98 protein-coding genes (2 of these 98 only partly in view) are annotated in these 114,987 nt (G+C 63.8%); 59 read left to right on the forward strand and 39 right to left on the reverse strand.

Features of this window, described 5'->3' with window-relative positions:
* The 3 genes in view from OA2633_RS12095 to ftsE are tightly spaced (each overlapping or abutting the next) and all read right to left on the reverse strand, a layout consistent with a single transcriptional unit that may run on beyond the window.
* On the reverse strand, positions 1-47 hold the beginning of the coding sequence (locus OA2633_RS12095; RefSeq protein ID WP_241760708.1) for a YdcF family protein. Its footprint begins 523 nt before the window's first position; 47 of the gene's 570 nt are visible here — the first part of the coding sequence; it begins with the start codon at positions 45-47; the stop codon falls past the left edge of the window.
* The gene (locus OA2633_RS12100; protein ID WP_009802849.1) at positions 44-946 is read right to left on the reverse strand and encodes an ABC transporter permease; all 903 of its coding nucleotides are present in this window, start codon (positions 944-946) and stop codon (positions 44-46) included. Before OA2633_RS12100 ends, OA2633_RS12095 begins: the two co-directional genes overlap by 4 nt.
* Entirely contained in the window at positions 943-1,662 is a 720-nt protein-coding gene (gene ftsE / locus OA2633_RS12105; protein ID WP_009802850.1) for a cell division ATP-binding protein FtsE, read from the reverse strand. The genes OA2633_RS12100 and ftsE overlap by 4 nt, the downstream gene beginning before the upstream one ends.
* 68 nt (positions 1,663-1,730) lie before the next feature.
* Between ftsE and OA2633_RS15540 the strand changes: the two genes are divergently transcribed.
* Entirely contained in the window at positions 1,731-2,675 is a 945-nt protein-coding gene (locus OA2633_RS15540) for a zinc-ribbon domain-containing protein (RefSeq protein ID WP_050752876.1), read from the forward strand.
* 3 nt (positions 2,676-2,678) lie between these two features.
* On the opposite strand, the gene OA2633_RS12115 is transcribed toward OA2633_RS15540, so the two are convergent.
* The 3 genes from OA2633_RS12115 to argH are packed head-to-tail and all read right to left on the reverse strand — an operon-like array spanning position 2,679 to position 6,909.
* Positions 2,679-5,213, reverse strand: coding sequence for a DUF4175 domain-containing protein (locus tag OA2633_RS12115; RefSeq protein WP_009802851.1), 2,535 nt, complete (start codon positions 5,211-5,213; stop codon positions 2,679-2,681).
* A 47-nt stretch (positions 5,214-5,260) separates the two neighbouring features.
* The gene (locus OA2633_RS12120; protein WP_009802852.1) at positions 5,261-5,458 is read right to left on the reverse strand and encodes a lipoprotein; all 198 of its coding nucleotides are present in this window, start codon (positions 5,456-5,458) and stop codon (positions 5,261-5,263) included.
* The gene (argH, locus tag OA2633_RS12125) at positions 5,455-6,909 is read right to left on the reverse strand and encodes an argininosuccinate lyase (RefSeq protein WP_009802853.1); all 1,455 of its coding nucleotides are present in this window, start codon (positions 6,907-6,909) and stop codon (positions 5,455-5,457) included. Before argH ends, OA2633_RS12120 begins: the two co-directional genes overlap by 4 nt.
* A gap of 55 nt (positions 6,910-6,964) precedes the next feature.
* Here argH and OA2633_RS12130 point away from each other — a divergent pair, with 55 nt between their 5' ends.
* From OA2633_RS12130 to OA2633_RS12140, 3 genes are all read left to right on the forward strand, one after another.
* Positions 6,965-7,558: a TlpA disulfide reductase family protein gene (locus OA2633_RS12130; RefSeq protein ID WP_009802854.1), complete on the forward strand. Its 594-nt coding sequence runs from the start codon at positions 6,965-6,967 to the stop codon at positions 7,556-7,558.
* A 69-nt stretch (positions 7,559-7,627) separates the two neighbouring features.
* Positions 7,628-8,128, forward strand: a complete 501-nt coding sequence (locus tag OA2633_RS12135; RefSeq protein WP_009802855.1) for a hypothetical protein — start codon at positions 7,628-7,630, stop codon at positions 8,126-8,128.
* A complete protein-coding gene (locus OA2633_RS12140) occupies positions 8,125-8,697 on the forward strand; it encodes a hypothetical protein (RefSeq protein ID WP_156776239.1) in 573 nt (190 codons plus the stop codon). Before OA2633_RS12135 ends, OA2633_RS12140 begins: the two co-directional genes overlap by 4 nt.
* Here the strand turns inward: OA2633_RS12140 and OA2633_RS12145 are convergent.
* Together OA2633_RS12145 and OA2633_RS12150 are read right to left on the reverse strand one after the other, a co-directional pair.
* Positions 8,694-8,933, reverse strand: coding sequence for a helix-turn-helix transcriptional regulator (locus OA2633_RS12145; RefSeq protein WP_040612690.1), 240 nt, complete (start codon positions 8,931-8,933; stop codon positions 8,694-8,696). The genes OA2633_RS12140 and OA2633_RS12145 overlap by 4 nt on opposite strands.
* Positions 8,934-8,939: 6 nt before the next feature.
* The gene (locus OA2633_RS12150; RefSeq protein WP_009802858.1) at positions 8,940-9,449 is read right to left on the reverse strand and encodes a hypothetical protein; all 510 of its coding nucleotides are present in this window, start codon (positions 9,447-9,449) and stop codon (positions 8,940-8,942) included.
* Positions 9,450-9,568: 119 nt separating this feature from the next.
* Between OA2633_RS12150 and OA2633_RS15545 the strand changes: the two genes are divergently transcribed.
* Positions 9,569-10,270 (forward strand): CPBP family intramembrane glutamic endopeptidase, encoded by a 702-nt coding sequence (locus OA2633_RS15545; RefSeq protein ID WP_009802859.1) that lies wholly within the window; start codon positions 9,569-9,571, stop codon positions 10,268-10,270.
* A gap of 72 nt (positions 10,271-10,342) precedes the next feature.
* Here OA2633_RS15545 and OA2633_RS12160 read toward each other — a convergent pair whose 3' ends face one another.
* The 4 genes from OA2633_RS12160 to OA2633_RS12175 all read right to left on the reverse strand — a co-directional run bounded on the left by OA2633_RS12160 (position 10,343) and on the right by OA2633_RS12175 (position 13,658).
* Entirely contained in the window at positions 10,343-11,284 is a 942-nt protein-coding gene (locus OA2633_RS12160) for an electron transfer flavoprotein subunit alpha/FixB family protein (protein WP_009802860.1), read from the reverse strand.
* Position 11,285: 1 nt separating this feature from the next.
* Entirely contained in the window at positions 11,286-12,035 is a 750-nt protein-coding gene (locus OA2633_RS12165) for an electron transfer flavoprotein subunit beta/FixA family protein (RefSeq protein ID WP_009802861.1), read from the reverse strand.
* 293 nt (positions 12,036-12,328) lie between these two features.
* Positions 12,329-12,931: a YceI family protein gene (locus OA2633_RS12170; RefSeq protein ID WP_009802862.1), complete on the reverse strand. Its 603-nt coding sequence runs from the start codon at positions 12,929-12,931 to the stop codon at positions 12,329-12,331.
* A gap of 151 nt (positions 12,932-13,082) precedes the next feature.
* A complete protein-coding gene (locus OA2633_RS12175) occupies positions 13,083-13,658 on the reverse strand; it encodes a cob(I)yrinic acid a,c-diamide adenosyltransferase (protein ID WP_009802863.1) in 576 nt (191 codons plus the stop codon).
* Positions 13,659-13,823: 165 nt separating this feature from the next.
* On the opposite strand from OA2633_RS12175, the gene OA2633_RS12180 reads away from it, so the two are divergent.
* Entirely contained in the window at positions 13,824-14,915 is a 1,092-nt protein-coding gene (locus OA2633_RS12180) for a serine hydrolase (RefSeq protein WP_009802864.1), read from the forward strand.
* On the opposite strand, the gene OA2633_RS12185 is transcribed toward OA2633_RS12180, so the two are convergent.
* Positions 14,912-15,118: a twin transmembrane helix small protein gene (locus OA2633_RS12185; RefSeq protein WP_009802865.1), complete on the reverse strand. Its 207-nt coding sequence runs from the start codon at positions 15,116-15,118 to the stop codon at positions 14,912-14,914. The genes OA2633_RS12180 and OA2633_RS12185 overlap by 4 nt on opposite strands.
* Positions 15,119-15,338: 220 nt before the next feature.
* Here OA2633_RS12185 and OA2633_RS12190 point away from each other — a divergent pair, with 220 nt between their 5' ends.
* On the forward strand, positions 15,339-15,938 hold the full coding sequence (locus tag OA2633_RS12190; RefSeq protein ID WP_241760709.1) for a TetR/AcrR family transcriptional regulator: 600 nt from the start codon (positions 15,339-15,341) through the stop codon (positions 15,936-15,938).
* 3 nt (positions 15,939-15,941) lie between these two features.
* Here the strand turns inward: OA2633_RS12190 and OA2633_RS12195 are convergent, their stop codons facing one another.
* The gene (locus OA2633_RS12195) at positions 15,942-17,075 is read right to left on the reverse strand and encodes an aromatic ring-hydroxylating dioxygenase subunit alpha (protein ID WP_009802867.1); all 1,134 of its coding nucleotides are present in this window, start codon (positions 17,073-17,075) and stop codon (positions 15,942-15,944) included.
* Positions 17,072-18,016, reverse strand: coding sequence for a DMT family transporter (locus tag OA2633_RS12200; protein WP_009802868.1), 945 nt, complete (start codon positions 18,014-18,016; stop codon positions 17,072-17,074). Before OA2633_RS12200 ends, OA2633_RS12195 begins: the two co-directional genes overlap by 4 nt.
* Positions 18,017-18,216: 200 nt before the next feature.
* On the opposite strand from OA2633_RS12200, the gene OA2633_RS12205 reads away from it, so the two are divergent.
* Together OA2633_RS12205 and OA2633_RS12210 are read left to right on the forward strand one after the other, a co-directional pair.
* The gene (locus OA2633_RS12205; protein WP_009802869.1) at positions 18,217-19,698 is read left to right on the forward strand and encodes a sodium/proline symporter; all 1,482 of its coding nucleotides are present in this window, start codon (positions 18,217-18,219) and stop codon (positions 19,696-19,698) included.
* On the forward strand, positions 19,695-20,234 hold the full coding sequence (locus tag OA2633_RS12210) for a GNAT family N-acetyltransferase (RefSeq protein WP_009802870.1): 540 nt from the start codon (positions 19,695-19,697) through the stop codon (positions 20,232-20,234). The genes OA2633_RS12205 and OA2633_RS12210 overlap by 4 nt, the downstream gene beginning before the upstream one ends.
* A gap of 210 nt (positions 20,235-20,444) precedes the next feature.
* Here OA2633_RS12210 and OA2633_RS12215 read toward each other — a convergent pair whose 3' ends face one another.
* The 4 genes from OA2633_RS12215 to bfr form a co-directional block, all read right to left on the reverse strand.
* A complete protein-coding gene (locus OA2633_RS12215; RefSeq protein WP_009802871.1) occupies positions 20,445-20,990 on the reverse strand; it encodes a DUF3299 domain-containing protein in 546 nt (181 codons plus the stop codon).
* A 61-nt stretch (positions 20,991-21,051) separates the two neighbouring features.
* Positions 21,052-21,735: a DUF2796 domain-containing protein gene (locus OA2633_RS12220; protein WP_009802872.1), complete on the reverse strand. Its 684-nt coding sequence runs from the start codon at positions 21,733-21,735 to the stop codon at positions 21,052-21,054.
* Entirely contained in the window at positions 21,735-22,544 is an 810-nt protein-coding gene (locus OA2633_RS12225; RefSeq protein WP_009802873.1) for a ZIP family metal transporter, read from the reverse strand. Before OA2633_RS12225 ends, OA2633_RS12220 begins: the two co-directional genes overlap by 1 nt.
* Before the next feature lie 142 nt (positions 22,545-22,686).
* Entirely contained in the window at positions 22,687-23,169 is a 483-nt protein-coding gene (gene bfr / locus OA2633_RS12230) for a bacterioferritin (protein WP_009802874.1), read from the reverse strand.
* Between the two features lie 203 nt (positions 23,170-23,372).
* Between bfr and OA2633_RS12235 the strand changes: the two genes are divergently transcribed.
* Complete coding sequence (locus OA2633_RS12235; RefSeq protein ID WP_009802875.1) at positions 23,373-24,617, forward strand: hypothetical protein; 1,245 nt, start codon at positions 23,373-23,375, stop codon at positions 24,615-24,617.
* 8 nt (positions 24,618-24,625) lie between these two features.
* On the opposite strand, the gene OA2633_RS12240 is transcribed toward OA2633_RS12235, so the two are convergent.
* A complete protein-coding gene (locus tag OA2633_RS12240; protein WP_009802876.1) occupies positions 24,626-24,811 on the reverse strand; it encodes a bacterioferritin-associated ferredoxin in 186 nt (61 codons plus the stop codon).
* 237 nt (positions 24,812-25,048) lie between these two features.
* On the opposite strand from OA2633_RS12240, the gene OA2633_RS12245 reads away from it, so the two are divergent.
* The 9 genes from OA2633_RS12245 (at position 25,049) to OA2633_RS12280 (ending at position 38,025) form a co-directional block, all read left to right on the forward strand.
* On the forward strand, positions 25,049-26,554 hold the full coding sequence (locus tag OA2633_RS12245; RefSeq protein ID WP_009802877.1) for an NAD(P)-dependent oxidoreductase: 1,506 nt from the start codon (positions 25,049-25,051) through the stop codon (positions 26,552-26,554).
* Entirely contained in the window at positions 26,551-31,059 is a 4,509-nt protein-coding gene (gene gltB, locus OA2633_RS12250) for a glutamate synthase large subunit (protein WP_009802878.1), read from the forward strand. The genes OA2633_RS12245 and gltB overlap by 4 nt, the downstream gene beginning before the upstream one ends.
* 19 nt (positions 31,060-31,078) lie before the next feature.
* Positions 31,079-31,543 carry a hypothetical protein gene (locus tag OA2633_RS16175; RefSeq protein WP_156776241.1) on the forward strand — a complete coding sequence of 155 codons (465 nt, stop codon included), beginning with the start codon at positions 31,079-31,081 and terminating at the stop codon, positions 31,541-31,543.
* A 124-nt stretch (positions 31,544-31,667) separates the two neighbouring features.
* Positions 31,668-32,033, forward strand: coding sequence for a hypothetical protein (locus tag OA2633_RS12255; protein WP_009802879.1), 366 nt, complete (start codon positions 31,668-31,670; stop codon positions 32,031-32,033).
* A 9-nt stretch (positions 32,034-32,042) separates the two neighbouring features.
* Complete coding sequence (locus OA2633_RS12260; RefSeq protein ID WP_009802880.1) at positions 32,043-32,783, forward strand: M48 family metallopeptidase; 741 nt, start codon at positions 32,043-32,045, stop codon at positions 32,781-32,783.
* 16 nt (positions 32,784-32,799) lie between these two features.
* A complete protein-coding gene (locus OA2633_RS12265; RefSeq protein ID WP_009802881.1) occupies positions 32,800-33,891 on the forward strand; it encodes a PDZ domain-containing protein in 1,092 nt (363 codons plus the stop codon).
* 145 nt (positions 33,892-34,036) lie between these two features.
* A complete protein-coding gene (locus OA2633_RS12270; protein ID WP_009802882.1) occupies positions 34,037-35,221 on the forward strand; it encodes an LL-diaminopimelate aminotransferase in 1,185 nt (394 codons plus the stop codon).
* A gap of 115 nt (positions 35,222-35,336) precedes the next feature.
* Positions 35,337-36,605 carry a TadE/TadG family type IV pilus assembly protein gene (locus OA2633_RS12275; RefSeq protein WP_040613620.1) on the forward strand — a complete coding sequence of 423 codons (1,269 nt, stop codon included), beginning with the start codon at positions 35,337-35,339 and terminating at the stop codon, positions 36,603-36,605.
* Between the two features lie 109 nt (positions 36,606-36,714).
* Positions 36,715-38,025, forward strand: coding sequence for a TadE/TadG family type IV pilus assembly protein (locus OA2633_RS12280; RefSeq protein WP_009802884.1), 1,311 nt, complete (start codon positions 36,715-36,717; stop codon positions 38,023-38,025).
* Positions 38,026-38,098: 73 nt separating this feature from the next.
* Here the strand turns inward: OA2633_RS12280 and OA2633_RS12285 are convergent, their stop codons facing one another.
* Positions 38,099-39,820, reverse strand: coding sequence for a M28 family metallopeptidase (locus OA2633_RS12285; RefSeq protein WP_009802885.1), 1,722 nt, complete (start codon positions 39,818-39,820; stop codon positions 38,099-38,101).
* 190 nt (positions 39,821-40,010) lie between these two features.
* Here OA2633_RS12285 and OA2633_RS12290 point away from each other — a divergent pair, with 190 nt between their 5' ends.
* Positions 40,011-40,946 (forward strand): bile acid:sodium symporter family protein, encoded by a 936-nt coding sequence (locus OA2633_RS12290; RefSeq protein ID WP_009802886.1) that lies wholly within the window; start codon positions 40,011-40,013, stop codon positions 40,944-40,946.
* A gap of 21 nt (positions 40,947-40,967) precedes the next feature.
* On the forward strand, positions 40,968-42,752 hold the full coding sequence (locus tag OA2633_RS12295) for an amidohydrolase family protein (protein WP_009802887.1): 1,785 nt from the start codon (positions 40,968-40,970) through the stop codon (positions 42,750-42,752).
* Positions 42,753-42,861: 109 nt separating this feature from the next.
* On the opposite strand, the gene OA2633_RS12300 is transcribed toward OA2633_RS12295, so the two are convergent.
* Together OA2633_RS12300 and OA2633_RS12305 are read right to left on the reverse strand one after the other, a co-directional pair.
* The gene (locus tag OA2633_RS12300) at positions 42,862-43,620 is read right to left on the reverse strand and encodes an SDR family NAD(P)-dependent oxidoreductase (RefSeq protein ID WP_009802888.1); all 759 of its coding nucleotides are present in this window, start codon (positions 43,618-43,620) and stop codon (positions 42,862-42,864) included.
* An 8-nt stretch (positions 43,621-43,628) separates the two neighbouring features.
* Entirely contained in the window at positions 43,629-45,944 is a 2,316-nt protein-coding gene (locus tag OA2633_RS12305) for a penicillin acylase family protein (RefSeq protein ID WP_040612696.1), read from the reverse strand.
* A gap of 121 nt (positions 45,945-46,065) precedes the next feature.
* Here OA2633_RS12305 and OA2633_RS12310 point away from each other — a divergent pair, with 121 nt between their 5' ends.
* Positions 46,066-46,851, forward strand: coding sequence for an EAL domain-containing protein (locus OA2633_RS12310; RefSeq protein WP_206740508.1), 786 nt, complete (start codon positions 46,066-46,068; stop codon positions 46,849-46,851).
* On the opposite strand, the gene OA2633_RS12315 is transcribed toward OA2633_RS12310, so the two are convergent.
* The 4 genes from OA2633_RS12315 to OA2633_RS12330 form a co-directional block, all read right to left on the reverse strand.
* A complete protein-coding gene (locus OA2633_RS12315) occupies positions 46,848-48,278 on the reverse strand; it encodes a coniferyl aldehyde dehydrogenase (protein ID WP_009802891.1) in 1,431 nt (476 codons plus the stop codon). The genes OA2633_RS12310 and OA2633_RS12315 overlap by 4 nt on opposite strands.
* A gap of 11 nt (positions 48,279-48,289) precedes the next feature.
* On the reverse strand, positions 48,290-49,897 hold the full coding sequence (locus OA2633_RS12320) for a GMC family oxidoreductase (RefSeq protein WP_009802892.1): 1,608 nt from the start codon (positions 49,895-49,897) through the stop codon (positions 48,290-48,292).
* Complete coding sequence (locus tag OA2633_RS12325) at positions 49,894-51,192, reverse strand: serine hydrolase (protein ID WP_009802893.1); 1,299 nt, start codon at positions 51,190-51,192, stop codon at positions 49,894-49,896. The genes OA2633_RS12320 and OA2633_RS12325 overlap by 4 nt, the downstream gene beginning before the upstream one ends.
* Before the next feature lie 135 nt (positions 51,193-51,327).
* Positions 51,328-52,467: a PQQ-dependent sugar dehydrogenase gene (locus OA2633_RS12330; RefSeq protein ID WP_156776243.1), complete on the reverse strand. Its 1,140-nt coding sequence runs from the start codon at positions 52,465-52,467 to the stop codon at positions 51,328-51,330.
* A gap of 97 nt (positions 52,468-52,564) precedes the next feature.
* Between OA2633_RS12330 and OA2633_RS15550 the strand changes: the two genes are divergently transcribed.
* The 10 genes from OA2633_RS15550 to msrA all read left to right on the forward strand — a co-directional run bounded on the left by OA2633_RS15550 (position 52,565) and on the right by msrA (position 64,709).
* The gene (locus OA2633_RS15550; protein ID WP_009802895.1) at positions 52,565-53,020 is read left to right on the forward strand and encodes a hypothetical protein; all 456 of its coding nucleotides are present in this window, start codon (positions 52,565-52,567) and stop codon (positions 53,018-53,020) included.
* Positions 53,021-53,314: 294 nt separating this feature from the next.
* Positions 53,315-56,047, forward strand: coding sequence for a TonB-dependent receptor (locus OA2633_RS12340; protein ID WP_009802896.1), 2,733 nt, complete (start codon positions 53,315-53,317; stop codon positions 56,045-56,047).
* A 117-nt stretch (positions 56,048-56,164) separates the two neighbouring features.
* Positions 56,165-56,638, forward strand: coding sequence for a hypothetical protein (locus OA2633_RS12345; RefSeq protein ID WP_009802897.1), 474 nt, complete (start codon positions 56,165-56,167; stop codon positions 56,636-56,638).
* The gene (locus tag OA2633_RS12350; RefSeq protein ID WP_009802898.1) at positions 56,622-57,560 is read left to right on the forward strand and encodes a sterol desaturase family protein; all 939 of its coding nucleotides are present in this window, start codon (positions 56,622-56,624) and stop codon (positions 57,558-57,560) included. Before OA2633_RS12345 ends, OA2633_RS12350 begins: the two co-directional genes overlap by 17 nt.
* Before the next feature lie 275 nt (positions 57,561-57,835).
* The gene (locus OA2633_RS12355) at positions 57,836-58,960 is read left to right on the forward strand and encodes a ferritin-like domain-containing protein (protein ID WP_009802899.1); all 1,125 of its coding nucleotides are present in this window, start codon (positions 57,836-57,838) and stop codon (positions 58,958-58,960) included.
* 129 nt (positions 58,961-59,089) lie between these two features.
* Entirely contained in the window at positions 59,090-60,610 is a 1,521-nt protein-coding gene (locus OA2633_RS12360; protein ID WP_009802900.1) for a murein L,D-transpeptidase, read from the forward strand.
* A gap of 90 nt (positions 60,611-60,700) precedes the next feature.
* Positions 60,701-61,708 carry an N-acetylornithine carbamoyltransferase gene (locus OA2633_RS12365; RefSeq protein WP_009802901.1) on the forward strand — a complete coding sequence of 336 codons (1,008 nt, stop codon included), beginning with the start codon at positions 60,701-60,703 and terminating at the stop codon, positions 61,706-61,708.
* A complete protein-coding gene (locus OA2633_RS12370; RefSeq protein ID WP_009802902.1) occupies positions 61,705-63,057 on the forward strand; it encodes an acetylglutamate kinase in 1,353 nt (450 codons plus the stop codon). Before OA2633_RS12365 ends, OA2633_RS12370 begins: the two co-directional genes overlap by 4 nt.
* Positions 63,054-63,998 (forward strand): N-acetyl-gamma-glutamyl-phosphate reductase, encoded by a 945-nt coding sequence (gene argC / locus OA2633_RS12375; protein ID WP_009802903.1) that lies wholly within the window; start codon positions 63,054-63,056, stop codon positions 63,996-63,998. Before OA2633_RS12370 ends, argC begins: the two co-directional genes overlap by 4 nt.
* A 69-nt stretch (positions 63,999-64,067) precedes the next feature.
* Positions 64,068-64,709 (forward strand): peptide-methionine (S)-S-oxide reductase MsrA, encoded by a 642-nt coding sequence (gene msrA, locus OA2633_RS12380; protein ID WP_162010995.1) that lies wholly within the window; start codon positions 64,068-64,070, stop codon positions 64,707-64,709.
* Here msrA and OA2633_RS12385 read toward each other — a convergent pair.
* The gene (locus tag OA2633_RS12385) at positions 64,706-66,256 is read right to left on the reverse strand and encodes a glycosyltransferase family 39 protein (protein ID WP_009802905.1); all 1,551 of its coding nucleotides are present in this window, start codon (positions 66,254-66,256) and stop codon (positions 64,706-64,708) included. The two genes, msrA and OA2633_RS12385, sit on opposite strands and share 4 nt — an antisense overlap.
* Before the next feature lie 346 nt (positions 66,257-66,602).
* Here OA2633_RS12385 and OA2633_RS12390 point away from each other — a divergent pair, with 346 nt between their 5' ends.
* The 7 genes from OA2633_RS12390 to OA2633_RS12420 all read left to right on the forward strand — a co-directional run bounded on the left by OA2633_RS12390 (position 66,603) and on the right by OA2633_RS12420 (position 79,970).
* Positions 66,603-69,863: a TonB-dependent receptor gene (locus OA2633_RS12390; RefSeq protein WP_009802906.1), complete on the forward strand. Its 3,261-nt coding sequence runs from the start codon at positions 66,603-66,605 to the stop codon at positions 69,861-69,863.
* Between the two features lie 380 nt (positions 69,864-70,243).
* Entirely contained in the window at positions 70,244-73,435 is a 3,192-nt protein-coding gene (locus OA2633_RS12395) for a TonB-dependent receptor (RefSeq protein WP_009802907.1), read from the forward strand.
* A gap of 164 nt (positions 73,436-73,599) precedes the next feature.
* On the forward strand, positions 73,600-75,195 hold the full coding sequence (locus OA2633_RS12400) for an alkaline phosphatase (protein ID WP_009802908.1): 1,596 nt from the start codon (positions 73,600-73,602) through the stop codon (positions 75,193-75,195).
* Between the two features lie 54 nt (positions 75,196-75,249).
* Positions 75,250-76,257 (forward strand): agmatine deiminase family protein, encoded by a 1,008-nt coding sequence (locus OA2633_RS12405; protein WP_040613629.1) that lies wholly within the window; start codon positions 75,250-75,252, stop codon positions 76,255-76,257.
* Between the two features lie 12 nt (positions 76,258-76,269).
* Positions 76,270-77,454, forward strand: a complete 1,185-nt coding sequence (locus tag OA2633_RS12410) for a serine hydrolase (RefSeq protein WP_009802910.1) — start codon at positions 76,270-76,272, stop codon at positions 77,452-77,454.
* A complete protein-coding gene (aguB, locus tag OA2633_RS12415; RefSeq protein ID WP_009802911.1) occupies positions 77,454-78,287 on the forward strand; it encodes an N-carbamoylputrescine amidase in 834 nt (277 codons plus the stop codon). Before OA2633_RS12410 ends, aguB begins: the two co-directional genes overlap by 1 nt.
* Positions 78,288-78,425: 138 nt before the next feature.
* Complete coding sequence (locus OA2633_RS12420) at positions 78,426-79,970, forward strand: bifunctional GNAT family N-acetyltransferase/carbon-nitrogen hydrolase family protein (protein ID WP_009802912.1); 1,545 nt, start codon at positions 78,426-78,428, stop codon at positions 79,968-79,970.
* Between the two features lie 6 nt (positions 79,971-79,976).
* Here the strand turns inward: OA2633_RS12420 and OA2633_RS12425 are convergent, their stop codons facing one another.
* The 3 genes from OA2633_RS12425 to OA2633_RS12435 form a co-directional block, all read right to left on the reverse strand.
* Positions 79,977-80,153: a hypothetical protein gene (locus tag OA2633_RS12425; RefSeq protein WP_156776245.1), complete on the reverse strand. Its 177-nt coding sequence runs from the start codon at positions 80,151-80,153 to the stop codon at positions 79,977-79,979.
* A 72-nt stretch (positions 80,154-80,225) separates the two neighbouring features.
* On the reverse strand, positions 80,226-80,879 hold the full coding sequence (locus OA2633_RS12430) for a MarC family protein (RefSeq protein WP_009802914.1): 654 nt from the start codon (positions 80,877-80,879) through the stop codon (positions 80,226-80,228).
* Between the two features lie 137 nt (positions 80,880-81,016).
* A complete protein-coding gene (locus tag OA2633_RS12435) occupies positions 81,017-82,234 on the reverse strand; it encodes a substrate-binding domain-containing protein (RefSeq protein WP_009802915.1) in 1,218 nt (405 codons plus the stop codon).
* A gap of 340 nt (positions 82,235-82,574) precedes the next feature.
* On the opposite strand from OA2633_RS12435, the gene OA2633_RS12440 reads away from it, so the two are divergent.
* The 5 genes from OA2633_RS12440 to clpB all read left to right on the forward strand — a co-directional run bounded on the left by OA2633_RS12440 (position 82,575) and on the right by clpB (position 89,276).
* The gene (locus OA2633_RS12440; protein ID WP_009802916.1) at positions 82,575-83,831 is read left to right on the forward strand and encodes a type III PLP-dependent enzyme; all 1,257 of its coding nucleotides are present in this window, start codon (positions 82,575-82,577) and stop codon (positions 83,829-83,831) included.
* A 2-nt stretch (positions 83,832-83,833) separates the two neighbouring features.
* Positions 83,834-84,889: a deoxyhypusine synthase gene (locus OA2633_RS12445; RefSeq protein ID WP_009802917.1), complete on the forward strand. Its 1,056-nt coding sequence runs from the start codon at positions 83,834-83,836 to the stop codon at positions 84,887-84,889.
* Positions 84,890-84,948: 59 nt separating this feature from the next.
* Positions 84,949-85,398, forward strand: coding sequence for an adenosylmethionine decarboxylase (gene speD / locus OA2633_RS12450; protein ID WP_009802918.1), 450 nt, complete (start codon positions 84,949-84,951; stop codon positions 85,396-85,398).
* A 149-nt stretch (positions 85,399-85,547) separates the two neighbouring features.
* Entirely contained in the window at positions 85,548-86,435 is an 888-nt protein-coding gene (gene speE / locus OA2633_RS12455; protein WP_009802919.1) for a polyamine aminopropyltransferase, read from the forward strand.
* Positions 86,436-86,651: 216 nt separating this feature from the next.
* Complete coding sequence (gene clpB / locus OA2633_RS12460; RefSeq protein ID WP_009802920.1) at positions 86,652-89,276, forward strand: ATP-dependent chaperone ClpB; 2,625 nt, start codon at positions 86,652-86,654, stop codon at positions 89,274-89,276.
* A 73-nt stretch (positions 89,277-89,349) separates the two neighbouring features.
* On the opposite strand, the gene OA2633_RS12465 is transcribed toward clpB, so the two are convergent.
* Positions 89,350-90,342, reverse strand: coding sequence for an aldo/keto reductase (locus OA2633_RS12465; RefSeq protein WP_040612701.1), 993 nt, complete (start codon positions 90,340-90,342; stop codon positions 89,350-89,352).
* 62 nt (positions 90,343-90,404) lie between these two features.
* Between OA2633_RS12465 and OA2633_RS15555 the strand changes: the two genes are divergently transcribed.
* Positions 90,405-91,028, forward strand: a complete 624-nt coding sequence (locus tag OA2633_RS15555; protein ID WP_009802922.1) for a TetR/AcrR family transcriptional regulator — start codon at positions 90,405-90,407, stop codon at positions 91,026-91,028.
* Here OA2633_RS15555 and OA2633_RS12475 read toward each other — a convergent pair.
* Positions 91,025-91,462 (reverse strand): glyoxalase superfamily protein, encoded by a 438-nt coding sequence (locus tag OA2633_RS12475; protein WP_009802923.1) that lies wholly within the window; start codon positions 91,460-91,462, stop codon positions 91,025-91,027. The two genes, OA2633_RS15555 and OA2633_RS12475, sit on opposite strands and share 4 nt — an antisense overlap.
* A 280-nt stretch (positions 91,463-91,742) precedes the next feature.
* On the opposite strand from OA2633_RS12475, the gene OA2633_RS12480 reads away from it, so the two are divergent.
* Entirely contained in the window at positions 91,743-92,570 is an 828-nt protein-coding gene (locus OA2633_RS12480; protein ID WP_009802924.1) for a dienelactone hydrolase family protein, read from the forward strand.
* Positions 92,571-92,585: 15 nt separating this feature from the next.
* Here OA2633_RS12480 and OA2633_RS12485 read toward each other — a convergent pair whose 3' ends face one another.
* The gene (locus OA2633_RS12485) at positions 92,586-94,082 is read right to left on the reverse strand and encodes a M23 family metallopeptidase (protein WP_009802925.1); all 1,497 of its coding nucleotides are present in this window, start codon (positions 94,080-94,082) and stop codon (positions 92,586-92,588) included.
* A 228-nt stretch (positions 94,083-94,310) separates the two neighbouring features.
* Between OA2633_RS12485 and OA2633_RS12490 the strand changes: the two genes are divergently transcribed.
* The 7 genes from OA2633_RS12490 (at position 94,311) to OA2633_RS12520 (ending at position 100,935) form a co-directional block, all read left to right on the forward strand.
* Positions 94,311-94,550 (forward strand): hypothetical protein, encoded by a 240-nt coding sequence (locus OA2633_RS12490; protein ID WP_009802926.1) that lies wholly within the window; start codon positions 94,311-94,313, stop codon positions 94,548-94,550.
* A gap of 57 nt (positions 94,551-94,607) precedes the next feature.
* Positions 94,608-95,285, forward strand: coding sequence for a histidine phosphotransferase family protein (locus tag OA2633_RS12495; RefSeq protein ID WP_009802927.1), 678 nt, complete (start codon positions 94,608-94,610; stop codon positions 95,283-95,285).
* Between the two features lie 102 nt (positions 95,286-95,387).
* Positions 95,388-98,174 (forward strand): chemotaxis protein CheA, encoded by a 2,787-nt coding sequence (locus OA2633_RS12500; RefSeq protein ID WP_009802928.1) that lies wholly within the window; start codon positions 95,388-95,390, stop codon positions 98,172-98,174.
* A gap of 12 nt (positions 98,175-98,186) precedes the next feature.
* Entirely contained in the window at positions 98,187-98,636 is a 450-nt protein-coding gene (locus OA2633_RS12505) for a chemotaxis protein CheW (RefSeq protein WP_009802929.1), read from the forward strand.
* Positions 98,637-98,651: 15 nt separating this feature from the next.
* Positions 98,652-99,017, forward strand: coding sequence for a PleD family two-component system response regulator (locus OA2633_RS12510; RefSeq protein ID WP_009802930.1), 366 nt, complete (start codon positions 98,652-98,654; stop codon positions 99,015-99,017).
* A gap of 14 nt (positions 99,018-99,031) precedes the next feature.
* Positions 99,032-100,108 (forward strand): chemotaxis response regulator protein-glutamate methylesterase, encoded by a 1,077-nt coding sequence (locus tag OA2633_RS12515; RefSeq protein ID WP_040612703.1) that lies wholly within the window; start codon positions 99,032-99,034, stop codon positions 100,106-100,108.
* The gene (locus OA2633_RS12520) at positions 100,105-100,935 is read left to right on the forward strand and encodes a protein-glutamate O-methyltransferase CheR (RefSeq protein ID WP_009802932.1); all 831 of its coding nucleotides are present in this window, start codon (positions 100,105-100,107) and stop codon (positions 100,933-100,935) included. The genes OA2633_RS12515 and OA2633_RS12520 overlap by 4 nt, the downstream gene beginning before the upstream one ends.
* Before the next feature lie 6 nt (positions 100,936-100,941).
* On the opposite strand, the gene OA2633_RS12525 is transcribed toward OA2633_RS12520, so the two are convergent.
* The 3 genes from OA2633_RS12525 to OA2633_RS12535 form a co-directional block, all read right to left on the reverse strand.
* Positions 100,942-101,610 carry a hypothetical protein gene (locus tag OA2633_RS12525; protein ID WP_156776247.1) on the reverse strand — a complete coding sequence of 223 codons (669 nt, stop codon included), beginning with the start codon at positions 101,608-101,610 and terminating at the stop codon, positions 100,942-100,944.
* A 123-nt stretch (positions 101,611-101,733) separates the two neighbouring features.
* Positions 101,734-102,153: a flagellar export protein FliJ gene (gene fliJ / locus OA2633_RS12530; protein ID WP_009802934.1), complete on the reverse strand. Its 420-nt coding sequence runs from the start codon at positions 102,151-102,153 to the stop codon at positions 101,734-101,736.
* Between the two features lie 9 nt (positions 102,154-102,162).
* A complete protein-coding gene (locus OA2633_RS12535; protein ID WP_009802935.1) occupies positions 102,163-103,473 on the reverse strand; it encodes a FliI/YscN family ATPase in 1,311 nt (436 codons plus the stop codon).
* Between the two features lie 353 nt (positions 103,474-103,826).
* Between OA2633_RS12535 and OA2633_RS12540 the strand changes: the two genes are divergently transcribed.
* From OA2633_RS12540 to OA2633_RS12560, 5 genes are all read left to right on the forward strand, one after another.
* Entirely contained in the window at positions 103,827-105,272 is a 1,446-nt protein-coding gene (locus OA2633_RS12540) for a KamA family radical SAM protein (RefSeq protein ID WP_009802936.1), read from the forward strand.
* Positions 105,273-105,580: 308 nt separating this feature from the next.
* Entirely contained in the window at positions 105,581-106,282 is a 702-nt protein-coding gene (gene ctrA / locus OA2633_RS12545; protein ID WP_009802937.1) for a response regulator transcription factor CtrA, read from the forward strand.
* 340 nt (positions 106,283-106,622) lie between these two features.
* On the forward strand, positions 106,623-109,268 hold the full coding sequence (locus OA2633_RS12550; protein WP_009802938.1) for a TonB-dependent receptor: 2,646 nt from the start codon (positions 106,623-106,625) through the stop codon (positions 109,266-109,268).
* A gap of 182 nt (positions 109,269-109,450) precedes the next feature.
* Positions 109,451-110,449, forward strand: a complete 999-nt coding sequence (locus tag OA2633_RS12555) for a mechanosensitive ion channel family protein (RefSeq protein ID WP_009802939.1) — start codon at positions 109,451-109,453, stop codon at positions 110,447-110,449.
* Positions 110,446-111,405, forward strand: a complete 960-nt coding sequence (locus OA2633_RS12560) for a zinc transporter ZntB (protein ID WP_009802940.1) — start codon at positions 110,446-110,448, stop codon at positions 111,403-111,405. The genes OA2633_RS12555 and OA2633_RS12560 overlap by 4 nt, the downstream gene beginning before the upstream one ends.
* An 18-nt stretch (positions 111,406-111,423) precedes the next feature.
* Here OA2633_RS12560 and OA2633_RS12565 read toward each other — a convergent pair whose 3' ends face one another.
* Together OA2633_RS12565 and OA2633_RS15560 are read right to left on the reverse strand one after the other, a co-directional pair.
* Positions 111,424-112,548: a PQQ-dependent sugar dehydrogenase gene (locus OA2633_RS12565; protein WP_009802941.1), complete on the reverse strand. Its 1,125-nt coding sequence runs from the start codon at positions 112,546-112,548 to the stop codon at positions 111,424-111,426.
* Positions 112,549-112,615: 67 nt separating this feature from the next.
* Positions 112,616-113,746, reverse strand: coding sequence for a GNAT family N-acetyltransferase (locus OA2633_RS15560; RefSeq protein WP_009802942.1), 1,131 nt, complete (start codon positions 113,744-113,746; stop codon positions 112,616-112,618).
* Positions 113,747-113,849: 103 nt separating this feature from the next.
* On the opposite strand from OA2633_RS15560, the gene rmuC reads away from it, so the two are divergent.
* Positions 113,850-114,987: the 5' portion of a DNA recombination protein RmuC gene (gene rmuC, locus OA2633_RS12580; RefSeq protein WP_009802943.1), read on the forward strand. 350 nt of this gene lie beyond the right edge of the window; 1,138 of the gene's 1,488 nt are visible here — the first part of the coding sequence; it begins with the start codon at positions 113,850-113,852; the stop codon falls past the right edge of the window.

Consider the following 114,987-nt stretch of genomic DNA (forward strand, 5'->3'; position numbering starts at 1 on the left):
GTCAGAAGGATGAAGGCGGTCAGCCTGAGGAACCGCCCGCCGCTCATGACCATCGCGCCTTCAGATCGCTGGAGACGGCCGTGCGCGCGGCGACGGCGGCGATGAGCGCTGCAATCAGGGCGGCGAGGGGCGGGATCATCAGCGCGCTCCAGCCCAGCTCAAGCGTGGGCACAAAGAACAAGCCGCCAGAGGCCGCCCCGGCCTGCGCCAGCCCCAGGGCGGCGAGCGCCGCGGCGATGGATCCGGTCAGACCCGATTTGAGGCCCAGAAAGAAGAACCGTTCCTGAAACAGGCCCGTGACATAGCGGTCGGGCGCCCCGACCAGATGCAGGGCTTCAGCCACGTCCCAGCGAGCGGCGAGCGAGGCGCGCGCGGCGAAGGCCACCACGGCCGCGGCGGCGACGGTCAGCAGGAGCACCAGTCCGAGGGCGAAATAGCGCACGGCGTTCGCGGCGCGCTGCACAGCGTCTTCCCAGCGTTGATGATCGTCGACAAGTATCTCATAGGGCTCGTCCGCCAACAGCGCCTCGATGGCGCCATTGGCCGGCGGGTTGTCGGCATTGATCTGCACCGCCACCAGCCGGGGGACCGGCAGGTCTTCGGGCAGGTCCGCCGATCCCAGCCAGGGGCTGACCAGGCGCTCGGCTTCGGCCCGGTCCATGGCGATCACGCCGGTCACGCCGGGCAGGCGGGCGATGGCTTCGGCGGCGGCGACGGCGTCCGCATCCGCATCACGATCCTCGCCGGGCAGGATCTGGACGGTGATCTCGGCGGTCAGCTGATCGGTCCAGCCATCCGCCGCGCGCCAGGCGCCCGCGGCGCCGAAGGCGGACAGGCAGGCCAGAAAGACCAGGATCGCCGCCACGGCGAAGAGCGGTCGGTCCCGCCCCGAATCAGGCGGCAGAAGCGGCGCGACCCGTTGGGCTTTGGACTTGTCCTGGCTCATGCGGCGCGCACCTTGCCCACCAGTCGGCCCTCGGACAGCTCCAGCACCGGCGCGTTCAGGCTGTTCACGAGGGTCAGGTCGTGGGTCGCCATCAGGATCGTCGCGCCCAGCCGGTTCAGCTCGACGAACAGGCGCAGCAGGCGCCGCGCCATCTCAGGGTCCACATTGCCCGTCGGCTCGTCCGCGATCAGCAGGTCGGGCTTGGAGATCACGGCGCGGGCGATTGCGGCGCGTTGCTGCTCTCCGCCCGACAGGGTCGAGGGGAAGGCGTCCATGCGCTCGCCCAGACCGACCCAGGCCAGAAGTTCGGCCACATCCTCGGCATAGCTTGAGCGCGCCTGGCCTGCGACGCGCAGGGGCAAGGCGACATTGTCGAAGACGGTCAGATGGTCGAGCAGGCGAAAGTCCTGAAACACCACGCCAATCCGACGGCGCAGAGCCGGCAGGGCGTCACGCGGCAGAAGCGAGGCGTCCCGTCCGAACAGATTGATCAGGCCACGGGACGGGCGCTCGGCGCGATAAATAAGTCGCAGCAGTGAAGACTTTCCCGCGCCGGACGGTCCGGTGAGGAAATGGAAACTTCCGCTTGGTAACTCAAAGCTTAGGTCGCTGAGCACTTCCGGGCCCCGACCATAGCGCATGCCCACGGAATCAAACCGCACCGCCGTTTCAAAGGCGGGCGTGTTTGGAGCCGGATCATTCGGGTGTGAGCTCATGGGTCTGGCGTACCGCAGCTTGGCGTGAATTCGAAGTCGACTATGCAGGACAAGCGAGGCGTCCGTCCATGATCGTGACCTGTCCCAGCTGCGAGGCGAAGTATCGCGTGGATGCCGACGCCCTGGCCGCGCGCGGCAACAAGGTGAAGTGCGCCGCCTGTGCGCACTCCTGGGTCGTGGAGGATGAGGGGCTGACCCTGAACGAGCCGGTCGAGCCCTCTTTCGATCCGTCTCCGGCGCCGTCAGAGGCCGATCCGCAAGCTGACGCCGAACCCGCGCCATCGATTCGTGAAAAGCCCGCCGCCGCCGTGCGCGCGCGCGCCGAACAGCAACGCCTCAAACAGCGCAAGGCCGTGGAAGGCGCCGGCTGGGCCGGCGTCGCCGCCTGCCTGGCCGTGGCGCTGATCGGCGCGGTGATCTTCCGCGTCAATATCGTGCAGACCTGGCCGCGCACCGCCGGCGCCTATGCCGCTGTGGGCATGGACATCAACCCTTACGGGCTGGAAGTGGGCATGCTGACCGCCAGCTTTGAAGAGGGCGGTCTCCATGTCGAAGGCGTTCTGGAGAACATTACGGGCGGCGATCGCCCGACCGTGCCGCTGAGCGCGCGTGTTCTGGATTCTCAGGGCGTGGTGCTGGAAAGCTGGCCGGTGGCGCTGGAATCCGCCTCTCTGCCGGGCGGCGGCGCCGAACGGTTCTACACGACGCTGGAAACCGTGCCCGAGGGCGCGGTCCGGGTCGAGGTGATCATCGCTGATACGGGCGCCGCAACGCCGGAAGCGGCTCATGGTGATCCCACGGCCGCTCACGATGACGCTGCGATGTCACATGGTGACGCTCATGCGGGGGGCGATCATTCGGGCGGACAAGCCGCGCCTGCGGCGACCGATCACGGCGACGCCGCGTCGCATGATCCTCATGACCCGGCAGATCATGGCGCCGCACAGGGTGATGACCACGGCGCGGCCGAAGACCACGCGGCGCCCCAGCCACACGCCAGCGATCATCACTAGCGCCTAGAAGCGTTCCAGCAGCCGGTCGATATAGTCGAGCTCTTCCTGCGGGCGGCCTCGCTCCGCGGCCCGGCGACGCAATTCTTCCAGGATGTCGCGGGCGCGCTGACGTTCGCTTTCGCTGGGCAGTTGGGTGTCCTGCCCTTCCGCGGCGCCGCGGCCAAGCGGATCATTGCCCTCGCCCTCTTCACCCTGATTGAGCTCCTGCTCCAGCGCTTCAGCGGCTGATTGCGCCGCACTGCGCAGTCCCGCCAGCGCTTCGTCCTGACGCGCGAGCGCGTCCTCGCCATCCCCTTCACGCAGGGCGCGGGCGGCGTCTTCCATGGCGCGGCGGGCATCCTGCAGGGCCTGTCGGGCGTCCTCGCCGGCTTCGCTGCCGGGCATGGCGTCTTCGATGTCGCCAAGGCCGCCGGGCAGGTTTTCCTGCGGTTCCGCCAGCTCCTGCAGACCACGCCCCGAGGCGCCGTCCTGACGTTCAAAGCTTTGCGGGCCCTCAAGGGAATCGTCAGTCGAACCACCGCGCTCAGGCTCGCCGGGCGCGAGCGGGTCTGACAGCGGGTCGCGACCGGACGGGCCCTGCTGGCCCTCTTGTTGCTCTCGCTGGGCGTTGAAGGTGTCCTCCATCAGCCCGCGCTGTTCATTGATGGCGTCGCTCAGCTCCTCGAGCGCCTCGCGCATGGCCTGGGCGGCGGCGCTTTCGCCCTCTCCATCGCCATTGCCCTGCCCCAGGGTGACCTGCATGTTGCGCAGGAGTTCGGCCAGCATGGCGAGCGCCTGACGCGAGCCTTCGGTGTCGCCAAGCTCGGTGGCTTCGCGCAGGGCTTCCAGCAATTGCTCCAGCATGTCCGCAGACATGTTGCCGCCCCCGCCGCCCTCGGCGAAGCGGCCCGCTTCAGCGGCCTCGCGCATCAGAAGCTGCATGTAGCGGTCCATGGCCTGCTCGAAGGCGTCCATCAGGGCTGAGATCTCGATCTGGTCCGCGCCGCGCGCCAGGGCGTCGGCCAGCGCGCGTTCAGCGGCGGCGAGCGCGGCTTCCGCATCGGCCAGACTGCCCAGCTCGGCGCGCAGGGCGATGTCCCACAGATCGCCCTCCATATGATCAAGCTCATCAAGCTCGCGCGCCCGACGCACCTCCATCAGGGCGGTGCGCAAGCCCATCCAGACAATCGCATCGTCGAAATAGGAGGAGGGCGCATCACTGACGGCGTTGAGCGCCATGGCGAGGCGACGTATTTCGTCAGGAGCGCGTTCCAGACGGCGCTGGGGCTGATCATCCAGATAGGGCCGCTCGCGCGGCGGGCCGTCGGGCATGGCGGCGTAGCTGTCATCGACCTGGAGGAAACGACGGCGTTCGCTGGCGACCGACCGGGCCAGAGGATCGAGAAACACCCGTTGGGGCAGGGTGATCGTCATCTCCCCGCTTTGCCCGCGCTGGCCGGCGCCATCGACGCCTGCAAGCCGGATCACCACGCGCTCGCCGGCGAGCGGGCTGCGCGACAGGTCGATTTCGGCGAGATCCAGACCGCCTTCAGACGGGCGGATCTGACCGGGTGTGATCTCCTGGCTCTGAAAGACGGCGGCCGGCTGGCTCTCATCCGCCGGGGCCCGGGCGTATTCCAGCCAGATCGTCTTGAGCCCGTAATCATCCTCGGCGACAAATTCGAGCTTCAACCGGCCCTGCGCATCGCCCTCGGGTTCGGCTGCAAAGGTCAGATGCGGCGGCGTATCCTCAATCAGGGTGAAGTCCACGCTTTCACGCAGGCGGCCCGCCCGCAGGCTGATCACGCCATCTGACTGGGGCGTGATGCGCGCCAGTTGCACGCCCTCGGACAGGGTTTCGGTCTCGAACGGCGCGCCGGATATGCTGGGCGCGCGATTGAGACCGGCGATGCGGGCGAAAAGCGTCGAGCCCTCCGGGATTTCAGCAGTGCGGCGATCGCGCAGGAACAAAGCGGGGCGACCGGTGTAGTCAGGCGCCTCAACCCAGAGATCAACGCGGGCATCCTGACCGCCGCCCGCCAGAAGCCGTGGTGCGAAGGCGTCCCCCAGACGCGGGCCGGCCAGATCACCTGCCAGGAAGCCGCCGGTCAGCAGGACGATGACGAAGCTGACGCGCAGGCCATAGGGATCAAGCCGACCCCAGGCCGCTCTGGGGCGGCGCGCTCTTGCGGTTGCAAGTCGCGCCTTCATGCGCTCGATATGGGCGGACCAGAGCTGCGGATCGCCAGACGCCGGGGCATCGCGCAGCGCCTCGAACGGACGATCTTTCAGACCGCTATCGTCTTCCACACGGCGTTCGATCTCGGTCCGGTCCGGAACCGTGAACAAGGGCAGTTTCCAGCGGATCCAGGCCGCGGCTGCGCCCAGCGTCATCGCCAGCGCGATCAGCCGCCAGGGGTCGCCCAGACGTTCGAATGCGCCAAACAGGGCAAGCGCCAGATAGGCGCCCAGCAGCGCCGCCGGGCCGATCAGCACCGGAGCCGCGCGCTCCCACAGGAGCGCAATGCGTGCGCGAAGGAAGGCGTGCGAGCGTTGCATGACTGGAAGGCTATACGCTCAGGACCGGCTTTGCACGGGGGAAAGCCCTAGCGGGTTTCACCGTTTGCAGTGGCCTCGGCTTGCGCCTCGGCGGGGGCGTCCTCGGTCTCATAGGCGCGCTCCTCATCGGTGCGCTCGTCCGGTCCCCAGAAGGGCGGGGGACGTTCGAGATCACCGCGAATGCCGCAGCCCGACAACACCATCGCCGCCGCGAATCCCAGAAAGGCGAGGGTCAGTTTCTTCATGCCGTCTCTCCATCGGCGTCTGCGTCAAACAGCTCCGCCTCAAACTCGAAATGCTCTTTCCAGGCCTGCACCTGTTCGCGGACGCGCACCGGTGCGGTGCCGCCATAGCTGGTGCGGCTCTCCATGGAGGCACGCGCGGAGAGCACCGTAAAGACCCGGTCGTCGATGCGCGGCTCGATGGCCTGATACTCGGCGAGCGGCAGGTCTTTCAGCGGCACGCCCCTGGCTTCGGCGGCCTTCACGGCGGAGCCTGACACATGGTGGGCGTCACGGAAGGGCATGTTCAGCTCGCGCACCAGCCAGTCCGCGAGGTCGGTGGCGTCGGAATAGGATTCCCCCGCCGCCGCTTCAAGCGTGTCCCGGTTGAAGCTGAGATCGGACGCCATGCCGGTCATCGCCGCGACCGCGAGCGCCAGGTCATCAAAGGCGTCGAAGACCATCTGCTTGTCTTCCTGCATGTCCTTGGAATAGGCGAGCGGCAGGCCCTTGCAGACAATGATCAGCCCCTGCAGCGCGCCGGAAATGCGGCCCGGCTTGGCGCGCACCAGCTCGGCGGCGTCGGGATTGCGCTTTTGCGGCATGATCGAGCTGCCCGTGGAGAAGGCGTCGGTCAGCTGGGCGAAGCGGAAGCGACCCGAAGTCCACAGGACGATCTCTTCTGCGAAACGCGACAGGTTCACCGCCGTAATCGCCGCCGCCGCCAGCGCTTCCAGCGCGAAGTCGCGCGAGGACACCGCGTCGAGCGAGTTCGCCATGGGCACGTCAAAGCCAAGGGCGTCCGCCGTCATTGAACGGTCGATCGGGAAGGCGGTGCCAGCTAGCGCGGCCGCGCCCAGAGGGCATTCATTCAGGCGGTCGCGCGCATCCAGCAGGCGGCCCCGGTCGCGCTCGGCGGCCTCGACCCAGCACAGAAGATGGTGGCCCAGCGAAATGGGCTGGGCGGTCTGAAGATGGGTGAAGCCCGGCATCACCCAGTCGGCATGGGCCTCGGCCTGTTTGACCAGCGCTTCCTGGTAGGCGCGCAGGCCCTTCGCCGCGTCATCCAGAGCGCCGCGCAGCCAGAGGCGGAAGTCCGTCACGACCTGGTCATTGCGTGAGCGGGCGGTGTGCAGGCGGCCGGCAGGGGCGCCGATCTTGTCCTTCAGCGCCGCCTCGATATTCATGTGCACGTCTTCAAGCTCGGGCTTCCACTCAAACTGGCCTGCGAGAATGTCATCGCGGATCGCGACAAGGCCCGAGGTGATCGCCTGCTCGTCCTCGCTTGAAATCACACCGCAGGCGGCCAACATCCGCGCATGGGCGAGGGAGCCGGCGATATCCTGTTCAAAAAGTCGTTGATCCACGCCCACGGACGCATTGATGGCTTGCATCACGGCGGAAGGTCCGGCGTTAAATCGGCCGCCCCAGATTCCGCTGGCCTGAGCGTTTTGGGGTTTTACATCTTCGGTCATGGGCGATGCGTCCTTGGGCGGGGTTCGCGAACGAACCGGTAGGAAAGAGGTCGAAATGAAAACGCCGACATTGAAAACGGGCATTATCGCGGTCGGCGGCATTGGCGCTTTGGCCATCCTATACGTCATTTTCAGTTCGTTTGTCAGTTCCACCCATGGCCCGCTCGACAGTTACGCCGTGGGGACAATGGCGAAATTCCGAACGGTCCCCGAGGCGCCGGACCAGCCGCAGAACACTCTTGTCACCGAAACGGGCGAGGAGCTGACGCTTGCGGACATGCGCGGCAAGATCGTGCTGGTGAATTTCTGGGCGACCTGGTGCGCGCCCTGCGTTGTGGAGATGCCGTATCTGGACGCGCTCCAGGGCCGGTATGGTTCGGACGCGTTCGAGGTCGTCACCATTTCCATGGATCGCCGGATCGAGGAGCCGCTCGCCTTTTTCGAAGAGTACGAGCTCGAGAACCTGAACTTCTATTTCGACCCCGGAATGAGCATCGCCTTTGGCGTGATGGGCAGCGCCAATCGCGGCCTGCCGCTGACCATCCTCTATGACCGCAATGGTCAGGAGATCGGGCGTCTGGCGGGCGAAGCGGAATGGGACAGCCCGGAAGCCCATGCGCTAATCGAAGCCGCGCTGGAGCGGTATTAACGCGCCTTCACTTGCCTTTAAGACCGGGAGCGGTCCCAATCAGGCTTTCAGTCTGGGGAGGACGCTGTCATGAAACATCTGATGATCTTTGGCGCGGGCTTGGCCGCATTGGGGCTTTCCGCGCCAGCCCTGGCGCAGGAAACGCCGGGCGAAGCCGTCGAGGCGCTCTATGACGTCATCTCGGGCCCGGTCGGCGAGGTGCGCGATTGGGACCGCTTCCGGGCGATGTTCCTTGAAGGCGCGCAGATGACGGTGCTGGCGCCGCAGCCCGATGGCGAGGACCGCGTCGTGACCCTCACTATCGAGGATTATGTCAGCCGCAATGCCGAGCGCCTGTCCGAAATGGGCTTCACCGAAGCCGAGACCCGGCGTCAGACCCATGTCTATGGCGGGCTCGCCACGGTCCTGAGCGCCTATGAAGCGACGCGCGCGGATACCGGCGAGACCTTCGCCGCGGGGGTCAACACCATCGTGCTGGCGCGGCAGGAGGGCGTGTGGAAAGTCGCCAGCCTCGCCTGGCGGTCGGAGACCGGGGACTGGCCGGTCGAGCGAGCGTTCGAGACTCAATGATGCACGCCCAAGATGTTGAGGCGGCTGAGGCTTTGTTTGAGCAGACCCAGAAGCAGTTTGGCGTTCTGGCCACACTTGGTTCCGCTTTGAACCTCGGCGCTCTGGCCGGCTTCAATCCCAGAACGCGAAGCCATCGCGTCAAGACGATGAGGCGCTCTGATCGCGCCATAAGGCTTGAGACGGGTCTTGCTGGCCTGGGGGCGGCCGGGCTGTCCTATTTCACGGGCCTGGCCGTTGTGAGCAAGGAGCAGGCCGAGGCCGCGTTCCGCTATACCGCAATCGTCAATTTCACCGCTCCCATTACGGTTCTCGTGATCTTCAACCAGATCCTCGAGGGCGGGATCATGGGCGCACTCGGGAGCGGTTCAGACCTCGAGGGCTGGGTGCTCAGCCTTCTGGCCGCCGCCTTTGTGGTGACCATGGTCGGGGTGGTGTCCTACGCCTATATCGGCGCTCAGATGGCGCGTGACGTCCTGCATCTGGCCCAGCTGGAGCAGGCGCGGCGCGGGAGTTTCAGTCCGGCTGGGCCAGAGGCGGAAGACGGAATGGTGGAGCCGCCCGATCTCTAGTCTTCGGGCGCGCGCTCAGACTCTTCAGACGGGCCGGGCACGTAATCAAGAATGTCGCCGGGTTTGCAGTCGAGATACTCGCACATCATCTCGAGATTCTTGAAGCGGATGCCCTTGAGCTTGCCGGACTTGAACAGGGACAGGCTGGTCTCGGTCAGGCCCAGATATTTGGCGAGGTCCTTGGACTTGACCTTCCGCTTGGCCAGCATGACGTCGAGATTGATCACTAGGGGCATGGGGTCTCACAAGAACTGGCGGTTTTCTTCGATCTCGGCCTGCGCAATGTCGAGCGCCCGGGACACCAGATAGATGATCAGGCTGATCACGATGGTGCTCAGATCCCGAAAGTCGAGCACCAGAGAGAGGGCTGGCAGACCGTTTGCCCGCATGACCGCGATCGTCTCGATCAGGCTGTCGCCCATAAATCCCGCCAGGGTGGCGATGACCAGAAGGACGGACAGTCGACGCAGGTCCTGCGCGCTCTGACGCCAGTTCTCGCCAATCGTCTCGAGCCGTTTGACGGTCAGATATCCCTGAAAGAGCGCGGCGACGAACAGCCCTCCGCTGGAGAGCGCGATCACATAGCCCAGAAGCCCTGCAGAGGAGGGCGCGCCCGGACCGCGTTCATCGAAGGTGATGAAGGGGATGTGCAGGCCCAGTCCGGCTTGCGCCAGGAGGCCGACAAGGCCCGCGACAGACAGACCGATCCAGAGCAATACGCCATAGCGGATCAAGAGGTAGGTATTTTTCATCCTATCCAACTTCCATTGACATAAATTTAAATGCGATTTAAAGAAATCGCTATCCGGCGAAAAGATGCGAGAAAACTCGCACAGCCGGTTGGTTGTGTCGAACAGAAAAGAGATCAGAGATGAACGGTCATCCCCGGCTGCTTGAAGCGGCCCTGAGCCTTGTCGCCGTGATCGGCGGATATTTCCTCCTGGGCTACGGCCTCAAGTTCAGCCTCGAGCAGGTCACGATCGGCGGATACGCCTTGTCCTGGAGCGTCTGGGCCTCGCTCCTGCTATCCATCGCTGTCATCGCCTATACGCGGTTTCGCGGGCGGCCCCTGTCCAGCCTAGGCGTATCGCGTCCGCGTTCGGTTCTGAAAGCGATCGTGACGGGCGTTCTTGGCGCCGTCCTGATTTTTGCGGGGGTGATGCTGTCCATTTCTCTGCTGGCGTCTGCGGGTCTGATAACCCCGCCTGACGCTGAACCTGTCATGCTGGTCGAGGGGCCGGACCTGGCCCTGAGTCTGACGCTGTCCATCGCCGTGATGTGGATCAACGCGGCCTTTGGCGAGGAATTGCTGTTTCGCGGTTTTCTGATGAACAGCCTGATGCGGGCTCTGGGCGACACCCGTCTTGCCGGGTTCGTCTCCGCTGCGGGGATCGCGCTCGCCTTTGGCGCCATGCACATCCCGTCTCAGGGGCTGTACGGACTCGCGGTGACCGGCGTAGTCGGTTTCCTGATGGGATTGCTGTTTCTCTTCGGGAAGAGAAATCTGATGCCGGTTGTCATCGCGCATGGCGTCATCAACACGACAAGCATGATCATGCTGGCGACCGCCTAGGCGCAGCTTGGGAACACAAAAAACCCCGGAAGCACGGCTTCCGGGGTTTTTCTTGGGTCTGTCGGAAGCGGCCTAGTAGCCCGCTTTCTCAAGCTCGGCTTCAAACGCCGGGACAGCGTCGAACAGGTCTGCGACCAAGCCGTAATCGGCGACGGAGAAGATCGGGGCTTCCTCGTCCTTGTTGATCGCGACGATGACCTTGGAGTCCTTCATGCCCGCCAGGTGCTGGATCGCGCCGGAAATGCCGACGGCGATGTACAGTTCCGGGGCGACCACCTTGCCGGTCTGGCCGACCTGATAGTCGTTCGGCACGAAGCCCGCATCGACCGCGGCGCGCGAGGCGCCCACAGCGGCGTTGAGCTTGTCGGCGACCTTTTCAAGGATGGCGAAGTTCTCGCCATTGCCCATGCCGCGGCCGCCGGAGATGACGATCTTGGCCTGGGTCAGTTCCGGACGGTCCGATTTCGAGAGCTCTTCGGAGACGAACTCGGAGTTCGCGCTCGGCACCGGAGCGTCGATCGTGTCCACGGAGGCCGAACCGCCGTCACCCGCCTTCTCGAAGGTGGTCGGACGCACGGTGATGACCTTCTTGGCGTCGTTGGATTTGACAGTCAGCATCGCATTGCCCGCATAGATCGGGCGCACGAAGGTGTCCGCGCTTTCAACAGCCGTGATGTCGGAAATCAGCATGACGTCGAGCTTGGCGGCGACGCGCGGCATGAAGTTCTTACCCACGGTCGTGGCCGGGGAGAGAATGGCGTCGTAATCGCCCGCGATGGAGACCACGAGGGCTTCCATGGCTTCAGCCAGCTTCTTCTCGAGCGTGTCGGAATCGGCGTGCAGGACTTTCGCAACGCCGTCGAGCTTGCCGGCGGCTTCGGCCACCGCGCCCGCGCCCTTGCCGGCGACCAGCACGTGAATGTCGCCGCCGATCTTGGAAGCGGCGGTCACGGCGGCGCGGGTGGCGTCGTTCAGTTCCGCGTTGTCGTGTTCAGCAATAACGAGAACAGTCATCTTAGATCACCCCCGCTTCGTTCTTCAGCTTGTCGACCAGCTCGGCCACGGTCTCGACCTTGACGCCGGCTTCACGCTTGGGCGGCTCGGAGACCTTCACGACTTCAAGACGCGGGCTGATGTCCACGCCGTAATCGTCCGGGGTCTTGGCGTCGATCGGCTTGCGCTTGGCCTTCATGATGTTCGGCAGAGACGCATAGCGCGGCTCGTTCAGGCGCAGGTCGGTGGTGACGATGGCCGGGGACGGGATGGCGAGGGTCTGCAGACCGCCGTCGATCTCGCGGGTCACCTTGAAGCCGGAATCGGTCTTCTCGACTTCGGAGGCGAAGGTGGCTTGCGGCCAGCCCATCAGGGCGGCGAGCATCTGACCGGTCGCGTTGGAATCGTCGTCGATCGCCTGCTTGCCCAGAAGCACAAGCTCGGGGGATTCGGCCTCGACCACGCCCTTGAGGATCTTGGCGACGCCCAGCGGCTCGACCGTTTCATCCGTGGTGACGTGAATGCCGCGATCCGCGCCCATGGCGAGGGCGGTGCGGATGGTTTCCTGAGCCTGGGCCGGGCCGATGGAGACCACGACGATCTCTTCGGCGATGCCTTTTTCCTTCAGGCGGATCGCTTCTTCGACAGCGATTTCGCAGAAGGGGTTCATGCTCATCTTGACGTTGGCCAGGTCGACCCCGCTCTGATCCGGTTTGACGCGGACCTTCACGTTGTAGTCGACCACCCGTTTGACGGGGACGAGGATCTTCATCGACGGCTCCGGTTGCTACTCGTTGGAACTCTTCGGTGCGACGGAGCTGGCGCTCCCGTGAACTCGCACCGACTTTGGTCAGGCTTGAACTTAGGGGCGGAAACTGCCCTTGCCACCCCCATAAGTCAACGCGCCATGCCTGAAGGTCCGGACATGGCGCTGCGGTGCAGCAGTCCGGGCGTGAGAGCCCGCCATATGCAGATGTGCAAACGCACAGACAAACGGCCGGTTCCTGTCGAGCAGGACCGGCCGTCAATCATCGTCAGTGGCGCAGGCGAGCCTGCGCGAGACGCTTACTCGCTGACGAGAGTCAGCTCGGTGTTGATCTCGATGCGCACCTCGTCGGAAACCGCCGGCGCGGCATAGCCCAGACCCCATTGCGAGCGCAGGATCTCGCCCGTGGCCGTGAAGCCGGCGGTCGGCGTGCCCGACATCGGGTTCGGTGCGCGCTGGTTCAGCGTGACGTCGAGGGTCACCGGGTGGGTCTGGCCCAGCAGGGTCAGGTCGCCGGTCATCTGGCCGGTCTCGCCATCCTCGGTTTCAAAACCGGTCGCGACAAAGCGCGCGGTCGGATACTCGGAGATGTTGAACAGGTCCGGCGAGCTGAGATGGCCCACGAAGCGGTCCTGATCGGCGCCGACCCAGAAGCCGTCTTCCAGATTGAAGGTCACATCGACGGTGGAGTTTTCCGGCTCCTCGAAGTCGAGCATCAGAACACCGTCGAAATCGGTGAACTGGATGGCCTGGTGGGAGAAGCCCAGATGGGTCCAGGTGGCGCGAATGGCGGTGTGGGTCTTGTCGAACTGGTACTCGGCCGGATCGGCGAAAGCGGTCGGGGCGAGGGTGGCGGCGCCCAGGAAGGCGGCCAGCGAGGCGGCGGCGTAAGCGGTCTTCATTGTGCTCTGTCCCTTTTATTGAACGGCAGACTGCGGCCACAAGCCGCACGCCGTTACATAGGGAGGGGCGCCCCGATTTCGCTACCCATGCCGCGCGAATTTCGTTGTTTCCGAATTGGAAAAGGCTTCACGCCTGCGTGAGCGAGGGGGGCTAGCGGTTCGCGCCCGGGATCCATTTCACATCGCGCGCGCCGGCCTCATTGGCGATGCGCGCGGCCACGAACAGATAATCGGATACTCGGTTGAGATAGGTGATGACCGGCGCGCCCACCACACCGCCGCGGCTTGCGAGCTCCACGGTGCGGCGTTCCGCGCGCCGGGCGATGGTGCGCGCCAGGTGCAGGCGAGCGGAGAGTTCCGAGCCGCCCGGCAGGATGAAGCTGTCGAGCGGTTCCAGATTCTCATTGTGCGCGTCGATGCGGGTTTCCAGCCAATCGGTCTGCCCCGGCGTCATGCGCAAGGGCTCCCAGTCGAGTTTCTCGCCCTTATCCGGCACGCACAGATCCGCCCCCAGATCGAACAGGTCATTCTGGATGCGGGTCAGCTCGGCCGTGAGCGGATGATCGTCGCCCGCTTCCGAGGCGGCGAGGCCGAGTGCGGCGTTCAGCTCGTCGACAGCGCCATAGGCCTCGACCCGCAGATCGAACTTGTCGGTTTCGCTCATATCGCCGAGCCGGGTGCGTCCCGTGTCGCCGGTGCGGGTGTAGATTTTCGTGAGACGGACCATGTGGCGAGCTCCCTGAACAGGCTGTGCACGCTATCGGGCCGGAGAGGGCGGGGCAATGGCGCGAGATGCGTGGGACAGATCGCTTTTAGGCGATGCTTGACGACGAAAGATGAGGCTGCCATGCCTGAGAGGAGTTACCTTTGCGTAACATCGGGGAGTGCGAAGATGAAAGGTCTGATGAGCATTCTGGCGATCGCCCTCCTGTGCGTGTCGCCTGCACAGGCCCGGCAGGCCTTGCAGACGGAAGCCGAGGCGCTTTTGTCTCGAAGCGGCGCGCCGGCGGCCGGCGTCGCGCGCGTGACCCGATCCGGTGACCGCGCCGTCGCCGTTGCAGGCGTGCGCGCCCTGGAAGAGACCATGCCGGTGCAACCCGGTGATCTGTGGCATCTGGGGTCGAATACCAAGGCGATGACCGCCACGCTGGCGGCCCGTTTGGTGGAAGCCGGGCGGATCGACTGGGACACCTCGCTGGCTGAAGGCCTCTCTGGGGTGGGGATGGACCCCGCCTACGCGTCCGTAACCCTTGCGGACCTCCTGCATCACCGGTCCGGCCTGCCCGCCAATCTGGGCCGTCTGTCCGTGTTTCACTTTCTTGGAACCGATGAAAGCCGGGATGTGGCGGCGGACCGCGTGCGTTTTGCTGAAATCGTGCTCAATCAGCCTCCCGCCACCGAACGGGGGGCGTTTCTGTACTCCAATGCCGGATATGTCATTGCCGCCCTCATGCTCGAACAGGCGGCGGATCGCCCGTATGAAGCGCTGATGGAGGATGAGGTGTTCACGCCGCTGGGCATGGACAGCGCGGGCTGGGGCCCGCCTGGCGAGGTCGGCGCGCTTGATCAGCCCCGAGGGCACGCCGCGGGACTGTTTGGCGGTCTGGCTGCGCGTGAACCGGATGAACGGGCCGACAATCCGGCCGTGCTCAACTCGGCGGGCTGGGCGCATATGGCTCTCGATGATGTGCTCGATTTCCTGCAGGCCCATCTGGCGGCCGAGGATGGCCCTTATCTCAGCGCCGAGAGCTGGGCGCGTCTTCACGCCCCTGTGGGCGAAGAGGCCTACGCCATGGGCTGGGGCGTGACGCCAGACGGACGTCTGGGGCATTCAGGCTCGAACACCATGTGGATGATCCGCGCGCAAATCGATCCGGAGCGCGGCATGGCCGCCGCGGCCGTGGTCAATGAGGGTCGGATCAGTCAGCTCGCACCGGTTCTGGGCGAAAGTCTCGATCATCTGCTCGAGACAGGAGCGGACTAGGCCGCCAGATGGCTCTTCAGCCAGAAGCCGGCCACGAGCACCAGTATGGCGACGAATTGCAGCACCACGCGGGCCCGCATCAGCTTGTTGGACCAGGACCGGCCGAAGTCCCCGCCCTTGAACAGGGAGAAGACCCCCAGGCAGAGGACGACGAAGACAATCGCCAGCAGGATGTACAGAAGAATATCGACGAGTGTGATCATGGCGCTGATGTAGGCCGGAACACAAAAACTGGCAATGGCGTCGGGGATGCGGCAAACTTGAAAATGTTTCTACTTCTGCGTTTGCGGCAGGCAAGTTCGCGCAAAACGGGCAAAATCGCCCGGCTGCCTGTTCAAGCGCCCGGAAAGACTCCATAGTGCGCGAATCGCTGAGTACATTCATTTAAGGGCCTGATCTATGCGTGATCTTGCTGGAGGGCGCGTGACCCGTCGCGATATGCGGCGTGAAGCGACAAAAGCCGCTGTTCTTGAGGCGGCCGAAAAGGTTTTTCTGTCTCAGGGCTATGAAGGCGCGACCATCAAGGCCATTGCTGACGAGGCGGGCGTCTCGCCCGGAACCGTTCTGAACGCCGAGCCGTCCAAGGCGGCGCTGCTCATGGCGATCCTCAGCAATGAAGTCGAGATGATCGCGGAATCCGTCGAACAGATGGAAGCCGCCCTGTCCGGAAATCTGGCCGACCGCATCATCGCCTTGCTGCAGATCATGCTGGAAGGTCAGTCGCGCAACAGCGAGCTGTTCGCCGCCGCCGTGGGGCACAGCTGGATGGTGGCGGATCCCACCTATCAGGCGGCCTTTGACCAGATGGAACTGGCCTGGCGTCCCATCCGCCGTGTCGTGGAGACCGGGATCTCCGAAGGCGAGCTGCGGCGGGATGTGGATGTGGACACATTGATCGCGGTGCTGAGCGATCTGTTCCTGGGCGCCATGCGCGCGGCGCGACGCAGCGAATTCGAGGAACGCCCGATCGTGTCGCTGGAAGCGCGGGTGCGCGTGGTCATCGAAGGCATGCTGGCGCGCTAGGCGTCAGGTCCGCCAACGCAAGACAGCGGGTTTGACCGGGTTCTTGAAGGCCCGGCCTTCCGCCTTTGCGCTCATCCATTCACGCTTGAGGCGGCGATACCAGACCATCAGGGTGTCGGCGTCCGGAATCTGCATGAGCGGCGGATTGTAGGACAGGCCCTCGCCCTGCAGCTTCATGATGCGGGCATCCTGCTCAAGGAAGGCGTGGGTGAAGGGACGGGCGATCAGCTTGACGAGATTCAGGATCGGCACGTCCCAGTACATGATCTCACGGATTTCACACAGGTTCTCGTCAATCGGCGTGATCGCGGCAAGGCCGAGAAAGCCGTATTTCTCATTGCGGATGGATTCCGCGCGCAGGCCCGGCAGCAGGAACTGGATCTCCACCCGGATCTCGCCGCCAATGATGTTGTAGATGTAGGAATTGACCGGCTTGTGGGAGAGCATGGTGAAGCCCATCTCGCTGGGCGCGTAATGCTTCTCCTTTTCCTTGAGCGTCTTCGAGCTGCGCCAGAGCGGGCTCTTGTGCACGAACGGCGTGTGGGCCGGGTCCAGCAGCCCGATCACGGCGTGGTCCTGATGGCAGGCGAGTTCTGCGCGCTGGACGAATTTCACTTTCGCTTCGGTCTGGCCCTTGTGCAGCACCATGTTCTCGAACCGGGGCGGCGCGCTGTCGGGTTCGCCCGCAGGGTCGGTGGGCATGTAGATCCAGATCAGCCCGTCCTGTTCGGCCAGCGCGTACTTGCGCACCCGGATCTTCTCGAGATCAAAGGGCTGCCCCTCCACGAGCGATGGAATATGCGCGCATCCGCCGTCGGGGCGGAACCGCCAGCCATGGTAGGGACATTCCACCGTCTTGCCGCCATCGGGTTCGTCCAGCATCTGTCCGGCGGACAGCGGCACGGCCCGGTGCGGGCAGAGGTCCCGCAGGGCAAACGGTTCGCCCTTGCCATCGCGCCCCATCACGATGGGCTCGCCCAGAAACTTCTTCTTGTAGAGCTTGCCCGCTCTGAGCTCGTCCGCCGTCATCGCCACATACCAGATGTCGCGGATCAGCGGGCCGCCCAGGGCGCGAAAGGGATCGTCGCCGGGTTTCGGAGCAGAGGAAGCGGAGGCGGGAGCAGTCGTGTCGGTCATGGGTCGGGTTTAACCGCGCCCGAGCCCGGGGTCGAGACTTGAACGCCTGCGCGTTGTGCGGCGTAAACGCCGATCAGGACGAAGGCGGCCCCGGCCCATTGCAGGGGCGTGAAGGCCTCTCCGAACAGGATCCAGCCGACAAGGGCGGAGACGACCGGCTGGATCAGGATGATCAGGGTGGCGAGTGCGGCCGGAGTATGACCCAGTCCGTAGGCGACGCCGCCCTGTCCGCCCACATGGACAATCAGCGCCAGAGCCAGCAAGGGCCACCAGTCCGAAGGCTCTGGCGGCAAGAGCGGTTCGTTGAACCCCAGTGCGATCAGCAGCGCGATCGGCGCGCCGACAAAGGCTGACCAAAACATCACCTCGACCGTGGCGGCGCCGGCCCGTCGGGCCGCGCGGATGCTCAACAGATAGCCGGTGTACCAGACCGCTGTGAGCGCCGAGAGGATGTCGCCGCTGACCCGTTCGGGCGCGAACCGGACATTGCCGGCGGCCAGACAGACCGCGCCCAGGATGGCGAGAGCGCCCGCCAGCACCATGCCGCGCGTGGGCCTTTCCTGAAACAGGAACCAGGCGGCGATCGCCACGAGAATGGGCGTCAGATTGGCCAGGAGCGTGGCGTTGGCGGCGGTCGTGATCTTGATGCCGGCATGCCAGAAGGCGAGATCGCCGGCGAAGAACACGCCCGCCAGCGCCAGCGCTTTCCACCCCGGTGGCCGCAGAATGAAGGGGCGGCCGGCGCGGCGTTGCTTGCGCAGGCCATGGATCAGCGCCAGGGCGAGCAGGGGCAGACCGAGCGAGAGCCGCCAGAAGGCGATCGCCTGAGGACCGAGGTCTGACGCTTTGACCAGGATGGACGCGAATCCCAGAACAACCGCGCTGACGGCCAGGACCGCAACGCCCGGAATCGGCGTCCGGGAAGAGGAGGATGCGGTCATGGGCCTGCCTGCGCTGCGATCAGAGAGTGAACCGCATCATTTGCAGATCGGTAACCGGTGCTGTCCACCGTCATTTCTGTGTTGAAGATATTCTGTTGCAGCCGGGTGCGTCCGGACCGGGCGTGTCGGTTTTCTGGAAAAAGACCCTGCCCTTGCTCTCTGATTTTGCTTACGCTCTCACCCAGTCATGGGGAGAGAGAATGGACGATTTGGGCGCCACCGCCGGCATCGTGCTGATTACGCTTATCGCCTACAAGCTGGGCCTGATCCTGATCGGGGTTCTGGCGGCGCGATTCACCCGCGATGAAACCGACTTCTTTCTCGGCGGCCGGAATATGGGGCCGTGGGTGGCGGGGCTGTCCTACGCCGCCTCCACCTCTTCGGCCTGGGTGCTGCTGGGCTATACGGGATTTGTCTATGATCAGGGGGTGTCCGCCCTGTGGATGGTCCCTGGAATTCTGGGCGCCTATGCCGTGATCTGGTTGTTCTTCGGCCCCCGGCTACGCGCGGAATCCGCCGAAGAAGGCCATATCACCTCCTCCGATTTCATTGCGGCGCGTGCGGGTCGCTGGAAGGGGTGGGTTCGGGGCGTCGCCGGGCTGCTCGTCCTCTTTACCTTCATGGTCTACATCGCGGCCCAGTTCGGCGCTGCGGCGGTGGCGTTTGAAAGCCAGTTCCGTCTCACCCATTGGGAAGGCGTGCTGCTGGGCGCCTGGGTGATCCTGATCTACGCGCTCATGGGCGGGTTCTGGGCGGTTTCACTGACCGATACGCTGCAGGCCGGCGTCATGGCCCTGATTTCGGTGGCGCTGCCGCTTCTGGCGCTTCTCAGCGCCGGCGGGGTCGGCGGCGTGATGGAGACGCTGTCGACCACCATGCCGGCCGCCTATCTCGATCCGATGGGCGGCCGCGGGCTGTTCGCCTTTCTCGGTTTCGCCTTCGGCATCGCCTCCATCGGGCTGGGCGCGCTGGGGCAACCGCATCTATTGGCGCGGCTCATGGCGGTCCGGGACGAGAACGCCCGGGTCCGGGGCTTCACCATCGCGATCGGATGGGGCGTCATTGTCCATCTGGGCATGGCGGTTCTGGCGCTGTCCGGGCGCGCGCTGATCATGGATGCGCCGGATGGCGAAGCGCTGATGTATGACATCGCCGACCGCGTCCTGCCGGCGATCCTTGCCGGCATCGTGATCGCCGCCGTCCTGTCGGCGGTGATGAGTACGGTGGACTCGCTGCTGATCGCGGCTTCGGCGGCGGCGGTGAATGATCTCGGTCTCGACAAGCGTTTCGCCGGCCGGGAAATGCTGGTCAGCCGACTGACCATGGCGGCCCTGTGCGTGTTCGCCGTCACCCTGACCCTCAGCCTGCCGGCCTCGATCTTTGACCGGGTTCTGTTTTCCTGGTCCGCGCTGGGCGCGGCGTTCGGCCCCGTGATCGTGGCCCGGGTGTGCGGGGTCGAATCCCGGGGGCTCGCCATTCTGGGCGCGATCCTCACCGGCTTCACGCTGACCGTGGTCTTCTATGTCTTCGGCCAGGTGGATGGCCAGGCGATGGGCGGTCTGGGGGCCATGCTCTCCTCGCTCGCAGGCGTCGCGGGCGATCCGTTCGAGCGGATCTTCCCCTGGCTCGCGCCGCTGGCTCTGCTGTTCGGTTTCCGCCAGCCTGCGCGCCAGTCGGCATGAGCGGTCGTCCCTGTCCCACGCTTAACACCGAGCGCCTGATCCTGAGAGAGACGCGGCTGGAGGATTTCGAGCCGAGCGTGGCGCTGTGGTCGGATGAAGCCGTGGTGCGCCATATCTCCGGCTCCGCCTCCAGCCGGAGCGAGAGCTGGGGGCGTTTGCTGCGGTTTCCCGGTCTCTGGTCGCTGCTGGGCTATGGCTATTGGACTGTGATCGAGCGTGAGAGCGGACGCTTTGTCGGACAGGCCGGTCTGGCCGATTTCAAGCGCGAGATGACCCCGTCCATCGAAGGCGTGCCGGAAGCCGGTTACGTCTTTTCTCCGGACTGTCACGGCAAGGGATATGCGACCGAAGCCATGCGCGCCGTGATGGCGTGGTCCGATGAAGCGCTGCAGGCGGCGCGGTGCTGCGCCATCATCAATCCGGACAATCGCGCTTCGATCCGGGTGGCTGAAAAGCTGGGCTTTTCATTGTCGGAGCCGGCGGAGTTTGCGGGCCGGAACGTCACCCTGTTCTGGCGTGATCGCGTTTCAGCCTGAAGGAAAGGGGTGGGACTCGCCTCGCGGTCGCGCAGGCCTCGATCGCCCCCCTCTGACGATACTGTGCCGCGCTGATACACACAGGGCGAGCCCCAAGCTGCCACACGCAAAGAGCGTGCAGTTCAGCCTTTGCACCTTCGTGGATGTCTGTGGCCGCAACCGAGCGAACTGGCGCCGAAAATGGGACTCACGCAGACGTGAGCGCCTAGCCTAGCTCTCGTAAGGCTGGATCTCGATCAGTTCGAGCGTGTAGGCCGTGTCGCCCAGATCGTTGTCGTGGCGATCGGTATGCATCACGCCTTTGACATAGACCGGGTCCCAAAGGCCCTGGATCTGGATCGGTGTTTCAGCATGTACGTACACGAGCTGGTTCGGCGGGGGCGGCGGCACGTGGATGCATGCGCCGACATAGGGCACCAGCAGGAAGCGACTGATCTCGCGTGAGCCGGTGAAGTCGAACGGCAGCACATAGCCGCCCATACGCACGACCTGTCCGTCCAGCGCGTCCACCGTATTGAAGGTCTGCACCTGCGGCATCCGCTCGACGCCGAAATGGTCCATGCCGTTCTGGACCGCCTGCATCTGCTGCAGCTGGGCGATCCGTTCGGCCTCGCCCTCGGGCAGCAGGTCGGCCCAGGACAGATCCAGGAATTCAGGGGTGGACTGCGCCTCGGCGCGGTCAGCGGCGAAAGCCTCCGGCGCGCCGGTCAGCGCGCTGAAAGCCAGAAGGGCGGAAAGCAGTGTGGTGCGCATCATGCCGGCAAAATGCGCTTCCGGACGCGGAAGCGCAAGTTACCAGCGTGAAAACTTCCAGTTCCTAGTCCAGCGTCAGCACCGGACGGGCCGGGGTGAGGTCCCGGGCGGCCGCCCGCGCACCGTCGAAATACTGCACTTCCAGCGTTTCAAATTGCGGGAATGCGGCAAAGAGGCCCGAGAGGTCGACCTCTAACAGGCGGGCCGGGCGAGCGCATTCGAACGTCCAGCTCACCACCACATCGGCATGGCCGAGACCGGCGTCCTCGTCATGCGCATGGGTGTGCTCACCCTCGCCATGGTCGTGCGTCGCTTCGTGATGGTGGTCCTCATTGTGATGATGGTCCTGGTCATCATGATCCGCATCGTGGTGATCGCCGTGCTCGTGCTCGTGCTCGTGCTCGTGCTCGTGGTCATGGTCAGCCGCCACATCGGGACCGCCGCCGACCTGCGTGCCGGTCAGCGTGCAATTGGCGGCGCCGGACAGGGCGATCATGGACGCGCCGGACAGCGTGCGCGCGGCCTCGCTGACCACGGCGCGATCGGCCGCCGTCTCGGGGGCGTGCTCGAACACATAGAGATTGTAAGCCGGCGTCGTCAGTTCAGCGAGCACCGCGCCGTCGCTATCGGCCGCGACAGCCAGCTGGGCGGCGCCGTGAACATGAGCGCCCAGCTGGCGCATGCCGTCCTGTGCAAGGGCCGGCGAAGACAGCAGGCAGGCGGTGAGGCAGGCGAGGCCAAGACGCATCAGAGATCTCCAGAGGTGTCGGTCAATCGAAAGTCAGGCATGTCGGCGCCGCCATGTCCATGCTGATCATGATCATGGCGTTCGCCATGGGCGAGCGTCATCACGGCGGCGACCGCGGTTCCGGCGAAGACCGCGCCCAGACCACGCAGCCAGCCGGCCTGGACGGTTTCACCCAGAAGGTGAGAGGCGCCCACCTGTAACAGCAGGCCAGCAACCACGGCGAACAGGGCGCCCAGAAGGCTGGGATCCACGCTCAGCGCAAACGGGCCGGAGATAATGGCGGACACCAGGGTGGTCGCGCCTGCGGCGAGGAACGCCAGGAGGGTCGCCGAGCGGTCCGTGAAGCCGCCGCGCTGCAACAGCAGGAAGCAGATCAGCGTCTCGGGCATTTCATGCAGGATCAGGCCGGTCGCCGTGCTGATCGCGGTGAACGGATCAATCGCCGCCGTGACGGCGTAGACCGTGCCGTCGAGCGAGGAGTGCACGGCGATGGCGAGCACCGGCGCCAGGGCGCGAAGCCGACTGGCGCCGCCCCGGGTCTGCATGGTCGTCCCCACCAGCACATGCAGGATCAGCCCAAAGCCGAACCCGACCAGCACCAGCCAGCCTGCATGGGGGTGCAAGGACAGCGCTTCGGGGATCAGCTTCACCAGCGCCAGAGTCACCACCACGCCGCCCGAGAAAGCGGCGAAGAGCGGGGCGTTCTCACGCGTGAAGGACCGGGCGCGATGTACGAGCACCAGCGCCGCGGCGCAGACCAGCGCAGCCGTCATCCCAAGGCCGAGGGTGAGGAGATAGGCGGCAGACACGGAAGCGGCAAACCTGAGCGAGTGTTATAATGTTTCACTCAGATAGCCGTTCCGCCTGTCGCCCGCAAGGGCGCAACTCTGCGCCGCATGCAAAACGCCGCCTCGGAAGGCGGCGTTCTGGAAGGCCGGAGACGGATTGGCGTCAGCTCATCTCGCCGGGCGAAAGCTGGCTCTGCATGTAGCGTTCCTCGCCGATCTTCTCGATCACGCTCAGCTGGGTCTCGAGATAATCGATGTGCTCTTCCTCAGATTTCAGGATCTCGTCAAAGAGCTGGCGGGAGACGTAATCGCCCACCTGTTCGCAATAGGCGATCGCGTCCTTGTAGACCGGGTGGGCGCGGCGTTCGGCCTCGAGATCGCATTCGAGGCATTCCTTAAGGGTCTCGCCGATCAGCACCTTGCCCAGATCCTGCACATTGGGCAGGCCTTCAAGGAAGAGGATGCGCTCGATCAGGGCATCCGCGTGCTTCATCTCGTCGATGGATTCCTCGTACTCGATCTTGGCGATCTTGGCGAAGCCCCAGTCGCGGAACATGCGCGCATGAAGGAAGTACTGGTTGACCGTGGTCAGCTCCAGCTTGAGCGCCTTGTTCAGGTGCTCGATGACTTTGGGATCGCCCTTCAAGGTCGCCTCCATCTGATTTTCGCCACGTCGCAAGGCTAACGCGTTTTGTCAGTGAGGGAAGGGCTTTAGGCCGTTTTTCTTCGTCACTGAAACTGAGTTGCAGAGGTCTGGCTGACTCAGGAATTCTTCACTTTCAGAGCGCACGCTTCTGCTCTGTGATGGCCTAGCCTGCAGACCGGACTGTCTGGAGCGAAAGGACAGCAATGCCGAGGCCTGCCGAGATCCTCGCCTCAATCCGCGATCAGCTTCGCGGCTCCAAAAGCGTGGCGCTGGGCCAGTTCCAGATCATCAATCTGGATCTGATCAAGACTGTGGCCGGTGATCGCTGGGACGAACTCAAACAGAAGATCTTCGATGTCAGCGAGGCCTTCATCGCCCATCGCCTGCACGCCAGTGATGCTCTGTTCCGCTGTGACGAGGGCTTCCTGGTTGTGTTTGCGACGGACCGGGCGGATGTCGCAGAAGCGCAGGCGACCTGGATCTCCAATGACCTCAACCGCTTCTATGTGGGGGATGAGGTGTTTCGCAAGCTCAAGGTCCGCTCAAGAGCCTTGCGGCTGGATCAGTCCGAGCTGGCGGCCTTCTTCGCGGCCCAGGGCGTGAGCGCCAAAGAGGAATCGCGCGCCGGTGAGGAACGGGTCAAGCCGGAAGAGACCCGGTATCAGCCTGAAACCCTGCGCACCCGGGTGGCCTATGAGCCGGTCTATGACATCACGCGTCAGGCGCTGGTCTCCTCATTCTGCCTGCCTGTGCGCAATGTGGCCGGCGTGCTTCATTTCGGGCACCGCCACGAATACCCGTTCGAAGCGCATGTGACGGCCAAGCGGGATTTCGATGTCCAGATGCTGGTGCTGGATGCGTTGGAAGCCAGCTGGATCAAGGGGCATGCGGCTGCGGTCTGTTTGACGCCGCACTATCGCACCCTGATCGACCCCCATGACCGGCAGGAGTATTTCGCCCGGCTCAAAGCCCTGCCCGAGCACCTGCACAAGGCGGTGACGATCCGGATAGACGGCACGCCGGATGGAGCGCCCATGGGGCGTTTGCAGGAAATCACGGGCACGCTGCGCACCCTGAAAATCAAATTCCTGGTGCATTGCCACGCGCTCGAGTTTGAAATCGAACGCTATGAAGACTGCGGGGTGCAGGCCTTTGGCGGCGCCTTGAAGGATTTGACCCGGGGCTCGCCGATGGGTGAGGAGCTCCAGACCGAGCTGGCCCGTTTCGTTGGACGGGCGGCGCGAATGGGGGCGGATGTGTATGCCGCGGCAGTTGCTCGGCAGACGAGTTTCGCGGTTCTCAGGGAGCTGGGCGTGCGCTGGTTCAGCGGCCCGTTCGTTGCGCCCCTGCTCAGCAGATTGCCGCTAGTGCAGCCCTTGTCCGTCGCCGAGCTGGCCGGGCGGTCCGATAATCTGGATCGGCAGGAAACGCCCTTGCCGGCGGAATAGGGCGAGGCTCAGGCGGCCGCGCCGGCGGCCTCGGACCGGTCATGACCCATGACGCGGGCCGCTTCCTCAAAGCACCGGCCGCAACGCGGTTTCGCGCCACAGGCCTTGAACGCGCTCGGCACGTCGCCAGCGCCATTCTTGGCGGCGTCCTTGAACTGGGCGCATTTCAGGGCGTTGCACAGGCAGACATACATGGCCGGGTCCGTTGAGCGATGCGACAGGATCGGAACGAAGCCTCTGAGTGAGACTGTGTCCGAAAATCATTCGCAATTAATCTACCCGTTCTTGCGAATGAGTGTCAACGGCGATGTGCGGTGATCCGCCGGAAAATGTTTCGCAGGTCTTAACGCCCTTGTTTCACAAGGCTCTGAACTAGTTTTCCCTTGGCTGAACAGGCTCATGCTTGCGCTTTGGGCGCTTCTCATGATGCAATGCAGCAAGAATGTCCGGGTCAAGAGCGTCCTCAAGACGCCGCGGACAAGCATGAGGAGACGGCTGTGCTGAAGTTTACGAGCACGGACCAGCGCTACCCGGACAAGCGGTCCGCGGACGAGCGCCGGGCCGACTTTAACGAGATCTATGCGCCTTTCAGCCTGGAGCAGGGTGAGGCGCAGGCTGAACGCTGTTCGCAATGCGGCGTGCCGTTCTGCCAGTCCGGCTGCCCGCTGCACAATGACATTCCCGATTGGCTCATGCTGGTCGCCGAGGGGCGTCTGGAAGAAGCCTATGAGCGCTCTTCGGCCACCTCCGCCATGCCCGAGATCTGTGGCCGAATCTGTCCGCAGGATCGTCTGTGCGAAGGCGCGTGCGTGATCGAGCAGTCCGGCCATGGCGCTGTGACCATCGGATCTGTCGAGACCTTCATCACTGAAACCGCATGGAAGAACGGCTGGGTGAAACCCATTCGTCCGGTGCGCAAGACGGGCCTCAGCGTGGGGATTGTCGGTTCGGGCCCGGCAGGCCTGTCCGCCGCCGAGCGCCTGGCCCAGCATGGCCATGACGTGACGATCTATGAGCGTCAGGATCGCGCCGGCGGCCTGCTGATCTACGGCATTCCCAATTTCAAGCTCGACAAATCCGTCGTCGAACGCCGCACCAAGCGGCTCGAAGAAGGCGGCGTGGTCTTCAAGCTCAATTTCGAAGTGGGCAAGGACGCCACGCTCGAGCAGCTGCGCGAGCGCCATGACGCGGTGTTTGTGGGCGCCGGCGCCTATGCGGCCCGGGCGCTGACCTGCCCGGGCGGCGGCGGGCGCGGGCTGGTTGCGGCGCTGGACTATCTCACCGCGTCCAACAAGGCGGGCTTCGGAGAGGAGGCGGAATCGGGCGGACGGCTCAACGCCAAGGGCAAGCGCGTCCTGGTGATCGGCGGCGGGGATACCGCCATGGATTGCGTACGCACGGCCATTCGGCAGGGCGCGGACAGCGTGGCGTGCCTGTATCGTCGCGACCGCACCAACATGCCCGGCTCGGCCCGCGAAGTGGTTCATGCCGAGGAGGAGGGCGCCATGTTTGACTGGCTCAGCGCGCCCGCCGCCATTCTGGGGGATGCCGAGACCGCCACCGGCGTGCGCATTCAGAAGATGACGCTGGGCGCGCCGGACGCCTCGGGACGTCGTCGTCCGGTTGCAATGCCGGGTCAGGAAGAGGATCGCAACGCCGACATGGTGATCGCGGCCCTGGGCTTTGAGCCGGAGAACTTCCCCGAAAGCCTGGGCGCCCAGGGGCTCGAGCTGAACCCGCGTGGCGCCATCCGGGTCAGCGAGCGCTGCCGCACCGCCCTGCCGGGCGTCTATGCGGGCGGCGACGCCGTGCGCGGCGCCTCTCTGGTGGTCTGGGCCGTTCGCGACGGTCTCGACGCTGCTGAAACCATCCATGCCGATCTGATGGCGCGCGCGAAGACCGCGCAGACCCAGCCGATCGCGGAGCCTGCCGAATGAGCCAGTTTGATTACCTGACCGAACGCCAGCGTCTGATTGATGCCGGCGCCTATGAGCTTGAAAGCGAACGCTCGGCCTGCGGCGTCGGCTTGATCGCCGACATCAAGGGTGAGCCGCGCCGGGAAACCGTCGAGCTGGGTCTGAAGGCTCTCAAGGCGGTCTGGCACCGGGGCGCGGTGGATGCGGACGGCAAGACCGGCGACGGCGCGGGTCTGCGCCTCGGCATCGCGCAGGATTTCTTCAAGGCCGCGGTGGCCCGCACCGGGCACGAGCCCAGCGATCACGCCATCGGCGTGGGCATGGTGTTCCTGCCGCGTACGGACTTCGGGGCTCAGGAAAAGGGCCGCACGATTGTGGAGACGGAAGTCCTGCGCGCCGGTCTGCGCCTGTTCGGCTGGCGTCAGGTGCCGGTCGATCCGTCCTGTCTCGGCGCCAAGGCTGCGGCGACCCGTCCGGCGATCGAGCAGATCCTGTTCGAGGACACCACCGATCGCGGTGCGGACGAGCTCGAACGCGCGCTCTATCTGGTGCGCCGCCGCATCGAACAGCGCGCCCGCGCCGAAGCGGTGCCCGAGCTCTATGTCTGCTCGCTGTCCGCGCGCGACGTTGTGTACAAGGGCATGTTCCTGGCCGAGGCCATCGACCAGTTCTATCCCGATTTGCGCGACGAGCGCTTCGTCTCGCCCTTCGCGATCTTCCACCAGCGCTATTCCACGAACACCTTTCCCGAATGGAAGTTGGCCCAGCCCTTCCGCATGCTCGCCCATAATGGCGAGATCAACACGCTCAAGGGCAATCGCAACTGGATGAAGAGCCATGAGATTCTCATGGCCCATTCCGCCTTCAAGGACGCCGAGGAGATCGTGCGTCCGGTGATCAGCCCCGGCGCGTCTGACTCCGCCGCGCTCGACGAGGTGTTTGAAATCCTGGTCCGCGCAGGCCGGTCCGCGCCCATGGCGAAGACGCTGCTGATCCCAGAAGCGTGGTCCAAACGCGGCGAGATCATGCCCGGCGCCTGGCGCGGCCTTTACGAATACTGCAACTCGGTGATGGAGCCCTGGGACGGGCCGGCCGCCGTGATTGCGTGCGATGGCCGCTGGGCGATCGCCGGGCTGGATCGCAATGGTCTGCGCCCGCTGCGCTGGAGCCTCTCTGAAGACGGGCTTCTGACCGTGGGGTCGGAAACCGGCATGGCCGAGCTCGAGCCCGAGCGGGTGATCGAGCGCGGCGCGGTGGCGCCGGGGCGGATGATCGCGGTCGACCTCGCCGAGGGCGGCTTCCTGCGCGAAAGCCAGATCCTCGACCAGCTCGCGGCCAAGCACCCCTATGAGGACTGGCTGAAGAACGTGCGCGAGATCGAGCGCGAAGTGGGCCCCGGTCCCGAGCCGCTGCTGTTCGCAGACGAAGAGCGCGCCCGGCGTCAGGCCGCCGCCGGCATGACCATGGAGGAGATCGAGATCATCCTCTCGCCCATGGCCGAAGACGGCAAGGAAGCCATCGGCTCGATGGGCGATGACAGCCCGCTCGCGGTCCTGTCCAACCGCTATCGCCCGATCAGCCATTACTTCCGGCAGAACTTCTCGCAGGTCACCAACCCGCCCATCGACCCGCTGCGCGAAGGCCGGGTGATGAGCCTGAAGACCCGGTTCAAGAATCTCGGAAACGTGCTGGCCGAGGATGCGGCGCAGACCAATGTGTTCGTGCTGAACTCGCCGGTTCTGACCAATGGCATGTATGAGCGCCTGCGCGCGGTGCTGGGCGAGGGCGTCGCGATCATCGACGTCACCTTGCTGGCCAAGGAAGCCACCGGATCGGGCGCAGGCCTGAAGGCCGCGCTCGATCGCATTCGCGCCGAGGCCGAGGAGGCGATCAGCGAGCGCGGCGCCCAGCATCTGATCCTGACTGACGAGCACCAGAATGAGCGCTTTGCGCCCGTGCCCATGGCGCTGGCGGTGGGGGCGGTGCACACGCATCTGACCCGCAAGGGGCTTCGCACCTATTGCTCGCTCAACGCCCGCACGTCCGAGGTGACCGACCCGCACGCGCTGGCGGTTCTGGTGGGCCTCGGGGCGACGACCGTGAACCCGTATATGGCGTTCGAGACGGTGGCCGCGCGTTCCGAGCGCAATCTCGGAAGCTTGACGCCGGAGCAGAAGGCGAAGAACATGAAGGCCGCCTTTGATGCGGGCCTTCTCAAGATCATGTCCAAGATGGGCATTTCGGTGGTCAGCTCCTATCGCGGCGGCTGCAATTTCGAAGTGCTGGGCCTCAGCCGCGCCGTGGCGAGCGAATATCTCGGCGGCGTCACCAGCCGGATTTCCGGCATTGGTCTGGCGGGGCTGGAATCCAAGCTCGCCGAGCTGCATCGCTGGGCCTGGGGCCATGAAGACGCCGTGCGCCTGCCCGTGGGCGGGTTCTACCGCCAGCGCAGCTCGGGCGAGGCCCATGCGCTGGAAGCCAAATCCATCTCGCTGCTTCAAAAGGCGGTCCGCAACGAGGATTACAATGCCTATCGCGCCTATGTGCAGGCGCTCAATCATGAGCAGCAACCGATCCAGCTGCGCGATCTGCTCGAGCCGCGCCCGGTCAGCGCCCCCGTGGATCTGTCGCGCTGTGAGAGCGTGAACGAGATCCGCCAGCGCTTTGTCACGCCGGGCATGAGCCTTGGCGCGCTCAGCAAGGAAGCCCATGGCGCGCTCAATGTGGCCATGAACCGGATCGGCGCGAAGTCTGTCTCGGGTGAAGGCGGGGAAGACCCCGCACGCTATCACCCGATGCCGAACGGCGACAATATGAACTCGGCGGTCAAGCAGGTGGCGTCGGGCCGCTTTGGCGTGACGGCGGAATATCTCAACCAGTGCCGCGAGATCGAGATCAAGGTCGCCCAAGGCGCCAAGCCCGGCGAGGGCGGGCAATTGCCCGGCTTCAAGGTGACCGAGTTCATCGCGAAAATGCGCCATGCGACGCCGGGCGCGACGCTGATCAGTCCGCCGCCGCACCATGACATCTACTCGATCGAGGATCTGGCCCAGCTCATCTACGATCTCAAGCAGATCAACCCCATTGCGCGCGTCTGTGTGAAGCTCGTCTCTGCGGCAGGTGTTGGCGCGGTCGCGGCGGGCGTGGCCAAGGCCCATGCCGATGTGATCCTGATCTCGGGCAGTGTGGGCGGCACGGGCGCGAGCCCCCAAACCTCGATCAAGTTCGCTGGCGCACCGCTGGAGCTGGGGCTATCCGAAGCCCATCAGGTGCTGTCGCTCAACGGTCTGCGTGAGCGGGTGACCTTGCGCGCGGATGGCGGCATCCGCACAGGGCGCGACGTCGTGATCGCGGCCATGCTGGGCGCGGAAGAGTTCGGCGTCGGCACCACGTCTCTCGTGGCGCTGGGCTGTCTGATGGTGCGCCAGTGCCATTCCAACACCTGCCCCGTGGGCGTGTGCACCCAGGATGAAGAGCTGCGCAAGCGCTTTGCGGGCCTTGCCGACCATGTGGTCAATCTGATGACCTTCATCGCCCGCGACACCCGTGAGATTCTCGCCAGCCTCGGCGCGGAGCGTCTGGAAGACGTGATCGGCCGGGCGGACCTGCTCGATCAGGTCAGCCGTGGCGCGGATCATCTCGATGATCTTGATCTCAACCCGCTTCTGGTGCGTGTGGACCCGCAGGCGCGGCCGCCGCGCTCGACCCGCACCCAACGCAATCCGGTGTCTCCGGCGCTCGATGAGCAGATCCTGAAAGACGCCGAGCCGGTCTTCTCGCGCCGTGAGAAGATGCAGCTTGTCTATGACGTCAAGAACACCGACCGCGCCGTGGGCGCGCGGGTGTCATCGGAAATCGTGCGCACCTTTGGTCCCGAAGGGCTCGAAGACGGCCAGCTCACCCTGCGCCTGCGCGGCTCGGCGGGGCAATCTTTGGGCGCGTTCTCGGCCAAGGGTCTGCGGATCGAGCTGGAAGGCGACGCCAACGATTATGTGGGCAAGGGCCTGTCGGGCGCGACGCTGGCCATCCGCCCCTTTGGCGGCTGCAAGGAGCATCGCCCCGGCGACGCGATCATCGGCAACACCGTGCTTTATGGCGCAACCTCGGGCCGGTTGTTCGCTGCGGGCGGGGCGGGCCAGCGCTTTGCGGTCAGAAACTCCGGCGCCACCGTGGTGGTGGAAGGCTGCGGCGCCAATGGCTGTGAATACATGACCGGCGGCGTTGCAGTGATCCTCGGGAAGGTCGGGGACAATTTCGCCGCGGGCATGACCGGCGGGGAAGCCTTTGTGCTCGATGAGCAGGACCGGCTTGAACCGCGCCTCAACCCTGAAAGCGTCGGCGTTCACGTGCTGGCCGGTGAGGCCGAGGCCCGATGCCGCGCCTTGATCGAGGATCATTACGCCGCGACCGGCAGCCTGCACGCCGCCGCCATCCTCAATGACTGGGAGACCCGCAAGCTCGCCATCCGCCACATCGTGCCCTTCCCGCCCGCATCGGGCATGGAGGCGCAGGAGAAACGCGCTTAGGGTGGGGACATAAACCCCGATGATGCCGAAATGGTCTGGTTGGTCTTACTCAGCATTGGCCGGTTTAGTGTGGGTGGATCGCTCTAAGGAGATAAGTACAGGGATTGTCATGATTGAAACGCGGCAATTGATAAATCCATACCATAGGCTGGAATTTATTTTGTCCCTAAAAGAGGTTTCGGAGTCTGGCGCCATAAGTGGCAAAGGTAGACAATCATATGTATTTATTACTCTATACGATTATTTATACGTTGACGTCGAAATCGGTAGGGCGGGCGCAACTTGGGAGGCTGCGAGAAAGTATTTGGGAGTGCATGGTATAAATAATGAACGAGCAATCGAAGTGGGGAAGATTTTAGATTCGTATTTTGCAGATATCTCCCTTCCGATAAGTCCTGAATTAATAGAGTCTATTATTGCAGACGCTAAGCTAATTGAGCTTTCACAAGAGATTTGGTCAGATCTCGTCTGTTGTCAGAGTTGAATTTTTAGCATCGGCCTGCAACTGGGCGGTCTGGTCGGCTTTATGGGGCTGATGATGATCGCGGCGCGTGTTCCCACCAAAGCCTGATCTGGCGCGCTCTGCCGGCGCGGTCTAAGCTCGCTTCATGTTTGCACGGATCAATCATCCCCTTGTCTGGGGCGTTCTGATGATGCTGGCGGGCGCGGGCGGGCTGCTGGCCCAGGGCGCGCTTGCGGGTGTCGGCCTGCCGGCCTATCTGGCGCTTTTGGCCAGCCTTGTGGCTTTGCCGGTATTCACCTGGGTATCACGCGCGCGCTGGAGCGGCGCGCAGGAGCGCACGCTGGGCCGCATCGTCGTGATTGCGCTCATTGTCTACGGCCTTGTGATGGCGTTCATGACGCTGGCGGCGGGCCGGGTGGAGCTGGCGCCTTTTGCGGGCCTGTTTGTGGGCGGGGCGGTGATGCTTTTGGGGCTGCACGCGGTGGCGCTGAACGCGCCCCGATCGGCCTGAGGCGCGCCCGTGAGCCGGGACAGCGCGCAGGTGCGCCAGATCGAGCTCCCGGACCGGGATTTGCTCTACACGCTCAAGCGCTCTCATCGCCGCAAGACCATTGGCCTGAAAGTCAGTGAGGACGGCCTGACCGTCACCCTGCCTGCGCGCGTCAGCGTGGCCGAGGCCGATGCCGTGGTGCGCGAGAAGGCGGGCTGGGTGATCGACCGGCTGGAAAAGCGTCAGGCGCGCACTGCGCCCGCTCTGCGCGGCGTGGATGGCGAGCGGGTGGGCTGGCTGGGCAAGGATCTGCGCCTGTCGGTGCTAACCCATGACAAGGCCCGCACCACAGTGACGCGCACCGAGGCCGAAGTGATCGTGCATGTGGACCGGCATCTTGATCCGTCTGACAGCCGCAAGGCGGTGCTGGCCGCGCTCAAGCGCTGGCGCAAGGCCGAAGCCCTCGCCCTGATGACGCCCAAGCTCGAAGCCTATGCCCGGGCGCTGGGCGCGAAGCGTCCGAAAGTCAGCGTGCGTGAGCAGAAGGCGCGCTGGGGCTCGTGCTCGTCCGATGGATCGATCCGCATGAATGCGCGCCTGATCGCCTATCCCGAAGCGCTGATCGATTATGTCTGCGCGCATGAGGCCTGCCATCTTCTGGTGATGGATCATTCGTCACGCTTTCATGCCTTGCTTGATGGTCTGATGCCCGATCAGCACCGTCGCCGCCGCGCCCTGCGCGAGACGCGACCGGCGGGCGGGGCGTTCTAGACCCTGAGGAGGGCGCATGCTTGACCTGATCCTGGCCTTGAGCCTCTCCGCCGCCGCGACCTCCGACCCCATCGAACTGCCGGTGACGCTGTGCAAGGGCTATTGGTTCGTGCCGGTCACCTATGAGAGCCGCACGGGCGGGGCGCCACATGTGATCGAGTTCCTGCACGATACCGGCGCGGGCGCGAGCTTCATTGATCCAGATGCATTGGAAGCGATGAGCGGGCGGCGGTTTGATGAGGGCGCGCGGGTGACGCTGACCGATGGTCGGGCAGGGGCGGTGACGCTGAACCGCTTGCCCGCACGGGTGCAGGAGCTGGATCATCTGAGCACGGCGATGGGCCGCCCGGTGGACGCCATATTGTCGGTCAATGCGTTCGAGGATTTCCTGCAGATCATTGATTACGAGGCGCAGACGCTGACGCTTCAAACCGGCGACCTGCCGCGCCCCGATGGCGAGACCGTGTTCTCAAGCCGGGGCGAGGACCGGCGGCCCTGGCTGCGAGTGGATCTGGGCGGACGGCATCGCCGCCTTCTCATTGATACCGGCGCGCCGGATGTCATCCTTGCGGTCAATCATATCGACCGCTTTGAGCTTGATCGTCCCGCTCGCCCGCTGACCGGCGCAACGCGTCTGACCCGGCTGGAAACCCGCGCCCTGTCCGGCCTTGATGCAACGGTGACGCTGGCGGGCGTGACGTTCGAGGCGCCGGTGCTGGAAGAGGTGCCCGAGGCCGAGCTTGTGGGTGGGGAGATCCTGCGCCATTACCGCATCACCCTCGATCAGCGCGCGCGTCGGGTCCGGCTGGAGCCTTATGCGCCGGGCGCGGTGATCGCGGCGGAGGATCATTACGAGTTCGGCGCGGTGTTCGAGCCTGAAGGCGAGACGCTGGTCGTTGGGGCCGTGTTCGAGGATACGCCCGCGTCTCGCGCCGGTGTGCAGGTGGGCGATCGGGTGGAGGCGGTCAATGGCCGCCCTGTCGCCGAGCGCGGCTGTGAGGTCGGGCCGGGCGCCGAGCCTGTGCTGTTCTCGATCCGGCGCGGGGGTGAGCGGCTGGAACTGATGCTGGACGCCCTGCCGGTCTTGCCGGTGACGCCTGATCGCTGAGCCAGCGGGCGATTTAGTCGCAAAATCGGGTTTTGCGCATGAATGTCCGTGCAATTCATTGCTTCGCCACAGCTGCGCCCCATTGACGCCCTCCGGGGCGTGCGGAGTACGCTGCAGACGCATTCAAGCAGGGCGATTTGAACCGATGTCTCAACAGGAAGAGTTTTACCGCGAGCGGCGCCTGCCGCCTTACGTGTTCGCTGAAGTGAACCGGATGAAGCAGGCCTATCGCGCCGAGGGCCGCGACGTCATCGATTTCGGCATGGGCAATCCCGATCTCGCCCCCGCCCCGCACATCATCGCCAAGCTTGCCGAGGTTGCCGCCGATCCGCGCGCGCACCGCTATTCCGCCAGCCAGGGCGTGCCGTCCCTGCGCAAGGCGCTCGCGCGTTATTACGAGCGCCGTTTCAATGTGGGACTCGACCCCAATACCGAGGTCTGCGTCACGCTGGGCTCCAAGGAAGGCCTCGCCAACCTCGCCCAGGCGATCACCGCGCCGGGCGATGTGATCCTCGTGCCCGATCCGTCCTATCCGATCCATATGTTCGGCTTCCTGATCGCCGGCGCCGCCGTGCGGCCGGTCGGCTTCAAGGATCCCGAGGATTTCCTGCGCGAGGCGGTGCATGCCTGCCGCCGCTCGATCCCCGCGCCGTCGGCGCTGGTGCTGAACTTCCCGTCGAACCCGACTGCCCAGGTCGTCGATCTCGACTTCTACAAAGAGGCCGTGCGCATTGCGAAGGAGAACGACCTCGTTCTCATTTCCGACCTTGCGTATTCGGAGATCTATTTTGACGGCAATCCGCCGCCTTCGATCCTCGAGGTCGAGGGCGCGAAGGATGTGGCGGTGGAGTTCACCTCCATGTCCAAGACCTATTCCATGCCGGGCTGGCGGATGGGCTTCGCGGCGGGGTCATCCCGGCTCGTGGACGCGCTCAAGCGGGTGAAATCCTATCTCGACTATGGCGCGTTCACCCCGATCCAGATCGCGGCGGTGGCGGCGCTGGATGGTCCGCAGGACCATGTGGTCGAGGCGCGCGAGATCTACAAGAAGCGCCGCGACGTGCTGGTGGAAAGCTTTGGCCGCGCCGGGTTCGACATTCCCAGCCCGCCCGCCACCATGTTCGCCTGGGCGCCGATCCCCGAACGCTTCGCGCATCTGGGCTCGGTGGAATTCGCCAAGAAGCTGCTGGAAGAAACCGATGTGGCCGTCGCGCCGGGGCTGGGCTTTGGCGAGCGCGGCGACGGCCATGTGCGCTTGGCGGTCGTGGAGAACGAGCAGCGCATCCGCCAGGCGGCGCGCGCCCTGAAGGGCTTTTTCGCCCAGGGTTAGCGGCCCGACTCGAAACAGGGTAAACGCAACGCTTACCCTGTTTCTTTTCAATGTTTTAATGGGGGTGAGCGAAGTCTTGATCCGTTTTGCGCGTTGTCGCAACGAGGGTCGGGACATGCGGTCGCTTTTGAGACATTTCACACAGGATGTGCGCGGCAATGTGGCGATGATGTTCGCCATGTTGCTGGGTCCGCTCGTCGTCAGCGTGGGCGGGGCGCTGGACTATTCGCGCACCTTCACCATCGGCGCCGAGATCCAGTCCGCCATGGATGCGGGAACGCTCGCCGCCGCCTCGCTGTCCCAGGGCGAAGACCCTGAAACCATTGTGCGCAATTACATCACGGCCGCGCTGTCCGAGCATAATGGCGTGCTCGAGCGGCTGAATGTTCAGGTCAGCTCCGACCTCGCCATCAACTCGCGCGAAGTGACGGCGGACGCCGTGATCAGCGTGCCCACGCTGATGCTGGGCATTATCGGGTATGACGCATTGACGCTGAACCGCGTCTCCGAGGCCAATGAGCGGGTGCGCAACCTGGAAATTTCACTGGTGCTGGACATTTCCGGCTCCATGAGCGGCTCCAAGATCACGGCCTTGCGGGACGCGGCCGAGGAGTTTGTGGGCGTGATGATGGACCCCGACCTGGAGGGCCTCACCAGCCTGTCGGTCATTCCCTATAATGGCGGCGTGCGCCTGCCCCAGACCGTGACCAATGACCTGGTCCCAGGCACGCCCAATGACAGCGGCTGTCTCGAGCTGGGCGTCTCTGATCCGGTCACGATGGATCTCGCTGCGAACGGGTATGACTGGCTCGACTGGCAGGATCGCGACCAGCGGGGCTGGCGCTCTTCCGCCTTCTGTCCGGAGGAGAATGAAGCCACGGTCTTTCTGGAACAGACCCCGTCGGTGCTGGTGAATCTGATCCGTGATCTGGATGCGGGCGGCAATACGGGACTGGATGTGGCGACCGCCTGGGGCGCCCGGGCGCTTGACCCGGCCTGGCGCGGACGGCTGGGGGGCGACTTCGCGTCCCGTCCCGCCGCCTATGACGACCCTTCGACCATGAAGGTGCTGGTGGTGATGACCGATGGGGCGGCGACCGCCCAGATCCGCCGCGCCCAGAACTGGTATGGCGACTGGTACAGCTATGAAATCTACAGCGCTTCGCAGGCGCGCGATAACATGGCGGACGCCTGCGATGCGGCCGAGGCGGAGGGCGTGCACATCTACACCATCGCCTTTCAGGTTTCAGGTTCGACCAACCGCAATCTGATGCGCGACTGCGCCAGTCGGCCCGAGAACTATTACGCGGTTGAAAATCTGGATATTTCCGCCGCCTTCAACTCGATTGCGGCGGATCTCAACAATCTGCGGCTGGCGCGCTAATGCGGTTAACAAGTCGTAAATTATTGTTTTAACTGGATTTTGGTCCGTTTGTTGCAAGCTCTGTCTACGCGTGTTCCGGCTTGGAACGGTGTTTTGCGTAGGACGGCTCATGAGCGTGCTCGAACGGATTTTTTCTCGCTGGTCAGATGACCGCCGCGGCAATGTCGCCATCATCATGGCGCTGTGCTCGGGCGTGCTGGTGACCGCGGTGGGCGGCGCTCTGGATTATTCGCGCAGCACCACCGTCAGCTCCGAGCTTCAGAGCGCGCTGGATTCCGGCGCGCTGGCCGCCGCCTCCCTGACCCAGGACCGTAATCCCGAGGACGTCGTGCGCGCCTATGTGGAGGCCGCCCTGGCCGATCATCCCCAATTGCTGGCCAGCCTGCAGCTGGATGTGGTTGCGGACATCTCGCTCAACTCCCGCGTTGTGAACGCGACCGCCTCCGTCGCCATGCCCACGACCATGCTGGGTCTGGTGGGCATCAACACGCTGACGCTGGAACACGCCAGCGAAGCCATCGAGCAGGTGCGCGATGTGGAGATCTCGCTCGTGCTGGACGTGTCCGGCTCGATGGGCGGCTCCAAGATCAACGCCCTGCAGGATGCAGCCATCGAGTTTGTCGAGATTGTGCTGGCGGCGGACGCCGCCGAGCGGACCTCGATTTCCGTCATTCCCTACAATGGCGGCGTGCGCACGCCGCGCGAGGTCAATCAGGACATTGTCAGCGGCAACAACAATCATCGCCGTCAGTCCGGCTGTGTGGACATGGGAACGGACTATCCTGTCGAGATGACGCTGCCTTACCGGGAGATGGAATTCACCGAGTATTACGGCAGCGAGCAGACCGGCAACAGCTCATCAGCCTTCTGCCCGCGCAGCAACATGGAATCCGAATTCCTGTCCCAGAATGAAGGGCGCATGCGCGGTCTGATCAATTCGCTGCGCGCGGAAGGCAATACCGGCCTCGATGTGGCCACCATGTGGGGCGCGCGGGCGCTCGACCCGGCCTGGCGCGGGAATCTGGGCGGCAGCTTCTCCGATCGTCCGGCGTCCTATGACGATCGCGACACCATCAAGATCCTGGTGGTGATGACCGATGGTGAGGCGACGGCCCAGATCCGCAGCGAGGAGTACACCTATTATGACTGGTGGGGCCGCGAGCGCACCGGCACGCGCAGTTATGAGCTCTACTCCGCCCGTCAGGCGCGCGAGAACATGGCCGAGGCGTGCGACATCGCCGAAGGCAATGGAGTGCAGATCTACACCATCGCCTTTCAGCTGAGCGGTCAGACCAATCGCGACCTGATGCGCAACTGCGCCAACAAGCCCCAGAACTATTATCAGGTGGAAAATCTCGACATCGCCGAGGCTTTCTCCTCCATCGCCGCCGACATCAACCGCCTGCGCCTGACGCGCTAGGCAGGACGTCGGACACACAAAAAAGCCCGGACGGCTGACCGTCCGGGCTTTCTCGTGTCAGCGTATGAGGTCGCTAGTCCTGCATCATCGCATCGCGGATGGCGCGGAACTCGTTCTCCTCATACCAGTTGGGCCAGTCCTCGGAGTCGGTCAGACGACGCGAGACGCGGTACATCAGCTCGGTGGACTGCACGAAGCCGCTCATGTCCCAGTTCGGGTCAAACTCGTCGGCAGGCTTGTGATAGGCCTGAAGGCGGTAGGCCGCTTCGATCTGCGCGCCGTAATCCTCGCCGCCTTCTTCAGCGACAGACCCGGAATCCGCGTACAGCATCGGCACGCCGCGACGGGCAAGGGTGACGTGGTCGGAGCGATAGAAATAGCCCGCCTCCGGATTGGGATCGGGGCTGAGATACATGCCGTCCGCTTCCGCTTCGAGGCGCAGCAGGTCCTCAAGTTCGGAGGCGCCATAACCGATCACCACGATATCCTCGGTGCGGCCGATCGGCAGAATGCCGTCAAAGTTGAACCCGGCGACGGTCTGATCCAGCGGGATCAGCGGGTTCTGGGCGTAGTATTCCGAGCCCAGAAGGCCCTGTTCCTCGGCGGTCACGGCCACGAAGATCACCGAGCGCTCGGGCGGCGTGTCGGACTTGGCGTAGGCTTCGGCCAGCTCCAGCATGGCGGACACGCCCGTCGCGTTGTCCACGGCTCCGTTATAGATCTGGTCGTCGCCCGCAAAGTTCAGACGGATGCCGATATGGTCCCAATGGGCCATGAACAGCACGAACTCGTCCGGGCGTTCAGACCCTTCAACCATGCCTGCGACATTGTTCGAGGTCAGGGTGCGCAGCGAATTGCTGAGCGAAGCGCTCAGGCTGGCGCGGCCCATGTCCACCGGCTCGAAATCCGGGCTCAACGCCGAGGCGCTCAGCTCTGCGAAGTCGAGATCGAGCGCGTCGAACAGCTCGGTCGCTTTCTCTTCAGTGATCCAGGCCTGGACATCGGCGCGTTCCTGACCGGCGGAGGAGGCGAGGGTGAATTGCGGGCCGGACCAGCTCGACTGCACCGTGCCCCAGGGATAGGCCGCCGGGGCGGTCTGGTGAACGATGATCGCGCCCTCGGCGCCCTGACGGGCGGCTTCTTCGTACTTGTAGGTCCAGCGACCGTAATAGGTCATGGCCGAGCCGTTGAAGAGCCCGGAATCGGGATCGGCGAAGCCCGGATCATTGATCAGGATGACCACCGTCTTGCCGGTGACGTCCACGCCTTCATAGTCATTCCAGCCATATTCAGGCGCAACGACGCCGTAGCCGACGAAGACGAGGTCGGAATCAGACAGGCTGACCTGTTCTTCGGGGTTCTGGGACCAGTAGACCACGTCCACATTGGTCTGAAGGCCCATGGGTTCGCCATCAATGGTGAGGTCAAAGCTCGAGGCGGTCTCGTCGAGCGTGGATTCGATGAGCGGCACCGGCTGGTACCAGCCGCGCTCCTCGCCGGCCGGCTCGAGGCCGATCGCGTCCATTTCCTCGGCAATCCAGGTCGCCGCCTGTTCGCCATGCTCGGACGCCGGTCCGCGGCCTTCGAAACGGTCATCGGCAAGGGCGGAAATCCGATAGGCGAAGTCCGCCTCGGTGATCGCGGCATCGCTCGCCTGGTGGGCGGGATAGGCGTTGGAGGCTTCGCTGGTCTCGGGCGCCGCGGCGGCGTCCTCGCTCTGCGGCGCGGGCGCCGGGTCGCTGCACGCCGTCAGCGCCAGCGCGGCGACACCAGACGTTATAAAGTAACGTAACATTGTGACTCCCCACATGAATTCCTGATGCGTGCATCGTGCATTGATCCCCTGAACGCGCAAGCCCGGCCCGCTGGGGGTCTCGACACTGGCGGTCAAAGCGGTCACTCTGGGGGTGAACAATGTTCACTCGCCCGGAGAGGCGGGGACGGTCCGACAGGCTCGGACCTCGCAGCGGGAGGAGAGGCGCGCCATGGATATAGCAGCGCTGGATGCGGTGCAGATTGAACTCGCGCCAGGGGCAAGCCTGATCCTGCCAGCCATTCTGGCGATCCTGATGTTCGCCGTGGCGCTGGATGTTCATGTGGGGGATTTCGCCCAGCTCAGAACGCGTCCCGGACGCTTTCTCGGCGCGGCCGCCGCTCAGATCATCGGCTTGCCGCTGGTGACCCTCGCCTTGATCCATGTGCTGTCCCCGCCGCCGTCGATCGCGCTGGGGATGATCGTGGTGGCGTGTTGTCCGGGCGGGAATGTGTCGAACTTCCTCACCCATCTGGCGCGCGGGGACACCGCGCTCTCCGTCTCGCTGACCGCGACGTCCAGCCTCGCCGCCGCGCTCTTGACCCCGGTCTCGATCCTGTTCTGGACGTCGCTCTATGGCCCGGCGGACGCCCTGGTGGAGTCCATCGAGGTCTCGCCCATCCCCTTTGTCCTGCAGACAACGCTTCTGCTCGCCGTGCCGCTGGCGATCGGCATGGGGATCGCGCATCGGTTTCCCAGGACCGCGCACCGGCTGCGCCCTGTATTCCTGGTCGCCGGGCTTCTGGGGCTGGCGAGCATGGTGATTGGCGGGGTGAGCACGAACTGGGCGTTGTTCACCGCGACGGCGGGCAGTGTGCTGGTCATCGCCATGATCCACAATGCGGTGGCGTTTGGCGTGGGCGCGGCGTCGGCGCGCCTTCTGGGCTTTGAAACCGCCGGACGGCGCTCGGTGACCTTCGAGGTGGGCATCCAGAACACCGGGCTGGGCCTTGTCATCCTGCTGGGCCAGTTCGAGGGCGTGGGCGGAGCGGCGGCCATCACAGCGCTTTGGGCGGTCTGGCATCTGTTCAGTGGCGGCGCGCTCGCCGGCTTCTATCGCGGGCTCGACTGGGTCCGATCACAAAAGAGCGCCGAAACGGCGCCATAGCTTCATTCGGGAGGAGACGACATGGCGGAGTATGATCTGAAGATCACCGGCGGCATGATCCATGAGGGCGAGGGCGGCTCGCCTTATATGGGCGATGTCGGGATCAAGGATGGCCGCATCATTGCAGTGGGTGATGCGCCGGGCGACGCCGATGAGGTGATCGACGCCACAGGCTGCATCATCACCCCCGGCTTCATCGATGTGCACACCCATTATGACGGTCAGGCCACCTGGGACGACCGCATGGAGCCCTCGATCAAGCATGGGGTGACCACCGCCATCATGGGCAATTGCGGGGTGGGCTTCGCGCCCGTGCGCAAGTCCGACCATGAGCGCCTCATCAAGCTGATGGAGGGGGTGGAAGACATTCCCGGCACCGCGCTCGCCGAGGGCCTGAGCTGGGATTGGGAGAGCTTTCCCGATTATCTCGACGCGCTGGAGAAGACCCCGCGCACCCTCGATGTGGCGGCGATGGTCGGCCACGATCCGCTGCGCGTCTATGTGATGGATGAGCGCGCGAGCTTTGACCAGCAGGCCAATGACAACGAGATCGCGAAGATGCGCGACCTTGTCTCTGAAGCGCTGGATGCGGGCGCCATCGGCTTCGCCACCGGGCGCTCGGACCTGCACCGCACGGCGGACGGGGAATGGACCCCGGCGTCCGAAGCCACCACCAAGGAACTCACCGGCATCGCCAGCGCCTTCAAGGGGCGTGATCACGGCGTCATCCAGGCGGTGTCCGATTTTGACCTGGAACGTGACCAGTCCCGTTTCGAGGAAGAATGGAAGGTCGTGGAAGAGTATGTCCGCGCCGCAGGCGGACGCCCCTTCTCCATGTCCCTGATGCAGCGCGATTTCGCGCCCGATCAATGGCGCAAGATTCTCAACGGGCTCGAAGCGCTGGACAAGGAGGGCTATACCGTCCGCGCCCAGGTGGCGCCGCGCGCCATCGGGGTCTTCCTGGGGCTGCAATGCACCTTCCATCCCTTCATGGGCTTCCCGGCCTATAAGGAGATCGCCCATCTGCCGCTCGATGAGCGGGTGGCGGTCATGAAGACGGACGCCTTCCGTCAGAAGATCCTCAGCCAGAAATCGGACAAGCTCGCCGGGCCCGGCAGCTCGGTCCCGCCCATCGCCGATCTTCTCATCGAGAACATGGAAATGGTGGCGGGCAAGCTCTTCACCCTGTCCGAGAACCCGGATTACGAGCAGCCGCCCGAGCAATCGATCGGCGCCAAGGCTGAACGGCGCGGCGTGTCGGTCTGGGAGGAGCTGTTTGATACCGTGATCGCGCGCGACGGTCGCGAGCTGATCTATCTGCCGATCTACAACTATACCGAGCTCAGCTATGACAATGTGCTGACCATGATGCAGCACCCGCTCGCCATTCCGGGCCTGTCCGATGGCGGCGCCCATGTGGGCACGGTGTGTGACGCCAGCTTCCCCAGCTATCTTCTAAGCTACTGGACCCGTGACCGCACCCGTGGACCCCGCATTGCGCCCGAACGCGCCGTGCAAATGCTGACGGCGGACATCGCCGATTATCTGGGTCTGTCTGATCGCGGCCGGATCAAGCCGGGGCTGAAGGCCGATCTCAACGTCATCGAGTACCAGACACTCCGCCTGCACCCGCCGCGTCTGGTCAAGGACCTGCCCGCCGGCGGCCAGCGCCTGTTGCAGGACGCCGAAGGCTATCGCGCAACGATCGTTTCGGGCGAGGTCGTCGTGCGCAATGACGAAGTGACGGACGCGCGCCCGGGTCGGCTGGTGCGCGCGGGACGGCAGGAAGCGCTGGCCGCGGAGTAGGGGCCTCACACATGCCTCTGGACTTCCGGATCAAGTCCGAAGGTCCGGAGGCGCAAGCTTGACGGTCTCGGTTCTCGGGCTTGCCCCGGGGACCCATAGGCCTCAGCCCCTAGCGCACATAGCTCGCGCCATTGACGTCGAAGGTCGCGCCGGTGGCGCTTTTGCAGGCGCCTGAGAGCAGAAACGCGGTGAGCTGACCCAGCTCGTCCGGCGTCGCCATGTCGCCATAGGGCACTTCGGCGAGCGCCGCCTTGCGGTCATCAGGGTCCTGCGGCGCCATTTCAGTGTCGATCCAGCCTGGGGCGATGGCGTAGGCGAGCAGGCCGCGGCCCGAATAGGCGCGCGCCAAAGTCTTGATCATCGCGATCAGGCCGGCTTTCGAAGCGGCGTACGCAGGATGGTCGGCGTCATCGCCGCGATGACCGGCGCGCGAGCTGATGGCCACGAGGGAGCCGCCGGGGGCGCCATCCACCCAGTCCTGCGCCGCACAGCGGGCGAGGTCGGCGCAGCTTTGCAGATTGATCTGCAGGGTGCGCGCCCAGTTCTGCCGCCAGATATCGGCCGGGTCGTGCACATTGGAGGCTTCGAAGACGCCATGATTGAGCACGAGGCCGTGGATCGGCCCGTCGGCGATGGTTTTGGCTTGTTCCCAGGCGGGTTCCGCCGCGGCGGGATCTGAGAAATCCGCCTTGACCAGACCGATCGCCTTGTCGCCCAGCTCGCTCGCCATCGACTTGGCGGCCTCGGTGTTGCGGGCATAGCCCAGGATCACCCGGCCGCCGGCCTCGGCGATCTGGCGGGCGATGCCGGCGCCGGCGCCGCGCGAGGCTCCGGTGACGAAGACGGTCTGGTTTTCAAGACTGATCATGGCGGGTCCTATTGCGGCGTCAGGGTCAGGACATGGCTGCCTTCCGGCGCGGATGCAACATCCCAGTCATCGCGGATCTCGAAATACTCGCCCGCCGCCCATCGCAGGGCGAGGTCGCCATGATGGGGCGACAGCGGGTGCCCGGACTGGCCGGGCGCAAACATGTAGAGCGAGTTGTTCAGGTCCGACAGGTCATAGATCGCCCGCAAGGACGCGGCGTGGAAGACGTCATAGCTGCCAGAGGCATAGCTGAAATGGGCCACATTGATCGTGGCGCCGTCGCCGGGCACGGCGACGCGGTTGGCGAACATGGAGCCGATCAGCGGCAGGCTATCGAACGGATGGTCGAAATCGGCCACATGCATATCGCCCCAGCGCCAGCTGTCCATGTCACGGCCAAAGGCGTCCGCGGTTTCCGCCATGGCGGCGTCGAGGGCCAGACCGGCGGTGATGGCGCAGGTCTCCACCGCATCGGTGCGCACATCATCACACCAGGCTGACGCCTCGCCAATCAGCACCTCTTCCAGGAAGGCGCGGCGGGGCTGGTTGAAGGCGACGGCGAGGGTATCCAGCTCGTCATTCCAGATTGCGCCTGACAGCACGCGCAGCCAGGCGGAATAGATAAGGGCTTCTGGGCCGTCCGCGTCGAGCGATCCATCCCAGGACTCCAGCCGGGCCAGGGCTTCTGCGCCCAGCTGGCTTTCCGGTTCCGAGCCGAGCAGCATGGGCAGGATGCGCAGCGCCTGTTCGCTCGTCACATCCATCTGCAGGGTCTTGAAGCTATCAAGGCTATGACGCTCGCGGGCGTTCAACAGCTGCTCGATGCGCGGCGCGCGATAGGTCGCGTAAGAACCCGGCAGCGGATAGGGATAGTCCGGCCCGGCTACGAGATTGTTGCCCGAGGCGATGAAGCCGCCTTGCGGGTTGCGGACCCGCGGCAGCTCTTCAAACGGGATAAAGCCCGTCCAGTCGCCGTTCTCGTCGCGGATCGGCAGCAGGCCGGCGGTGGTGTAGCCGATGGTGCCGTCCACACTGGCGAAATGCATGTTCTGCATGGGGGCGGTCCAGCCGCGACCGGCTTCAACGAAGTCGTCAAAGGTCTCGGCCTGCATGATGGCGAGCGTCGCATCCGCGACCCGATTGCCCGGCGCGGTGACGGTGGAGCGGCGCACCACGATGGAATCCTCGTCAAACCCGCGCAGATCGAACCAGTCCGGGCTCAGCACCGGTCCGTCCCCGGTCTCCTCCACCGTGATCGTGACGGGCTCGCTGCGACCCTTCACGGCAATGGATTCCGTTCGGGTGGTGATGGTCTCGGCGTCACGGTCACGCTCGAGAATGTCGATCACGTCAAAGCCGGTATTGGTGAAGCCCCAGGCGGCGTGGGCGTTGCGCCCCAGAATGACGAAGGGCGCGCCGGGAACCGTGCCGCCAATGACCGGCCCATAGGACAGGTTCAGGCGCACATAATACCAGATCGCCGGCGTGCTCAGCCCCAGATGCGGGTCATTGGCCAGAAGCGGGCGACCGGTTTCCGAGCGTTCGCCGGAAATGACCCAGGCGTTGGAGCCGGGTTGATTGTCGGACTGCGCCGTTGGCGCTTCTGCGGGCGGCAGGGCTTCGGTCTGCACCTCGCCAAAGCGGACGCGCATGTCCTCGGCCTTCAGCATTGTGGGCGCCCAGTCGGGGAAGCTCATGGTGAACTGGGCAAGCTGTTCCGTGGACAGGATGTCGTCGAGCAGGGCGCGGTCCATGTCTTCGCCGGCGCCGGCCGCCAGATCATTGGCGAGCAGGACGACGATGGCGGCGCTGTCCTCAAGGCTCCAGCCTTCCGGCGCGGTGCGCAGGACGGCGTATTCGGGGGCCACCGCGCCCTCGGCCACACGCGCGTTGACGCCCGCCACATAGGCCTCCATGAGCGCACGCGTCTCATCAGACAGGTTGGCGACAATGTCCTCGGTCAGGCGCCGAAAGCCATAGGTGCGGGTTTGGGCGTCAGCGCGCAGATAGTCCTCGCCGAACAGCGCCGACAGCTCGCCACGCATATAACGGCGGGCCAGATCCATCTGGAAATAGCGTTCGCTGGCATGCACATAGCCAAGCGCCGCCATCACATCGGCGTCGGTTTCGCCAAAGATGTGGGCGATGCCGTTTTCGTCGCGCACCACCTGGGCTGGACGCTCAAGCGCGGAGAGGGCGACTTCGCCGGTCTCGCGGGGTTTGGAGGCGTTGAAGCGCTCCACCAGCCAGGCGCCGACGCCCAGCACGATGATCAGGGCAAGCGCGATCACGCCGACGACAATCCGAATGATCCAGGTTTTCACGATCAGCCTCCCCAAGGCTTTCAAGTTACGGCGCAACACTCTCGAATGTCATGCGCAGACGCATGACACTCTTCATTAAGTTGTACATGCGAGAATTGAACAAATAGCATCAAGGTCTCCGATGATGAGCACATCAACCGCAACCCCGCTTTGTGAAGAAGCGATCTGCCGTTGTGCAGAGCCGTTTCCCGAGCGTTTGAGCTTCGCCTTCCAGCCCATTATCGACTTCAAGTCGCGGACGATCTTCGCCCAGGAAGCCCTGGTGCGCGGCCCTGAAGGAGAATCCGCGGGTTCGGTTCTGTCCAAGGTCACGACCGAGAACATGCACGCCTTCGACCGGCATTGCCGCATCCAGGCGCTCAAGTCTGCGAGCCGGACGCTGGCGCGACGGGGCGAGCTTCTGTCGCTGAACACCATGCCGAACGCCGTCTATGATCCGGCGACCTGTCTGCGCACCACGTTGGCTGCCGCGACGGCGAACGGTTTTCCCATTGATCAGATCATGTTCGAGATGACCGAGCATGAAGCGGTCACCGATCCTGACCATTTCGCCATGATTGTTCGGTCTTACAAGGATATGGGCTTCACCACGGCGCTGGATGATTTCGGCTCGGGGGGCGCGGGACTGACGCTGCTGGCCTCGGTCATGCCCGACATCATCAAGCTCGACATGGCGCTGGTGCGCAATGTTCACATCAGCCCGGTCAAGCGGACCATTCTCTCGGCTCTGGTGGAGATCTGCGACAAGTTCGGCATTCGCATCATCGCCGAAGGCATTGAGGTGAAGGCCGAGGCGCGTGCGCTGCTGGATCTGGGGATCACCCTGTTCCAAGGCTATTATTTCTCCAGACCGCAACTGAACGACGCCCCGACCGCGGATGACATCAACTGGTCCCTTGCCGGCTAGCCGGCCTGCAGTTTCTTGAAGAATTCAAAGACCTTGCCATAGGGCGGACGCACGAGGCGGCTGGGATGCCAGACCGGGGCCTCGAACACGCCGCGCTCATGGGTGAAGGTCAGGAACCCCGCCTCGCCATGATAGGCGCCATAGCCGGACGCGCCGACGCCGCCAAAGGGAAGATCCTCGACCGACAGGTGCAGAAGCGGCAGGTTCACCGCTGCGCCGCCTGAAATCGTTCTTGCAAGGAAATTCCGCGCCGTCTGCTTGGATTTCGACCAGATGTAGAGCGCCAGCGGACGATCGCGTTCATTGATGAAGCGCGCGGCGTCCTCCAGCCCGTCATGGCTGAGCACCGGCAGGATCGGTCCGAAAATCTCCTCCTGCATGAGCTTGGAGTCGAGCGGCGGATCAACGACCACAGTCGGGGGGAAGATGCGGGTATTGCCGGCCTTCGCCTTGTCGAACGCCAGCTGGTGAACTTCAGCGCCGGCCTCGCGCACTTCCTCGACCATCTGGCTGAGGCGCGCATGATGGCGCTCGGAGATGATGGCGGTGTAGTCCTCATTGGTCGCCACATCAGGCCACATCTGCGCCGTTTCGTGCATCATGGCGTCCACAAAGCCCTTTTCAGAACCGCGCGGAACAAGCGCATAGTCGGGCGCGACGCAGGTCTGGCCCGCATTGAGGAACTTGCCCCAGGCGAGGGTCTTCGCCGCTTCGGCCGGATCAAAATCGGGGGCGATGACAGCGGGGGACTTGCCGCCCAGCTCCAGCGTGACCGGCGTCAGATTCTCCGCCGCCGCCTTGGCGACGATGCGACCCACCTGGGTGGAGCCGGTATAGAACAGATGGTCAAAGGGCAGGGCGGTGAAGGCGCTGGCCTCTTCCGGACCGCCCTCGATCACCGCCACATGATCCTCGCTGAACAGCTCGGCCAGGGTGGATTTGATCAGAGCCGAGGTGCGCGGCGTGAACTCGCTGGGCTTGATCATCACCCGGCAGCCTGCGGCGAGCGCAGCGACCAGCGGCGCGAAGGCGAGCTGCATGGAATAGTTCCAGGGCGAGACGATGCCGACGACGCCCTTGGGTTCACGGCGGATATAGGCGTTGCCCGGCGCCAGCGTCATCGGCACGGATACGCGCTTCGCGCTCATCCACTTGGCCAGGTGCTGGCGCGAGTGCTTGGCGGTGGCGATGGTGAAGCCCAGCTCGGCCAGCGCCGTTTCAGACTTGGAGCGACGCCCGAAATCGGCGTCGATCGCGTCGGCGAACTCATCCCCGCGCTCTTTGACCAGCTTTTCGATCTTCTCAAGATCGGCCTTGCGTTCAGACAGGCTGCGATGGCGTTCGTGCTCAAAGGCCGCTCTCTGGCGGGCAAAGACATCCTGCATGGCGTCAATGGAGGCGGAGGGGCTGGCTTGGGTATCAGGCATGAGAGCTCTCCCTAGCTCGAACGGATCATGTCAGCGGCGCGTGTCGCGATCATGATGGTGGGGGCGTTGGTGTTGCCGCCGACAATACGGGGCATGACAGAGGCGTCGACCACGCGCAGACCCTTCACGCCGCGCACGCGGCATTCGGGATCGGTGACAGCGAGCTCTCCGCGTCCCATCGCGCAGGTGGATGTGGGGTGGTAGAGCGTCTCGGCGCGGTTGCGGACTTCATCCGTCAAGGCGGCGCGACCGGCCTGGGGATCCGCAGGCAGGTCCAGCGCCTGGAACTCGCCGTCAAAAGCGTCGCTCAACAGGATGTCGCGCGCGATCTCCAGACAATCGGTCATTACCTCAACATCCTCTTCATGATCGAGATAGTTGGGATCGATCATGATGGGGGTGCGCGGATCGGCGTCCTTCAATCTCAGCTGGCCGCGGCTTTGCGGGTAGAGATGGCAGGCATGCAGGCTCATCCCGTGACCGGTCATGGTTTCGCGGCCATGCGGGCTGGCGAGGGCTGGAATGAAGACCAGCTGGATGTCAGGCAGATCGCGGGCGCGGCTGGAGCGGATGAAGCCGCAGCCTTGCACCGGATTGACGGTGAAATTGCCGGTGCCTGTCAGCGCCCATTGCAGGACGTCGCGTGCGGTGGCGGGAAACTTTCGCGCGGAATAGCCGATTGAGGCGGCGGATTTCGTGCGCGCCCGCGCCAGGATGTCGAGATGGTCCTGCAGGTTTTCACCCACGCCGGGCAGGTCATGCTCGACGCTCACGCCCACCTCGCGCAGATGGTCCGCCGGTCCGATGCCGGACAGCATCAGCAGCTGAGGCGAATTGATCGCCCCGCCCGACAGGATCACTTCGCGACGCGCCGTGACGGTCTTCATCTCGCCATCGATCTCGATGAGCACGCCCCTGGCTTCGCCGTTTTCCAGCACGACCCTGTGGGCCATCGCATCGGTGACGACGCTCAGGTTCGGGCGTTGCATGGCGGGTTTGAGAAAGGCGTCGGCCGCGGACCATCTTTTGCCGGCCTTCTGGGTGACCTGATAGGTTCCGAAACCCTCCTGGCGCGCGCCGTTATGGTCGTCATTCTCGGGAATCTGCCGGCGGCGGCAGGCTTCGAAATAGCGATGGGTGAGCGGGTTGAGCGGGCCGATAGTCTTGACGTTCAACGGGCCGCCCTGGCCGTGGAACGGACCGGCATGGTTCTCGTTGTTCTCGACCGCCCTGAAGGCTTCCAGCGCCGCATCGCCATCCCAGCCGGTTGCGCCGTAGGCGCTTTCCCATTCGTCGTAATTCTCCAGCGCGCCTCGCATATAGTGCATGGCGTTGATCGAGGATGACCCGCCGAGAGTCTTGCCGCGCGGCCAGTACAGCGCGCGATCATTCAGGTTCCTTTGCGGCTCGGTCCAGTAATCCCAGTTGATGGCGGGATTGGTGATGGCGAACTGCAAGAGCATGGGCGTCTTGATGACCGCCTTGTTGTCAGAGCCGCCCGCTTCGAGCACGCAAACAGTAACGTCCCGATCCTGGCTCAGGCGTTCTGCGAGCACGCAACCGGCCGACCCGGCGCCAACGATGATATAGTCAAATTCCAGCCCGTTGCCGCCGCTCATGGTTGCGGCTCCATCTCAACGGGCTCGGTTGAGGGGGCTTCGGGGTCGTTCTCCCCGTCCCGAGATGCCCCGTGAACGTCGAACCGGCTCATGGGCGCGACCGAGTTGGCGATGGCGCGGAAGACGGCGGTCATCTCGACATTGCGATCGGTCCAGTTCGGATCGCCCGCATTCTGGGCGATGACGAGATCGCGCTTGCGATCCATCCAGATATACTGGCCGAACACGCCGGCGGCGTAGAATTCCCGATCATAATCCTCCGGGATCCAGAAGTGCAGGCCATAGCCCCTATGGGCGTAGCGGCTGGCGCCGGGCTCATGAGACGGGGTTGGCGGTGTCGAGACCATGTCCACCCAGCCTTCAGGCAACAGGCGCTCACCGTTCCAGACGCCATCCTGTAGGTAGAGCTGGCCCAAGCGCGCATAGTCCTCGCTGCTGGCCTGCAGACAGCAATAGCCGATGGCGACGCCTTCAGGGCCCGGTTTGTGCTGCAGCCAGCTGGCCTCGTTCTTCATGCCCAGCGGCGCCCACAGTTCGCGCTCCATGATCTCCGCAAGCCGTCCCTCATAGACATTGCGCACCACGGCTGAGAGCACGTGGGAATTGGGGCTGATATAGTGGAAATCCTCGCCCGGCGTCCGGTCGCGCTCGATGCGGGCGATCATCTCGTCCGGATTGCGGCGCAGGATGAAGGCGTTGAAAAACAGCGGGCGGACGTCGGACGGCGCGTCAGCGCTGTACTCTTCATTGAAGTCCATGCCCGAGGACATCATCAGCAGGTGACGCAGGCTTGTCGCTCCATAATCGGTCCCGGCATATTCGGGGGCGTATTGCTCGACCGTGTCATCCAGGCTGGCGATCCGGCTTTCATGCAGGGCCTTGCCAATCAGGGTCGCGACAAAGGACTTGCCCACGGACCAGGAGGTGAAACGCGACTGCGCGCCCGCATCATGGCCGTAGATCTGGGCGACGACCTCTCCCCGGTGCAGCACGGTCAGGCCGGTCACCTGGGCTTCTTCTAGATACTGGTCCAGGGTCTTGGTCTCGCCCTGCCACTCATACTGAATGTCGAGCGGGCGCAGCGCATGCGGAAACGGGGACGGCGCATCCGCCGCGATGAAGGTGTGCGGCAGGAACTCATCCATGCGCTGATAGGTCTGCGGGTATTGCGCGGGATCATCCAGGGCGCGAATCCGGGCCGGGGCGTAGTCCGACCAGGGACGATAATACCAGCCTGCTCCAACAAGTCCGAGCAGGACAACCGCCGAGATGATCACGGCCACAAAGCGCATCATGTGTTCTCTCCCCGAAAACGTTCGCCCTATCTCACCGCAATCAACGGGGCGGGCAAATCATCTTTGGCCAGAGTGAACACCTTTCAGAGAGTGAGCGCCAGTCAAAACCGGTCGCTCCGCCCTGATGTGGCCGGGTCAGTCGGCCGGGGTCAGTCGCAGAATTTGCCCCTCGGGCGATTCGGCGAGAAGCCAGATCGCTCCATCCGGTCCGTTGAGAACCTGTCGGATGCGCTGGCCGCGTTCAGACAACAGACGCTCCTCGCTCACAACGACGCCATTCTCGACATCGAGCCGATGGAGCGCCTGTCCGGCCAGTGCGGAAACCAGAAGATCGCCTTGCCACTCACCGAACAGATCGCCGTCATAAAGCGTCATGCCGGACGGCGCGATGGACGGCGTCCAGACCCATTCCGGGGCGTGGAAGCCGTCATGATCGAAGAAGGGCGAAATCCGTGCGCCATTGTAATCCATGCCCATGGTGGCGATGGGCCAGCCATAGTTGTCGCCCGGGACGATGCGGTTGAGCTCATCGCCGCCGCGAGGGCCATGTTCGTGAGTCCAGATGGCGCCGGTCGCGTCATCCAGCGCGATGCCCTGCATGTTGCGGTGGCCATAGCTGTAGACGTAGGCGGCCAGCCCGCCTTCCTCGAAGAACGGATTGTCTGCGGGGGCGCCGCCATCGGGGTTCAGTCGCAAGAGCGCGCCCAGATGATTGGTCCGAACCTGAGCCTGTTCGCGATAGGCGAAGCCTTCGCCCGCCGTCATCAGCAAGGTTCCGTCAGGCAGAAAGGCCAGCCGGGCGCCGTAATGGGCGTTGGTGCCGCGCATGGGCTCGGCGCGAAAGAGCGTCTCGCCGTCCATGAGGGCGCCATTGTCAAAGCGGGCGCGGTAGAGCGCGGGCGTATTCGCCTCTGCAGTCCCGGAGGCATAGCTGAGATAGACAAGACCGTTCGTGGCGAAGTCCGGGCTCAGCGCCAGGTCAAAGAGGCCGGCCTGTCCTTCGGCGAACACATCCTCGGGCCCGCCTTCGACATCGCTGAGAGAGCCGTTGCGCAGCCACTTTACGCCGCCATTGCGTTCGCTGACCAGGGCGGAGCCGTCCGGCAGGAAGACCATGTCCCAGGGCGTGGCGAGCCCCTCCGCCACGATCTCCACCTGATAGCGTGCGGGATCGATGTCTGTCGCGGGCGGGGCCGCTTCCGGCGCCTGCGTGCAGGCGCTGAAGACCGGCGCCAGGGCAATCAGGGTGATGACGGATTGGCTCAGTCGGATCATGATGGTTCCCCCGCGCATGGGTTTGCGGCACTCTCTGGCCTTCATGCAGAGCGCACTATGAGCCCAGCGGGACGAGCGCGCAAAGGGGGAATGGGTCATGACGATCATCCGGCTGATCTTGGGCTATCTGGCGGCGGTGCTGATCATGGTGGCGCTGGGCGTCATCGCGCAAAGCCTGTTTGTCTTGTCGGGCCTGAAGGCCGTCGGCGCGGCGATCGGGCTGGTGGAGGGCGTCGCGATGATCGTCGACGACCTCATGGGCCTAGGGCCGAACTATGCGATTTTCATCGCCCTGGGATTTGCAATCGCCCTGCCGGTCGCCGCGCTTGCGGGCCGCCTCCTACCGGCGCCGCGCGCCCTGGTCTTCGCCGCGGCCGGACTGGTCTGCATGCTGGTCATGCTGACCTTGATGAAAGAGGTCTTCTTCGGCGTGCAGATCATTGCAGGCGCGCGAAGCCTGCCCGGCTTCTGGGCGCAGGCGATCGCCGGGGCCCTCGCCGGACTGGCGTTCACGGTGCTGACGCCCCCGGCGCGCCGGACAAAATCCACGTAAACCTGTTAACGCAATCAAGTTGTTAGGGCGGGGCCTTCCTCTGCGCATCCTGTGGATAATGCTGCGCAGCATGGCCTCCGCCCCGGCGTGATTTCCTTTATTATATCAATAGCCTGAAGGTGATATGGGGCAATTTGACCCGACCGGAATTGTGATCTTTGGGCAACGCTGCCGCGCCTAACATAAGAAGATCGCATGACAAATGGCGAAAACCCTGCATAAGCTGAATTCAACTGCGTATAGCGGCCGCATTCAGAACGCCGCGACGCACATCTATCAGGGGAGGAGACCTGGATGACCCGTTTTACCAAAGCCGCCGTACTCGGTGCGACCGCGCTCGCCGCCGGCCTCGTGGCCGCGCCGGCGATGGCGCAGCAACCGGACGTGATCACCGTGACCGCGCAAAAGCGCGAGCAGACCCTTCAGGAGACGCCGGTCTCCGTGGCGGTCGTCACCGACACCGCGATCCAGCAGTCGCAGATTCGCGATGCGGCCGACCTTCAGACCCTGGTGCCGTCGCTGCGCGTGGCCGAGTTCGCCGCCTCCACGAACACCGAGTTCAATCTGCGCGGCATCGGCACGTCGAGCTTCAACCCCGGGCTGGAGCCTTCGGTCGGCGTGTTCGTCGACGGCGTCTATCGTCCGCGCGCGGGCGCAGCGATCAATGATCTGCTGTCCATCGAGCGCGTCGAGGTCATTCGCGGTCCGCAATCCACGCTGTTCGGCCGCAACACGCCGGCTGGCGTGGTCAGCTTCATCACCAAGGAGCCCGAGTTCGAGTTCGGCGGCGACGCCGAGCTGACGGCGGGCAGCTATGGCCAGTTCGTGGCCAAGGCGACAGTGACCGGCCCGATCATCGAGGATGTGCTGGCTTTCCGTCTGGACGCCACCACGCACACCAATGACGGCTATCTGGACAATGTCGCGCCCAACGCTCAGCGCGAGCAGCTCAATGACCGCAACCGCCAGTCCTATCGCGGACAGCTGCTGTGGTATCCGACCGACAACACCGAAGTGCGCGTCATCGCCGATCTGGGCGTGATTGATGAAAACTGCTGCGCTGCGCCCTTCGCCTTCTACGATCCGATCGACCAGGGCGCTCTGATTGCGCTTGGCGGCACGGCGCTTCCGGCCGACCCGCATGACGGCCAGATCGCTGTGGACGGCAATGTGAACACCCAGCTCGACACGGCCGGCCTGTCCGCCCAGATCGATCATGAGTTCGACGGCTTCACCTTCACGTCGATCACGGCGTACCGCACCTATGACGAGAGCCAGAATATCGATGCGGACTTCTCCGATATCGACCTGCTGGGTGCGCGTAACATCGATAACGAATACAACAGCTTCACCCAGGAATTCCGCTTCACGTCCAATGGCGGCCAATTCATCGACTGGATGTTCGGCGGCTTCTATTACAAGAACGAGCTCGAGTTCAATCAGCGCCTCGTCTACGGCGCGGACACCAAGGCCTTCTTCGACCTGGCCTCTGCGGGGCAGGTGGCGGATCTGGTCGCAGCCTTCGGCCTGCCGGCCGGTACAGGCGGCGTGACCCTGACCGAGTTCCTGGTCGGCGCGAACAATCAGCTGGGCGTGAATAGCGTGCCGCTTCTGCCGGCTGGCGGTTATCTGCAGGAAGGCGACGCCCTGCAGCGCGAGAACTATCAGTACGACACCACGTCCTGGTCCGCCTTTGCACAGTTCGACATCAACTTCACTGATCGGCTGACCCTGACGCTGGGCGGCCGGTACACCGAAGAAGACAAGGACATGGAGACCGCGATCAACATCAATGATCCGATCTCTGCGCTGAGCTTCACCTCGCTGGGCGCCAATCTGCGTCTGCCTGAAGCCTCGCTCTGCCCGGGCTTCCCAGACGGCAATACCTGTCCGTTCCTTCTGACCACGGTTCTGGCGCAGCAGGCTGCGGGCGACGCCCAGCTCGCCGCCCAGCTTGAAGGCGCCCTGCAGGCGTCCGGCATTCCGGGAGCGACCCTTGGCAACCCGCTCATCGTGTATGATCCCACGGTGGCGGCCTTCCTGGCCAACACCCCGTTCAACCTGCTGAACGGCTTCACCGCGTTCCAGAACTTCACCCCTGTGGACGCAAGCCAGTACCCGACCTCGCGCTCGGACGACAATTTCTCCTACAGCGCCATTCTCAGCTATGACGTGACCGACACGTTCAACGTCTATGCGAGCTATTCCACGGGCTTCAAGCCGGGCGGGTTCAACCTGTCCTATGAAGCGGCGGAAACCGGCATCTTCGAGTTCGAGGAAGAGGATGCGAGCTCTTGGGAGATCGGCGCCAAGGGCACCCTGCTCGACGGTTCTCTGGTCTATGCGATCACCTACTTCAATCAGGAGATCGAGAACTTCCAGTCCGAGAACTTCGTGGGCAATGGATTTGCGCTCGACAACGCCGGTTCCATCGAGGTCAGCGGCATCGAGTTTGACTTCAGCTATGCGCCGACCGACCGCCTGTTCTTCACGCTGGGCGGCAGCTATCTGATCGACAACAAGTATGGCGAATACCTGTACGGCCCGTGCCCGGACAGCTCGCCGCTCTTTGGTCCGGTCTATGATCCGGCGGATCCGAAATTTTCCGCCTGTTCCACCCCGCGCACCAATGCGCGCGGCGTCACCGGCACCTTCAATGACCTGTCCGGCGTGGATCGGGGCAGCTCTGAGCTGGTCGCCTCCACCACGGGCACCTATACCCATCCGATCAATGACCGCCTGGACCTGATCCTGCGCGGTGAGGCGCAATACACATCTGAATTCAACCTTGTGACCAGCCTGGACCCGCGTCCGGTGGCCATTCAGGATGACTTCACCCTGTACAACGCCTCGATCACCCTGTCGGCGTCTGACGAAAGCTGGGCGCTGCAATTCTGGGGCCGCAACATCACCGATGAGGAATACGTCAAGGGCGGTTTCCCCTCGGTCGGTTATCTCGGCGCCAGCTTCAACAACTATCCCGGCGATCCGCGCACCTATGGCGTGACGCTGCGCGCCCGCTTCTAGAGCGGTCGGTTCGGATCTGATCAACGGCGCCGGGGAAACCCGGCGCCGTTTTTCTTGGCCGAAACGCCGCAGGGATCAGCTCTTGCTTTTTCGGGGTGAACGGCGTTCAGTTTATCCATGAATGACAGCCTGACATATGTGCTGGCCCTGATCGGGGCGGCTTTCGGCATCGGCCTGATCGTGCTCTTGAACATCGCCATGGGCTGGACGCGCCTCCGTCTGAATACGGAACAGCAGGCCCAGAGCTTTCTGCGGCGCGATGTCATGGGCTTTCAGGCTGGCGACGAACAGGCCCTGACGGCGGATCGGTGCGGCTATATCTGCCTGGAGGCGGATCAGGCCCGGGTCGGCCTGGTGATGGCGCGCGGCGACAACGCCGTCGTGCGGGCGCTGAGGGCCGGCGAACTCCGATCGGTCGAGGCTCAGGGGGCGACCCTTACGCTGACGCTTTATGACTACACCCTGCCGCGCGTGGTTCTGGACCTGGGCCGGGATGGTCAGGCCCAGTCCTGGGCGGACCGACTTCAGACATTTGTGCGCGCGCCGCGGCGCGCGTCCCGCAAAGAGGTCCATCATGCCGAATCTGCCTGATCCGATCCTGTGGGCCATTCCCGGTTTCATCCTGCTGGTGATCGCCGAGATGATCTATGGCCGTCTGACCGGCAAGACCCGGTTCGAGCCGCGCGATACTGCGGCGAGTCTGGTGATGGGGCTGGGCAATACGGTGTCCGGACTGGTTCTGGGCGGGATAGTCGTCGCGTGTTTCGTCTTTGTGGAGCAGTTCGCGCTCCTGGATATCGGCTGGGCCTGGTACTGGTTCGTGATCGCCTTCGTGCTGGACGATTTCGTCTATTACTGGAGCCATCGCTGGGCGCATACGGTGCGCTGGTGGTGGGCGGACCATGTGGTCCATCACTCCAGCCAGCACTACAACCTGTCGACGGCCCTGCGGCAGCCCTGGCTCAACCCGCTGACCCTGAAGTTCATTTTCCTGGGAAGCTGGCTGGTGCTGATCGGGTTTCCGCCGGCGATGATCGCCTTCGTGGCGGCGTTCAATCTGATCTATCAATTCTGGATCCATACCGAAGCGATCAAACGCCTGCCGGCGCCGATCGAGTGGCTGATGAATACGCCCAGCCATCACCGGGTCCATCACGCCACCAATCCGCGCTATCTCGACCGGAACTATGCCGGCGTCTTCATCATCTGGGATCGTCTGTTCGGCACGTTCGAGCCGGAGACCGACGCGGAAGAAATCCGCTATGGCATCGTTCGCAATCTGGGCACGCACAACCCGCTCACCATCTGCCTGCATGAATGGTGGGGGATCATCAAGGATGTGCGCTCGGCGCGCTCCCTGCGGGACGCTCTGGGCTATTGGCTGGGCCCGCCGGGCTGGTCGCCCGATGGCAGCCGGGACACCTCCGCCACGCTCAAGGCGCGCTGGATGGAAGAGCAGGGCCTGACGCCGCCCCGCAAGCCCGATGCGCAACCGCCTGTGGCGGCGGAATAACGCCCTGCAGTGCAGCATTCCAGATTAGCCTTTTAACTTCAGCGTAAAGTTCTTCGTTGGGGCGCGTCTATGTTGCGCTGCAACTGAAGGCCTTATCAGATTTATTGAATTTCTCCTGTGTTCTGCTGGACAAGACACCGGCGGCTGATCCAATGTTGAGAGGTGAACGCCGTTCATTGCTTGCGTAAGACGGGCGGGCGGCGGAGAGCGGGCGCGTCTGCTAAAGGCTTTCCTGGGGCGCGCAGGCTCTTCCAGCATCTGGCGGGAGGACCCCCATGACAGCCTTGCGTGACCTTTATCCCATGCCCGGCATCGATCCGCACTGGCATGTGCCCAATGAATTCGACGCTGTCTTTGACTGGCGGTTCGATGAGGGGCGGACCACGCTCATGCATCTGTACCAGAAGGGCAAGGACATGCAGTGGGATGCGGTGAACCGCATTGACTGGGAGCTGGATCTGGACCCCGAGAATCCCATGGAGATGCCCGATGAGGCGGTCTCCATCTATGGCTCGGACGTCTGGAACAAGATGACCAAGAAAGAGCGCATCGAATTGCGTCGCCACACCCAGTCCTGGAACATCTCCCAGTTCCTGCAGGGCGAGCAGGCGGCGCTGCTGGCCGCCTCCAAGATTGTCCAGGCCGTTCCCGATCTCGATGCCAAGTTCTACGCGGCCACCCAGGTCATGGACGAGGCGCGCCATGTGGAGGCGTACCGCAAGCTTCTGGGCAAGTTCGGCGTCGCCTATCCGATGACCGACCCGTTGCAGGGGCTGGTCAATGACGCGCTGTCGGATTCGCGCTGGGATGTGACCTATCTGGCCATGCAGGTGGTGATCGAGGGACTGGCGCTGGCCGCATTCGGCACCATCCGGGATCTGGCGCAGAATCCGCTGGCGCGCATGGTCAACGCCTATGTCATGGAGGATGAGGCGCGCCATGTGGCCTTCGGACGCCTGTCATTGCGCGATTACTACCCCCAGCTGACCCAGAAGGAGCGCGATGAGCGCGAGGAGTTTCTGGTGGAGGCCTGCTACCTCATGCGCGATCGCATGACCCAGTCGAAAGAGATCTACGAGGTTCTGGGTTTGCCTGAAAAGGAATGTCAGGAATTCACCGAGAATTCGGAAATCGTGAAACTCTACCGAACGCTGCTCTTCCAGCGGATCGTGCCGATCGTGAAGGATATCGGCCTCTGGGGGCCCAAGATCCAGCGCGCCTATGAGGATATGGGCGTCCTGCATTTTGCGGAACTCGATCCGCAAGCCCTGCAGGAAGAGGACGAGCGCATCGCCCAGGAAATCGATGGCGAGCAGACGGGACGGGTCGATCCGGGCCGGGCGCGCAAGGACTATATTCACGCCGTCGCACGCGAAGGCGCTGCGGGCGCCGCCGAATAGAGCAAGGTTTGTCAGTTTGCCTCACTCGCCGCCCTGTTGCTTGCACCGGGGCGGCGATTTTTTTGAGACATCCTTGCTGGAGCCCGGCGTTAACGCCTGTTAAGACTTGAGGGTCGGGGGGCGGTAGGAATGATCAGGCTTGTTGTGATCGGCATGGCTTTGTCTCTGGCGCTTCTGGGCGCCGGGCCGGCCGAGGCGGGAGAGCGCAGCTGGACAGCGCGCTGGACCGATGAGGAAATCACAGCTCTGAGCGATGCGCTCTCGGAAGCCTGGACCCACGGGCTCAACCCGTCCGACTATCCCGACCCCTCCATCCTGCGCGACATGCCCTTTGGCGCGCGCAGGGATGAATTGGCGCGCGCGGTCTGGTTCGACTATGCCGAGGATCTGGCCTTTGGCGTGGTGGATCCGCGGGCGTTGGATTCAGACTGGACCGCCCCCATCCATGATGTGGACCTTCTGACCGCCTATGCGCAAGCGCGTGAAGGGCAGGGGATCTATGAAAGCCTTGAGGCGCTGGCGCCCGCTCATCCGGACTATCAGGCCTTGCGGTCCGAGCTGGTCCGTCGCCTGACCCTGGTCGAGGCGCCAATCCTCGTGCCGCCGGGCGAGGCCTTGTCACGCGGGGACCAGGGGCCGCGTGTGGACGCCTTGCGTGCGCGTCTTGCGCAACTTGGCTTGCTGGCCGGGCCAGTGGCTGCGGGGGCGCCGTTTGACGGCCGGCTGGAAAGCGCCGTGATGCGCTTTCAGACCCGACACAATCTGGCGGCGGACGGCGAGGCGGGCCCCTCCACCCTGTCCGAGCTCAATGCCGGCGATGCGCGCCGCATCAACCAGATCCGCGCCAATCTCGAGCGCTGGCGCTGGCTGCCGGCCGAGCTCGGGGAACGGCATATCCGGGTGAATATCGCGGACTATCGTCTCGAAGCCTGGGAGAACGGCGTTGTCGCCCGCACGCATGAGACCATGATCGGCCAGCGCTATTCCCGAACCCCCGTCTTTTCCGAGGACATGTCGATCATCGAGATCAATCCGTACTGGCTGACGCCGAGCGGCCTGGGTCAACGCTGGCTGCGCACCTTCCGGACCAATCCGGCCTATGCCCTGTCTCAGGGATACAGGCTTGTGGATCTCGATACTGGCGCTCGCGTGGATCCCTATCAGGCGGACTGGGCGAGCCGCCGCTATCGGGTGATCCAGGCGCCAGGGCCGAACAACGCCATGGGACGGGTGAAATTCCTCTTTCCCAATGTCCACAATGTCTACATCCACGACACGCCGCATCGCGAACTCTTCGCCAATGCGCAGCGGGATGATTCCTCAGGCTGCGTGCGTGTGGAACATCCCGAAGAACTGGCGATCTGGATCCTGTCGGCGGAGGGATGGAGCGCGCAGGCGGTTCGGGAGGCCTTTGATTCCGGAGATACGCGGCGCATCCGCCTGCGTCACGTAGTGCCGGTCCACATTCTCTATTTCACGGCGGTTTCCGACGAGATGGGCCGCGTGCGCTTCATCCATGATGTCTACGACCGGGATGAGCGCCTGATTGCAGCGCTCGATGACCCGCCGCCCTTCCCGCCCGAGCCTGACGCGTCAGCTCTGGTCGAGCCTGTGGACGCGCCCGGTCCTGAGGCGGCTTTGCGCGAATGATGTTATGCCCTGTCTACACAGGGGGTTTGCCAAGTTCGCCGTCTCTGACTACACCGCAGACTTTGTTTGTTCAGACAAGGGTCCGCAGCCATGCGCCATTTCCTGTCGACTGAAGACTGGTCCCGGAGTGACTTGCAATCGATCATCGATCGGGCGCGAGAGCTGCGATCCAGCCCGATGGGCGATGCGCTGAAAGGCAAGTCCGTCGCGCTGATGTTCTTCAATCCGTCCCTGCGGACGCGGACGAGCTTCCAGATCGGCGTGCAGCAACTGGGCGGCTTCGCCATTGTGCTGGATGCGCAGGGGCAGACCTGGCCGGTGGAGTTCGAGGACGGCGCCATCATGAACGCCGGCCCTGAAGAGCATATCAAGGAAGCCGCTCGCGTGCTGTCGCGCTATGCGGACCTGATCGCCATTCGCTGTTTCCCGAAATTCCAGGACTGGGAGGCCGAGCGCGAGGATCCGTTGATCACCGCCTACGCCAAATACGCCACCGTTCCGGTCATCAACATGGAGACCATCGTCCATCCCTGCCAGGAACTGGCGATGATGATGGCGCTGCAGGATCGTCATGGCGATGTGTCGGGCAAGGACTTCCTGCTGACCTGGGTGCCCCATCCCAAACCGCTCAACACCGCGGTCGCCAACTCCGCCATTCTGATAGCGTCCAAGATGGGCATGAATGTGCGCATGCTGATCCCTGATGACGTCTATCAGCTGGACGAGCGGTACATGGATGCGGCGGAGCGTTTCTGCGGCGAGAACAATGCCCGCTTTACCGTCACCACAAATGTGGAGGAAGCCTATACGGGCGCGCACGCCGTCTACGCAAAGAGCTGGGGCGCCTTGCCGTTCTTCGGCGCCTGGGAGGCTGAGGCGCCCTATCGCGCCAAGGGCGCCGGCTTCATGATCGATGACGCCAAGATGGCGCTCACGCATAATGCCAGCGTCAGCCACTGCCTGCCCATGCGCCGCAATGTGAAAATCGCGGATTCGGTCGTCGACAGCCCGGCCTTCCTCGGCATCGAGGAAGCGGAAAATCGTCTTCATGTCCAGAAGGCTATGATGGAGCGCCTGGTTCAGGACAATCTCGGATGAGCGAGCCCAAATCCTTCCCAGAACGGGGCGGCGCCAACGCGCCGGTCCGGTCCGCGATCGTGCAGCTTCTATCGAACATGCGCGACGGCAAGGAGATCCGCGAATACCTCAACCGCTTCTCCGAGCTCGATCAGGAACGCTTCGCCGTCGTCAAGGTCGGCGGCGCGATCATCGAGGAAGACCTGGATGCGCTCGCCGCCGCGCTCGCCTTCCTGCAATCGGTCGGCCTTGCGCCCATCGTTGTTCATGGCGGCGGTCCCCAGCTGAATGAGTCGCTGGAAGCAGCGGGTTTCCCCGAAGAGCGCAAGAACGGTTTGCGGATCACTCCGCCCGAAGCCATAGGCGTGGTGCGCGACACCCTGACGGCGGTCAATCTCAAACTGGTTCAGGCGGTGCGTGATCATGGCGGCCGGGCAGCGGCGGTGCCCTCGGGCGTGTTCGAGGCCGAGCTGATCGACGAGGCGGGGCTGGGCCGGGTGGGCGAGCCCACCGGCGTGCGACTCGACCTGGTGGCGGCGGCGGCGAAAGCCGGGCAGGCGCCGATCCTCACCTGTCTGGGCGATACCTCTGATGGTCGCCTTGTGAACATCAATGCCGACAGCGCGGTGCGGGCGCTGGTGCACAAGCTGCAGCCTTACAAGGTGGTCTTCCTGACCGGGACAGGCGCGCTTCTGGACGCCGGCAAGCAGCCGATCTCCGCGATCAACCTCGCCACCGATTATGATGATCTGATGGCGTCGGACTGGGTGGCGGGCGGCATGCGGCTGAAGCTGCAGGAGATCAAGCTGCTGCTTGATGACCTGCCGCTGTCGAGCTCGGTATCGATCACCAAGCCTGACCAGCTCGCCAAGGAGCTGTTCACCCATGCGGGCGCCGGCACGCTCGTGCGTCGCGGCGAGCGCATGCTGGAAATCGACCGCTTGGAGGATCTCGATCAGTCCCGCGCGCGCGCGCTTATTCACAAGGCCTTCGGTCGGGCCCCGGTGCCGGGCTATTTTGACGCCATGGCGTTCGATCATGCCTTCGTGACCGAGAACTATCGCGCCGCCGCGATCACGACGCGTCTGGATGACATGGTCTATCTCGACAAGTTCGCCGTGCTCGACGAAGCACGCGGCGAGGGATTGGGCGGGGCGGTCTGGCGGCGCCTCATCGAGTATGCGCCCAAGCTCTATTGGCGCTCGCGCTCCAACAATCCGGTCAACGAGTTCTATTTCTCTACCTGCCAGGGCGCCGTGAAGTCCGGTCCCTGGACCGTGTTCTGGCGGGGCGAGGATGATCTGACGAAAATCCCGGCCCGGGTCGAACGGATCGCGGGGCTTCCCGCGACGCTGGAGGATGGCAAATGAAGACCATCGGACTGGTGGGCGCCCGCGGGCATACGGGACGTGAGCTGATCCGGCTTCTGGCCGAGCGCGATGATCTCAAGCTCGCATTCGCCGTCTCGCGCGCCATGGATGGCCAACCGGTCACCGATCTGGCGCCGGAAGGCCCGGCGGGCCTCCTGTTCGAGGCGCTGAGCCCGGATGAGGTCGCCCAACGCCAGTGCGACGGCGTGATCCTCGCCATGCCCAACGGTCAGGCCGCGCCCTATGTGGACGCGATCGAAGCGGTCAAACCGGACACCGTGATCGTGGACCTGTCGGCGGATTACCGCTTTGACGACAGCTGGGTGTATGGCCTGCCCGAGCTTTATGGCCGTGCGGCGATCACGGGCGCGACCCGGATTTCCAATCCGGGCTGCTATGCCACGGCCGGCCAGCTGGCGGTCGCGCCCATGCGCGAAGCGCTGAGCGGACCGGCGCATCTGTTCGGCGTGTCGGGTTATTCCGGCGCGGGCACCACGCCCAACCGGCGCAATGACGAAGAGGCGCTCAGGGACAATCTCATGCCCTATGCGCTGATGGGCCATATCCATGAGCGGGAAATGAGCCGTCATCTGGGGCGGGAAGTCCGCTTCAGCCCGCATGTGGCGGCGTTCTTTCGCGGCATTGTTCTGACCGTGCAGATGGAGTTCGCCCGCAGCATCACTGCAGAGGCGTTCCGGTCAGCCTATGAGACGGCCTATGGCGATGAGCCGCTGATCCGCGTGCAGGATGAAGCGCCCGAAGTGATCGAGGGCGCGAACAATCCGGGCGCGGTTGTGGGCGGGTTCGCGCTGAGCGAGGATGGCCGACGGGGCGTCATGGTGTGCGCGCTCGACAATCTGCTGAAAGGCGCCGCGGTCCAGGCGATGCAGAATCTGTGTCTCGGTCTGCGGCTGTCCGAGTTCGAGCCGCGCTCAGCCTGACAGCTTCGTGACTTGGTCTTGAGCGGATTTGCCCCAACTCTATGAGGGTGATCCCTGATGGAGACCGTCATGAAAGCTGTTCTCGTCGCCGCCCTCGCGGCCTTCTCGCTCTCGGGCGCCGCTTTGGCGCAGTCGGAGACTTATGTCCATCCGGCCCAGCCTGAAGGCGCAGACCTGCCCGAGGGGCTGGCCCATACCGTGTTCGCCTCAGGCTGTTTCTGGTGCACGGAAGCGGATTTTGAAAAGCTTGATGGCGTCGTCGAAGTCGTTTCAGGCTTTACCGGCGGGCGCCAGCAGAACCCCGACTATTACGATGTGGCGCGCGGCCGGACCGGTCATAACGAGGCGGCGCGGATCATCTATGACCCGTCGGTCATCAGCTATGACGAGCTGCTGCATCATTACTGGCGCAATGTGGACCCGTTTGATGATGGCGGGCAGTTCTGTGACCGGGGTTCAGGCTATGCGCCCGGCATCTTCCCGGTGGACGCCGAACAGCATGCGGCGGCCGAAGCCTCGCTGCAGAGCGTTCAGGCCCTCTTTGAACGCCCTGTCATCGTGCCGGTGCGCGATCTGACAACCTTCTGGCCCGCCGGGATCGAACATCAGGATTATTACCAGACCCATCCGGCTCGCTATCAGCGCTATCGCTTTGGCTGCCGGCGGGACCAACGCCTGCGTCAGATCTGGAATGGCGTCGAAGAGGGTTAGGGCGCGTCAGCCCGAAGCGCAGCGACGCGGGCTTCATAGTCTGCGTCGCGCGCTATCCGCTCGTGTTCTTGTGCGCGAAAGACCTGATAGCGACGATAGCGATCCCCGCCGAGCGGAATTGCAATCTCGTCCAGGCGCTCGAATTCGGCGAAATCCCACGCGAGCAGCGGTTCTTCCTCCGGGCGTTCGGAAATGACCAGCACCGGTTCGGCATAGCCGTCGGGCAGGGGCCAGGTCTGTTCGGCGAAGTTCTGTGCGTGCTCGGCGCGCACCCACATGAAGACCTTACCGTCGAAATCCTGCCCATAGCGCTGGAACTGGTGGAAGTCGTTGCGGTTGTCGAAAACCAGCGTGGCGACGTCTTGCTCCCGGGCGATCACTTCGACGGCCTGAACGGTTTCGGGCCAGCCGCGCACGCGCTTGAAGGCGTTGGCGAGCCCGGCTGCATCCGACAACGGCGTAGACGCGGCGAACGCCATCAGGGCCAGTCCCGCAATCGTATGCAGTCCCAGCGAGCCATACAGCGCCCATCGACGCCATTTCGGTCCGGTCAGCAAGAAGGCCGTCACCAGGATGACGCCGCTGACATAGGCGCTGGCGGCCCAGTTGGCGTGCGCGCGGCTGATGAAGGCCTGGGCGCAGACGATCAGGAGCACCGGCACGCAGAAGCCGACCAGCATCAGGCGAGGGCGCGCAGCGTTCCAGTCCAGTGAGACGTCGCGAAAGGCCGTGATCACGGCTGCAATCAGCACGATGAAAAAGACCGGGCCGAAGACGCCGAGCTGGCCGCTCAGAAAGTCTAGCAATTCCTCGGGGTGAAACAGGGAGCCGCCCCAATTGGCGTTGGCGGCGGTGTGAGACACGGTGGCGAACTCATGCTCGGCGTTCCAGATCACATTGCCTGAAATGATGAGTGCGAAGAGCGCCAGGGCGGCCGCGCCCTGGACAGACAGCAACGCCCGACGGGACGGCGCGTCAATGACAAGGCTGATGCCCAGTCCGATCAGCAGATAGATGGCGGCGTACTTGGACAGGAAGGCGTAGCCGGTCGCAGCGCCAAGCAGGAGCGCGAAGCGCCAGTCCGGGGCCTCGCGCAGGCGCACCAGGGCATAAAGCGCCGTACTGAAGCCCGCCATGAGGACGGCGTCCGTCGAAATGATGGTGGAGGACAGCCAGACTGCCGGCATCACGGCCCAGCCCAGCGCCGTGAACGCGCCGACCCGCACATCAAACAGGCGCGCCGCCGTCAGGCCCAGCATGACGGCCGTGATCGAATGCAGGAACGGAGCGGCCAGCCGGACCGCCCAGTCCGCATTCCCGAAGATCGCGGTCGTGCTCGCGATGATCCAGGCAATCATGGGCGGTTTCGAGAAATAGCCCCAGTCCAGTGAGCGGGACCAGAGCCAGTACTGGGTTTCATCGGCATACAGGCTGTTGGGATCAGCCAGAAGCGCGAACACTCGCAAGACCAGAAGACCTGCGAGAATCGCTGCTGTCAGACGGATGAGCGGCTGGTCCGAGCCGGGCGAGATGTGATGCGTTTCCATGCCCGCTTCATGCTGTGAGCGAGCAGTCTTGTCAAAGAACAAGTCTGGCGGGCGAGGCGGGTGTGACCCGAAAGGCACGCACGGGACCGGGTGTACAGATATAACCAAATTGGTAAATCACCGCTTATTTTGCTGCAGCGCGTCATGAACCGGAAAATCCCCTTTTTCTAACAATTTAGTACCGCTTAGGTAATGATCCGTAATCAGATCAATTTCGGGATTCTGGCGACGAAACGGATAAAAAACCGAGGAATTACTGTCACTGAAGTGTCACGTATGGCCGTTATCGCCCGCATTCCAAGCGGGGCGCAGGGGGTGTCCCGTCGGTAAAGGTCGAAAGAGAAACATGTCGAAGTTCAATCCCTGGGCCTACGGTGCGGCTGCCGCCGCCCTGCTGGCCGCCGCTCCGACTGCGGTCTACGCTCAAGAGACGTCCTCCCAGCTGCGCGGCTCCATCGTCGACGCCTCCGGCAACCCGATTTCCGGCGCGCGCATCTCCATCATCCACACCCCGTCCGGCACGGTCAGCACCGCGACCACGAACGACACCGGTTCGTTCTTCGCGTCCGGTCTGCGCGTGGGCGGTCCCTACACCATCACCGTCGCCGCTTCCGGCTTTGACGGTCAGGCCCTTGAGGACCTGAACCTGCGTCCGGGTCCGCAAGCGCCGCTGCGCCTGACCCTGAACCCGCAAGCCGCCGACGTCATCGTCGTCACCGGCCAGGCGATCAACGCGACCGACCTGAACAACGGCGTGGGCTCCAACTACACCGCCCGCGACATCTCCAACCAGCCGTCCCTGAACCGCGACGTCATCGCCACCCTGGCGCGTGACCCGCTGGCGATCTCCAACGGCCCGAACAACCTCTCCGTGGCCGGCGTGAACCCGCGCTTCAACGGCGTGACCATCGACGGCGCCCGTCAGCAGGACGCGTTCGGCCTGGGCTCTAACACCTTCGCGACCGCCCGTTCGCCGATCAACATCGACATCCTCGAGTCCGTGTCGCTCGTGGCGTCCGATTACTCCGTCACCACCGGCGGCTTCACCGGCGGCGGCGTGATCGCCACCACCAAGGCCGGCACCAACGAGTTCGACGGTTCCGCGTTCTATTACTATCGCGACCAGGACTATTACGGCGAAGAATCCTTCGGCGGCGAGCGCACCTACAACCCGGGTGAGTTCGACGAGAAGGAATACGGCATCACCCTGCGTGGTCCGATCATCGAAGACGTGCTGTTCTTCTCGCTGTCCTACGACAAGTTCGAAACCGCCTCTGCGATCGACTTCACCGCGTCTGACAACAACTCGGGCGTGAACCCGCAGTTCTTCGACGCCCTGAACTCGCTCGTTCAGAACACCTACGGCATCGACATGCTGAGCCGTCCGGCTCAGGCCGCCGTGCCGTCCGAAACCGAGCGTTACTTCGCTCGCGTTGACTGGAACATCAACGACGACCACCGTCTGCGCGTTTCCTACCAGAAGACCGAAGACGCCGGCATCTCCAACATCGGTTCGCGCAACTTCGAATCGGCCTGGTACGACACGCCGACCTCCCTGGAATCCTGGTCCGGTGAACTGTTCTCCAACTGGAACGAGAACCTTTCCACCACCCTGCGCGCCAGCCACATCGACTTCGTGCGCGGCCAGAACTGCCGTGCGGCTGACGGCGTCGGCACCCTGGAATTCCGCCTGAGCGCGGCTGATGTCGCCGGCACCGCCCTTGACGGCCTGCTGACGAACTCCTCCGAGCAGACCTTCACCGGCGGCTGTGACCGTTTCCGTCACGCCAACGAATACTCTGACGAGCGTCTGACCCTGTTCGGCCAGGCCGACTATGTCTGGAACGACTTCGTGTTCACCGTCGGCGGCGAATACGAGCAGCTGGACGTGTTCAACGTGTTCGTCGAGCGTTCGCGCGGTCGCTTCATCTTCAACGATGTGGACGACATCCTGAACCAGACCGCTCGCGTGGAGTACCGCAACGCGACGTCCAACAACTCCGCTGACGGCGCCGCCGCCTGGGGTTATGACCGTTACACCGCGTTCGGTCAGGCGACCTGGCAGGTCCTGGACAATCTCGAGCTGACCGGCGGCGTGCGCTACGAGCGTCTCGAGACCTCCGACCAGCCGACCTTCGACCCGACCTTCGCGAACTCTGTCGGCTTCGACAACACCGCGACCATCGATGGTCTGGATCTCGTGATGCCGCGTCTCGGCTTCCGCTACGAGCCGTTTGACCGCACCACCATCACCGGTGGTCTGGGCATCTTCGCCGGCGGCGATCCCGCCGTGTGGACCTCGAACGCCTATCAGGTTCCGGCCGTGTTCGCCTCTGGCAACTTCTCGGGCGTGACCGGCAACTCTGTCCCGCAGCCGCTGCTGGATCAGGTCGCCAACGGCACCGCGCTCGCCATCGACGCCATCGACCCGAACTTCGAAATCCCGAACGATCTGAAAGCCTCGCTGCGGATCGACCAGGAATTCGATCTCGACTTCGGCGGCTTCAACCTGGGCAGCGGTTACCTGTTCTCCGCTCAGGTCCTGTACACCGAAGGCCAGACCACTTTCCTGTGGCGTGAAGCCGCTCAGACCAACGAGCAGCCCTACGCACAGACCGGCGTTGCTCCGGACGGCCGCACCATCTACGCCGACCTGGATGATCTGGGCGTGTCCAACCGCACCATCCTGACCAACGGTTCGGGCGGTGAGAGCCTTGTCTACACCCTGTCGCTGCAAAACGACTTCGACAACGGCTTCGGCTTCTTCGCCTCCTATGCGCACCAGGATGTCGAAATGCTGACCGAGGGCTCCTCCTCGCGCGGCATCTCCTCCTGGCGTGGTCAGCTGGCTGTGGACCGGAACTTCCCGGAAGCCCGCACCTCGATCTATCAGGTCGAGCATGCCTTCAAGCTGGCCTTCAGCTATGAGCGTGAATTCTACCGTGACCTGACCACCCGCGTGGACCTGTTCGGTCAGATCACCTCTGGCGATCCGTACACCTACACCTTTGACGTCAGCTCCTCGAACGCCCTGTTCGGTCGCGCCGGCAATGGTGAAAGCCCGTACGACAACTCGCCGCTGTACATCCCGACCGCCAACGACGCCCGCGTCGTGTACGGCTCCAACTTTGACCTGGCCGGCTTCAACGACCTGATCGACGAGCAAGGTCTGGCCCGCGGTCAGATCACCGAGGTCAACAACCTGTCCTCGCGTTGGAACCAGCGTTGGGACTTCCGCTTCCAGCAGGATCTGCCGGGCATTCCGGGCGCCGATCGCTGGGTTGGCGACAACCGTCTGAAGCTGGTCTTTGACGTCGAGAACGTCATGAACCTGATCAACGACGAGTGGGGCACCTACTCTTCCGGCATCAGAAACGGCCAGGCCGCCATCGTCTCCGCTGACCTCGTCAGCGCCGCCGATGTGGCTGCGAACGGCATCGACGCCGCCGCCGCCCTGACCGGTGACGCGCCGCGCACCACCTGCCTGACCGCGGGTGACTGCGTGTACCGTTACAACCGCTTCAACTCCGGTAACGGCAGCACCGACCGTCCGTCGTCTTCGGCTTCGGTCTGGAAAGCCCGCATCGGCATCCGTTACGAGTTCTAAGACTCACAACGGATCGAACTGCACAGAGTGGGGCGGCGGTCATATGACCGCCGCCTTTCTTGTTGGTTCAAACGTGTCTGAAAAGTCACATTCGCTGAAAACCCGGCCCGCGGTTCCGCGTGCTCAGGGCGGGGCGAATGGTTAACGAATTTTCTTGCCGCTCCGTTTTTAGGCGTCTTCAAGGTCCTGACTCCCCTGTCTGAATCCAGTCACAAAACGCGTAAAGATCGTATCTGGGCAGACAAATTCATCCTGCCGGATGTCGTAAAAGCTTCACAAAACTGTCGCCCCAAGGTCGTCCGGGACCAATAAGCGGCCAAAAGCAAGTGCAGGCGACGGGCCTGTGCGGGTTTGAGGTCGATCTAGGGGGACCATCAAAAATGGCGCTTTTGAAAAACTTCGCGCGTAGCGCATCCGTAGCGGCGCTGGCCGCGCTCGCTCCGGTGGCCGCCGTTCACGCACAGCAAACCACAGGCTCCATCCGGGCGACGATCACCGATCCGTCCGGCGCGCCGGTTGTCAGCGCGAATGTGACAATCATTCACGAACCGACGGGGTCCGCGACGGTCGTCCAGTCCAGCAGCGACGGCCTTGTCCGCGCGAGCAATCTGCGCGTCGGCGGCCCCTACAGCCTGACCGTGACTGCGCCGGGCTATCGTCCGACCCGTGTTGAAGGCGTCAGCATCAATCTGGGTGAAAGCACCGATCTCGAACTGACCCTGGAATCGGGCGCTGTCGCGGAAGACGTGATCGTCGTGACCGGTTCCGCCATCAATGTGGTGGAAACCGCGATCGGCCCGAACGCGACCTTTGACCTTGGAACCCTGCAGAACGCTCCCGCGATCAACCGCACGCTCAATGATGTCGTGCGGATCGATCCGCGCATCTATGTGGACGAAGCGGATGTGGACGGCATCCAGTGCGCCGGCGCCAATTCGCGCTTCAATTCGCTGACCCTGGACGGCGTGCGTCTGAACGATGCTTTCGGCCTGAACCGCAATGGCTTCCCCACCGAGCGTCAGCCCTTCTCCTATGACGCCATTGAACAGGTGGCGGTCGAACTGGCGCCCTACGATGTCTATTACGGCGGCTTTTCGGCCTGTAACATCAACGCAGTGACCAAGTCCGGGACGAATGAGTTCCATGGCGGTCTGTTCTACGACTTCACCAGCGACGATCTCCGCGGCGACAGCCGGGAAGGCAATCCGGTTGAGCTCGCAGAGTTCGAGGAAGAGCGCTGGGGCTTCAATCTGAGCGGGCCTATTCTCCGCGACAAGCTGTTCTTCTTCGTCGCCTATGAATACCAGGAAGGCGCCAACACCTTTGATCGCGGTCCGGAAGGCTCCGGCGCGCTGAACGAAGTGTCCGGCTTCACCCAGGCGATGTTCGACGAGATCCGCGACATTGCGATCAACCAGTACAATTACGATCCCGGCACGCTGCCGACCTCCTTCCCGAACGAGGACGAGAAGCTGCTGGTCAAGCTGGACTGGGAGATCAACAACAATCACCGGGCGACGTTCACGTACAACTACAATGACGGCTTCAACATCAGTGAATCCGACGGCGACGCGAACGAGTTCGAATTCTCCAATCACCTCTACGAGCGCGGCGCCGAGCTGCACTCCTACACCGGCGCCCTGTTCTCCCAGTGGACCGACAACTTCTCCACCGAGGTGCGCCTGAGCTACACCGATCTGGACAATCGTCAGAATTCGGTGGGTCAGGACGGTTTCGGCGAGTTCCGCATCTTTGAGGGCGGCAACACCATCTATATCGGCGAGGACGATTCCCGTCAGTCCAATGACCTGAACTACACGGTCGAATCCGTCATCCTTCGCGGCAATTACGACTGGAACAACCACGCGCTCTCATTCGGGTTCGAGCGTGAGACCTTCGACGTCTACAACCTGTTCGTCCAGCACTCGATCGGCCAGTTCGACTTCAGCAGCATTGACGATTTCCGCAACGGCACGCCGAGCGGAATCGACTATGAGAATGCGCCGTCGCTGGATCCGATCGACGCCGCGGGCGAGTTCGCCTATTCCACCAATTCCCTCTATGCTCAGGACGAGTGGGATCTTCTCAACGGCATCGTGATCACCGCGGGGCTGCGCTATGACTGGTACACCTCCGACGACCTGCCGGCCGAGAATGCGGACTTCCTGGCCAGCTACGGCTACACGAACGCCAACAATCTGGACGGTGAGGGCCTGCTGCAGCCGCGGGTCGGCGTTCAGTGGGACGTCAACGATCAGCTGACCCTGCGGGGCGGGTTCGGCCTGTTTTCGGGCGGCAACCCGAATGTCTGGCTGACGAACAACTACCAGAATGACTTCGTGCGGAAGTTCGGCGCGGATGAAGACGCGTTCTATGGCGCCGGCTTCACCTCGCTGTTCGACCCGGGCATCGTCTATCCGGATGGCCAGGGACCGGGCTATTCCGTCCCGTCCCAGCTCATAGACGCTGTCGCGGCCGCGGACTCCGTGTCGGGCTTCGAGATGAACAATCTTGATCCGAACTTCGAGATTCCGGGCGAGTGGAAAGCCTCTCTGGGCGCGACCTATCTGCTGGATCTGGCGGCACCGTTCGTGGGCGGCGAGTACGTGCTGAACGCGGACTTCCTGTACACCCGCGACCACAACGCCGCGACGATCATTCGCGGCGATTTCGAGCCGAGCACGCCGGCGGTCGGCGGGCTGTTCCCGCAATACTCCAGCCCGCGCAGCCCGAACACGCTGACGCTGACCAACACCGATCTGGAAGCGGAATCCATCTCGCTCTCCTTCTCGGTGAGCCGTGAGTACGATTTCGGCCTCGATTGGGTGTTCGGCTATGCCTATAACGATGCGGAAGACGTGAACCCGATGACGTCCTCGGTGGCGTTCTCCAACTACACCTCTCCGGCCTTCGTGGATCCCAACAATCCGGGCATTGCGACCTCGAACTACAACATCGAGAACCGCTTCACCTTCCTGCTGAACTATGAAACCGACTGGCTGGTGCCGGACTATTACACCAGCATCGGCCTGTTCGCGCTGGCCTCTGAAGGCCGCCCGTACAGCTATACCATGACCAGCCGCGGCGGCGGCGACCTGTCGGGCTTCAACCCGTTCCTGAGCGATAGCGACAACTATCTGCTGTATGTTCCGACCGGGGTGAGTGATCCGAACGTGGATCTGAGCGGCCTGACCGATGTCCAGGCCTTCTTCGATTATCTCGATGCCGAAGGCCTGAGCGAATACGCAGGCGGTTTCGCGCCTCGCAACGGCTTCAATGGCGGTTGGTGGACCAAGGTCGACCTGCGCTTCGAACAGGAGCTGCCGGGCCTGATGGAAGGGCATCGCACCAGCGCGTTCCTCGTGATCGACAACTTCACGAACCTGCTGAACGATGAATGGGGCATTCTGCGTGAAGCGAGCTTCCCGCGCCGCGTCAGCGTCGTGGACTCCCGCCTGAGCGGCGATGACAGCCAGTTCGTCTACACCAACTTCAATCCGGAAACGAAGGACCCGGTCGTGGGCGACGCCTCGATCTGGCAAATTCGCGTCGGCGTGCGCTACGAGTTCTAGGTCTCGCCGACCGTTTTGATCCCAGCAAGGAGGGCGGCCCCGAGGCCGCCCTTTTCTTTTTATGACTGACCGGCCGCGGCCTGGGGGCGACCCGTCGCAAAACTGTGATGGCTAGACGCTATGCAGGCCTTCACTGCTGATCGCCTGCCGCATGGGGAAACATCATGGTCCGCACTCTCGCCTCCGCCTGGACGCGCCGTTTCGTCCTGACCTCCGCCGCTTCCGGCGCCGCCGCCGCCCTGACAGCGGGCTGCACCATGCCGGTCACCGAAGCCTCGGCGCCGGTCTTCCGCAATGACCCGTTCAGCTTGGGCGTGGCGTCCGGCGAGCCGACCTCGGATGGCTTCGTGCTTTGGACGCGCCTGGCGCCGAACCCGCTTGATCCCGATGGCGGCATGGCCCCCGAAGCGGTCGATGTGGCCTGGGAGCTTTCCGAGGACGAGGCTTTCACCACCATCGTGCGCACGGGCGTCGAGCGGGCGCTGCCCGATTGGGGCCACTCGGTCCATGCCGAGATCTATGGTCTGCCGGCGGGCCGCGAGTATTTCTTCCGCTTTCATGCGGGTGGGGTGACCAGCCCCGTCGGCCGTGCGCTGACCGCCCCGGCCTATGGCTCGGGCGTCGACGCCATGAAGATCGCCTGGTGTTCGTGCGCCCATTACGAGCAGGGCTTCTTCCACGCCTATCGCAACATGGCCGAAGAGCGCCCGGACCTGATCGTTCACACCGGCGATTACATCTATGAATCGAGCTGGGGCCCGCAGGTGCGCCGTCATGTGGTGCCCGAGCCTTACACGCTGACCGATTATCGCATGGTGCATGCGCTTTATCGCCTCGACCCGGACCTTCAGGCCGCCGCCGCCATTGCGCCCTGGCTGGTGACCTGGGACGACCATGAGGTCGACAATGACTATGCGGGCGATATCAGCGAGCAGGCGTTCGTCTCGGCGGAGGATTTCCGGGCCCGGCGTCTCGCGGCCTATCAGGCCTATTGGGAAAACATGCCCTTGCGCCGTCGCTCCATGCTGGAGCGCGCCTCGGGCCGTATGCGCATCTACTGGCAGACCGTCTTTGGCGATCTGGCCGAAGTGAACATGACCGATGGCCGCCAGTTCAAGACGCCCATGGCCTGCCCCACCGAGTATGACCGCGGCGGCAATATCGTGCCCGCAAGCTGTGAAGAGCTGATCGATCCCGCCCGCACCTATCTGGGCAACAGCCAGGAGCGCTGGCTGGCGGGCGGAGTCGCCGGATCGGGCGCCATCTGGAGCTTCATTGTCCAGCCGACCCTGTTCTCGCCATTCAATTTCTCCAATGGCCAGACCGGCGAAGCCATGGTCTGGACCGATGGCTGGGATGGCTATCCGCTGGCGCGTCAGCGCCTGATCGATGCGCTGGCCCGCAAGGAGAACGCCAACCCGATCATCCTGGGCGGCGACACGCACTGCTACTGGGTCACCGATGTGAAGCAGGACTATGCCGACATGAACTCGGCCACCGTGGCGTCCGAGTTCGTCACCACAGCGGTCACCAGCCATCGCGGCGGGTATGAAAGCACCGCGGCCTTCCTGCCCGACAACCCGCATATCAAGCATTTCGACACGCGTGAGCAGGGCTATGGCCTGATCCGTCTGAGCCGTGAGCGGGCCGAGGTGGATCTGCGGGTTGTGGGCGATGTGGCGCGACGCGACGGCTATGCCCCGCGCAACCAGAAACAGTATGTCATCGAAGCGGGGCAGCCCGGCGCGGTGGAAGTCTGACCCGTCCGATAAATCCGCTACAATCGGGGTGCGGCGCGTGATATGGGCGTTGCCATGACCACACGCACCGTACCCCACGAAACCGCCCCCCAAACCGTCATCCACACCGCCTGGCCCTATCATGAGGACTGGGCGGAGGCGCTCGATGGCGCGCGCACGGAATTCACCGAGTTCCTGAGCCTCGTCGCCGCGCCGGGCGCGGACGGCAAGCCGCAGAAGCTGGTGATTTATGTCGCCAATGCCGAGGCCGAGGCCAGCGCCCGCCAGGCGCTGGGCGAGAAGGCCGTCTATGTGCGCGCGGCCTATGGCGATGTCTGGACCCGCGACACGGGCCCGGTCTTCGTGAAGACCGATCAGGGGCTGAAGGCCGTGCGCTTCCGCTTCAATGGCTGGGGCGGCAAGTACGAATATCCGGGCGATGAGAGCATCGGCGCCGTGATCGCCAGACGCGCGGGCGCAGAGATCGAGACGCTCGACTGGATCTGCGAGGGCGGCGCGCTGGAGTTTGACGGCGAGGGCACGGCGATCACAACGCGCGATGTGGTGCTCAATCCCAACCGCAATCCGCGTCTGACCGAAGCCCGGGTCGAAGCCGACCTCAAGCGCACTTGCGGCATCGAGAAAGTGATCTGGCTCGATGACGGGCTGGCGGGCGACCATACCGACGGGCATATCGACAATGTGGCGCGCTTTGCGGCGCCGGGCGTTGTGGTGACCCAGCGTCCGTCCGGGCTGGGCGATCCCAATACGGCGCTCTACGCCCGCACGGTGCGGGCGCTCAAACAGGCGAAGGACGCCAGGGGGCGGACGCTGAAAGTGATCGAGATTCCGTCGCCTGGCTTTGTGGAAGCCGAGGATGGCGGTCCGGCGGCGGCCTCGCACATGAACTGGATCATCGGGCCGCGCCATGTGGTGATGCCGGCCTATAACCGGCATGCCGATGAGGCTGTGCGCGCACTTTCCCACGCTTTTCCTGAGCACGAGGTTGTCGCGAGCCCCGCAAATCATATCCTGACAGGTGGAGGCGCATTCCATTGCGTCACCAACAACCAACCTGATTAGGCTGATAACACCGTGATCGCACTCGCTCTTCCGCTCAGCGTCCTGTCCCTGGCTCTGGCGGACACGTCCGCCTCTGCGCGTTCGCCCGACGCTGATGCGCCTCTGCGCGCCATGGAGGAAGCGCTCGACTATCTCGACGCGTTCCAGCTCGAAGTCGCTGATGTCGCCCAGCATGAGCGGATGGTGGGATTTGCGGCGGCGATCCTGGAAAACGGAGAGCCGGTGGCGATCTACACCTCTGGCGAGACGCGACGCGGTTCAGGCGAGGCGGTGACCGCAGACACGGTGTTCCGTCTTGCGTCCGTGTCCAAGACCTTTGCCGGAACCATGATGGGCCTTCTGGATGAGGCGGGTCTTGTAAGCCTGGATGCGCGTGTGCCCGAGAGCATTCTCGATCTGTCCGGCGAACGCCAGCCGACCTGGCGCGAGCTCGCCAGCCATCAGACCGGCTTGCCGCCGAACGCCTATGACAATCTGATCGAGGCGGGACGGGATGCGCACACCGTGCGCGCACGCCTGACCGAAGTGCCGCTCATGTGTCCGATGGGCGATTGCTATACCTATCAGAATGTGGCGTTCGACGTGGTGCGCGATCTGATCGAAGACGCCACTGGCCAGACCTATCAGGACGCCGTGCAGACCTATCTGTTTGATCCGCTTGGCATGCAGAGCGCCGGCTTCGGGGCTGAAAACCTCGAGCGCGCGGAAAGCTGGGCGGCGCCACATTTCGGACGCCGTCAGCGGTTAGGCGGTGCGGCGACGGATTATGACACCCTGCCGGCTGCGGCAGGCGTCTCGCTAAGCCTGAATGACCTGATCATCTGGGCTCAGGCCCAGATGGATCCTGAAGCGTTCGGTTTGCCGGCGGGCGCGATTGAACGCGCGCACACCCCGCAAACCCGCTCGCTGCGGGAAACCCGCAATCTGCGCCGACTGGGCCGGGTGGAGGACACCTCCTATGGCCTGGGGTGGCGCATTTATGACTGGCAGGGCGAGCGCACGCTGATCGTGCATGGCGGCGCGCTGGCCGGCTATGGCTCCCAGGTCGTTCTGGAACCTGAAACCGGTTTCGCCTTCGTTGCGTTGTGGAATGCAGACTTCGGCCTGCCGCGCCTGCTCTGGCCGACAGCAATGGATATGCGCACCGGCGATGGCCCTGGGGCCTTCGTCGACGATGCGATCGCTCGGATGAGATAATGACCGAAACTTTCACGATGGGGGTCCTGCAAGCGCCGCTGGGCGGCGATATGGACGCCAATATCAAGACCATTTCCGATCTGGTGCGCGAAGCGGCCGGGCAGGGGGCGCAGGTGATCCTGCCGCCCGAACTGTTCCAGGGCCCGTATTTCTGCAAGACCCAGGTCGAGGACTGGTTCGCGACCGCCTATCCGGCGATGGAGCATCCGTGCGTCATCGCCATGCAGAAACTCGCGCAGGAACTGGATGTGGCCATTCCGGTCTCCATCTATGAACGCGAAGGGCCGCTTTACTACAACTCCATGGTCATGGTGGACGCTGGCGGCAAGGCGCTGGGCGTCTATCGCAAGAGCCATATCCCCGATGGCCCGGGCTATCAGGAGAAGTATTATTTCCGCCCCGGCGATACGGGCTTTCGGGTCTGGGACACGAAGTTCGGCAAGGTGGGCGTGGGCATTTGCTGGGACCAGTGGTTCCCCGAGGCGGCCCGCTCCATGGCGCTTCTGGGCGCGGAAATGTTGCTTTACCCGACCGCTATCGGCGCCGAGCCGCAAGCGCCGGAGATGGATACCGCCGCCGCCTGGCGCCGGGCCATGCAGGGCCACGCCGTCTCCAACTGTATTCCGATTGGCGCCGCCAACCGGATCGGCGATGAGGACGGTCAGGTCTTCTACGGGACCAGCTTCATTTGCGACAATACGGGCGAGGTGAAAGCCGAGCTGGGCCGGACCGAGACCGGGGTGCTGACCGCCACGTTTGACCGCAAGGCGCTCGACACCTTCCGCGCCGCCTGGGGCTTTTTCCGCGATCGTCGTCCGGAGCTGTATCTCTAGATCGCAACGCGGAACCGGGTGCGCGTTCTGCGCGTTAGCGATGAAAGACCGGCGTTTGCCGGTCCTGAAACCTTGCAGAGCGCCGCCCGGACATGATGTCCGGCGCGGCGTCGCCTGTGATGCGCAGAAGGACTTCGTATGACCCAGACCCGCCGCTCCGCAAAACTTCTGGTCCGGACCGCCACGCTGGCCGACGTGCCCGCCATTCTGGACCTGCAGGAGCGGGCCTATCCGGGCTGGGATCCTGACACTCCGGCGATGATCCGGGGTCAGATCGCTAACTTCCCAGATGGCCAGTTCGTCGTTGAGTATGAAGGCGATCTGGTGGGCTGGTGCGCCAGCTTCATCATCGATGAGGAGGCGGCCTTCTCCCGCCACACCTGGGCCAGCATTACCGGCGGCGGCTTCGCGGCCCGTCATGATCCCGATGGCGACTGGGTTTATGGCATGGAAGTGGCGGTCGATCCCAGCCGTCGTCGCCTGCGCATTGGTCAGCGCCTCTACGATGCACGCAAGGCCCTGTGCGAGGAATGGGGGCTGAAGGGTGTCGTCTTTGGCGGCCGCATGGCGGGCTTCCGTCGCAAGCGCAAGCAATATCCCACGCCGCAGGATTATCTTGACGCCGTGGTGAGCAATGAGCTGCGCGATCCGGTGCTGAACTTCCAGATGCGCATGGGCTATGAACCGGCGGGCGTTCTGAAGGGCTATCTGCCCGATGACAAGGACTCCGGCGGCGCGGCGGCCCGCATGGTCTGGCGCAATCCCATGTATGTGGAGAGCAATGGTCCGGTGAACCGGCCAACGCCGAACACCGTGCGCGTGGCGGCGATCCAGATGGCGATGCGGTCCATGGAGACGCTCAAGGAATTCGAGCGCAATGTCGAATACTTCGTCGAGGTCTGCTCGGACTATCGCGCCGATTTCTGCGTCTTCCCCGAAATGTTCACGGTGGCCTTGCTGGCGCTGGAAAAGCGCAAGCTGACGCCTGAGGAGAGCATCGCGGCGCTGTCGCGGCACACCCCGCGCTTCATCGAGCTGATGAGCACGCTGGCGGTGCGCTACAACATCAACATTGTGGGCGGCTCTCACCCTACCCGCACCGATGACGGCGACATCCAGAATGTCGCCTATGTCTTCCTGCGCGACGGCTCCGTTCATGCCCAGGAGAAGATCCACCCCACGCCGAATGAACGCTATTGGTGGAACATCAAGGGCGGCGATGCGGTCGCCACCATCCCCACCGATTGCGGGCCGGTGGGCGTGCTGATCTGCTATGACACCGAATTCCCCGAACTGGCCCGTCGTCTGGCCGATGAAGGCGCGAAGATCATCTTCGCCCCCTACGCCACCGATGACCGGGGCGGGCATTTGCGGGTGCGCTATTGCGCCCATGCGCGCGCCATCGAGAACCAGCTCTATGTGGTCACAGCGGGCAATGTGGGCAATCTGCCCGGCGTTGAGAACATGGATATCAACTACGCCCAGAGCGCCATCCTGACCCCGTGCGACTTCCCCTTCGCCCGCGACGGGATTGCGGCTGAGACCAGCGAGAATGTGGAGACGATCGCGGTGGCGGACCTGCACCTTGATGATCTCGTGCAGGCGCGCCGGTCAGGCACGGTCCGCAATCTGCGTGACCGTCGCTTTGATCTGTACCGGATTGTCTGGAAGGATCGCGGCTAGGGCGGTTTATTTCGCCGGGCGTCCCGGGACCATCAGGGCGAGCGCCACAGCGCCCGCAAGCCCCGGCCAGGTGAAGGCCACGGCCTGATCGATCGCGCCGCCCATAAGGCTAAGCGCGCCGGCCAGCAGGCCGCCCAGGGCGATGAAAGCCGCCATGGCGAGTATGATCAGACGAAACGACACGGTCGGACGCTCCCACACCATTACGGCGCGAGTATGGCTCGATCCGGCTAATATTTGGTAAGGGCCGCGCGTCTAGCTCGCCAGAAGCGCGCCCTGAATGCCGTCAAAGATGAACTGGGCGGCCAGAGCCGCCAGGATGACGCCCAGAATGCGCGTGATCATGGCGGCCAGCGTGTCGCCGATCAGTTTCATGATCGCGCCCACGGCCAGGAACAACACGAGGCAGAGCAGCAGGTTCGCGCCCATGCCGACGAACACCATCAGTTGCCCGCCCAGACCTTCAGCCTCGTTCATGAACAGCATGATCGAGGCGATCGCGCCGGGACCGGCCAGCATCGGGATGGCCATGGGGAAGACGGAAATGTCCTCATGCGTGCCGGGAATTTCCTCATCGGCTTCGTTGAGGGCCTCGGCGCGTTCCTCGCGACGCTTGGAGCGCGTCTCGAAGATCATGTCGAGCGCCAGCATGAACAGCAGCACGCCGCCCGCGGCGCGGAAGGCGTCGAGACTGACATGCAGAGCGTCAAGCAGCCATTCCCCCAGATAGGCGAAGCCGAACAGGACAGCGGTCGCGATCAGCACGGATTTGATGGCCATCACGCGCCGGTGCGCATTGGTGGAGCCTTCGGTCAGGCTCGCGAAGATCGGCGCCACGCCGATCGGGTCGATCACGACGAAAAACGTGACGAGCGAAGCCGTCATGAGGCTCAGATCCAGCGCGTCCATGTGCAGTCCCCAGATGAAACGATGCGTTGCATTTGCGGCCTAACACGAGCGGAGGGGCTTGGCGAGGCCACGCGAACGCATTCCCGCTTTGCCAAAACGCCAGTTCGTCGCGCTCCGGTCTGAGGGCGCTTCTGGAGCTAGCCGGGCATCTGCATCGGGGTGAGCGCGCGCGCCTCTTCGGCGGCTTGCTGGCGGCGGGCTTCGGGCAGCGCGATCAGTCCGCGTTCCGCCAGATAGCCGAACGGACCCCACGCATCCTCGCTGGTCAGCTCCTCCACGAAGGCCTGCAGGCCCGGCGCAACGCCGTCATGCTGGTTCTTGACGTACACGAACAAGGAACGCGAGCCGGGATAGACGCCGTTGGAGATGTTCTCATAGGTCGGTTCGATCCCGTCGATGCGCGCGGCCTGGATGCGGTCGCCATTCTGCTCGAGGAAGGAATAGCCGAAAATCCCGAAGGCGGAGGGGGAGTTCGCGAGAGTCTGTACGATCGTGTTGTCGTTCTCGCCTGCGTCCACCCACGCGCCATCCTCGCGAATGCGGGAGGCCAGGCGTTCGAACATGTGCGCATCCGTGTCGCTAAGCTCATCCAGACAGGGCACATGCTGGGCGCCCTCGATCATGTCGAGTTCGACAAAGGCGTCGCGCGTCCCCGAGGTGGGCGGCGGTCCAAACACCTCGATGCGTTGAGACGGCAATTCGGCTGAAATGTCGGACCAGCGCTGGAACGGGTTGGTGATGAAGGAATCACAGGAAAACCCGGCGATCTCGCCATAGTTTCGGCCTTCGCTGATCTCGCCCCGCCCGTCAAACAAGGGACGGCCCTCGGCGTCCACCGGCATCGGGGTTTCAGCGACCAGGGCCAGGAAAAGCTGAACGCGCTCGATGTCCATGGCGTCCGAAACCACGGAATTGCCCAGGACGATCCCGTCATATCCGATCGGGATTTCGGTAATGGCCACGACGCCATTGTCCTGGCACAGCTGGTACTCGGTCGCCTTGATGGGGCGCGATGCTCCGGTGAGATCGGGAAAGCCCAGCCCCACGCCGGCGCAGAACAGGTTCATGCCCCCGCCCGTGCCGGTTGATTCCACCACCGGGGTCGGGAAAGCGCTCTTGGCGCCGAAATTCTCTGCGACCGCGGTGGCGAAGGGAAACACGGTGGAGGACCCCACCATGCGCAGGCCCTCGCGCCCGCCAACCCCTGCGCCAAGATTCGCTGAAGTCTGGCCGGCGGGTTCGACCGTCTCGGCGGGTTCGTCGAGCAGGACAATCTCCTCACGGGGTTCGCCGCACGCAGCGAGGGCCAGCATCGCCAGAGCGATGAAACCATGGTCGGCGCGCAGATAGGCCATGCATGTTCTCCTGGAACTTTCAGATGCGGACAGCGTTGTGTCTTTTAACGCGACGAGCACGTCATTTGTATGACAGGCGCGTGACTTAATTGCCAGATCGCCTTTGGCGCAAAGGCATTCGGGCCGGTTTCCGGGGACGGGACGTCATATGCAAAACTTTTTTTTGAGGCGGATCGATGTTCTGATGAGCCGGTCAAAGAATTCGGAGCCCGAAAAAAATGACAGGCGCGCGTATTTTCGGCTTTACATGGAAGGTCACAGGTACTAATTCGCGCCGTCCCGGCGGAGGCGACGCGCTCGATGCCGGATTGGGTTAACAACAAGCAGGGGGTTCCGTGAGTTGTCTCATTACCATACGCCCCTGGACCTGGTCCGCTCTCGGCCTGTCGAAGGCCCGGTCGCCTGCGCGCGGCCCGATCGACTGACGATTGCGGCATCCTGGTTCCAGAACAATTTTCCCGGCGAAGTTCTCTACGCGGTCAAGTCCAACCCGTCCGCGTGGGTGATCGACACCTTGTATGCCGCTGGCATGCGCTGGTTCGATGTGGCGTCGCTGAATGAAGTTGAGCTGATCGCATCCCGGTGTCCGGATGCGACGATGGCGTTCATGCATCCGGTGAAAAGCCGGCGCGCCATCAACAAGGCCTATTTCGATTACGGTGTGCGGATCTTCGTGCTCGACTGTGAAGCCGAGCTCGAGAAGATTCTCGTTGAAACCGGTTACGCCAAGGACCTGACCCTGGTGGTGCGGATCGCGGTCTCCAATGACGGCGCGACCCTGCCGCTTGCGGGCAAGTTCGGCGCGTCCGAAGACGACGCCGTGGAGCTGATCCAGCGCGCCCGCGTCTATGCGGACGAGCTCGGCGTGAGCTTCCATGTGGGCAGCCAGTGCATGGCGCCGAGCGCTTATCGGGGGGCCATGCTGGACGTGTCCCGCCTGATCAAGCGCGCAGCCGTCACCGTGGACATCGTGGATGTGGGCGGGGGCTTCCCCGTGGCCTATCCGGGCATGACCCCGCCGCCGCTGTCTGAGTATGTGGCCGCCATCGAGAATGCGTTCGAGGAGATGATGGTCCTCGAGAACGCCGATCTGTGGTGTGAGCCTGGCCGGGCGCTGTGCGCGGAATCCACCTCGATCCTGACCCGCGTCGAGCTGGTCAAGGGCGATCAGGTTTATCTCAATGACGGCGCTTACGGCACGCTGTTCGATCTGGTCCACATGAAGTGGCCCTATCCGATCCGCGTGCACCGGGCCAAGGGCGAACCCAGCGGTCAGACCGCCGGCTTCCGCCTGTACGGGCCGACCTGCGACGCCATTGACGCTGTCTCCGCACCGGTTGAACTGCCGGTGGATCTGTCTGAAGGCGACGTGATCGAGTTCGCAATGCTGGGCGCATACGGCGTGGCCATGGCCACCCGGTTCAACGGCTTCGGCGAAGTGGAGACCGAGATGGTCTCCGACTTTCCCTGGGCGTCCGTCTATGACCGGCCTGTGGCCGATCAGCCGGCGGCGGCTGCCGAAGACGTTTCCGGACGTGTGGTGTCCTTCTCGCGCCTCAACCGGCGCCGTCGTAACCGTATTATGAAAAGGCGTTGAGGATGACTGACACCTCAAACCGCAAGGCCGAGCTGCTCTCCAGCCCGGTCGAACACATCGATATTTCCAGCTTTGACGGTCGTGTGATCATCGATGCCTGGGAGAAGATGAGCTTCACCTCCCGCGACGCGGCCCGCGCCGCGCGCATCCTGCAGGCGTCCCAAGAGGACAAGGACTGCGCCGTCATCCTGACGCTCGCAGGCTCGACCTCGGCCGGCGGCTGCATGCATGTGTGGCGCGACATGATCCGCAACAACATGGTCGACGCCGTGGTCGCCACGGGCGCGTCCATCGTGGACATGGATTTCTTCGAGGCGTTGGGCTTCAAGCACTATCAGGCCAAGGAAGTCCCCGACGACCGGGTGCTGCGCGATCTCTATATCGACCGCATCTACGACACCTATATCGACGAGGAAGACCTGCAAGCGTGCGACCATATCATTGGCGACATCGCTGACAGCCTTCCCGCCGGTCCGATCAGCTCGCGCGCCTTCATCAAGGCGATGGGCAAATGGCTCGCGGACGGCAACGCCAAGAAGGAAGGCTCTCTGATCGAAGAGTGCTATCGCCATGGCGTGCCGATCTTCGTGCCGGCCTTCTCCGATTGCTCGGCGGGCTTCGGTCTCGTCAAGCACCAGGTCAAGCGCATCAAGGCGGGCGAGGGCTATGTGTCCATCGACTCCGTGGCTGATTTCCGCGAACTGACCGACATCAAGATCAAGGCGGGCTCGACCGGCCTGTTCATGGTGGGCGGCGGCGTGCCGAAGAACTTCGCGCAGGACACCGTTGTCTGCGCCGAGATCCTCGGCCACGAAGACGTGGAAATGCACAAATATGCGGTGCAGATCACCGTGGCTGACGTGCGCGACGGCGCCTGCTCGTCCTCGACCCTGAAGGAGGCCTGCTCCTGGGGCAAGGTGGACGTGGCGCTCGAGCAGATGGTCTATGCCGAAGCCACCACGGTGGCGCCGGTGATCGTCTCTGACGTCTTCCATCGCGGCGCGTGGAAATCGCGCCCCCGTCGTCGGTTCGCCGACCTTTTCAACGACGCTTTCTAACAAGAACAAACGGGAGTGAGCGCGGCCGAGCGCCGCGTTCCCACACGGAAGGACCTCTCATGGATGGACTGACCCTGGCGGACAACCCGCAATTCGACACCGCGTTCGAGCCGGTTGACGCCAACGCCAAGGACGATCTCGACCACTTCATCATGGTCGACGGCAAGCAGGTGGCGGGCCGTCACCTGATCATCGACCTGATGGGCGCGCGTCACCTGACCGATGAAGATCGCATCCAGCAGGCGTTCCGCGATTGCGTGAAAGCCTGCGGCGCGACGCTGTTGCACATCCACACGCACGTGTTCGAGCCCAATGGCGGCGTGTCCGGCGTGGCGGTGCTGGCGGAAAGCCATATCTCGACTCACACCTGGCCCGAGCGCGACTATGCGGCGTTCGACGTGTTCATGTGCGGCGACGCCCAGCCGATCAAGGCGGTCGCGATCCTCAAGGAGGCCTTCGAGGCCGCCGAGGTGCGCGTCACCGAAATCCTGCGCGGCGAGGGCGCGTAAGCGCTTTTCGCCCACAGGGCTGACGGACAGGGAGCGGTTCTGCCAAGAACCGCTCCTTTTCACATTTTCCCTTGCCTTCAAGCGACGCGGACGCGAGTAAACCCGCGACCCGCCATCAGCGTTCCTGCACGCGCCTTCAGGAGAGTTTCATGACCGACACGGCCAAGCACACCTATCGCGACGCCAATGGCGATCTGTGGTTCCGGGAATCCCTGAGCGAGGGGATCGGCAACGGCCTGCGCATCGACAATCTGCTCTATGCCGAAGCCTCCGACGTTCAGGACCTGATCGTGTTCGAGAACAATGAGAACGGCCGCGTGCTGGCGATTGACGGCCTGGTGCAGGTCTCCATGGCGGACGAGTTCATCTATCACGAGATGGTCTCCCATGTTCCGCTCCTGTCGCACGGCGCAGTCAAGCGTGTGCTGATCGTGGGCGGCGGCGATGGCGGCGCCATGCGCGAAATGCTCAAGCACAAGGGCGTTGAATCGATCACCCTCGTCGAGATCGACCCGGACGTGATCGAGTTCTCCAAAAAATGGTTCCCGGACGTGTCCCAGGGCTCGTTCGATGATCCGCGCGTCAATGTGGTGATCGCGGATGGCTCGAAATATGTCGAGGAGACCTCGGACAAATTCGATCTCATCCTGATCGACTCCTCTGACCCGGTCGGGCCGAGCGCGGTGCTGTTCACCCGTGAATTCTACACCGCCTGCTCCAAGCTTCTGAATGAGGGCGGCGTCATCGTCACCCAGTCCGGTCTCGCCGCGATCCACCCCGAGCCGGTGAAATCCACGTCAGACAGCTTCAAATCGCTGTTCAAGCATTCGGGCTTTTACCTGATCTGCGTGCCGGCCTTCTCGGGCGGCTTCATGGCGCTGGGCTTTGCCACCGATAACGACGCGACGTTTGATCCGGACATTGAGACGATCCGCACGCGTTTCGCTGAACTCGACATCAAGACCAAGTATTACAGCCCCGAGATCCACAAGGGCAGCTTCGCCCTGCCGCCCTATATCGCCGAGAAAATCGCGTAAGGGCCGGGGCATTCCTATTGAAGGCGGCGCAGGCGACTGCGCCGCCTTTTTTGTTCGGCCTCACCCTTCTCCCTGCGACCGTTCGTCTTTTCCGCGCACAGCCTCTTGTGTGCCGGATATGCAACACCTACTTCGAACTCTGACAGGGCGGTATGGGGATGCTTCCAAGAAGGTCGCCGACCCCGCCTGTCTCGCTGAACCTCAGGAGACATGATTATGGACTTTGAAAAATTCACCGACCGGGCCCGAACCGTGCTGCAAGGCGCGCAGGGCCTGGCGCTCAAGAACAAGAACCAGCACTTTTCGCCCGAGCACCTTCTGAAGGCGCTCCTGGATGACGACCAGAAGCTGACGGTCAATCTGATCAAGGCGGCGGGCGGTCGTCCCGACGTGGCTGCTGACCTGACCGAGCGGGCTCTGACCGCGCTTCCGAAAGTGGAGAGCGCGACAGGCCAGCTGTATCTGGCGCCGAAGACCGCCGAGGTCTTCACCACCGCCGAGGAAGCCGCCAAGAAGGCGGGCGATGAGTACATCACCGCCGAGCGCATCCTGCAGGGCCTGACCCTGGTGAAGGGCCAGAAGGCCGAGGAAATCCTCAAGCAGGCGGGCGTGACGCCTCAGGCGCTCAACACCGCCGTCAATGATCTGCGCCAGGGGCGCACCGCGGACAGCCAGTCCGCCGAAGACAGCTATGAAGCGCTGAAGAAATACGCCCGCGACCTCACCGAGGTGGCGCGGGAAGGCAAGCTTGATCCGGTGATCGGCCGGGACGAGGAGATCCGCCGTGCGGTTCAGGTGCTCTCGCGCCGGACCAAGAACAATCCGGTGCTGATTGGTGAGCCGGGCGTGGGCAAGACCGCGATCGCCGAGGGTCTGGCGCTGCGCATCGTCAATGGCGATGTGCCTGAAAGCCTCAAAGGCAAACGCCTCCTCGCGCTCGATATGGGCTCCCTCATCGCCGGCGCGAAGTATCGCGGCGAGTTCGAGGAGCGCCTGAAATCGGTGCTGAACGAAGTCGAAGCGGCTGGCGGCAACATCATCCTCTTCATCGACGAGATGCACACGCTGGTCGGCGCGGGCAAGACCGATGGCGCGATGGATGCGTCCAATCTGCTCAAGCCGGCTCTGGCGCGCGGTGAGCTGCACTGCGTCGGTGCGACGACGCTCGATGAGTATCGCAAGCACGTGGAGAAGGACGCCGCCCTGGCGCGGCGTTTCCAGCCGGTCTTCGTGGAAGAACCGACGGTGGAAGACACCATCTCCATCCTTCGCGGTCTGAAGGAGAAATACGAAGTGCACCACGGGGTGCGCATCGCGGACGGCGCCATCGTGGCGGCGGCGACCCTGTCGAACCGTTACATCACCGACCGCTTCCTGCCCGACAAGGCGATCGACCTGATGGACGAGGCGTCGGCCCGCTTGCGCATGCAGGTGGATTCCAAGCCCGAAGAGCTTGATGAGCTCGACCGCCGGATCATCCAGCTGAAGATTGAGGCTGAAGCGCTCAAGAAAGAGGGTGACGAGGCGTCCAAGAAGCGTCTTGAGACCTTGAACAAGGAATTGTCAGAGCTGGAAGGCCGGTCCGCCGAGCTGACCGCAGCCTGGCGCGCGGAGAAGGACAAGCTGGCCTCCTCGACCGAACTCAAGGAGCGGCTGGATCGCCTGCGCGCCGAACTCGCCGATGCGGAACGCCGCGGGGATCTCGGCAAGGCGTCCGAGCTCAAGTATGGTCAGATCCCTCAGATCGAGAAGCAGCTGAAAGAGGCTGAAGACGCCGCTGACGGCGCCGCGAATGACTCTTCCGCCCTCGTCAAAGAGGTCGTGGACGAAGAGCAGATCGCGGCTGTGGTCAGCCGCTGGACCGGCGTGCCGGTCGACAAGATGCTCGAAGGCGAGCGCGAGAAGCTTCTGGCTATGGAAGAGGGTCTGCGCAAGCGGGTCGTCGGCCAGGAAGAGGCGCTGGAAGCGGTCTCTGACGCCGTGCGCCGTTCGCGCGCGGGCCTGAAAGACCCCAGCCGTCCCATCGGCTCCTTCCTGTTCCTCGGCCCGACGGGCGTGGGCAAGACCGAGCTGACGAAGGCCTTGGCGGAGTTCCTGTTTGACGACGAAACCGCGGTCACCCGCATGGACATGTCCGAATACATGGAGAAACACTCCGTCGCCCGCCTCATCGGCGCGCCTCCGGGCTATGTCGGCTATGAAGAGGGCGGGGCGCTGACCGAAAGCGTGCGGCGTCGGCCCTATCAGGTCGTGCTGTTCGACGAGGTCGAGAAAGCGCACCCGGACGTCTTCAACGTGCTCTTGCAGGTGCTCGATGATGGCCGCCTGACCGATGGTCAGGGCCGCACGGTCGACTTCCGCAACACCATCCTGATCATGACCTCGAACCTTGGGTCCGAGTTCCTGCTGGCCGGTGATGTGGAGGCCGCGCGCGATCAGGTCATGGATGTGGTGCGGTCTTCGTTCCGGCCCGAATTCCTCAACCGGATCGACGAGATCATCCTGTTCCGTCGTCTAGAGGAGCAGCATATGGGCGCCATTGTCGACATCCAGCTCAAGCGGCTTGAGAAGCTCCTGGCGGATCGCCGGATGACGCTGGAGCTCGATGAGAGCGCGCGTCAGTGGCTCGCGACCAAGGGGTATGACCCCGCCTATGGCGCGCGTCCTCTGAAGCGCGTGATCCAGAAAGAGCTGCAGGACCCGCTGGCGCGGCTGATCCTGGAGGGTAGCCTGCAGGACGGTGAAACGCTGAAGGTCTCGACCGAAGGCGGCGCGCTGACGGTGAACGGCAAGGCCGTGAGCCGCAACGCTCAGCCGCCCAAGGCCGCGGTCATCCAGTAAGTCTTCTGCCCGGAGGGCGGGGCTTGTGTGAAACGGGGCGGAGCCAGCGGCTCCGCCCCGTTTTGCGTGTGGACTAGCGCGACAGGACGGCCATGCCGCCCTCGGCATAGCGCGTGCCTTTGACCGCGTCGGGCGGCGTCGCCGCTTCCAGCGCCTGGATGTCGGCCGCGCTCAGCTCGATCTCGAGCGCCCTGGCGTTCTCTTCCAGCCGCTCGATCTTGCGCGTGCCCGGAATGGGCAGGACGCCGTCTTTTGACAAGAGCCAGGCGAGCGCCAGCTGGGCTGGAGTGACGCCGCGGTCTGACGCCATCTGCGCGATGAGGTCCGCCAGCGCCACATTGGCGGCGAGATTGTCGCCCTGAAAGCGCGGGAAGTAGGCCATCTTGCGCAGATCGCCGTCCTCAAGATCATCCGGGCTGCGGAAGGCCCCGGCCAGAAGACCACGCCCCAGCGGGGAATAGGCCACAAAGGCCGCGCCAATCTCACGGCAGGCCTCAAGCGTGCCGTTTGTTTCAGGGTCGCGGGTGGTCAGCGAGTATTCCGATTGCAGGGCGCTGACCGGAAAGACGGCATGGGCGCGTCTGAGCGTGCTGGCGCTCACTTCACTCAGGCCCGCCGCCCGGATCTTGCCGGCCTTGGCGAGATCGGCGAGGGCGCCCATGGAGTCCTCGATCGGGGTCACGCCATCCAGGCGGTGCAGATAGTACAGGTCGATCACCTCCACGCCGAGACGTTTGAGCGAAGCGTCGCAGGCCGCCTTGATATAGTCCGGCGAGGTGTCGATGGAGCGGGCGGCAGGCTCGTTGTTGCGAATGATGCCGCATTTGGTGGCGAGGGTGACGGCGTCCCGGCGGGTTTTCAGAAACTGCCCGACGAGTTCTTCATTGCGCCCCTCGCCATACATGTCAGCGGTGTCGAACAGCGTCACGCCCAGCTCCACCGCGCCCGCCATCACTTTCAAGGATTGGGCGTCATCAGACGAACCGTAGAATTCGCTCATTCCCATACAGCCCAGTCCGAGCCTTGCGACAGGTGTCGACAAGCCGGTGAGAGTCAGAGTTTTCATGGTAGACCTCAATAGAAGAAAAGCATGGTACGGTACCGTACCGTTTACAATGGGTCTTCAGGATGACCGCTTCAAGTCCGGAACTGGAAAAAACCGGTCCGTCGTCGAGGGACGAGGTAACGGCGCGCCTTCTGGACGCGGCTGAAGCGCTTTTTGTGGCGCAGGGCGTGAACGGCGTGAGCATGGAGGCGGTGGCCAAGGCCGCGCGCGCCTCAAAGCGCACGCTCTACGCCCGCTTTCCCTCCAAGGCGGATCTGGTCGGCGCTGTCGCGGCGCGTCTCTATGAAGGATTAAGGACGCGTCTGTCCGAGCTTCCTGATGATCTCGATCTGACAGCATTTCTGGAAGGCTTCGCATCCGGCGTGCTTGATGCGTTGTCTGAGGAGAAGATGAAGGGCTTTCTGCGTCTCGTCATCAGTGAGGCGGTGGTGCAGCCCGAGTTCGCCCGTGCGGTGCTGGAGGCGGGCAAGCTGCCCGCCACCCAGGTGCTGGTCACGCGTCTGGAAGCGGAAAAGGCACGCGGCGTTCTGAGCCCGGACATGGATTCTGCGCTCGCCGCCCGCCAGTTCATGGGGCTCGTGAAAGAGCCCGTCTTCTGGCCGGTCATGCTGGGCGCAGAGCCCTTGCCGCAGGCTGCCGTGATCGACAATGCAATCACGCTTTTTGTGAAGGCGTACGCGCGCTAGACCGCCCGCAATCTTACGTGAGGCTGGCCGTCGGACGTCCGGTCTGGCGACACGCCATCACGGTCAAGCGTTACGCTGACGCGTTTTCTGAACGCCGAGAAGCTGTCGAACCGCACCACATCCACCGGCTCGTCAAAGTCGAAGCTGACCTGATAGAGCGCGCCGTTTGCGAGGCGTTTGACCGACACGATTTCGCCGGTGAAGGACTGGCCGAGATAGGCGCCTGAACGCTGGTCGCCCACGCGATAGGGTTCGCTCGGGCGATTGCCTGCGCGGGCGTGGAGCGTGTTCCAGTCCCGAAAGCCGTATTGCTTCGCCAGAAGCTCAAGGGATTCAGAATGGGTGATGAAATCGCCGTCATCCACCAGCGCCGCGCGCAGGCGTTTGGCCTGAGCTTTCAGCTCAGCGATATCGGGCAGGGTTTGGGTCGTCATGGTGTGCGCCTTTCATGAAGGCGGCCTGAATACCGGCGGGGCCCGCATTGCCGCCGCGCCGCCTGAAAGCTGCACGACTGACACAAGATCAAAGGGAAGACTTCACCAGGGATCGAAATCCTGCGGACGGCGAGCGCTTCCAGCTCAGGGCGCTGCAAATACGCTTGGCTGACCGCGGGGTCAAGCTGAAGCTCGTCCTTGGCGGAAAATGAGGACTGTCTGACTGACGCAAATGCAGTCATGCTGGTCGCAGCGGGACCCTGACCTTGAGGGACACTGGATGGCGCAGTTTGAATTCGAGAGCCGACAGGCGCTCTACTCCGATATCCTGGCGCAGGATGACCGTACGCCCTTCGCCACGGTGTTTGACTGGGAAGCCCAGGGCATGGCGCATCCTGTCCTGGTGAAAGGAGAGGGGCCGGGCATCATCCTGATGCATGAGCTGCCCGGCTTCGTGCCGGAGTTCTGGAGGCTCGCGAACTGGATCGTGGCCGCCGGGTTCAGGGTCTACGCCCCCGCGCTTTATGACGCCGCCGGCACGCCGCATGAAGAGCTGGTGGAGATCCACGGCAAGGTGGGCGGCATGGCGCGCGCCTGCGTCAGCCGGGAAATTCGTCTCTTCGCCAAATCAGGCGGCTCACCCATTTCAGACTGGCTGCGCACTCTGGCGCGTGAGGTGCACGAAGAGTGCGGCGGGCCGGGCGTGGGCGCCGTCGGGCTTTGTCTCACCGGCAATTTCGCCTGGTCGGTGGCGGTGGAGCCGAGCGTCATTGCAGCGGTCGCGGGCGAGCCCGCCCTGCCGTTCAATGCGGCGGGTTCGATCCATCTTGATCCGGACGAGGCGGAGGCTCTGTCACAGCGCGAGAATCTGGAAGTGATGGCCTTGCGTTTTGACGGGGACCCGTCATGCAAGGCGGCGCGGTTCGCCGCGCTTGAGGATTTGCTGGGTGACCGCCTCGAGACGCGGGTCCTGCCTGACGCGGCCAAGAACCCTCAGGGCAATCCCTTTCCCCATGCCGTTTTGACCAAGGATCTGATCGCCGAAGACGGCCAGCCCACGCTGGAAGCCGCGCGGGACGTTCTGGCCTTTCTCAGCTATCGCTTGTAACGCAGCGCCTGACGCTTACGCGTCACCGGCATTGTCCGCGGTCAGGATGGCGCCGCCATCCTCGCGGACGTCCAGCGCCGGCGGAGCATTGTCGCGGATCTGGAGCAATTCATCGCGCGCGCGGGTGAAATCATCCAGCTCATCGGCTTCCAGTCGGCGACCGGTCGGAAGATCCAGGCTCATCGGATTGGTCGGATTGCCGTTCAGGTGCACTTCGTAATGAAGGTGCGGGCCGGTGGAGCGACCGGTGGTGCCCACATAGGCGATGATCTGGCCTTGCTGGACCCGCGTGCCGGCGCGCACGCCGCTGGCGAAGCCCTGAAGGTGCGCATAGGCGGTCTGATAACCGTTGGCGTGGCGGATACGGACATAATTGCCGAAGGAGCCAAAGCGGTTGGCGCGCTCGACAATGCCTGCGCCGGCGGCCATCACCGGCGTGCCGCGCGGCGCGGCGAAATCGGTGCCGTTATGAGGCCGGTTGCGATTGAGGACCGGGTGGAAGCGCATGCCGAAGGACGAGGAGATGCGGGCGCCGTTGATCGGCATGCGCATCAGGAGGCGCTGGGCGCTTTCGCCTTCGCCGGTGTAATAGCCGACTTCGCCGTCATCCATTTCATAGCGGAAGTATTCCAGCGGATCGCCGCGACCGTCGAACACCACATAGAGGATGTCGCCCGTGCGCACGGTTTCGCCACGGCTGTTCACGAAACGCTCGAACACCACATCGAACGGGTCGCCCGGCTGGACGGTGCGGAAGTCGACGGCGAAGCCCAGGATATTGGCCAGTTCGAAGACGACGCGGTCGGTCGCACCCAGCTCGATGGCGGACAGATAGAGGCTGGAGCTGACCTCGCCGCGCACGCGCACGACTTCGCGGCGCAGGCTGGCGGTGGCTTCACGGGCGTGGAACTGGCCCTGGCCGTCCCGTGACACGGTCAGCGTGCGTTCCTGGTCGGGACGAAAGGAGAAGCCCGCAAGCCGCGTGGTGGAGACGGATCCTTCTTCGGTGTTGAAGGCATGCTGGATCTCATAGGGCGCAGGCGTTTCAAAATAGAGCGTCAGATCCTGCCCGGCGCGCAGAAGGCGCGCGGCGTAAAGCGGATCAAGCGCATTGATCGCGCGGGCGGCGTCAACGCGGTCCGCGCCGGCATCCGACAAAACGCTGGCGAAGGTCTGGCCGCGGCGCACGGTCACGTCCACGCTGTGCACGGCCGGGCGCTTGTTCGGATTGGTGAACAGGGCATGCTCGGTCAACACCGAAGACTGGGGCGCCGCGTCAAGCGCTTCGAGCGGGGAGACGGCGGCATCATCAGCATCTGCGGACTCCGCAGACATTTCGGTCGCGTCATCATCCGCCATCTCGGTCTGGGCTTGCGCCATCAGACGCGGATCGCTCTGGTCGCGACTGATCAGGAACCCGACCGTCAGCAACAGGGCGGCCCCGACTGCGATAAAGAAGACTAAAGAGCGTGAACGCCGGGCGTCGGCCAAGTGCACATCAAATCCGGACATGTACGCAGATTATCCCTCATTGCTCCCCACCAGCGGGGGAATGCTAGCGCGCCTGAAACGCATCTGGAAGTGCCGTTTGCTGCAATCTTCGTTCCAGTCCGGCAGGGCGCCCGTCGTAAATCCGGGCTAAGGGTTACCCATATATTTCGATTTAGGGCGCATCGCTTAACAGGATGCAAATATGCTGCGCGGTTTGATGTGGAGCCCGTATCAGGGAAGGGATTGTCCATGAAGGGTATTTTTGTGGCCATCGTGGTGATGGGCGCGCTGCTGGCGGCTTCGGTCTGGGTGTCCGTGTCTGTCTGGACCAGCATGGATGGCGGCGAGATCGCCTTTTCCATGAGCTGGCACGGTTGGCTGGCGCTCTTTCTGGGAGTCGTGTTCACGACGGCGCTGGGCATCGGCCTGATGATGCTGGTGTTTCATTCCAGCCGCAGCGGACATGACGATCTCGATGACGATGTGTGAGTTTCACGCAGGCCGTTAACCCTTTTCCAGTCGAGAATCGCATTAAGCATACTGATCATGAGCACAGAGACCGCCCCCACCGCCGCCGAACTCGCAGCCCTGCTGTCCTCCCGCGTCTGTCACGACATTGCGGGACCGACCAGCGCAATGGGCGCGGCCCTGTCCGTTCTGGACGATGAAAGCGCCCTGGACATGCGCGATGACGCCATCGCCCTGCTGCGGACCGGCGCCAAGCAGATCCGGGCCAAGCTGGAATATGCGCGCGTCTGTTTCGGCGCCGCCGGCTCACGGGGAGGCGAGGTCAGCCTGTCCGAGATCAAGTCCCTGGCCGAGCCTATGTTCGAGGATTCCCGTCCTGATCTGGTCTGGCCTTCGGATGGCGGCGCCATCAGCAAGACGGCGGCCCGTGTGCTCTTGAATCTGATCTGGATCGGCGTGGACAGCCTGCCGCGCGGCGGCGAGGTCATCATTGAGGCCAGCGCCAGCTCCGATGGCGGCGCGCGCTTGCGGGTGGCGGCCAAGGGCATGCGTTTGCGTCTGGACGAAGCGTATCAGAAAGCCATTCGCGGCGAGCGTCCCGAGGATGGTTACGATGGCCGTTCCGTGCAGCCCTATTATGCCGGGCTGATTGCACGCGAAAGTGGTGGTCGGGCGGAAGCCCGGCTGGACGGAGACCGGGTCGAACTGGCCGCTCTCATTGGTCCGGAAGGCAGCCAGATCAAGGCTGCTGAATAATCCCTTACATCTTTTGACGGAATGCGCAGGTTCCCAACCTTGCGTTAACTCTGCCCGTGACAGTGTTGGTGACAAAGCCGCTTTGTAACACCGGGGCTGACCATGGATGAATTGATCGGCGAGTTCCTCGCAGAGACGTCGGAGAGCCTCGACGTCATTGACGTTGAGCTTGTAAAGTTTGAGGCGGATCCGACGGATCGTGCGACGCTGGATAATATTTTCCGGCTGCTTCACACCATCAAGGGGACGTGCGGATTTCTCGGCCTGGAACGGCTGGAAGCGATTGCTCACGCAGGTGAGACGCTTCTGGGCAAGTTCCGGGACGGCGACATGGTTGCGGACTCCAACGCCGTGACCGTGGTTCTCAAATCCCTGGATCGGATCAAGGAGATCACCAATGGTCTCGAGCAGACAGGCGTCGAGCCTGAAGGCGAGGACCGCGATCTGATCGATCGTCTGGAATCCCTGTCCATGGGCAAGGGCGATCCTGAAGCCGGCGCGCCTGCCGCTGCCGCGCCCGAACCTGAAATCATTCCCGAACCCGAGCCGGAGCCCGAACCCGAGCCCGAAATTGTCGCCGAAGCCGATGAAGGGCCCTCCGGTTATGATGCGGATCTCGGCCGCGAGCTTCGCCCCGGCGAGGTCTCCCTGGCGGATCTCGAGGCGGCCTTCCTCGCCACTCCGGGGCCCGAGTTCGAGACCGATGCCGAAACCGACGCCGGTCATGATCACGATCACGACCTCGAGGCCGATGACGACGCAGAGGAAGACCTGGTTCAGGCGGCTGCGCCTGTGAAATCAGAACCGTCAGCGCCAGCTCCGGCGGCTGCGAGCGCGGCGCCCAAGGCAGCCAAGGCGCCGGCCAATGATGATGGCGGTCAGCAGCAATCCCATCGCTCCCAGGCGACCATCCGCGTGAATGTGGATACGCTCGAGAACCTCATGACGACGGTTTCCGAGCTCGTTCTGGCCCGCAACCAGCTGCACCAGATCGTTCGCGATTCCGACGATTCCGCTCTGAAGACCCCGCTGCAGCGCCTGTCCTCGGTGACCGCCGAGCTGCAGGACGGCGTCATGAAGACCCGCATGCAGCCGGTCGGCGACGCCTGGCGCAAGCTGCCGCGCATCGTGCGCGACGTCAGCCAGGAGCTGGGCAAGAAGATCCGCCTCGTCCAGGAAGGCGAAGACACCGAGCTGGACCGGCAGGTGCTCGAGCTGATCCGTGATCCGCTCACCCACATGATCCGCAACTCCTGCGACCATGGCCTGGAGACGCCCGATGAGCGCGTCGCCGCCGGCAAGAGTGAAATGGGCACGGTGAAGCTGTCCGCCTATCACGAAGGCGGCGCCATCATCATGAAGATCATCGATGATGGTCGCGGGCTGAACGCCGAAAAGATTCGCGCCAAGGTGATCGAGAAGGGTCTCGCGACCGAGGCCGAACTCGAGAACATGAGCGAAGCGCAGATCCAGCGCTATATCTTCGCGCCGGGCTTCTCGACGGCGGCGGCGGTCACCAACCTGTCCGGCCGCGGCGTCGGCATGGACGTGGTGCGCACCAATATCGAACAGATTGGCGGGTCCATCGAACTGTTCTCCGAGCAGGGCAAGGGCACCACCTTCACCATCAAGATCCCGCTGACCCTGGCGATCGTCTCCGCCCTCATCGTGAAATCGGGCGAGGAGCGCTTCGCGGCGCCGCAACTGTCGGTGCGAGAGCTGGTCCGGGTGGGCGCGGGCTCCTCGATCGCGGTCGAGACGCTGAATGGCGCGAACATGATCCGCCTGCGCGACCGTCTTCTGCCGGTCATTGCGCTGACCGAAGTGCTGAACACCGCGCCGCCGACCTCTGCAGACGAAATGACCGGTTATGTCATCGTGCTCGAGGCGGCCGGCCGAAAGATCGGCCTTGTGGTGGATGACGTGCTCGACACCGAGGAGATCGTGGTCAAGCCGCTCTCGGGTCCGCTGCGCAGCATCAATGTGTTCTCCGGCGCGACCATTCTGGGCGACGGCTCGGTGATCATGATCCTCGACCCGAATGGGCTGGCGCAGGAAACCTCCTCCGCCGAGGACGAAGAGAAGAGCGATGCGGCCGCCGAGGACGCGTCCGAGGCGCATGGCGCCAATGGCCGCCAGCGCCTGCTGCTGGTCCGCGCCGGCGGGGAGGAGCCCAAGGCGGTTCCGGTCAGCCTCATCACGCGTCTGGAAGACTTCGAAGCGAACACCATCGAACAGACCGATGGACGTTATGTGGTTCAGTATCGCGGACGCCTGCTGCCTCTGGCGCATGCGGGCGGCATGGATCACTTCCCCACCGAGGGACGTCAGCCGGTTCTGGTCTTCGCCGAGGATGGCCGCTCCGCGGGCGTCGCGGTGGACGAGATCCTCGACGTGGTGGAAGAGCGCCTCGATCTGGAAATGGGATCGGATCGCCCGGGCGTGATCGGTTCGGCCATCATCAAGGGCAAGGCGACCGAAGTGCTCGATATCGCCTGGCACATGCAACGCGCCTGGAATGGCGCGCCGCAGCGCAAGGGCAAGTCCGGCACGGGCCGCAATGCGGTGCTGCTGGTTGAGGCCGACGCCTTCTCCCGGCGCATGCTGGCTCCGCTGCTGGCGGCGGCGGGCTATGACGTCACCGTGGCGGGCGGGCTTCACGAAGCGCGTGACGCGGCGACCATGGGCGCGGAATACGACGTGCTGGTCGGGGATCCGGCTGCACTCGCGCGTCTTCAGGAAGAAGGTGTTTACACCAATGTGCCTAGACTGGGCGTCGGTGAGCACGATTACACCCAGTCGACCGAGGGCTTTGTCGCCATCATGCCGGCCGGGGATCGTGGCGGCCTGATCGCGGCGCTGGACCAAGCCGCGCGCAGCGCGGCCTAGAGGAGAGCAGGCATGTCTGTTGAAGATAGCTTCGAATACGTCACGGTTCGCATTGGCGACCAGCTGTTCGGCGTCGAAGTTAAACAGATCCGGGAAGTCTTCTCGCCGCAGGACGTGACGTCTGTCCCGCGTGCGCCGGGAGAAATCGCGGGCCTGTTGAACCTGCGCGGCCGCATCGTGACGGCGGTTGATGCACGCCACCGTCTGGGGCTGCCGCCCCGCGACCCGGACGCCGCTGTCATGGCCCTGGGACTAGAAGAAGGTACGGAGCTGTTCGGGGTCCTGGTCGACCAGGTGGGCGAAGTCATGCGCCTGAAATCCGATACGCTTGAACCCACCCCGGCCCATCTGGATCCGAAATGGCGCGCTCTGCTCAAGGGCGTTCACCGTCTGGAAAAGGATTTGTTGGCGGTTTTGGACATCCGAGCCCTGATCGCCTGGCAAGGCGGACTTGCGGCTTAATCTTGGAGCATGGCTATGAAGACCTGCCTTGTTGTGGATGACAGCCGGGTTATCCGGAAAGTCGCCCGTAAAATCGTTGAAGATCTGGGCTTTGCCTGTGAAGAGGCCGCCGACGGCCAGCAGGCGCTGGATTACTGCAAGAAGAACATGCCCGAGGCGGTGCTTCTGGACTGGAACATGCCGGTCATGAACGGCCTGGATTTCCTGATCAAGCTGCGCGAAGAGCCCGACGGGAAGAAGCCTGTCGTCGTGTTCTGCACGACCGAGAATGACATGGCCCATATCACCCAGGCGCTGCGCGCGGGTGCGGATGAGTATGTCATGAAGCCGTTTGACGGTGACATCATCGAGAGCAAATTCGCCGAAACCGGCCTGGTCTAGATCGGAAGAACCAAGTGAGCGTATCTGCTTCCCCTGCGGGCCGATCCGGGCTGCCCAGCGTCTTGATCATCGACGACAGCGCCGTGGTGCGCGGTCTGGTGTCGCGCTGGATCGAGGCGGATTCCCGCCTGCAGGTTGCAGCGACCTGTTCAGATGGCGAAGTCGGCGTGCGCAAGGCGGCCGAACTGCAGCCTGACATCGTGGTGCTCGACATCGAGATGCCGCGCATGGACGGGCTGACGGCCCTGCCGCAAATTCTCAAGGCCTGCCCCAAGGCCAAGGTGGTGATGGCGTCCACGCTGACCCTGAAGGGCGGCGAGATCACCATGCGCGCCCTGTCGCTGGGCGCGGCCGACTATGCGCCCAAGCCCGAGGCGGGCCGCGTGGCGGGAGCGGAAGCCTATCGCAAGGAATTGCTCGACAAGCTGGTGGCGCTGAGCCCGCGCCCGGCCGGGATGGCGCCGCGTCCGATCTCGGTCAAACCCGCAACGCCGCGCCCCGTGGCGCCGGCGCGCCGGCCCAGCCTGATCGCGATCGGCTCGTCCACGGGCGGACCGCAGGCCTTGCGCGACGTCATCGGCGCGCTGCCGCGCGACACCAATGTGCCCATCGTCATCACCCAGCACATGCCCAAGCTGTTCACCGCCATTCTGGCCGAGCACCTGAGCAAGCTGGGCATGCCGGCTGCGGAAGCCAAGGAAGGCGAACCGCTGCGTCCGGGCCGCATCTATCTGGCGCCGGGTGATTTCCACATGACCCTGCGTTCGAACAACGGGGTGATCACGACCCATCTGGATCAGTCCCCGCCTGTGAATTTCTGCCGTCCGGCCGTGGATCCGCTGTTCAACAGTTGCGCCAAGGTCGCCGGCAATGGCGTGCTCGCCGTCGTGTTGACCGGCATGGGTCATGACGGCCGCGATGGCGCCCGCACTGTTCGTGAGGCCGGCGGCCAGGTCATCGCCCAGGATCAGGCGTCCAGCGTGGTCTGGGGCATGCCGGGCGCGGTTGCCGAAGCCGGACTCGCAGACCAAATCTTGAGCCTAAAAGACATTGGGCCGGAACTGACCCGGCGCCTGAAAGGACCGCTATGAGCGCTCTTCCTTCAAACAAGTTCGACTTTCTCTGTCAGGATGTTCGCAAGCGTTCAGGCCTGGTGCTCGGCCAGGAGAAGGCGTACCTGATCGACAGTCGGCTGGGCCCGCTCGCCCGCAAGGAAGGGTTTGCCTCCGTTGAGGCCCTGATCGACGCCATGATCCGCGGCGACCAGCGCATCTGCGTGGCCGCCAGCGAGGCGCTCGCCACGCATGAAACCTTCTTCTTCCGCGACAAGACGCCGTTTGACCTGTTCGAGAACGTGATTGCGCCGGCGCTCAAGACCGCGCGCATGGGGCGTCAGCTGAAAATCTGGTGTGCGGCGGCCTCGTCCGGACAGGAGCCCTATTCCCTGGGCATGTTGCTGGATGAGATCCCCGGCCTGAGCGCTGATATTCTGGCCACGGACATGAGCGCGTCAGTGCTGGAGAAAGCCAAGGCGGGCATCTACACCCAGTTCGAGGTGCAGCGCGGCCTGCCGATCCAGCGCCTGGTGAAGCATTTCGATCAGGTCGGCGATTCCTGGCGGATCAAACCCCAGCTGCGTCAGAAAGTGCGCTTCGAACAGGCCAACCTGCTCGATGACTTTGCGCGCTTCGGCAAGATGGACGTCATCTTCTGCCGCAATGTGCTGATCTATTTCGACATCCAGACCAAGGCCAAGGTGCTCGACCGTCTGGCGGCGCAACTGGCCGATGACGGCTTCCTGCTGCTGGGCGCGGCGGAAACGGTGGTCGGTCTGACCGACAGCCTGCGTCCGATCAGCGGGCATCGGGGTCTGTACGCAAAACCCGCCATGGCGGCGAAACTGGCCTCGGCGGCCTGATCCTCGCTACCAGCGCGCGTGCAGGCCGACGCCGAGGAAGTGTTCGTCTTCCTCCCAGTCCTCGCGTCCAAGATGAAACTCACGCTTTTCCCGCACATAGCCGAAGCTGGCGTGTGCGCGGTCGGAGAGCTTGACGGCGACGCCCACATGGGTGTCGCCGATCACGGTTTCGGACGAGAAGGGGGCGACCGTGAACTCGCGCAGACTGCCCGGCGAAACGGCATAGCTCTCGCGGCCCGCGCCACCCACAATCCACCATTGCGGATCTGAGACGCCGGTCTCCGGATTGACGCGCACCTGCACGCCAAGCGCCGAGGCGGACCAGCCATCGCCGGATTCTGATTGCGCGCGCGGCGAGATGGCGAAGCCTTCCATGGCGATGTGAGGAGAGGCGATCCGCTCGTCCGGCCTGGAGTTCTCGAGGTCAACCGTGTGGGACATGACTGCGTTGGCCACACGTCGCGACGCTTCGGAGATTCTCAGGTCGCGATAGAATTCCGGATTGCGCAATTGAGCGGGATTGACCCGGGGTGTGGGCAGGGCGTGACCGGTTAGCGACGGATCAAGGTCATGGACTGGCGCGTCAGAGGCGGCGCCCGGTACGAAGGCTGCAAACAGGCCGCCGCTCGCAATCATCGCGGCCAGCCCCAGCTCCAGTATGCGTCGTCCCCTCATATCCCCCCCAGGATCCGTCACGTCTGAAGGGGATTAATACTGTGTAAAGGATTGGGATCAAGCCAAAACTCTCCTCTCAGGCGTGGTTGCGCCTGACGAGGGTTGAGAGCCGGGGCGGTCCTGTTACTGGGCGCGTCGACGCATCTGGCCGGCGATCTCGTCCATCTGGGCCTGCTCGGCGGCCTTAAGCGCATCCTGGATGCGGGTCAGGCGACGCTCTTCAAGCAGCTCGTATTTCTTGAGATCGGCAAACGCCGTTTCCAGACGGCCGCGAAGCTCGTCGGCCTGCGCATCCACCTCGCCCAGAGACGTGCGCAGCTTGTCCTTGCGCTGGATCACCGAGCGGGCATAGCTGCCATAGGCGAGGTAGCCGTCACGGTTTTCCTCTGCGATCGCCTGCTCTTCAGGAACGCTTTCCTCGAGCCGGTCGATCTGGTCGTTGATCGAGGCGCGGGCGCGCTCGATCTCGGCCATCTGCTTTTGCAGTTCCTCAACCTTGAACCGGGCCAGCCGGATCAGCGGTGCGTGTGAACGTGTCGCCATGTCTTATCCCTATCCATCACCCAAAATCCCGGCCAGGTGTGCGAAACTCTCTCCAATGGATGAGGTCTCGTCTTTTCCCTGTCCCAGGAATGCTTCAAGCGGTTCATTGACCGCGATCGCCCGGTCCACCTCCGGGTTCGACCCGCTGGAATAGGCTCCCAGTCGGATCAGCTCCTCCATGTCCGCATAGGCGGCGAGGAGTTTTCGAGCTTCACGCGCGAGCGGCGCCTCTTCGGGCGCATAGACTTCGGGCGCGGAGCGAGAAATCGATTTGAGAACGTCGATCGCGGGGAAACGCCCGCGCTCGGCGATCGAACGGCTCATCACGATATGGCCGTCCAGAATACCGCGGACGGCGTCCGCAATGGGTTCGTTATGGTCATCACCGTCCACCAGCACGGTGAACAGGCCCGTGATGGTGCCCGTGCCCTGCGGTCCGGGGCCGGCGCGCTCGAGCAAGCCTGGCAGTTCAGCAAAGACCGAAGGCGTATAGCCGCGCGTGGTCGGCGGCTCGCCCGCGGCGAGGCCGATTTCGCGCTGGGCGAGGGCGAAGCGAGTGATGGAATCCATCAGGCACAGGACATTCAGGCCCTGATCGCGGAAGTATTCCGCCGTCGCCATGGTGGTGTAACAGGCCCGGCGCCGCGCCAGGGCGGGGGCGTCCGAGGTTTCGGTGATCACGACAGAGCGGGCGCGACCTTCAGGGCCCAGCACGTCCTCGACAAATTCGCGGGCTTCGCGGCCCCGTTCGCCGATCAGGCCAATGACGATGACGTCCGCTTCAGAGCCGCGCGCCAGCATGGACAGCAGTACCGACTTGCCCACGCCCGAGCCGGCGAAGACGCCCAGGCGCTGGCCCAGCCGCATCGGGGTGAAGACATTCATGGCGCGCACGCCCAGATCGAGGCGTTCGCCCAGACGCTGGCGGCTATGGGCGCCCGGCGGGCGGCCTTTGAGGGCGTATTCCACATCGCCCTCGGGCAGGAAGCCCAGAGAATCCTGTGGGCGGCAGAAGCTGTCCATCACCCGACCCAGCCAGGCCTTGTGCGGACGGATGGCGTCGCCGCGCGGATCGAGCGTGGCGATCGCGCCGGGGCGGACGCCGGTCAGATCGTCATAGGCCATCATCAGGGCGGTCTCGCCCCGAAAGCCGACGACTTCGAAACTGGCTTTGACAGGACCGTCAAGATGAGCGCGCGCGCCGAGGGTCAGCGCCATCGCCGGCCCCTCCGCCTCGACCAACAGGCCGTTGACCGCTGATACGCGGCCTTTGAACGTTCGGGTCTCCAGATTGGAGATCCGGTCGATCAGGCTATCCACCGCTCTTCTCGCGTTGTTGCACAGGGCTTTTCCCCGCTTGGAACCCTTGTTTAACCCAAACGCGGTTTCAGCCGCGTAAACGTCGCTGCACGAACTTGCTTTGTGACGCGCGCAATAAACTTCCGTAAGCCGGTTTTCTTTTGAGTGCGAATGGCTATGTTCCCTTTCGGCTCGAAGGGCTGCAGCCGCCTGACAGCGTGCTCACGCGCCCGTATCCGAGCCTTTGCGCCAGCAAGGGGTGGTCTTCGAACGAAGGTCCAAGGCGCGTCGAGGGACTGAAATCCGGTGCCTCACCTAGTTTCACATCGCTGGCGCAAGCGCCGCCGCCGAGTATTCGACGACGAGGGAGCCTTATGTCGCTCAACGCCAAGACTGTGCGCATCGCAGGATCGCGCCCGAAGAAAAAAGCCATTTCGCGTCAAAACAAAGATAATCTCTACGGCCAGATCGAAGAGAGCAAATTCAACCGCTATGTCGTTCACGACCTGCCGCGGTATCGCAAATATCTCGATGAGGGCGGGGCGGAGGTTTATTCCGCCGAGGAACTGGATGAGCTGGAAGCGGCGGGGATTTCAAACCGTTTGCCGCCGCGGGCGACGGGCTATTACCTTGATCTCGCCAAGCGCTCGACGGCGGTGAAGAACCTGATCAAGGCGCGCCCTGAAGAGATGGAAGACCTCTCGGGCGAGGCCGATCCGTCCAACCAGCTCAAATACAGCCCCATTCCGGGCCTCTTGCACAAATACGAGCTGTGCCTTGTGTATGTGGTGCGCACCTGTTCGAGCTGGTGCCGGTATTGCTACCGGTCGGACTTCCTGACCGGCAAGACCGGCAAGGACACCGCCTCGATCCACGAGGTGAAGGACTATATCGAGACCCATAACGCCAAGGTCGAGCGCGGCGAGATCACCCACAAGCCCAAGGTGCGCGAGGTCCTGTTATCGGGCGGCGACCCGATGGTGCTGTCGAACCGCAATCTGTTTGACTATCTCAATGGCCTTGCGGAAGCGGGCGTTGAGGTGATCCGCATCGGCACCAAGGAGATGGCGTTCTATCCCGAGCGCTTTGACGACAATTTCTTCCGCATGCTCGATCTCTTCCACGAGGTGCACCCTCAGGTGCTGGTGGCCTTCATGGTCCACTTCACCCACCCCGATGAGTTCCTGCGTCTGGATGTGAACGGCGATTATGTGCGTGATGAGCGCGGTCGCCCGCTGCGCAACCCGCTCGTGGAACAGGCGGCGACCCGACTGCGGGCGCGCCCCTTCGTGACGCTGGAGAACCAGACGCCCATCATTGACGGCGTGAATGACGATGCAGACGCCCTGCGCCTGATGCAGCAGGAGCTCAAGCGCATGGGTGTGAACAATCACTATTTCTTCCAGTGTCGCGAGATCGAGGGCTTCCGCGCCTTCGCCGTGCCGGTCGAGAAAGCCTGGAAGCTGCACGCCGAAAGCCAGCATGGGTTGTCAGGGATCGAGCGCTCGCGCTTCGCCCTGTCCACCGAGGCGGGCAAGATGGAGATGGTCTCGGTCATCGACGGGGATGAGCGTTTGCGTTCGCTGGGCGGCGAGCTGGGGGAGGCGCTGGCGGACGGTCTGGTCGTTTTCCGCCTGCACCGCACGCCGCATTCGGACCGGCAGAGCGACATCGTGATCGCGCGCCGCAATCCCGAGGCTTTGTGGATCAGCGGCTATGAGGATCGCATCCTCTATGATGGCCGGGTGCAGAGCCAGGACGACAAATGGGCGCCGGTTCTGGCGGCGCTGGCGCCGGCGCTGATGCAGGCCGCGGAATAGCTCTGTGGCGTTGAAAACGAGGCCCTGAAAACCGCTGAGATTTTCGGAGTTTTCCACGGATTTGAGAAGCCCTCGCCGGTCTGTCGGCGGGGGCTTTTTACGATTCGTGAATTTTTTCCAGCACAATCAAGTTCATGATTAATATGACCTTTAATCAACGATTCGAGCTGCAGGACTCGATTCTGCCACGGGAGTCAAACAGTCGTTAACTTCCCATAAGGGTTTCTCGCCTCTGATAGCGAATAAGGTTAACGGTTGTGACGTCGCGCGGAGGTGGTGATTCGTGCGTCGGCCATGGGAGGGAACCGATGCGGGTTCTGCTGATCGAAGATGATCGCGCGACAGCGCAGGGTATCGAGCTGATGTTGAAGTCAGAGGGCTTCAACACGTATGTGACGGACCTGGGCGAAGAGGGTGTCGATCTCGGCAAACTCTATGACTATGACATCATTCTGCTGGATCTGAACCTTCCGGACATGCCCGGTTTTGACGTGCTCAAAACCCTGCGCGTGGCCAAGGTCGATACGCCGATCCTGATCCTCTCGGGTAATGCCGACATCGACAACAAGGTGCGCGGCCTCGGTTCGGGCGCTGACGACTACATGACCAAGCCCTTCCACAAGGAAGAGCTGATCGCCCGCATTCATGCGGTGGTGCGTCGCTCCAAAGGCCATTCCCAGTCGATCATCAAGACCGGCGACATCGCCGTGAACCTCGATGCCAAGACCGTCGAAGTGAATGGCCAGCGCGTGCATCTGACCGGCAAGGAATACCAGATGCTGGAGCTGCTTTCCCTGCGCAAGGGCACGACCCTGACCAAGGAGATGTTCCTCAACCATCTTTACGGCGGCATGGACGAGCCGGAGCTGAAGATCATCGACGTCTTCATCTGCAAGCTGCGCAAGAAGCTCGCTTCGGCCACCTCCGGCGATCACCACATCGAAACGGTCTGGGGCCGCGGCTATGTGCTGCGTGACCCGTCTGACGAGATCAGCGCCGCCAGCGCCTGATCCTCTCAGGCATCCTGAGATAAAACCCCTCGGAGCCCGGCTCCGAGGGGTTTTTCATGGCGTCTGTTTTGAGTGCGGTGCAGCAGGTATTCTGACGCCGGATTTGCATGCAGAAGTGCAGATAAAAGCATAATTGCATTACGTTTGAGAAGTGCAGGATTCGCTTACGCAGCAAAATTCCCGAGTGGAATCGCCAAAATTCTGGTGCGCTGCACAATTGGTTATATCCATATCTGTTCAAGTCTTTACTTGCTTGTGCTGCACAAGCTTCTCTAACCTGTCCGGACACGCCTGTACCAAACAGCGGCGACAAAGCTGCGAGGCGTCGGGGGAGGAAAGAATGAAGAAATCCATCAAGTCCGTTGCGCTTGGCGCAACAGCGCTCGCGGCTGGTCTGACGGGACTGGCGCATGCTCAGCAGCCTGATGTCATCACCGTGACCGCCCAGAAGCGGGAGCAGACGCTTCAGGAAGTGCCGATCGCGGTGTCCGTGGTCCAGGCTGAAACCATCCAGAACGCGCAGATCATCGATGCGCTTGATCTGCAGTCCGTCGTGCCGGCCCTGCGCGTCAGTCAGCTGGAGCGCAGCTCCAACACGACCTTCATCATTCGCGGCCAGGGCAATGGCGCGAACAATCCCGGCATCGAGCCGTCGGTCGCCGTCTATATCGATGGCGTGTTCCGGCCTCGGGCGGGCTCGGTCCTGTCTGACCTGATGGGGATCGAGCGGGTGGAGGTGCTGCGCGGTCCGCAATCGACCCTGTTCGGCAAGAACGCCACGGCGGGCGTGGTGAGCATCATCACCGAGAGCCCGTCTTTCGAGTGGGGCGGAACGGGCGAGGTCACGTTCGGCAATTTCGGCGCGACAATCCTCAAGGGCTCGGTCACCGGACCGCTCAACGAGAATGTTGCCTTCTCCCTGTCCGGCAGCATGAACCAGCGTGACGGATATTACGAGAACAGCGGGCCGGGCGGCGATTTCAATGATCGGGACCGCTACGCCATTCGCGGCCAGCTCCTGATGCTGCCGACCGACAATCTCGAACTGCGCCTGATCGCGGACTATGACGAGATCGACGAACAATGCTGCGGCACGGATCGCGTCACGGACGGCGCCGCTGGTCCCGCCATTCGGGGCTTGCTGGGCGGACAGACCTCGCAGGGCGATTTCGCCTACCGGATCGCCACCGATCTGCCCAACCGGAACCAGATCGAGAATTCGGGGATTTCGCTGCAGGCGGACTGGGAGCTGAACGACAATCTGACCCTCAGCTCGATCACCGCATTCCGTCAGTACGACGATTTCGTCGACTATGAGGGCGACTTCACCGATCTGGATATCCTGGGAGAGAATATCCGGGGGCTGGACGTGAGCACCTTCACCCAGGAATTCCGCCTGACCGGCGACTGGAACAACCGGGCCTTCTTCCTGCTGGGCGCGTTCTATTCGGACGAAGACATGACCGTGGAGGACGCCCGCATCTATGGCGCAGATTCCCGCGCCTATGTGGACATCCTGACCGGCGGCGCCCTGGCGATGTTCGAGGCGCCGCTCGGCTTCGCGCCCGGCACCTTCTACGCCGAAGGCGGCGGGACGCGCTTCACGGCGGAACAGACCGACGAGCAGTTCCAGATCTTCGGCCAGATGGACTTCAATCTGACCGATCGCCTGGCCCTGACAGCGGGCCTGGCTTACTTCGAGACCAACAAGAGCGTTGATTTCACCAATGTGATCCGCACCAACCCGTTCTCGGACCTGAACTTTGTCCAGCTGGGTCTGGGCAGCTTCCTGCAGAGCGCCGGCGTCAATCCCAATGACCCGACGCAGGTGGGCGCCTTTGCGGCCTCCCAACCGGCGATCTTCAACGCCTTCGTCAACGCCTCGACCACGTTCAACTCGGTGGCCTTGGGCAATGGCGGCGTGCTGGTGAATGGCGTCGTGGTGGACCCGGCGACGGGTCTGCCCCTGGCCAACCCGCTTCTGGACTTCTTCCAGCTGGGACTCCAGCCGCTGGGCGCGTTGACCCCGTTCCCGAACTCGGTGGAAGACGGCCAGACCAATGATTCAGACTGGCCCTACACCCTGCGTCTGGCCTACGACGCGACGGACCGGACCAATGTCTACGTTTCCTATGCGCGCGGCTTCAAGGCGTCCTCCTGGAACCTGACGCCGGACACCCGTCCGAATACGGCGGATGTCGCCGCCCTGAGGGCGGCCGGCGAACTGGCGGCGGACAACGCTCTGGGCCTGCCCACGGTGGTGAACACCGCGGAAGCGCTCGGCGTCGCCGGCAATCAGCGCTTTGCCCGTCCGGAAATCACGACCACGCTCGAGATTGGCTTCAAGACCCGCTTCTCCTGGGGCTCGCTGGATGTGGCGCTGTTTGACCAGACCATCGAGGACTTCCAGTCCTCCATCTTCCAGGGCGCGGGCTTTGCGGTGGTGAACGCCGGCGAACAGACCAGCCAGGGCCTGGAGTTTGACAGCACGATCAACCCGCCCGCCATTCCGGGCCTGACCTTCACCCTGTCAGGCATCTGGATGAACGCCGAGTATGACAGCTATCCGGGGGCGCCCGTCGTCACGGGCAGTCCGGAAGACCTGGCGGACGGCGTCGCCAATGGCGTGGGCGATCTCAGCGGCGAGGACGTTGCGGGCATTCCCGAATTCGCCGGCTCCTTCGGCGTTCAGTACACTCGCGACTTCAATGGGGGCGAGGCCTTCTTCCGGGCCGACTACCAGTACGAATCTGAGGTCAAGTTGCTCAACAACCTGCCGGATGACATCACCCGGTCGGTGAACACCATCAACGCCTCCTTCGGGGTGAACCTCGATAACGGTCTCGAAGCCCTGCTCTGGGCGCGGAACCTGAACGAGGACGAGTATTACACTTCGGGGTTCCCGACGACGCTGCAAGCGGGCTCCTTCTCCGCTTATCCAAACCAGCCTCGCACCTACGGGATCACGCTGCGCAAGCAGTTCTAGGATCCTCAAAGGAACCCGTACTCTGCCCCGCCGGGAAACCGGCGGGGTTTTTTCTGTCCAGGGCGCGTCCAGGCGATGCGGACGATCCGGTCTGACATCTTCCGGATGTCAGCACGCTGGCAAGTCGGCGAGTCCTGACGCATTTTGGTCGACGGACCGAGTGACAGGAATCAGGACGGACCATGATCGAAGAGACCGAGACCATCGACGAGAAGCCGCAAGGCTCGCGGTTTCGACCGCTCATCCTCTGGGCGCTGTTTCTGGGCCTGTGCGCCATTCTGGTCGCCGGTGTGGCGGGCTGGCTGGATCCGGTTGAACGTCTTCTGAGTTCCGAACGACTGAGCTTCTCGACCGGGGATTTCACCATCACCGCCTATATGGTGGCGCGGGTGATCGTGGTGCTCGCGCTGGTCTACTGGATGGCTGCGGTCATCGCCGGGGTCCTCGACACGCGCATCCGCAGCTCCAAGGCGTTCAAGTCCGGCACGCGCTCGCTGATCGCCCAGATCGTCCGCATCGCCATTTACATCATCGCCGGTCTGATCACGCTGGACGTGGTGGGGCTCGACCTGACCGCCCTGACGGTCTTTGGCGGCGCCTTGGGTATTGGCCTGGGGTTCGGGCTTCAGAAGATCGCCTCGAACTTCATTTCCGGTCTGATCCTGATGGCCGAACGCTCTGTGGAGGAGGATGATCTTGTCGAGCTGGCCGACGGCACGACCGGGTTCGTGCGACGCACCAGCGCCCGCTATGTCCTGCTGGAGACCTTTGACGGCAAGGAAATCCTGATCCCCAACGAGGAGCTGATCACCGGCCGGGTGATCAACTGGACGCTCAACAACACGCGCGGCCGGGTGGAGATCAAGGTGGGGGTCGCCTATGGCTCGGACCTGCACCTCGCCCAGTCCCTGATGCTGGAGGCGGCGAGCGCGCACCCGCTGTGCATCGAGGATCCGGCGCCGCTCTGCGTCATGCGGACCTTTGGCGACAGCTCCATCGACTTCACGCTCTGGTTCTGGGTCAGCGACGTCACCAAGGGCCGCATGGTGCCGCAAAGCGAGGTCATGTTCGCCATTGTCGACCGCTTCGAGGCGAACGGGGTCAGGATTCCGTTCCCGCAACGGGACCTGCACATCATCCCGGGGCAGACCGGTTCCGGTGCGGATGGAGCTGACGCATGACGCCCACACCCATTTACGCGTTTGATGTCATGGCGGGCGGAGCAACGCGCCCGGTCGAGGATCTTGGCGCGCCCGCGGGCCGGGAGGTCGTGTATCGCTGGGTTCACCTGGATCGCAGCGCGGAGGGCGTAACCGCCTGGATCGAGGCGCAGGCCGATGCGGTCGTCGCCAGCGCACTGGCTCGGGAAGACACGCGTCCGCGCGTGGCGGAACATGCCGACGGGCTGATCCTGATCATGCGAGGGGTGAACCTCAATCCGAACTCGGACCCCGAGGACATGGTCTCCATCCGGCTCTGGGTCAGTGACCGGCTCGTGATTTCAACCCGGATGCGGCGTCTGATGGCGGTCGCCGAGATTGCGGACGGTTTCAGGGCCGGGCAGGGACCCGCCACCGCCTCGGACTTCATCTGCGCCCTGGCTCAGGGGCTGACCGCGCGCATGGAGCCGGTGCTCGACGAGCTGGTGGACGAGATCGATGATCTGGAGGAGCGGAGCGTGGACCAGGCGTCCGGTCTGCGCGGACAGCTGGCCGAGGTGCGACGCACCACGATTGCGCTGCGGCGCTATCTGGCTCCGCAGCGCGATGTGCTGGCGCGCTTGTCGGTGGAGGATATCGGCCCGCTGCGTGTGCCCGATGTCCGCGTCAGTCTGCGCGAGACGGCCGATCAGCTGACCCGGCTTGTGGAGGAGCTGGACATGGTCCGCGACCGCAGCTCGATCCTCAACGATCAGATGGTGGATGCGCGGGCCGAGGAGATGAACTCGGCCATGTTGCTGCTCTCGGTGGTGGCCGCAGTGTTCCTGCCGCTGGGCTTCCTGACGGGCCTTCTGGGCATCAATGTGGGCGGGCTGCCGGGCGCCAACTGGCCCTATGCCTTCGCCCTCGTATGCGCCCTGTGTCTCGGTGTGGCGGGCGGTCTGATCTGGTGGTTCAGGAAAAAGGGCTGGCTCTAGAGCCAGCCCTTCAGGGTCTTATTCCGCCGGGACAAGCCGCAGCACCGAGCCTTCGAAGTCATCGGTCAGGGTGTAGATGGCGCCGTCCGGGCCCGTGCGCACATCGCGGAAGCGCTGACCCAGATCCTCGAGCAGCGGTTCGACGCTGATCACTCGGTCGCCATCAACTTCCAGACGCTCGATCTTGCTGCCGGCCAGGGCGGAGACGAACAGGTCGCCCTGCCAGTGAGGGAAGCTGTCGCCGGTGTAGAACATCATGCCGGACGGGGCGATGGAGGGATTCCAGTACCAGATCGGCTGGGCGAGGCCCTCGCGTTCACGGTCCTCGGTAATGATCGTGCCGTCGTAATTGATGCCGTAGGTGATTTCGGGCCAGCCGTAATTGGTTCCGGCTTCAAGGATGTTGATCTCGTCCCCGCCGCGCGCGCCATGCTCCAGCTCCCAGACCGAGCCGGTGATCGGATTGCGGGCGATGCCCTGGGAATTGCGGTGGCCATAGGTGTAGACGCCCGGCGCGCCGTTCTCGATCACCGGATTGTTAGCCGGGATCGATCCGTCGAGATTGAGGCGCACCACCGCGCCCAGATGGTTCTCGGGGTTCTGGGATTCCTGCTGGTAATTGCCGCCTTCGCCCAGGGTCAGGAACAGTGTCCCGTCCGGGTTGAACAGGATGCGTCCGCCAAAGTGGAACCCGCCCGCCTTCTCGAAATTGACGTGGAAGATGTCTTCAACATTGTCGAGCGTGGTGAGGTCTTCACTGAGGGTCGCGCGGGCGAGAGCGGTGTTGTTCGCCTGCGCCGTGCCTTCGGCATAGCTGAAATAGATCATTCGGCTGTCGGCGAAATCGGGCGCCAGCGCGACGTCCAGCAGACCGCCCTGACGTTCCACCAGCAGGTCATCCGGCAAGCCCGAAACCGGGGCTTCGCGAAGCCCGTTCGCATCGATGACGCGCAGTCGGCCCTCGCGCTCGGTGACCAGCATCTCGCCAGACGGCAGGAAGGCGATGGACCAGGGGTATTCCAGCCCGCCCGCGACGGTTTCGACGATGAAATCGGCCTGTTCGGTCTCAATGACGTCCTGGGCGAAGGCGGCGGAGGACAGAGCCATGAGGCTCAGGCCGGCGATGGCGGTGGAACGGATCATAGTGGTCTCCCCGTAAATGGTTTGCCGGGAAGATAGGCGATCAGGCGCTGAATGGAACCGTTAAAGGCTAGGCCGTCAGTCGTTGCGGCGCCTTGAGGAAGGCTTCGCCCATATGCTGGACGCGCCGGACCAGGACCGGTTCGGCGGCGGCGGTTTGGGCCCAGCGGCGGCGCAGCTTCAGGGGCGCCTTCGCCAGCGGGCCAGGCAGGAGACGGGCGGCCGCCTCCGCGCCATCCCAGGCGAGAAGACTGACCATGGCCGCGCTCGGCTTCATGGCGCGTCCGCCTGAGAGCGCCACCTCGTAATCGGTGTAGGCGGCCTTGTAGGCGTAATCGCCGCCGCCCAGATCGATGCGGTTGATGCGCATGTTGGGCGCGGCCTCGATGATGCCCTGAAGCAGCAAATGGCCGGGCGACACGGCGCGGAAGGCCGGATCATAGGCGGGTATCCAGGAATGATACACATCGCCTGCGACAATCCCCATTTCCACAGCCGCCAGACGCTCGCCCAGATACAGGGAGGCGACGAGGCCGCGGAACGGACCGAAGCTGCGCGCGGCGCAATTGCGGATGACGGAGTCCACCCAAGCGACGCCAAACAGATCCAGCAGGCCCGTATCGCGATATTGCTGGCTCTTCCAGGTGCGCAGCGTGTCGAAGTGATCGCCCAGCGGGTCGCCAAACACCACGCGGATCGGTCCGAATTCGCGCTCGGCCTTGCGTTGACGCTGGCGCAGCTTCTTGAAGTGCTTGTGCTGGGTGGCTTCCTTGCGCGCCATCCAGCTGTCGAGGCCCTCGCCAAGATCAATGATGGAGGAGCGGGTTTGCGCGCGGGTCTTGCCCAAAGGCTGACCCATCCAGTTGTCATAGACCAGCACATCCGCGCCCATGGCGGTCAATAGGTCTTTTTCATCCACCCTGAAGCCGGGAATGGCCGCGAACCCCTGATAGTCTGACAGGGGCGCTCCCACCGGGCGCGCAATGCCGCCCTGGGGCGCGTGATAGGCGAAATAGCCAATCGGGGCGCTGTTTTCCTCGGCGATGATGACGCGCACATCATGGCGCTGGGCATCCACCATCTGGGCGAAATCGGGCAGGAGATAGGGGCTGACAAGACGCCCATCCGGACGCGCCAGTTCCCGCCACCGGTCCAGGTCCCGGATGCCAAGCTCGGACAAAGGCGTATCAAACAGGCGCATATTGATCCCCCGAAAGTCGTCTTTCAGGTGAAAATGCAAGGCGCGCGCCGAACGGGACTCATGTATGGTCCCGTTTCGTTCTGGTCTGATGTGAAGGTGCGCCATGGATCCCGTTTCACTTGCCCTGATCGCGCTCGGCGGCGCCTGTCTCATTCTGGGCGGGGTGAGCGTGGTGCTTCTGCGCAAGGCCTGGGGGGAAGCCGATGGTTTGCGGACTCGTCTCAGTGAGATGCAGGCGGAGCTGTCAGAGGCGCAGCTGGAATTGCGCGAAGCGCAGACCGAGCTTCGCCAGATCGAAAGTCTGAGGGTCGACCTTGAGAAGACCCGGACTGTGCGGGATCAGGCGGAACGCGAACTCGCCAGCGCCCGCACCCAGGCCGACCGCGTTCAGGGGCTTGAAGAGCAGCTCGAAGCCACCCGGCAGGCCGAGCAGCGCGCGTCATCGGAATTGCGGGCCCTGCGCGAACGGCTGGAAGAGCGCGATGCGGCGGTGAAGGCCGAACGCGAGCGCCTGACCGCGCTGAGCCAGGAGATGCAGGACCGCTTCAAGGCTCTGGCGGACGAGGCGCTGGACGTGTCCTCGAAAAAGCTGCTCGAACAGGCTCAGCAGAGCTTCAAGACCCAGCATGAGAAAGCGGAGGGCGGGGTCAAATCCCTCGTCGATCCGATCCGCGAGCGGCTCGATAAATTCCGCGAACAGGTGGAGAAGATGGAGCAGGATCGCGCCCGCAATTCCGGTGCGATCGCCGAGCAGATCACCAAGCTCAGCCAGGGCCTGAATGACCAGCACAAGGAAACTGCAAAGCTGGTCAACGCCCTGCAGCGCAAGTCCACAACGCGCGGCCAGTGGGGCGAGCGCACGGTCGAGAACATCCTCGAGCTCGCGGGCCTCACCAAGAACATCGATTACGACGCCCAGCACCAGACCCGCGATACGGACGGGGCGGCGCTGCGGCCGGATTTCGTGATCAAGCTGCCGGGCGGCGGGCGTTTCGTGGTGGACTCAAAAGTGGCGCTGACCGCCTATCTCGACGCTGTGGAAGCCGAGGATGAGGCGAGCCGCCGTGACGCGCTGCGCCGTCACGCCCAGCAGGTGAAGACCCACGTCAAACAGCTGGCGAAAAAGGAATATGCCGCCAGCGTGGATGGCGCGATCGATTTCGTGGCGCTGTTCATACCCGGCGAGAGCTTCTATTCCGCCGCCATCGAGGAAGATCCGGCCCTGTTTGACGACGCCATCA

The organism is Oceanicaulis sp. HTCC2633 (assembly GCF_000152745.1).
Classification (GTDB): Bacteria; Pseudomonadota; Alphaproteobacteria; order Caulobacterales; family Maricaulaceae; genus Oceanicaulis.

Excerpts from the sequence above, each read along its gene's own strand:
- OA2633_RS12100 (WP_009802849.1), bottom strand. The coding sequence starts at position 946 with ATGAGCCAGGACAAGTCCAAAGCCCAACGGGTCGCGCCGCTTCTGCCG.
- ftsE (WP_009802850.1), bottom strand. The coding sequence starts at position 1,662 with ATGAGCTCACACCCGAATGATCCGGCTCCAAACACGCCCGCCTTTGAA.
- OA2633_RS15540 (WP_050752876.1), top strand. The coding sequence starts at position 1,731 with ATGATCGTGACCTGTCCCAGCTGCGAGGCGAAGTATCGCGTGGATGCC.
- OA2633_RS12115 (WP_009802851.1), bottom strand. The coding sequence starts at position 5,213 with ATGCAACGCTCGCACGCCTTCCTTCGCGCACGCATTGCGCTCCTGTGG.
- OA2633_RS12120 (WP_009802852.1), bottom strand. The coding sequence starts at position 5,458 with ATGAAGAAACTGACCCTCGCCTTTCTGGGATTCGCGGCGGCGATGGTG.
- argH (WP_009802853.1), bottom strand. The coding sequence starts at position 6,909 with ATGACCGAAGATGTAAAACCCCAAAACGCTCAGGCCAGCGGAATCTGG.
- OA2633_RS12130 (WP_009802854.1), top strand. The coding sequence starts at position 6,965 with ATGAAAACGCCGACATTGAAAACGGGCATTATCGCGGTCGGCGGCATT.
- OA2633_RS12135 (WP_009802855.1), top strand. The coding sequence starts at position 7,628 with ATGAAACATCTGATGATCTTTGGCGCGGGCTTGGCCGCATTGGGGCTT.
- OA2633_RS12140 (WP_156776239.1), top strand. The coding sequence starts at position 8,125 with ATGATGCACGCCCAAGATGTTGAGGCGGCTGAGGCTTTGTTTGAGCAG.
- OA2633_RS12145 (WP_040612690.1), bottom strand. The coding sequence starts at position 8,933 with ATGCCCCTAGTGATCAATCTCGACGTCATGCTGGCCAAGCGGAAGGTC.
- OA2633_RS12150 (WP_009802858.1), bottom strand. The coding sequence starts at position 9,449 with ATGAAAAATACCTACCTCTTGATCCGCTATGGCGTATTGCTCTGGATC.
- OA2633_RS15545 (WP_009802859.1), top strand. The coding sequence starts at position 9,569 with ATGAACGGTCATCCCCGGCTGCTTGAAGCGGCCCTGAGCCTTGTCGCC.
- OA2633_RS12160 (WP_009802860.1), bottom strand. The coding sequence starts at position 11,284 with ATGACTGTTCTCGTTATTGCTGAACACGACAACGCGGAACTGAACGAC.
- OA2633_RS12165 (WP_009802861.1), bottom strand. The coding sequence starts at position 12,035 with ATGAAGATCCTCGTCCCCGTCAAACGGGTGGTCGACTACAACGTGAAG.
- OA2633_RS12170 (WP_009802862.1), bottom strand. The coding sequence starts at position 12,931 with ATGAAGACCGCTTACGCCGCCGCCTCGCTGGCCGCCTTCCTGGGCGCC.
- OA2633_RS12175 (WP_009802863.1), bottom strand. The coding sequence starts at position 13,658 with ATGGTCCGTCTCACGAAAATCTACACCCGCACCGGCGACACGGGACGC.
- OA2633_RS12180 (WP_009802864.1), top strand. The coding sequence starts at position 13,824 with ATGAAAGGTCTGATGAGCATTCTGGCGATCGCCCTCCTGTGCGTGTCG.
- OA2633_RS12185 (WP_009802865.1), bottom strand. The coding sequence starts at position 15,118 with ATGATCACACTCGTCGATATTCTTCTGTACATCCTGCTGGCGATTGTC.
- OA2633_RS12195 (WP_009802867.1), bottom strand. The coding sequence starts at position 17,075 with ATGACCGACACGACTGCTCCCGCCTCCGCTTCCTCTGCTCCGAAACCC.
- OA2633_RS12200 (WP_009802868.1), bottom strand. The coding sequence starts at position 18,016 with ATGACCGCATCCTCCTCTTCCCGGACGCCGATTCCGGGCGTTGCGGTC.
- OA2633_RS12205 (WP_009802869.1), top strand. The coding sequence starts at position 18,217 with ATGGACGATTTGGGCGCCACCGCCGGCATCGTGCTGATTACGCTTATC.
- OA2633_RS12210 (WP_009802870.1), top strand. The coding sequence starts at position 19,695 with ATGAGCGGTCGTCCCTGTCCCACGCTTAACACCGAGCGCCTGATCCTG.
- OA2633_RS12215 (WP_009802871.1), bottom strand. The coding sequence starts at position 20,990 with ATGATGCGCACCACACTGCTTTCCGCCCTTCTGGCTTTCAGCGCGCTG.
- OA2633_RS12220 (WP_009802872.1), bottom strand. The coding sequence starts at position 21,735 with ATGCGTCTTGGCCTCGCCTGCCTCACCGCCTGCCTGCTGTCTTCGCCG.
- OA2633_RS12235 (WP_009802875.1), top strand. The coding sequence starts at position 23,373 with ATGCCGAGGCCTGCCGAGATCCTCGCCTCAATCCGCGATCAGCTTCGC.
- OA2633_RS12240 (WP_009802876.1), bottom strand. The coding sequence starts at position 24,811 with ATGTATGTCTGCCTGTGCAACGCCCTGAAATGCGCCCAGTTCAAGGAC.
- OA2633_RS12245 (WP_009802877.1), top strand. The coding sequence starts at position 25,049 with ATGCAGCAAGAATGTCCGGGTCAAGAGCGTCCTCAAGACGCCGCGGAC.
- gltB (WP_009802878.1), top strand. The coding sequence starts at position 26,551 with ATGAGCCAGTTTGATTACCTGACCGAACGCCAGCGTCTGATTGATGCC.
- OA2633_RS16175 (WP_156776241.1), top strand. The coding sequence starts at position 31,079 with ATGATGCCGAAATGGTCTGGTTGGTCTTACTCAGCATTGGCCGGTTTA.
- OA2633_RS12255 (WP_009802879.1), top strand. The coding sequence starts at position 31,668 with ATGTTTGCACGGATCAATCATCCCCTTGTCTGGGGCGTTCTGATGATG.
- OA2633_RS12265 (WP_009802881.1), top strand. The coding sequence starts at position 32,800 with ATGCTTGACCTGATCCTGGCCTTGAGCCTCTCCGCCGCCGCGACCTCC.
- OA2633_RS12270 (WP_009802882.1), top strand. The coding sequence starts at position 34,037 with ATGTCTCAACAGGAAGAGTTTTACCGCGAGCGGCGCCTGCCGCCTTAC.
- OA2633_RS12275 (WP_040613620.1), top strand. The coding sequence starts at position 35,337 with ATGCGGTCGCTTTTGAGACATTTCACACAGGATGTGCGCGGCAATGTG.
- OA2633_RS12280 (WP_009802884.1), top strand. The coding sequence starts at position 36,715 with ATGAGCGTGCTCGAACGGATTTTTTCTCGCTGGTCAGATGACCGCCGC.
- OA2633_RS12285 (WP_009802885.1), bottom strand. The coding sequence starts at position 39,820 with ATGTTACGTTACTTTATAACGTCTGGTGTCGCCGCGCTGGCGCTGACG.
- OA2633_RS12290 (WP_009802886.1), top strand. The coding sequence starts at position 40,011 with ATGGATATAGCAGCGCTGGATGCGGTGCAGATTGAACTCGCGCCAGGG.
- OA2633_RS12295 (WP_009802887.1), top strand. The coding sequence starts at position 40,968 with ATGGCGGAGTATGATCTGAAGATCACCGGCGGCATGATCCATGAGGGC.
- OA2633_RS12300 (WP_009802888.1), bottom strand. The coding sequence starts at position 43,620 with ATGATCAGTCTTGAAAACCAGACCGTCTTCGTCACCGGAGCCTCGCGC.
- OA2633_RS12310 (WP_206740508.1), top strand. The coding sequence starts at position 46,066 with ATGATGAGCACATCAACCGCAACCCCGCTTTGTGAAGAAGCGATCTGC.
- OA2633_RS12315 (WP_009802891.1), bottom strand. The coding sequence starts at position 48,278 with ATGCCTGATACCCAAGCCAGCCCCTCCGCCTCCATTGACGCCATGCAG.
- OA2633_RS12320 (WP_009802892.1), bottom strand. The coding sequence starts at position 49,897 with ATGAGCGGCGGCAACGGGCTGGAATTTGACTATATCATCGTTGGCGCC.
- OA2633_RS12325 (WP_009802893.1), bottom strand. The coding sequence starts at position 51,192 with ATGATGCGCTTTGTGGCCGTGATCATCTCGGCGGTTGTCCTGCTCGGA.
- OA2633_RS12330 (WP_156776243.1), bottom strand. The coding sequence starts at position 52,467 with ATGATCCGACTGAGCCAATCCGTCATCACCCTGATTGCCCTGGCGCCG.
- OA2633_RS15550 (WP_009802895.1), top strand. The coding sequence starts at position 52,565 with ATGACGATCATCCGGCTGATCTTGGGCTATCTGGCGGCGGTGCTGATC.
- OA2633_RS12340 (WP_009802896.1), top strand. The coding sequence starts at position 53,315 with ATGACCCGTTTTACCAAAGCCGCCGTACTCGGTGCGACCGCGCTCGCC.
- OA2633_RS12345 (WP_009802897.1), top strand. The coding sequence starts at position 56,165 with ATGAATGACAGCCTGACATATGTGCTGGCCCTGATCGGGGCGGCTTTC.
- OA2633_RS12350 (WP_009802898.1), top strand. The coding sequence starts at position 56,622 with ATGCCGAATCTGCCTGATCCGATCCTGTGGGCCATTCCCGGTTTCATC.
- OA2633_RS12355 (WP_009802899.1), top strand. The coding sequence starts at position 57,836 with ATGACAGCCTTGCGTGACCTTTATCCCATGCCCGGCATCGATCCGCAC.
- OA2633_RS12360 (WP_009802900.1), top strand. The coding sequence starts at position 59,090 with ATGATCAGGCTTGTTGTGATCGGCATGGCTTTGTCTCTGGCGCTTCTG.
- OA2633_RS12365 (WP_009802901.1), top strand. The coding sequence starts at position 60,701 with ATGCGCCATTTCCTGTCGACTGAAGACTGGTCCCGGAGTGACTTGCAA.
- OA2633_RS12370 (WP_009802902.1), top strand. The coding sequence starts at position 61,705 with ATGAGCGAGCCCAAATCCTTCCCAGAACGGGGCGGCGCCAACGCGCCG.
- argC (WP_009802903.1), top strand. The coding sequence starts at position 63,054 with ATGAAGACCATCGGACTGGTGGGCGCCCGCGGGCATACGGGACGTGAG.
- msrA (WP_162010995.1), top strand. The coding sequence starts at position 64,068 with ATGAAAGCTGTTCTCGTCGCCGCCCTCGCGGCCTTCTCGCTCTCGGGC.
- OA2633_RS12385 (WP_009802905.1), bottom strand. The coding sequence starts at position 66,256 with ATGGAAACGCATCACATCTCGCCCGGCTCGGACCAGCCGCTCATCCGT.
- OA2633_RS12390 (WP_009802906.1), top strand. The coding sequence starts at position 66,603 with ATGTCGAAGTTCAATCCCTGGGCCTACGGTGCGGCTGCCGCCGCCCTG.
- OA2633_RS12395 (WP_009802907.1), top strand. The coding sequence starts at position 70,244 with ATGGCGCTTTTGAAAAACTTCGCGCGTAGCGCATCCGTAGCGGCGCTG.
- OA2633_RS12400 (WP_009802908.1), top strand. The coding sequence starts at position 73,600 with ATGGTCCGCACTCTCGCCTCCGCCTGGACGCGCCGTTTCGTCCTGACC.
- OA2633_RS12405 (WP_040613629.1), top strand. The coding sequence starts at position 75,250 with ATGACCACACGCACCGTACCCCACGAAACCGCCCCCCAAACCGTCATC.
- aguB (WP_009802911.1), top strand. The coding sequence starts at position 77,454 with ATGACCGAAACTTTCACGATGGGGGTCCTGCAAGCGCCGCTGGGCGGC.
- OA2633_RS12420 (WP_009802912.1), top strand. The coding sequence starts at position 78,426 with ATGACCCAGACCCGCCGCTCCGCAAAACTTCTGGTCCGGACCGCCACG.
- OA2633_RS12430 (WP_009802914.1), bottom strand. The coding sequence starts at position 80,879 with ATGGACGCGCTGGATCTGAGCCTCATGACGGCTTCGCTCGTCACGTTT.
- OA2633_RS12435 (WP_009802915.1), bottom strand. The coding sequence starts at position 82,234 with ATGGCCTATCTGCGCGCCGACCATGGTTTCATCGCTCTGGCGATGCTG.
- OA2633_RS12445 (WP_009802917.1), top strand. The coding sequence starts at position 83,834 with ATGACTGACACCTCAAACCGCAAGGCCGAGCTGCTCTCCAGCCCGGTC.
- speD (WP_009802918.1), top strand. The coding sequence starts at position 84,949 with ATGGATGGACTGACCCTGGCGGACAACCCGCAATTCGACACCGCGTTC.
- speE (WP_009802919.1), top strand. The coding sequence starts at position 85,548 with ATGACCGACACGGCCAAGCACACCTATCGCGACGCCAATGGCGATCTG.
- clpB (WP_009802920.1), top strand. The coding sequence starts at position 86,652 with ATGGACTTTGAAAAATTCACCGACCGGGCCCGAACCGTGCTGCAAGGC.
- OA2633_RS12465 (WP_040612701.1), bottom strand. The coding sequence starts at position 90,342 with ATGAAAACTCTGACTCTCACCGGCTTGTCGACACCTGTCGCAAGGCTC.
- OA2633_RS15555 (WP_009802922.1), top strand. The coding sequence starts at position 90,405 with ATGACCGCTTCAAGTCCGGAACTGGAAAAAACCGGTCCGTCGTCGAGG.
- OA2633_RS12475 (WP_009802923.1), bottom strand. The coding sequence starts at position 91,462 with ATGACGACCCAAACCCTGCCCGATATCGCTGAGCTGAAAGCTCAGGCC.
- OA2633_RS12480 (WP_009802924.1), top strand. The coding sequence starts at position 91,743 with ATGGCGCAGTTTGAATTCGAGAGCCGACAGGCGCTCTACTCCGATATC.
- OA2633_RS12485 (WP_009802925.1), bottom strand. The coding sequence starts at position 94,082 with ATGTCCGGATTTGATGTGCACTTGGCCGACGCCCGGCGTTCACGCTCT.
- OA2633_RS12490 (WP_009802926.1), top strand. The coding sequence starts at position 94,311 with ATGAAGGGTATTTTTGTGGCCATCGTGGTGATGGGCGCGCTGCTGGCG.
- OA2633_RS12495 (WP_009802927.1), top strand. The coding sequence starts at position 94,608 with ATGAGCACAGAGACCGCCCCCACCGCCGCCGAACTCGCAGCCCTGCTG.
- OA2633_RS12500 (WP_009802928.1), top strand. The coding sequence starts at position 95,388 with ATGGATGAATTGATCGGCGAGTTCCTCGCAGAGACGTCGGAGAGCCTC.
- OA2633_RS12505 (WP_009802929.1), top strand. The coding sequence starts at position 98,187 with ATGTCTGTTGAAGATAGCTTCGAATACGTCACGGTTCGCATTGGCGAC.
- OA2633_RS12510 (WP_009802930.1), top strand. The coding sequence starts at position 98,652 with ATGAAGACCTGCCTTGTTGTGGATGACAGCCGGGTTATCCGGAAAGTC.
- OA2633_RS12520 (WP_009802932.1), top strand. The coding sequence starts at position 100,105 with ATGAGCGCTCTTCCTTCAAACAAGTTCGACTTTCTCTGTCAGGATGTT.
- OA2633_RS12525 (WP_156776247.1), bottom strand. The coding sequence starts at position 101,610 with ATGAGGGGACGACGCATACTGGAGCTGGGGCTGGCCGCGATGATTGCG.
- fliJ (WP_009802934.1), bottom strand. The coding sequence starts at position 102,153 with ATGGCGACACGTTCACACGCACCGCTGATCCGGCTGGCCCGGTTCAAG.
- OA2633_RS12540 (WP_009802936.1), top strand. The coding sequence starts at position 103,827 with ATGTCGCTCAACGCCAAGACTGTGCGCATCGCAGGATCGCGCCCGAAG.
- ctrA (WP_009802937.1), top strand. The coding sequence starts at position 105,581 with ATGCGGGTTCTGCTGATCGAAGATGATCGCGCGACAGCGCAGGGTATC.
- OA2633_RS12550 (WP_009802938.1), top strand. The coding sequence starts at position 106,623 with ATGAAGAAATCCATCAAGTCCGTTGCGCTTGGCGCAACAGCGCTCGCG.
- OA2633_RS12555 (WP_009802939.1), top strand. The coding sequence starts at position 109,451 with ATGATCGAAGAGACCGAGACCATCGACGAGAAGCCGCAAGGCTCGCGG.
- OA2633_RS12560 (WP_009802940.1), top strand. The coding sequence starts at position 110,446 with ATGACGCCCACACCCATTTACGCGTTTGATGTCATGGCGGGCGGAGCA.
- OA2633_RS12565 (WP_009802941.1), bottom strand. The coding sequence starts at position 112,548 with ATGATCCGTTCCACCGCCATCGCCGGCCTGAGCCTCATGGCTCTGTCC.
- OA2633_RS15560 (WP_009802942.1), bottom strand. The coding sequence starts at position 113,746 with ATGCGCCTGTTTGATACGCCTTTGTCCGAGCTTGGCATCCGGGACCTG.